General features: G+C 71.3%; 78 protein-coding genes. 46 read left to right on the top strand and 32 right to left on the bottom strand.

The genetic code is table 11. The features are described 5' to 3' along the window. Nucleotides 1–519: 519 nt before the first annotated feature. From AB0M36_RS25875 to AB0M36_RS25860, 4 genes are all read right to left on the bottom strand, one after another. Complete coding sequence (locus AB0M36_RS25875) at nt 520–3,276, bottom strand: AbfB domain-containing protein (RefSeq protein WP_364161865.1); 2,757 nt, start codon at nt 3,274–3,276, stop codon at nt 520–522. Nucleotides 3,277–3,329: 53 nt separating this feature from the next. Further along, nucleotides 3,330–4,409, bottom strand: coding sequence for an ABC transporter substrate-binding protein (locus tag AB0M36_RS25870; protein ID WP_364161862.1), 1,080 nt, complete (start codon nt 4,407–4,409; stop codon nt 3,330–3,332). Nucleotides 4,410–4,556: 147 nt separating this feature from the next. Continuing rightward, nucleotides 4,557–8,009 carry a BTAD domain-containing putative transcriptional regulator gene (locus AB0M36_RS25865; RefSeq protein ID WP_364161859.1) on the bottom strand — a complete coding sequence of 1,151 codons (3,453 nt, stop codon included), beginning with the start codon at nt 8,007–8,009 and terminating at the stop codon, nt 4,557–4,559. Nucleotides 8,010–8,040: 31 nt separating this feature from the next. Further along, nucleotides 8,041–10,368 carry a BTAD domain-containing putative transcriptional regulator gene (locus AB0M36_RS25860; RefSeq protein ID WP_364161856.1) on the bottom strand — a complete coding sequence of 776 codons (2,328 nt, stop codon included), beginning with the start codon at nt 10,366–10,368 and terminating at the stop codon, nt 8,041–8,043. 424 nt (nt 10,369–10,792) lie between these two features. Between AB0M36_RS25860 and AB0M36_RS25855 the strand changes: the two genes are divergently transcribed. The 4 genes from AB0M36_RS25855 to AB0M36_RS25840 all read left to right on the top strand — a co-directional run bounded on the left by AB0M36_RS25855 (nt 10,793) and on the right by AB0M36_RS25840 (nt 13,720). Then, on the top strand, nt 10,793–11,131 hold the full coding sequence (locus AB0M36_RS25855) for a hypothetical protein (protein ID WP_364161853.1): 339 nt from the start codon (nt 10,793–10,795) through the stop codon (nt 11,129–11,131). A gap of 116 nt (nt 11,132–11,247) precedes the next feature. Continuing rightward, nucleotides 11,248–11,871: a response regulator transcription factor gene (locus tag AB0M36_RS25850; protein WP_364161850.1), complete on the top strand. Its 624-nt coding sequence runs from the start codon at nt 11,248–11,250 to the stop codon at nt 11,869–11,871. Nucleotides 11,872–11,937: 66 nt separating this feature from the next. Continuing rightward, nucleotides 11,938–12,555, top strand: a complete 618-nt coding sequence (locus AB0M36_RS25845; RefSeq protein WP_364161847.1) for a TetR/AcrR family transcriptional regulator — start codon at nt 11,938–11,940, stop codon at nt 12,553–12,555. Between the two features lie 94 nt (nt 12,556–12,649). Continuing rightward, nucleotides 12,650–13,720, top strand: a complete 1,071-nt coding sequence (locus AB0M36_RS25840; protein WP_364161844.1) for a D-alanine--D-alanine ligase family protein — start codon at nt 12,650–12,652, stop codon at nt 13,718–13,720. On the opposite strand, the gene AB0M36_RS25835 is transcribed toward AB0M36_RS25840, so the two are convergent. Then, nucleotides 13,713–15,008: a hypothetical protein gene (locus tag AB0M36_RS25835; protein WP_364161841.1), complete on the bottom strand. Its 1,296-nt coding sequence runs from the start codon at nt 15,006–15,008 to the stop codon at nt 13,713–13,715. The genes AB0M36_RS25840 and AB0M36_RS25835 overlap by 8 nt on opposite strands. A gap of 246 nt (nt 15,009–15,254) precedes the next feature. Between AB0M36_RS25835 and alr the strand changes: the two genes are divergently transcribed. Together alr and AB0M36_RS25825 are read left to right on the top strand one after the other, a co-directional pair. Continuing rightward, nucleotides 15,255–16,430, top strand: a complete 1,176-nt coding sequence (alr, locus tag AB0M36_RS25830) for an alanine racemase (protein WP_364161838.1) — start codon at nt 15,255–15,257, stop codon at nt 16,428–16,430. Further along, nucleotides 16,427–18,388: a CapA family protein gene (locus tag AB0M36_RS25825; protein WP_364161835.1), complete on the top strand. Its 1,962-nt coding sequence runs from the start codon at nt 16,427–16,429 to the stop codon at nt 18,386–18,388. The genes alr and AB0M36_RS25825 overlap by 4 nt, the downstream gene beginning before the upstream one ends. Before the next feature lie 9 nt (nt 18,389–18,397). Here the strand turns inward: AB0M36_RS25825 and AB0M36_RS25820 are convergent, their stop codons facing one another. The 9 genes from AB0M36_RS25820 to pseB all read right to left on the bottom strand — a co-directional run bounded on the left by AB0M36_RS25820 (nt 18,398) and on the right by pseB (nt 27,707). After that, nucleotides 18,398–19,441 (bottom strand): S66 peptidase family protein, encoded by a 1,044-nt coding sequence (locus tag AB0M36_RS25820; protein ID WP_364161832.1) that lies wholly within the window; start codon nt 19,439–19,441, stop codon nt 18,398–18,400. A gap of 30 nt (nt 19,442–19,471) precedes the next feature. Continuing rightward, nucleotides 19,472–20,908, bottom strand: coding sequence for a DHA2 family efflux MFS transporter permease subunit (locus AB0M36_RS25815; protein ID WP_364161829.1), 1,437 nt, complete (start codon nt 20,906–20,908; stop codon nt 19,472–19,474). Between the two features lie 75 nt (nt 20,909–20,983). Then, complete coding sequence (locus AB0M36_RS25810) at nt 20,984–21,472, bottom strand: response regulator (RefSeq protein ID WP_364161826.1); 489 nt, start codon at nt 21,470–21,472, stop codon at nt 20,984–20,986. 104 nt (nt 21,473–21,576) lie between these two features. Further along, nucleotides 21,577–22,632, bottom strand: coding sequence for a spore coat protein (locus AB0M36_RS25805; RefSeq protein ID WP_364161823.1), 1,056 nt, complete (start codon nt 22,630–22,632; stop codon nt 21,577–21,579). After that, nucleotides 22,629–23,357, bottom strand: a complete 729-nt coding sequence (locus AB0M36_RS25800; protein ID WP_364161820.1) for an NTP transferase domain-containing protein — start codon at nt 23,355–23,357, stop codon at nt 22,629–22,631. The genes AB0M36_RS25805 and AB0M36_RS25800 overlap by 4 nt, the downstream gene beginning before the upstream one ends. Before the next feature lie 10 nt (nt 23,358–23,367). Then, entirely contained in the window at nt 23,368–24,801 is a 1,434-nt protein-coding gene (locus AB0M36_RS25795; RefSeq protein ID WP_364161817.1) for a hypothetical protein, read from the bottom strand. Then, complete coding sequence (locus AB0M36_RS25790; protein ID WP_364161814.1) at nt 24,801–25,604, bottom strand: hypothetical protein; 804 nt, start codon at nt 25,602–25,604, stop codon at nt 24,801–24,803. The genes AB0M36_RS25795 and AB0M36_RS25790 overlap by 1 nt, the downstream gene beginning before the upstream one ends. Nucleotides 25,605–25,608: 4 nt before the next feature. After that, on the bottom strand, nt 25,609–26,733 hold the full coding sequence (locus AB0M36_RS25785; RefSeq protein ID WP_364161811.1) for an aminotransferase class I/II-fold pyridoxal phosphate-dependent enzyme: 1,125 nt from the start codon (nt 26,731–26,733) through the stop codon (nt 25,609–25,611). Next, the gene (gene pseB / locus AB0M36_RS25780) at nt 26,733–27,707 is read right to left on the bottom strand and encodes a UDP-N-acetylglucosamine 4,6-dehydratase (inverting) (RefSeq protein ID WP_364162376.1); all 975 of its coding nucleotides are present in this window, start codon (nt 27,705–27,707) and stop codon (nt 26,733–26,735) included. Before pseB ends, AB0M36_RS25785 begins: the two co-directional genes overlap by 1 nt. A gap of 208 nt (nt 27,708–27,915) precedes the next feature. On the opposite strand from pseB, the gene AB0M36_RS25775 reads away from it, so the two are divergent. The 5 genes from AB0M36_RS25775 to AB0M36_RS25755 are packed head-to-tail and all read left to right on the top strand — an operon-like array spanning nt 27,916 to nt 32,443. Continuing rightward, nucleotides 27,916–28,158 carry an acyl carrier protein gene (locus AB0M36_RS25775; RefSeq protein ID WP_364162373.1) on the top strand — a complete coding sequence of 81 codons (243 nt, stop codon included), beginning with the start codon at nt 27,916–27,918 and terminating at the stop codon, nt 28,156–28,158. After that, complete coding sequence (locus AB0M36_RS25770; protein ID WP_364161808.1) at nt 28,151–28,888, top strand: SDR family oxidoreductase; 738 nt, start codon at nt 28,151–28,153, stop codon at nt 28,886–28,888. The genes AB0M36_RS25775 and AB0M36_RS25770 overlap by 8 nt, the downstream gene beginning before the upstream one ends. After that, a complete protein-coding gene (locus AB0M36_RS25765; protein WP_364161806.1) occupies nt 28,885–30,216 on the top strand; it encodes an AMP-binding protein in 1,332 nt (443 codons plus the stop codon). The genes AB0M36_RS25770 and AB0M36_RS25765 overlap by 4 nt, the downstream gene beginning before the upstream one ends. Next, nucleotides 30,213–31,250: an acyl-protein synthetase gene (locus tag AB0M36_RS25760; RefSeq protein ID WP_364161803.1), complete on the top strand. Its 1,038-nt coding sequence runs from the start codon at nt 30,213–30,215 to the stop codon at nt 31,248–31,250. Before AB0M36_RS25765 ends, AB0M36_RS25760 begins: the two co-directional genes overlap by 4 nt. Then, nucleotides 31,247–32,443 carry an acyl-CoA reductase gene (locus AB0M36_RS25755; RefSeq protein ID WP_364161800.1) on the top strand — a complete coding sequence of 399 codons (1,197 nt, stop codon included), beginning with the start codon at nt 31,247–31,249 and terminating at the stop codon, nt 32,441–32,443. The genes AB0M36_RS25760 and AB0M36_RS25755 overlap by 4 nt, the downstream gene beginning before the upstream one ends. Here the strand turns inward: AB0M36_RS25755 and AB0M36_RS25750 are convergent. Further along, a complete protein-coding gene (locus AB0M36_RS25750) occupies nt 32,415–33,557 on the bottom strand; it encodes a serine hydrolase domain-containing protein (RefSeq protein WP_364161797.1) in 1,143 nt (380 codons plus the stop codon). The genes AB0M36_RS25755 and AB0M36_RS25750 overlap by 29 nt on opposite strands. Nucleotides 33,558–33,690: 133 nt before the next feature. On the opposite strand from AB0M36_RS25750, the gene AB0M36_RS25745 reads away from it, so the two are divergent. After that, nucleotides 33,691–34,989: a sensor domain-containing protein gene (locus AB0M36_RS25745; RefSeq protein WP_364161795.1), complete on the top strand. Its 1,299-nt coding sequence runs from the start codon at nt 33,691–33,693 to the stop codon at nt 34,987–34,989. 17 nt (nt 34,990–35,006) lie between these two features. Further along, nucleotides 35,007–35,651: a response regulator transcription factor gene (locus AB0M36_RS25740; protein WP_364161792.1), complete on the top strand. Its 645-nt coding sequence runs from the start codon at nt 35,007–35,009 to the stop codon at nt 35,649–35,651. A 50-nt stretch (nt 35,652–35,701) separates the two neighbouring features. Here AB0M36_RS25740 and AB0M36_RS25735 read toward each other — a convergent pair whose 3' ends face one another. Beyond that, nucleotides 35,702–35,875, bottom strand: coding sequence for a CsbD family protein (locus AB0M36_RS25735; protein WP_097329123.1), 174 nt, complete (start codon nt 35,873–35,875; stop codon nt 35,702–35,704). Between the two features lie 67 nt (nt 35,876–35,942). Continuing rightward, the gene (locus AB0M36_RS25730) at nt 35,943–38,231 is read right to left on the bottom strand and encodes an EAL domain-containing protein (protein ID WP_364161789.1); all 2,289 of its coding nucleotides are present in this window, start codon (nt 38,229–38,231) and stop codon (nt 35,943–35,945) included. Nucleotides 38,232–38,379: 148 nt separating this feature from the next. On the opposite strand from AB0M36_RS25730, the gene AB0M36_RS25725 reads away from it, so the two are divergent. From AB0M36_RS25725 to crcB, 11 genes are all read left to right on the top strand, one after another. Then, nucleotides 38,380–39,423: a glycosyltransferase gene (locus AB0M36_RS25725; RefSeq protein WP_364161786.1), complete on the top strand. Its 1,044-nt coding sequence runs from the start codon at nt 38,380–38,382 to the stop codon at nt 39,421–39,423. Nucleotides 39,424–39,428: 5 nt separating this feature from the next. After that, nucleotides 39,429–39,896 (top strand): GNAT family N-acetyltransferase, encoded by a 468-nt coding sequence (locus AB0M36_RS25720; RefSeq protein WP_364161783.1) that lies wholly within the window; start codon nt 39,429–39,431, stop codon nt 39,894–39,896. Beyond that, the gene (gene pseI / locus AB0M36_RS25715) at nt 39,893–40,933 is read left to right on the top strand and encodes a pseudaminic acid synthase (RefSeq protein WP_364161780.1); all 1,041 of its coding nucleotides are present in this window, start codon (nt 39,893–39,895) and stop codon (nt 40,931–40,933) included. Before AB0M36_RS25720 ends, pseI begins: the two co-directional genes overlap by 4 nt. Nucleotides 40,934–40,948: 15 nt before the next feature. Further along, entirely contained in the window at nt 40,949–42,529 is a 1,581-nt protein-coding gene (locus tag AB0M36_RS25710; protein WP_364161777.1) for a hypothetical protein, read from the top strand. Continuing rightward, the gene (locus tag AB0M36_RS25705) at nt 42,526–42,696 is read left to right on the top strand and encodes a hypothetical protein (RefSeq protein ID WP_364161775.1); all 171 of its coding nucleotides are present in this window, start codon (nt 42,526–42,528) and stop codon (nt 42,694–42,696) included. Before AB0M36_RS25710 ends, AB0M36_RS25705 begins: the two co-directional genes overlap by 4 nt. Continuing rightward, nucleotides 42,693–43,787: a hypothetical protein gene (locus AB0M36_RS25700; RefSeq protein WP_364161772.1), complete on the top strand. Its 1,095-nt coding sequence runs from the start codon at nt 42,693–42,695 to the stop codon at nt 43,785–43,787. The genes AB0M36_RS25705 and AB0M36_RS25700 overlap by 4 nt, the downstream gene beginning before the upstream one ends. Continuing rightward, nucleotides 43,784–44,830, top strand: a complete 1,047-nt coding sequence (locus tag AB0M36_RS25695) for a hypothetical protein (protein ID WP_364161769.1) — start codon at nt 43,784–43,786, stop codon at nt 44,828–44,830. Before AB0M36_RS25700 ends, AB0M36_RS25695 begins: the two co-directional genes overlap by 4 nt. A 394-nt stretch (nt 44,831–45,224) precedes the next feature. Next, nucleotides 45,225–46,214, top strand: coding sequence for an ATP-binding cassette domain-containing protein (locus AB0M36_RS25690; protein ID WP_364161766.1), 990 nt, complete (start codon nt 45,225–45,227; stop codon nt 46,212–46,214). Beyond that, nucleotides 46,211–47,014, top strand: coding sequence for an ABC transporter permease (locus AB0M36_RS25685; protein ID WP_364161763.1), 804 nt, complete (start codon nt 46,211–46,213; stop codon nt 47,012–47,014). Before AB0M36_RS25690 ends, AB0M36_RS25685 begins: the two co-directional genes overlap by 4 nt. A gap of 468 nt (nt 47,015–47,482) precedes the next feature. Next, the gene (locus AB0M36_RS25680; protein WP_364162370.1) at nt 47,483–47,848 is read left to right on the top strand and encodes a CrcB family protein; all 366 of its coding nucleotides are present in this window, start codon (nt 47,483–47,485) and stop codon (nt 47,846–47,848) included. Continuing rightward, nucleotides 47,845–48,204, top strand: coding sequence for a fluoride efflux transporter CrcB (gene crcB / locus AB0M36_RS25675; RefSeq protein WP_364161761.1), 360 nt, complete (start codon nt 47,845–47,847; stop codon nt 48,202–48,204). The genes AB0M36_RS25680 and crcB overlap by 4 nt, the downstream gene beginning before the upstream one ends. Before the next feature lie 61 nt (nt 48,205–48,265). On the opposite strand, the gene AB0M36_RS25670 is transcribed toward crcB, so the two are convergent. Continuing rightward, nucleotides 48,266–50,527, bottom strand: coding sequence for a bifunctional diguanylate cyclase/phosphodiesterase (locus AB0M36_RS25670; protein ID WP_364161758.1), 2,262 nt, complete (start codon nt 50,525–50,527; stop codon nt 48,266–48,268). 244 nt (nt 50,528–50,771) lie between these two features. Between AB0M36_RS25670 and AB0M36_RS25665 the strand changes: the two genes are divergently transcribed. From AB0M36_RS25665 to AB0M36_RS25645, 5 genes are all read left to right on the top strand, one after another. Then, the gene (locus AB0M36_RS25665; protein ID WP_364161756.1) at nt 50,772–51,590 is read left to right on the top strand and encodes a DeoR/GlpR family DNA-binding transcription regulator; all 819 of its coding nucleotides are present in this window, start codon (nt 50,772–50,774) and stop codon (nt 51,588–51,590) included. 50 nt (nt 51,591–51,640) lie between these two features. Next, nucleotides 51,641–52,972 carry a sugar ABC transporter substrate-binding protein gene (locus AB0M36_RS25660; protein WP_364161754.1) on the top strand — a complete coding sequence of 444 codons (1,332 nt, stop codon included), beginning with the start codon at nt 51,641–51,643 and terminating at the stop codon, nt 52,970–52,972. A 6-nt stretch (nt 52,973–52,978) separates the two neighbouring features. After that, nucleotides 52,979–53,920: a sugar ABC transporter permease gene (locus AB0M36_RS25655; protein ID WP_364161751.1), complete on the top strand. Its 942-nt coding sequence runs from the start codon at nt 52,979–52,981 to the stop codon at nt 53,918–53,920. Then, entirely contained in the window at nt 53,917–54,732 is an 816-nt protein-coding gene (locus AB0M36_RS25650; protein WP_364161748.1) for a carbohydrate ABC transporter permease, read from the top strand. Before AB0M36_RS25655 ends, AB0M36_RS25650 begins: the two co-directional genes overlap by 4 nt. An 81-nt stretch (nt 54,733–54,813) precedes the next feature. After that, nucleotides 54,814–56,256, top strand: a complete 1,443-nt coding sequence (locus tag AB0M36_RS25645) for an APC family permease (protein WP_364161745.1) — start codon at nt 54,814–54,816, stop codon at nt 56,254–56,256. On the opposite strand, the gene AB0M36_RS25640 is transcribed toward AB0M36_RS25645, so the two are convergent. After that, nucleotides 56,237–56,749 (bottom strand): hypothetical protein, encoded by a 513-nt coding sequence (locus tag AB0M36_RS25640; RefSeq protein ID WP_364161742.1) that lies wholly within the window; start codon nt 56,747–56,749, stop codon nt 56,237–56,239. The genes AB0M36_RS25645 and AB0M36_RS25640 overlap by 20 nt on opposite strands. A 21-nt stretch (nt 56,750–56,770) precedes the next feature. Beyond that, nucleotides 56,771–56,947 carry a hypothetical protein gene (locus AB0M36_RS25635; protein ID WP_364161739.1) on the bottom strand — a complete coding sequence of 59 codons (177 nt, stop codon included), beginning with the start codon at nt 56,945–56,947 and terminating at the stop codon, nt 56,771–56,773. Between the two features lie 254 nt (nt 56,948–57,201). Here AB0M36_RS25635 and AB0M36_RS25630 point away from each other — a divergent pair, with 254 nt between their 5' ends. The 3 genes from AB0M36_RS25630 to AB0M36_RS25620 all read left to right on the top strand — a co-directional run bounded on the left by AB0M36_RS25630 (nt 57,202) and on the right by AB0M36_RS25620 (nt 60,495). After that, entirely contained in the window at nt 57,202–58,797 is a 1,596-nt protein-coding gene (locus AB0M36_RS25630; protein WP_364161736.1) for an alpha/beta hydrolase, read from the top strand. Nucleotides 58,798–59,066: 269 nt separating this feature from the next. Further along, nucleotides 59,067–59,654 (top strand): TMEM165/GDT1 family protein, encoded by a 588-nt coding sequence (locus AB0M36_RS25625; RefSeq protein WP_364161733.1) that lies wholly within the window; start codon nt 59,067–59,069, stop codon nt 59,652–59,654. 91 nt (nt 59,655–59,745) lie between these two features. Continuing rightward, nucleotides 59,746–60,495, top strand: a complete 750-nt coding sequence (locus AB0M36_RS25620; protein WP_364161730.1) for a tetratricopeptide repeat protein — start codon at nt 59,746–59,748, stop codon at nt 60,493–60,495. Here the strand turns inward: AB0M36_RS25620 and AB0M36_RS25615 are convergent. Beyond that, entirely contained in the window at nt 60,458–61,477 is a 1,020-nt protein-coding gene (locus AB0M36_RS25615; RefSeq protein ID WP_364161727.1) for a YbhN family protein, read from the bottom strand. The two genes, AB0M36_RS25620 and AB0M36_RS25615, sit on opposite strands and share 38 nt — an antisense overlap. A gap of 321 nt (nt 61,478–61,798) precedes the next feature. On the opposite strand from AB0M36_RS25615, the gene AB0M36_RS25610 reads away from it, so the two are divergent. Genes AB0M36_RS25610 through AB0M36_RS25585 form a run of 6 tightly spaced genes read left to right on the top strand, consistent with a single transcriptional unit; the run spans nt 61,799 to nt 66,204 of the window. After that, the gene (locus AB0M36_RS25610) at nt 61,799–62,785 is read left to right on the top strand and encodes a PTS mannitol transporter subunit IICB (RefSeq protein WP_364162367.1); all 987 of its coding nucleotides are present in this window, start codon (nt 61,799–61,801) and stop codon (nt 62,783–62,785) included. A gap of 1 nt (nt 62,786) precedes the next feature. Beyond that, entirely contained in the window at nt 62,787–63,107 is a 321-nt protein-coding gene (locus AB0M36_RS25605) for a PTS lactose transporter subunit IIB (RefSeq protein WP_364161725.1), read from the top strand. Nucleotides 63,108–63,121: 14 nt separating this feature from the next. Further along, nucleotides 63,122–63,871 (top strand): hypothetical protein, encoded by a 750-nt coding sequence (locus tag AB0M36_RS25600; protein ID WP_364161722.1) that lies wholly within the window; start codon nt 63,122–63,124, stop codon nt 63,869–63,871. After that, the gene (locus tag AB0M36_RS25595) at nt 63,868–64,317 is read left to right on the top strand and encodes a PTS sugar transporter subunit IIA (RefSeq protein WP_364161719.1); all 450 of its coding nucleotides are present in this window, start codon (nt 63,868–63,870) and stop codon (nt 64,315–64,317) included. The genes AB0M36_RS25600 and AB0M36_RS25595 overlap by 4 nt, the downstream gene beginning before the upstream one ends. Next, entirely contained in the window at nt 64,314–64,586 is a 273-nt protein-coding gene (locus AB0M36_RS25590) for an HPr family phosphocarrier protein (RefSeq protein WP_364161716.1), read from the top strand. Before AB0M36_RS25595 ends, AB0M36_RS25590 begins: the two co-directional genes overlap by 4 nt. Then, nucleotides 64,579–66,204 (top strand): putative PEP-binding protein, encoded by a 1,626-nt coding sequence (locus AB0M36_RS25585; RefSeq protein ID WP_364161713.1) that lies wholly within the window; start codon nt 64,579–64,581, stop codon nt 66,202–66,204. The genes AB0M36_RS25590 and AB0M36_RS25585 overlap by 8 nt, the downstream gene beginning before the upstream one ends. A 532-nt stretch (nt 66,205–66,736) precedes the next feature. Here AB0M36_RS25585 and AB0M36_RS25580 read toward each other — a convergent pair. Next, nucleotides 66,737–67,129: a helix-turn-helix domain-containing protein gene (locus AB0M36_RS25580; RefSeq protein WP_364161710.1), complete on the bottom strand. Its 393-nt coding sequence runs from the start codon at nt 67,127–67,129 to the stop codon at nt 66,737–66,739. Nucleotides 67,130–67,306: 177 nt separating this feature from the next. Between AB0M36_RS25580 and AB0M36_RS25575 the strand changes: the two genes are divergently transcribed. Continuing rightward, nucleotides 67,307–68,761: an MFS transporter gene (locus tag AB0M36_RS25575; protein WP_364161707.1), complete on the top strand. Its 1,455-nt coding sequence runs from the start codon at nt 67,307–67,309 to the stop codon at nt 68,759–68,761. 71 nt (nt 68,762–68,832) lie between these two features. Here AB0M36_RS25575 and cutA read toward each other — a convergent pair whose 3' ends face one another. Continuing rightward, a complete protein-coding gene (cutA, locus tag AB0M36_RS25570; RefSeq protein WP_364161705.1) occupies nt 68,833–69,162 on the bottom strand; it encodes a divalent-cation tolerance protein CutA in 330 nt (109 codons plus the stop codon). Nucleotides 69,163–69,279: 117 nt separating this feature from the next. Between cutA and AB0M36_RS25565 the strand changes: the two genes are divergently transcribed. Beyond that, on the top strand, nt 69,280–70,554 hold the full coding sequence (locus tag AB0M36_RS25565; RefSeq protein ID WP_364161702.1) for a hemolysin family protein: 1,275 nt from the start codon (nt 69,280–69,282) through the stop codon (nt 70,552–70,554). A gap of 3 nt (nt 70,555–70,557) precedes the next feature. Here AB0M36_RS25565 and AB0M36_RS25560 read toward each other — a convergent pair whose 3' ends face one another. Next, nucleotides 70,558–72,360: a glycoside hydrolase family 15 protein gene (locus AB0M36_RS25560; RefSeq protein WP_364161700.1), complete on the bottom strand. Its 1,803-nt coding sequence runs from the start codon at nt 72,358–72,360 to the stop codon at nt 70,558–70,560. Nucleotides 72,361–72,499: 139 nt separating this feature from the next. Here AB0M36_RS25560 and AB0M36_RS25555 point away from each other — a divergent pair, with 139 nt between their 5' ends. Next, nucleotides 72,500–73,282: a LamG-like jellyroll fold domain-containing protein gene (locus AB0M36_RS25555; RefSeq protein WP_364161697.1), complete on the top strand. Its 783-nt coding sequence runs from the start codon at nt 72,500–72,502 to the stop codon at nt 73,280–73,282. On the opposite strand, the gene AB0M36_RS25550 is transcribed toward AB0M36_RS25555, so the two are convergent. Together AB0M36_RS25550 and AB0M36_RS25545 are read right to left on the bottom strand one after the other, a co-directional pair. Then, nucleotides 73,279–74,487 (bottom strand): glycosyl hydrolase family 18 protein, encoded by a 1,209-nt coding sequence (locus AB0M36_RS25550; RefSeq protein WP_364161694.1) that lies wholly within the window; start codon nt 74,485–74,487, stop codon nt 73,279–73,281. The two genes, AB0M36_RS25555 and AB0M36_RS25550, sit on opposite strands and share 4 nt — an antisense overlap. A 34-nt stretch (nt 74,488–74,521) precedes the next feature. Continuing rightward, nucleotides 74,522–74,965, bottom strand: a complete 444-nt coding sequence (locus AB0M36_RS25545) for a DUF6174 domain-containing protein (RefSeq protein ID WP_364161691.1) — start codon at nt 74,963–74,965, stop codon at nt 74,522–74,524. 122 nt (nt 74,966–75,087) lie between these two features. On the opposite strand from AB0M36_RS25545, the gene AB0M36_RS25540 reads away from it, so the two are divergent. The 3 genes from AB0M36_RS25540 to AB0M36_RS25530 are packed head-to-tail and all read left to right on the top strand — an operon-like array spanning nt 75,088 to nt 81,529. Beyond that, the gene (locus AB0M36_RS25540) at nt 75,088–77,157 is read left to right on the top strand and encodes an alkaline phosphatase family protein (protein WP_364161688.1); all 2,070 of its coding nucleotides are present in this window, start codon (nt 75,088–75,090) and stop codon (nt 77,155–77,157) included. A gap of 7 nt (nt 77,158–77,164) precedes the next feature. Next, on the top strand, nt 77,165–78,307 hold the full coding sequence (locus AB0M36_RS25535) for a hypothetical protein (protein ID WP_364161685.1): 1,143 nt from the start codon (nt 77,165–77,167) through the stop codon (nt 78,305–78,307). A gap of 48 nt (nt 78,308–78,355) precedes the next feature. Then, nucleotides 78,356–81,529, top strand: a complete 3,174-nt coding sequence (locus AB0M36_RS25530; RefSeq protein WP_364161683.1) for a BTAD domain-containing putative transcriptional regulator — start codon at nt 78,356–78,358, stop codon at nt 81,527–81,529. On the opposite strand, the gene AB0M36_RS25525 is transcribed toward AB0M36_RS25530, so the two are convergent. The 3 genes from AB0M36_RS25525 to AB0M36_RS25515 all read right to left on the bottom strand — a co-directional run bounded on the left by AB0M36_RS25525 (nt 81,489) and on the right by AB0M36_RS25515 (nt 84,170). Beyond that, on the bottom strand, nt 81,489–82,307 hold the full coding sequence (locus AB0M36_RS25525; protein WP_364161680.1) for an ABC transporter permease: 819 nt from the start codon (nt 82,305–82,307) through the stop codon (nt 81,489–81,491). The genes AB0M36_RS25530 and AB0M36_RS25525 overlap by 41 nt on opposite strands. Continuing rightward, entirely contained in the window at nt 82,304–83,263 is a 960-nt protein-coding gene (locus AB0M36_RS25520; RefSeq protein WP_364161677.1) for an ATP-binding cassette domain-containing protein, read from the bottom strand. The genes AB0M36_RS25525 and AB0M36_RS25520 overlap by 4 nt, the downstream gene beginning before the upstream one ends. 67 nt (nt 83,264–83,330) lie before the next feature. Then, complete coding sequence (locus tag AB0M36_RS25515; protein ID WP_364161674.1) at nt 83,331–84,170, bottom strand: SDR family NAD(P)-dependent oxidoreductase; 840 nt, start codon at nt 84,168–84,170, stop codon at nt 83,331–83,333. Between the two features lie 107 nt (nt 84,171–84,277). Here AB0M36_RS25515 and AB0M36_RS25510 point away from each other — a divergent pair, with 107 nt between their 5' ends. Next, the gene (locus tag AB0M36_RS25510) at nt 84,278–85,426 is read left to right on the top strand and encodes an acyltransferase (protein WP_364161671.1); all 1,149 of its coding nucleotides are present in this window, start codon (nt 84,278–84,280) and stop codon (nt 85,424–85,426) included. Here AB0M36_RS25510 and AB0M36_RS25505 read toward each other — a convergent pair. Together AB0M36_RS25505 and AB0M36_RS25500 are read right to left on the bottom strand one after the other, a co-directional pair. Further along, complete coding sequence (locus tag AB0M36_RS25505; RefSeq protein ID WP_364161668.1) at nt 85,419–85,799, bottom strand: hypothetical protein; 381 nt, start codon at nt 85,797–85,799, stop codon at nt 85,419–85,421. The two genes, AB0M36_RS25510 and AB0M36_RS25505, sit on opposite strands and share 8 nt — an antisense overlap. A gap of 51 nt (nt 85,800–85,850) precedes the next feature. Continuing rightward, the gene (locus AB0M36_RS25500; protein WP_364161665.1) at nt 85,851–86,510 is read right to left on the bottom strand and encodes a DedA family protein; all 660 of its coding nucleotides are present in this window, start codon (nt 86,508–86,510) and stop codon (nt 85,851–85,853) included. A 223-nt stretch (nt 86,511–86,733) separates the two neighbouring features. Here AB0M36_RS25500 and AB0M36_RS25495 point away from each other — a divergent pair, with 223 nt between their 5' ends. After that, nucleotides 86,734–88,512, top strand: coding sequence for a sulfatase-like hydrolase/transferase (locus AB0M36_RS25495; protein ID WP_364161663.1), 1,779 nt, complete (start codon nt 86,734–86,736; stop codon nt 88,510–88,512). Between the two features lie 212 nt (nt 88,513–88,724). Here the strand turns inward: AB0M36_RS25495 and AB0M36_RS25490 are convergent. Next, on the bottom strand, nt 88,725–89,054 hold a 330-nt coding region (locus AB0M36_RS25490; RefSeq protein WP_364161660.1), incomplete at its 5' end, for a sigma-70 family RNA polymerase sigma factor.

Here is an 89,054-nt window from a genome sequence, read left to right as displayed (position 1 = left end):
GTGCGCCCAGGCCCGGCTCGCGGCCACTGGCCGACGCGGTCGGCTCGCAGTGTCTGCCCGACTGCAAGCCCGGCTCGTGGCAGCAGTCCACAGTGGCTCGACTCGCGGCCGCTGCCCACGCGGTCGGCTCGCGGTTGCCCGGTCCACGCGGTCGGTTTGCGGTGCCCCAAATCCGCGCGGTCGGTTTGCAAAGCCCGGCTCGCGCGGTCGGTTGTGGTGGTCCGATCCGCGCGGCCTGTTTGTGGTGCCCGGCTCGCGCGGCCGGTTTGTGGTGGCCCGATCCGCGCGGCCTGTTTGTGGTGCCCGGCCCGCGCGGCCGGCTTGCAGTGGCCCGATCCGCGTGGCCGGCTTGCAGTGGCCCGATCCGCGCGGCCGGCTCGCAGTGGCCCGGGTCCACGCAACCCGAGACACGGAGGCCCGGACAAAAGGCGGACGGCTCAGATCGACCTGCGCAACGTGACCGCTTCACAACGCCCCCGTGGCGGCTTGGGCCGCAGGCTACGCCCACCCCGGCCGTCGTCAGCCGAGCGGTTCGGCGTTGTTCCAGGTGGCGTCGGCGGCATAGCTGGCTGGGTTGTCCCAGGTGTTGCCTCCGCCGTTGGTGGCGATGTAGACCGCTTCGGCGTAGTGCCGCCAGTAGTAGCCGGGATAGTTGATGGACTCCAACGACACATTGCCCGGGCCGCCGTTCAGGGGCGGTTGGGCGCAGAATGTCGCGTCCTGGTGGAAGATCGGGGTGTTGTCGTTCGGGGATTTCTGGAGGCGGTAGCCCGAGTGCCTCAGGTACTGCCCCGGGTAGTTGACCGATTCGAACGAGTAGCAGCTCGTGTCGGCGAAGCCGGTGCGTACGGTGAATGTGGCGTCCGCCCGGTCCGTGGCCGGGCTGCCGGTGGTGATGATGTCTGTCCGCGCCAGGCCGTCGCGGTGTCGTAGGTGGCGGTTGTCGTAGCCGGGAGTGGTGACGCGGAACGAGCGCTTCTGGTTGACGGCCAGGTCTGCCCCGCTGCGCCACAGCGGTGCGGAGACGGCCCAGGTGGCGTCGTCGCGGAACGGGCCGCCGGTGTCCGGGTCGATCCACACCTCCGCGTTGCGATGCCGCAGGTAGTAGCCCGCCAGGTTGGACGCTTCGAGGGAGGTGCCGCCGCCGGAGAGGCCTGGTCGCGCGCAGAATGTCGCGTCGGCGGGGAAGGTGCCGCCGGTGTTCGCCTCGGTGTAGACGCGGTGTCCTCGGTGGCGCAGGTATCGGCCGGGGAAGTTGCGTGATTCGAACGAGTAGCAAGCGTCGTTCGAGAGGCCGGGACGGATGGTGAAGGTTGCGTCCTGCCGGTCGGTGGGGCTGCTGCTCGTGGCAATGACGTCTGTGCGGGCGAGGCCGTCGCGGTGGCGGAGGTAGCGGTCGGTGTAGCCGGGGGTGGTGACCCTTAGCGAGGCGAGTCGGTTGGTCGGCAGGGTGGTGCCGTTCGCCGCGCCGAGGACGCGGAGGTTGACCTCGCGGACGCGGGTGAAGTCCATTTTTCGGATTCTTCGGTCGTACGTGAAGAAGCCGTTGAGTTCCTCTTCCACGTCCGTCGGTTCCGTGTAGACGGAGCCGGAGAGGCCGTTGCCGTTGATCAGGTCGATCAGTTTGCTGGTGATCTGGATGTAGCGGTTGGTCAGCGCGGTGGAGTCCGGCAGCCATTCGTAGGCGAACTTGCCGTCGGAGGGCCATTCGTGTCCGGGTGCGCGCAGGCCGAGCCCGCCGTATTCGCCGTTGACCGCGATGCGGGTGGCGGTCGGCGCGCGGGTGAGGCCGGGGCCGACGTACAGGTGGTCGTCGATCACGTCGCCGTTGCCGGGGTCCGGGTCGGAGTCGCAGCAGTTGGAGCCGGAGTTGTGGTTGACGAGGCGGGTCGGGTCCCAGCGTTTCACCTGGTCGGCGATGCGGCCGGCGTCGTATTCGCCCCAGCCCTCGTTGAACGGCACCCACTGCACGATCGAGGTGATGCCCTTGTGCTCGTCGATCATCTCCTTGAGTTCGCGCTCGAAGCGCTGACGTCCGAGCGCCGAGGGTTCCCTGCCGCTGGCCAGCGCCGGCATGTCCTGCCAGACCATCAGGCCGAGGCGGTCGGCCCAGTAGAACCAGCGGTCGCTCTCGACCTTGATGTGCTTGCGGACCATGGTGAAGCCGAGGGCCTTCTGCTGCTCGAGGTCGAAGCGCAGTGCGGCGTCGGTCGGCGCGGTGGAGATGCCGTCGGGCCGGTAGCCCTGGTCGAGGGTGCCGAGCTGGTAGACGAACCTGCCGTTCAGGGTGGGGCGCAGCACGCCGCCGAGCATCGACTTGCCGAGGGTACGCATGCCGAAGTAGCCGCCGACGGCGTCGCCGCCGCCGCCGAGCGTGACCTTCAGGTCGTACAGGAAAGGATTGTCCGGGGTCCAGAGACGGGCGTTGGGGACCGGGATGCGGAACGAGGAGCCGACGGTGCCGGTGGCCGTGCCGACGACGGTGCCGCCGGTGAGGACCTGCGCGGTGACCGTCCGGCCGCTCGCGTTCGCGGCTTGGACGACCAGGTCGAGGCCGCCCGCCGGGACGTTCGGGGTGGTGTCGAGGCGGGTGATCCGGGCGGCGTTCGTCGGTTCCAGCCAGACGGTCTGCCAGATGCCGGAGTACGGCGTGTACCAGATGCCGCCGCGGTGGAGGCGCTGCTTGCCGACCGGGATGTCCTGGCTGTCGGTCGGATCCCAGACGCCGACGATGACCTCGTTGGCGCCGGTCCGCAGCGCGCCGGTGATGTCGTAGGAGAACTTGTCGTAGCCGCCCTCGTGCGTGCCGAGCAGTGTGCCGTTCACCCATACCTTCGACTGCCAGTCCACCGCGCCGAAGTTGAGCTGCACGTTCCTGCCCGCCCAGCCGGCCGGGACGGTGAAGGTGCGGCGGTAGTACGAGTAGTCCTGGCGCCGCATGATTCCACTGAGGGCGCTTTCGATCGGGTACGGCACCAGCACCTCCTCGCCGAGCGGAGTGTTCACCGGCGGGTTGTCGAGGTTCGTCGCGCCGGCGAACTGCCAGGTGCCGTTGAGGCTTTGCCAGTCGGGGCGGGTGAGCTGCGGCCGGGGGTATTCCGGCAGGGGGTTGGTGGTGGACACCTGATCGGTCCACGGGGTGCTGAGCGGGGGAGGCTTGGGCGCGAACGCCGACGCGGGGGCCGGGGTGACGAGAAGGGTGCCGGACGAGGCGGTCAGGACGGCGGCGATCATGGCGAGTGGGCGGCGCCAGGACCCTGGTCTGTGTTCGGTCACGGCGGTTCTCCTTCCGACGGAAAGCGGTAAAGGAGGGAAAGCGGTAAGGAGGGTCAGTAGGCGCTGTTCAGGTCGGTCTTGGCGTTGCTCTCGTCGTACTCGCGGTCGCTGATGATGATGTCTTCGGGGATCGGCTCGCCGTTGAAGAATCTGGTCGCCGTGTCGAACGCCAGCGGGCCGAACCGCGGGTTCGACTCGATCACCGAGTGGATCCAGCCGTCGGCGATGCCCTGGACCGCGCCCCGGGTGCCGTCGATGGAGACGATCTTGACGTCGCCCTTCTGTTTGCCCGCGCCCTTGAGCGCCACCTCGGCGCCGAGCGCCATCTCGTCGTTTTCCGCGTAGATGCCGTTGATGTCCGAGTTGGACTGCAGCAGTTGCTCGGCGACCTTCTGGCCTTCCTCGCGGGAGAACTGGCCGGTCTGCTCGAATACGATCTTGATGTTCGGTGCGATCTTCGCGATCTGGTCCTTGAAGCCCTTGGTGCGCAGCGTCGTGACGTTGTTGCCCGGGGCGCCGAGCAGGATGGCCACCGAGCCCTTGTCGCCCAGTGCGGCGGCCATCTTGTCGGCGGCGCGCTTGCCCTGCTCCTCGAAGTCCGACCCGATGAAGGTCAGGTAGTCCGCGCACGAGGCGGCGTTGATCTTGCGGTCGATGGTGATGATCGGCACCTTCCGGGCCGAGGCCTTGGCGAAGACCGAGTCCCACCCGTCGGAGTTCAGCGGGGCGACGATGAGCAGCTGCACGCCGGAGTCGAGCAGCTGCTCGACATCGCTGATCTGCTTGTTGAACTGCGAATTCGCGTTGGTGGTCCGCAGGTTGCCGGCCGGGATGCCGCGCCTGGCCGCCTCGTCCTTGATGGACTTGGTCTCCGCGATGCGGAACGGGTTGGCCTCCTTCTCCGACTGGGAGAAGCCGATCTTGGCGGTCTTGAGGTCGAGCTTCTGCCCGCCGAACTGCTCCAGCGTGCACGTCTTGGCGCCGGGGGCGGCGGACTGGACGACCTGGGCTCCGGCGGACGGGTCGGCGGTGGTCGTGCCGCTGTCCTCCGCCTTGGCGCAGGCGCTGACCAGCAGCAGGGCTGCTCCGAGTGTGATGACCGCCGGCCTCCAGCGGCCGTATCTGGCGCTCATGGCATGTGCTCCTTTGTGGTTGCTCGGCGTCCGCCGGGGCGGAAGGCATCGACGCTCACCCATACAGAAACACATTCACGCACTATCGAACTTTTCCTGTCAAGGTCCCGCCCAGAACCGCCCAGAAATGAACGCGGGCGACGGTCCTTAGCGGACGATGCCGGCGACGCCGGTAGGTGCCGCGCCGCGCCGCACGTCGATGCCGTACTCGTCCAGCCGGTCCCGGGTGCGGTGCAGATCCCAACGGGCACCGAGCACGGTGTAGAGCTCGGTCGCCTCGGCGCCGGCCCGCGCCGACTCGTGCGGACGACGGGCGGCCGCGAGCAGCACCGCACTGTCCTCGAGGGCGGCGGCAAGCTCGGGCACCCGTCCGACCGCCCGGTAGTGGCTGGCAGCCTGCTGCGCCGGCGCCGGGTCTCCGGTCATCAGCGCGCGGCAGCGGGCCGAGGCCGCGAACGCGCGGGCCGGGCGGACCTCCTTGCCGGCTTCCACGGCGCAGATCGCCGCGGCGCGCTCGGCGACGTCGCGCTGGCCGACCCGCAGCGCCAGCCGCAGGATGTCTGGCAGCCACTGGTGGCGCAGCATCATCGGGGCGTACTCGGGGGTGAGCAGCGGTGCCATCTCCTCCAGCGCCTCGCCGGGACGGCCCTGCTGTTCCGCGACGAGTGCGCGGGCGACCAGCAGGAAGTCGCAACTCTCCCGCTCGGCGTCGGTGATCGGCAGGGCGTTCACCGCGTCCAGGTGGGCCGCCGCCAGACCCTGGTCCTGCCGGTGCCCCGCGATCAGCGCCGCGACGCCGTGAAGGAGCATCGTCACCGCCCCGGCCTCGCGCATGCCCAGGAAGGTCACGCCGGGCGCGTCCTCGGTCACCGCGCTGACCTCGGCGGTCGCGTCGTCCCACCGACCCAGCCAGTAGTACTGCACCGCGGACGCCACCTGGAGGCTGGCCGGGAGCCGGTGCCGGATCGCGAACAGCGCCGCCTCGCGCAGGGTCCGTTCGGCCTCGTCGAGTCGGTCGAGGTTCTGCAGGGTGAACATCCGGTTGTCCAGCAGGTCGAAATACATGCCGGCGAACGACGCGTGGTCGCGCATGATGTCCAGCGCGCGGTCGACATACTCCAGGGCCCGCTCGTGGTCGCGCCGGATGGAGTTGGTGAGCCAGGTCGTCTGCAAAGCGAACGCGGCCTCGTACGGCCGTGCGGCCGCAACGGCCTCCTCGTGCACCTGCCGGGCCCACCCGTCGGCCCGGTCCAGGTCGTCCAGCGGACCCCGACGGAAGTTCGCCAGCAACACCCGGTGCCGGGTCCGCCAGATCTCCGGCGCCTCCGGATCGTCGACCGCGTCGGTCAGCAGGGCGATGGCCTCCGCGCTGTGCCCCTGGCGATACCGCATGGCGGCCAGCAGGTGCAGCATCTCGGCCCGGTCGGCCGGGTCGGTGGCGATGGCCCGCGCCTCGCGGGCCTCGTCGGTGGGATACCGATCGTGTCGAAAGTCGAGCTTCACCAGGGCGATCAACAGGCTCTCGCGCTGCGCCGGGCTCGGCAGCTCCGTGTCGAGCACCCGGCGGATCAGCGTGCAGGCGATCCGGGGCACCCGCTTGACCACCTCGGCGTGGTGCTCGGCGAGCCAGGACACCACCCATTCGTCGACCACGGGAGTCTCCGCGGCGAGCTGCTCCGCGACGCGGGTCACCGGGCTGCCGCCCCGGGCCAGCACCTCGGCGGTCCTGCGGTGCAGCAGGGTGCGGACCGTACGCGGGATGCTGTCGTAGAGCGCCGCGCGCAGGAACGGATGCCGGAACGCCAGGTCGCAGCCGGAGTTGACCACGACGTTCGCGGCGAGCGCCTCCTCCAGCGAGGGCATCAGCTCGAACGGGGTGCGGCCGGTGACCGCCACGACGTCCTCGACGGCGAACTCCGCGCCCAGCAGAGCGGCCAGCCGCAGCACCTCCTGGGTGTCCTCGCCGAGGAAGTCCAAAGTGGTCCGTACGACCGCGAGCAGCGACTCCGGCGCCTCCACCGGCACCGACGCGTCGATGTCCGCGCGGCCGTCGGTCACCGCCACGACGCCCCGGCGGACCAGAGCCGCGGCCATCTCGCGGGCGCACAGCGGGTTTCCGCCGGAATGGCCGACCACCGCGCGCAGGTGCGGGCCGACCGGGGCGCCGACCACCGCGGCGACCAGTTCCTCCGTCGCATCCGGCGGCAGGGCGTCAAGCACCAGCACGTGGCCGTCGCGCAGCCGTACGCCATGGCGCAGCCGCGTGAGGTCGCGCCCGTTCGGCTCGGGCCGGGTCGCCGCCACCAGGAGCAGCGGCAGATGTCGAGTGGCGGTGACCAGGCGGTCCCAGAGCAGGACGCTGGCTTCGTCGGCCCACTGTAGATCGTCGACGACCAGCACGAGGGGCGTGGCCGCGCACGCCGCTCGCAGGTGCGCCAGGATGCCTTCCGCCGCGATTCCCGGACTCCCGTCGTCGCTGCCCATCCAGCGCGCGTCGGGGGAGGGCGATGCCAGGCCCAGCGCGCGGGCGACGACCTGGAGCGGAACGTGCTGGTCCAGCTCGTCGGCGACGCCCCAGAAGAGCTGACAGCCCTCCGCGTTCGCATCGGACAGGGCGTGGGTGAGGAGCTCGGTCTTGCCGATGCCCGGCTCGCCCTCGATCCAGACCGCCGCCCCATGGCCGTCCGCGACCCGCCGGGTCAGCTCGCGCAGCAACGCCACTTCCTCGGTACGCCCGAACAGCGGCTGCTCCGCGATGCCTTCGCGGATGGCCCGCGCGACCTGCGTGGGCACCACCGCCACCGTCCGCGCGGGTGATTCGTCGCCCTCGACCGAGCCGTCCAGGACCCGGCGTTGCAGCGCCCGTAGCCGTGGGCCGGGCTCGACGCCGAGCTCCGTGACGAGGGTCCGGCGGGCCGCCTGGAACGCCTCCAGCGCCTCCGCGGGCCGACCGGCGCGATACAGCGCGAGCATGAGCAACTCGTGCAGGGGCTCGTGCAGGGGGTAGTCCCGGACCAGGCCGGCCAGGTCGCCGATCAGCCCGTCGTCGTCGAGCTCCATGGCGATGCGGGCCTGGCGCTCCGCCGCGGCCAACCGTCGTTCGGTGAGCCGGGTGCGCTCCAGCTCGATGCGGTCGCCGGTGAGGCCGGCGTACGCCTCGCCGTGCCACAGCCGGCGGGCCTCGTCGAGCCGTCCGGCCGCGGCCGCCACGTCACCCGCCTCGTGCAGCTCTTCGGCCTCGGCGCAGATCTCCTCGTAGCGGTCGCTGTCCAGCCGGCCCGCGGCGATCCGCAGCGAATAGCCGTTCGGGCCCGAGGTGAGCACGTCGACCGCCGCACTGCGGTCCTGTCCCGGTGCGAGCACTCGGCGTAACCCGGAGATATAGGTGTAGACATTGCCGGGAGCCGTCGCGGGGGGCGTCGTTCCCCAGACCGCCTCGATGATGTCGTCGCGGCTCACCATGCGGTTGGCGTCGGCCACCAACACGGCGAAGAGGGCGCGCTGGCGGGCCGGGCCGAGGTGGAGTTCGCGGTCGCCGTACCAGGCCCGGACCGGGCCGAGCACCGACACCCGGAGCGTCTCGTGCGGGGAGTCCGACATCTCTCCTCCGATCCAAAGCCGACCCGTCTGTTCAGCGGGCGACGGGAACGTAGTCCCCGAACAACTCTGACCTGCTCAGTTCCGGCGCGGTTGGCTCGCCGGGAAGATGAGGTCGGAGCCGGGCGATCAGCAGCCGGAACCGGCCGAGCCAATGCTCCGGATATCGGCGGGCGCTGAGCGCGGCGTGGGCCACCTCGGCGGCCGCGGCGTGATCGCGGTGCCGGTCGTGGCAGCACGCGATGATCCACTGCATCTCGGCTTCCAGGTCCATATTGGTCGTTCGGGCGACCACCCAGCCCGCGTCCACGACCGCGTTCTCGCCCTGTCCGTAGAGCAGCCGGGCCAGCCAGGCGGTCAGGTGCAGCCGGGTGGTCTCGTCGAGGGTGAACTCCGAGCGCACCCGGCGCAGCATGGTGAGCGCCGCCTGGGGCGCGCGCACGGCGAGCTGCCCGACGTGCTGGATCAGCCAGCGGCTTACGCCCGCGTCGAGCGGCACCGGGCCGGCGAGCAACTGCGCGACCACCTTCTCGGGTGGGCCGCCGAACTCGGCGATCTTCTCGGCGAAGGACCGGTGCAGCATGATGCGCAACGCCGCCGGGGTGCCTTCGTGCAGCACCCGCGCCACGACGCGGTGGCGGAAGGCGAGGGTGCCGGGCTCGTTGGTCAGCACGCCCGCGGCCCGTGCCGGTGCGACGGCGCGAGCGAGGTCGTCGGCGGTCCGTCCGGTGACCGAGGCCGCCTCGGTGAGGGTGCAGGCGCCGCCGAGGAACGCGCAAGCCCGCAGGATGTGGCGGGTGCTCTCGCCGAACGTCGCGAGGTGGGCGTTCACCGCGGCCACGAGCTCGGGCGAGGGGCCGTCGCGGTAGTCGCCGCGATCGCGCGCGCTCGTCGCGAGGTGGCGCAGGTAGTAGGGGTTGCCACCGGCGTCGGCGAGCAGCCGGCGCAGCGACTGAGGTCCCCGCAGCCCGGGTGCGATCGCGCGCACCAGCGCGGCCGCCTGCTCCGGCGCCAATGGGGCGAGCGTGACGACGTTGTCAGCCGGCATTCCGAGCAATTCCGGGGAGCCGGGTCGGGCGGACGCCACCAGCAGGAGCGGCAGTTCGTCGGTCAGCTCGTGCAGTGCACTCCAGACTCGCAGCGTGGTCGGGTCCGCGCGCTGGAGGTCGTCGGCGACGAGGATCAGCGGTGACGCGGTGGCCGCCTGGCGGACCAGGTCGACGGCGCGTTCCACCGTCCGCGGGTGCGGTCCGTCGATGGCGTCAGCGGCCACCATGAAGAGTCGGCGCACCAGCTCTCGCGGGGAGTCACCGGACATCGCCGACTCCATGCACTCCAGCAGGACGCCGAGCGGCATGCGGCGGGCGAGCTCGTCGCCGGCACCCCAGCCGACGCGGCAGCCGCGCGGCAGCCCGGCCCGCAGCGCCACGGTCAGCAGCGCCGACTTGCCCAGCCCGGGTGCGCCCTCGACCCGGATGCCGCGACCGTGGCCGGCGGCGACGTTGGCCACCGCGCACCGCAGCAGGTCGAGCTCGGCGTCGCGGCCCACCAGCGTCACCGGGTCGCCGGCCGGGGTCGGGACGCTCATCGGCCGCGGAGCCGCAGGTTGCTCCCGGGTGGCGGTGAGGATCCGCCGGCGCATGGCGCGCAGGGGTGCGCTCGGCTCGGTGCCGGTCTCCTCGCGCAGCACCCGGCTCAGGTCGTCGTGCACGCGCAGCGCCTCGGCCTGGCGGCCGGTGGCCTGCAACGCGGTCATCAGCATGCCGTGCAGCGTCTCCTGCAACGGGTACGCGTCGACCAACGCGCGCAGCGCGGCAACTGCCTGGTCGTTGCGCCCCAACTCCATGAGGAGAGCGGCGTGGCGTTCGGCGGTGGCCAGCCGCAGCTCGGTCAGGCGCAGGCGTTGGGCCTCGGCGTACGGTCCGGGCAGGCCGGACAGGGCCTCGCCGTGCCACAGCCGCAGTGCGGCCTCCAACGCGGTCAGCTCGGCCTGCCGGTCGGCGGTGGCCCGGTGCCGGCGGCTCTCCTCGCGCAGGGCTTCGAAACGGAACACGTCGACGTCTTCTTTGCGGACGTGCAAGCAGTACGCGCCGCCGCCGGAGGTGAGCAGCTGTCCCGCCGACCACCGGTCACGGCCCGGTTCGAGCACTCGGCGCAGCGTGGACACGTACGTGTAGACATTGCCGATGGCACTCGCCGGCGAATCGTCTCCCCACAGTGCGGTGACGAGTTGTTGCCGGGAGACGGCGTGACCGGCGTGGAGGGCCAGAACGGCGAGGACCGCCGCGCGTCGCGCCGAACCGAGCGGGAGTTCGGCCTCGTCCCGCCATGCCCGGACGGGGCCTAGCAGGCGAAGGTCCATGCCTTCATGCGCTGCCGCCATCGCTACCCAATCTCGTGGTCGTGGGATTGCTCCCGACAGCTCGGCGGGTCGAACGTACGACCTTCGTCCTCCGCCCTCCGACGTTCCCCCGTCAGATGGAACCGCTGCCGTGCCGCTTTACGGGTCGTTTCTAGCCGATGCCCGCAAACCGATCAGGTGGCACGCGCCGGCAATCATATCGCCGGCATCGATAGTTTGCGCATCCGTCGTGAGCTTTATTCATGATTCTCTGTTGACCCACCTATCGATATTCACCGTTTGATTATCGCCCCGCGCGAGGGCGAATCCGACGTCCGGGGCAAAGATGACGGTCGCGGGGGGCACTTCGGGCAACGAGGGGTTTCGGTGCGGCGGCCGGTTCTGGTGGACTCGCGGGCAGCGGCTCTCACCGGGAGGGGAATGCATGAGTGGAGACACCTCTCCGCTTCCCTTCGCCGGGGAGCTTTTCCTCACCCTGGCCACGGAGGGGCGCCTGGTCGTGGACGCCGCCTGCGCCGACAAGGTGATCGCCGACCTCGAGCGCACGCTGGCCCAGATCCGCTCCAGGTTGCGGGTGATCCGCATCTGGCAACAGCTGCCCGCGCGACGGGTCGGCGAGCTGCCGGACGAACTGATGCAGGACGTGGTGGACGCCGTCTTCGTCGACCAACTCGCGCCGGGGCAGTTGGAGCGGGCGGCGACGGAACTGCCGAAGTACATCCAGGCGCTGCGCCGCGCCAGCATGCGGACAGAACCGCAGTGACCTGCGCCGATGCATGAATCTTCACGGCGGACGGCGGGCCATGAAGGTGTCGTGAAGATTTCCTGAAGGCCACCTCCTTCAGACTTGCTCCGCGGATCGAGCTAGCGGAGGTAGCAGTGGAGCAGGTCAGCGTCGCCCTGCAGGCGATGGACGCGGTCAGCCAAGCCGGGCTGGCCAGCTTTCTTTCCTCGCGCCCGGGGTTGGTGCTGTTGCCCGCCGCCGAGCGTGCCTCGGCCAAGGTGCTCGTCGTGTCGACAGACCGGCTGACCACAGAGGTCGTCGCCGCCCTGCGCCGCTCGGCCGCCGAGATCGGCGCCCCGGTCGTGCTCATCACCAACGAGATCAACGAGACGGAACTGCTGACCGTGGTCGAGTGCCGGGTGGTCGCGGTGCTGCCCCGCTCGGCGGTCACCGCCGACCGGCTGGTGCACTGCGTGATGGCCGCGGCGGCCGGTGGCGGCGTCATGCCGCCGAACCTCGTGGGCGAGCTGCTCAAGCACATCGAGCGGCTGCAGCGTGACGTGCTCACCCCGCACGGGCTGAACGCCTCCGGCCTCACACCCCGGGAGATCGACGTGCTGCGGCTGATGGCGGACGGCTTCGACACCAGTGAGATAGCCGGCGAGCTCTGCTACTCCGAGCGCACCGTCAAGAACGTGATCTACGGCCTCACGCACCGGCTCAAGCTGCGCAACCGGTCACACGCTGTGGCCTACGCGCTGCGTACCGGCATGATCTGACGCGTTGTCCGGCGGTCCTCGACTGCTAGAGGGTGTTGCCCGGGGCAAGGGTTGTAGCGTCGTGGCATGGCTTCGAGTGGGATCCGCGATCGCTTCCGGGCGCAGATGCGCCAGGAGGTCAAGGAGGCGGCGCTGCGGCAGCTCGCCGAGGGCGGGCCGCAGGCGCTCTCGCTCAACGCGATCGCCAAGGAACTGGGCGTCTCCGGCCCGGCTCTCTACCGATACTTCGACAGCCGAGACGCGCTGCTCACGGAGCTGATCCTGGATGCGTACGCGGACCTGACCGCCGCCATCGCGGCCGTCCCCCGCCGACAGGACGACCTGGCGGCGGCGTACCGGTCCTGGGCGATCGCCCAGCCGCACCGCTACCGGCTGCTGTTCGCCGCGCCGCTGCCCGGCTACGACGCGCACGATCCGCGCCTGGTCTCGGCCGCCCAGCAGGCGATGAAGGTCCTGCTCGCGGCGGTCGGCCCGGGTCCCGAGCCGGAGCCGGCGCTGGCCCGGCAGCTCGCCGCCCACGACGGGCAGGCGGACCCGGCCGTGGTGCTGCGCGCGATCACCGCGTGGAGTCGGCTGCACGGCCTCGTGAGCCTGGAGATCGAGGGCAACTTCCGGTCGATGGGCCTCGACCCGGACCTGATCTTCGCCGCCGAGCTGCGGGCGCTCGCCGCGATTGATCAGTAACTGACCTTCCGGATGAGCAGCCGGATGCCGCACGATCCACGCCCAGGGCATGCCCTGCCCGGTCGGCGAGAAACCCAGCGTGGAGTGATGCGACGTGCCCCCAACGGTCCGAGTAGCGGTTCTCTTCGGCGGGCGCAGCACCGAACACGACGTCTCCTGCCAGTCGGCGGCCAGCGTGGTGCAGAGCCTCGACCGCGGCCGGTACGAGGTGGTGCCGGTCCGCATCACCGTCGAGGGTGAGTGGATCGTCGGCACCGACCGGGCCACCGCGAGCGTCGACGAGGCGGCGTTGCGGGCGATGACCCCGGAGCCGGACGGCTGGCGGCCCACCCTGATCGAGAGCCTGTTCCGCGCCCTGGAGGCCCTGCGCGACGTCGACGTCGTCATGCCGATCCTGCACGGCCCGTACGGCGAGGACGGCACGGTGCAGAGCGTGCTGGAACTGGCCGGCATCCCGTACGTGGGCAGCGGCGTCCTGGCCAGCGCGGCCTCCATGGACAAGGAGTTCACCAAGAAGATCCTCGCCGCGGAGGGCATCGCCGTGGCCGACGGTGTCGTGCTGCGCGCGGAGAACGAAGCCGTGACCGCGGCCGAGCGTGGTCGGCTGGGCCTGCCCGCCTTCGTCAAGCCGGCCCGTGGGGGGTCGAGCATCGGCGTTTCGCGGGTGGACGACTGGGCCGACCTGCCCGCCGCCGTCGAGGCGGCCCGGCTCTGCGACGGCAAGGTGCTCGTCGAGGCCGGCGTGCCGGGACGCGAGATCGACGTGGGCGTGCTCGAGCTGCCGGACGGCCGGCTGGTCGCGAGCCCGCCGCTGGAGATCCGGGTCACCGACGAGGGCTTCTTCGACTACGACGCCAAGTACCGCGCGGGACGCACCGAGTTCGTCGTCCCCGCCGACCTCGATCCGGACACCACCGAGTGGCTCGGCGCCGAGGCCGTGCGGGTCTTCCGCACGCTCGGCTGCGCCGGCCTGCTGCGGGTCGACTTCTTCGTCGACCCGAACCGGGGACTGACCGTCAACGAGGTCAACACCATGCCGGGACTCACCGCGATGTCGCAGTTCCCGCGCATGTGGCGGGCGGCCGGCACGTCGTACCCGGAGCTGCTCGATCTGTTGATCGCCACCGCGCTGGCGGAGAACCGCAGGCCCGCGTCGGTCAGCTGAGTCCGGTCGACTCGCGGCGCCACAGCAGGCTGCACAACACTTCGAGGCCCCGGTTGAGGTGCCGCCGGTATGTGCTGAAGGGCAGTCCGAGCCGCTCCGCGGCCGCCTCCTGAGTGGGGGCGCCGCCGAGGTAGGTGGCGATCAGCGCCCGGTGCTGCTTACCCTGCCGCGGATCCTCGCCGAGGGTTTCCAGAGTGGACTGGAGAACGTCGCGCAGCGCTGCCACCGGCTCGGGGGCTGCCGGCGAGGCGGCCACCATCCGGCTGTGTACCAGCGGGTTGTCCGCGAGCAGGTCCGGCCGACGCCAGGAGCGCAACGCGTCGCGGACCGCCGTGTCGAAGTCGGTGCGGGGCAGGGACTCGATCGTGGCGGTTTCCCCGAGGGGGGCCAGGACGGCCTCGTGCCGCACGGGGTCGCGCCACTGCAACTCGGTCCGGACCGCGTTGCGGACGAACGGGAGCACCCGGACTCCGCTGGCGCCGCTTTCGGCGTAGGGCAGCTCGCAGAGCCACCGGAACAGGTCGACGGCGTCCGCCTCGGCGACCGTGGCGCGCAGCAGCATCTCGGTGGTCGTCTCCGCGTACGCGCAGATCTCGAGGGCGTGCCGGTGTGCCGCCGAGGGCAGCTCGCCGACGACCTGCCGCACCACGGCCTGCGCCAGCCAGAGGCGGATCTCGTCGTCGTCCTTGTCGGCGCCGGCCGCCTCCACCGCGAGGCGCAGGGCGAGCGGATTGCCGCCGGCCAGCCCGGCGAGGAACGGCTGGCGCCGGCGGGGGACCGCGTACCGGTCGAGCAGCATCTCGGCCTCGGCCGGGGACAGCTCGCCCACCTCGTGGACGCGCAGGACCTCGTTCCAGCCCGGGTCGGCGGTCCACTCGACGCCCGGCGGGGTGCGGGCGGCGAGCACCACGACGGTGCCCATCGGCAGGCCGGGCAGGAACTCCTCGCGCAGCCACCACTCCACCGACTGCCAGTGCTCGAATTCGTCGACGAGCACCACCGGGCCCGACGCACCGGCCGGGATCGGGGGGACCGCGGCCAGCAACGCCGAGATCATGCCGCCGGGCTCGAACCGGTCGACCCGCACGACCTGGCGGTTGGCCCGCTCCGCCTCCACCGCGTAACGCCGCAGCAGCGTCGTCTTGCCCGTGCCGCCGGCGCCGTGCAGCCACAACACGGTGAAAACGGCATCACCGGCCAGAGCAGAGCGGAATGCGCCCATCTCGGCCGTCCGGCCGACAAAGGCGCGATTGCGGGCGGACCGAAGGTATTCCTCCAGCCGCGTCACCGCTTGCTCCTCACGAACCATGCCTGGCAGCGAACCTTCCCGGATCAGGGCCACTCGGCATGAGGCCCGCGTCGTCGTGCCATTCTTCCCGTCCACATGTCTTGTTTTCGTCAATCGAGCCCACAGACCCGTCATCATGGTGCCGTATAGCAAATGAGTGGCGATCCGGAAACTGTCGGTGACGGCGGCCGATTGACCAGTAAATGGTCTTCAGAATGAACAGGGTCGTCCGCCAGCATGCGCCGAGTGTCGATTTCCTCGCAGGCCGCGACGGCGACGACGATGGCGGAAGCCGTCGTCGACCTGACCGCGATCGCCCACAACACCGCCATGCTCGCCGAGACGGCCGGCACGGCCGGGTTGATGGCGGTGGTCAAGGCCGACGGCTTCGGTCACGGCGCCGAAGAGGTCGCGCGTACGGCGCTGCGCCACGGCGCCACCTGGCTCGGCGTGGCCTCGGCGGCCGAAGCGCTGGCGCTGCGCGCCCGGGGGCTGACCGCCCCGATCCTGCTCTGGCTGTATTCGCCGGCCGAGACGTTCGAGGAGGTCCTCGAGGCCGGGGTCGACGTCTCCGTCGGCGCCGTGGAGGCGCTGGAGGCGCTCGCGGGTGCTGCCGAGCGCACCGGAACGGTCGCGAACGTCCACCTCAAGCTCGACACCGGGATGTCCCGCGGTGGAGCGCCCGCCGAGGAGTGGGCACAGCTCCTCGCCTGGTCACGGAAGTTCGCCCACGCCGGGCTGCTGCACGTCCGCGGCCTCTGGTCACACCTGGCCAACGCCGAGAACCCGGACGACCCCGGCCTGCACACCCAGCTCCGCGAGTTCGAACTCGGGCGGCAGGCGGCCATCGCCGCGGGGCTCGATCCGCCGATCGTGCACCTCGCCAACTCCGCCGCGGCGCTGCAGCTGCCACAGGCCCGCTACGACCTGTCACGTGCGGGGATCGCCCTCTACGGCATCGAGCCGGTGCCGGGTCGCCGTTTCGGCCTGCGGCCGGCGATGACCGTACGCGCCCAGATCCTGCTCACCAAGCGGGTGCCGGCGGGCACCGGCGTCTCGTACGGCCCCGACTTCGTCACCGAGCGGGAGACCACGCTCGCACTCGTCCCGCTGGGTTTCGCCGACGGCATCCCGCGCCAGGCGGCCGGGCGGGCGTCGATGGCGGTCCGCGGCGTGCGCTGCCCGATCGCCGGGCGGGTCAGCATGGACCAGGTCGTCCTGGACGTCGGCGACCTGCCGGTCCGTGCCGGCGAGTACGCCGTCATGTTCGGCCCCGGCGACGACGGCGAGCCGACCGCCGACGACTGGGCCGGCTGGGCCGACACCAATCCGCACGAGATTCTCACCGGCGTCGGCGCGCGGGTGTCCCGCCGGTATGAGCAGCACGCCACGGCGCCGCCGCCCGCCGAGAGCCGCCGGTGACGACAACCGGCCCGGACGATCCGGCGATGCGTCCGGGCGGTGCCTTGGCCACGGCGGCTGGCATCGGGGTGTGTGGCGCCGTCGTGCAGTACGTCGTCGCGCACCACTACCTGCAGATCGAATGGGTCATCGACCCGCCGATCCCGGTGGTGTGGTGGGCGGTCGGCGGGATCGCGGGAATGCTGGGGGCCTCGCTCTTCCTCGTGCTGCTCGGGCGCCGCTCGGCCCGGCTCGTCGCAATGCCGTGGCGCCGACTGCTGCTCACCTGGGTGGCACCCTGCCTGGCGGTGCACCTGGTCTGGCTGGCCGTCACGCTCGTGCTACTGCGCCGCTACAACCCCGGACTCACCGGCGTGCCGGCCAGGGATCTCCGCGAGCTCGTCACCATCGTGCTTCTGCCGCCGCCGGAGCTGTCATTGCTCTACGTGCTGGCGCTCTTCCCGGTGCTGGCGAAGGCGGCCCGGCGCGTTCCGGCCGCGGCGCTCGTCACGCTCCTCGCGGCGGCGACCCCGCTGACCACGACGGCGACGTACGCGGTGTTCCTCGCCGTCGGGCTGCGCTTCACTCAAATCGACCGGCTGGTCGCCGGGGCGTCCCGGCGGAACCTCGTGCTGCGCGGCGCGGTCGCGGTGGCCGGTGCCTCGGTGCTCGGAGTGGACCGGATTCCCCAGGGGACGGCCGTCGTCGTGGCCGGGTTGGCGGCGCTGCCCTTCGGCCTGACCGTGGCGGCAATGGCCCGGGGGCGACTCCTGGCGGCGATGGGTGCCGCGGCCGTACCCGCGTATTTGCTTCTTGTTCCTGTCCTTTGTGTAGTGGACGCGGTGTTGCTGTCGCGGCTTTCGGCGCGGGGGTCCGCCGTGCAGCTCGCGGTGGCGGTGGCCTGGCCCGTGGTGCTGACCGCGGGAATCGTGGCCGGTGGACTGGTCCTCGGCGCCCTCGGCCGCCGGCGGCTCACCTCGTTGGTGTCTGTCGTGCTGCTGCTCGCCGCGACCGGATGCGCGCCCGGCGAACCGCCCACCGGTCCGGAGGTGACCCTGGTCTTCGCCGGTGACGTGCACTTCGAGGGCCGGGTGGACAAGCTTCTCGACAATCCCGCGACGGCGTTCGGTCCGGTGGCCAAAGACCTCGCCGACGGTGATCTGACATTCGTCAACCTGGAGACGCCAATCACCGGGCGCGGTACGCCCGAACCGAAGCGCTACCTGTTCCGGGCGCGAGACGGCGCGGTCCCGGCGCTGAAGGCCGCGGGCGTCGACGCCGTATCGCTCGCCAACAACCACAGCCTCGACTACGGGCGGCAAGGTCTGGCCGACACTCTCGCGGCCGCCCGCCGCGGTGGACTCGGCACCGTCGGCGCCGGGCGCGACGCTGAGGCGTACCAGCCCTGGCGCCGCACGGTGCGGGGAGTCAGGATCGCGGTGCTGGCCTTCAACCAGGTGGACGACCTCGCCGAGCAGTGGGCGGCCCGGCCGGACCGGGCCGGGCTCGCGATGGCCTTCGACGAGAACCGGGCGCTGACGGCGGTGCGGGACGCACGTGCCGCCAACGACCTGGTCGTCGTGCTCCCCCATTGGGGAACCGAGGGCGACCGCTGCCCGGACCGCCGGCAGGTCGACTTCGCCGCCGCCCTCGTCGGCGCCGGGGCGGACATCATCGTGGGCGCGCACGCCCACGTGCTGCAGGGCGCGGGACGGACCGGAAACGCCTACGTCGCGTACGGTCTCGGCAATTTCCTGTGGTACAGCTCGGGACTGTTCGCGCCGCACAGTGCCCGCTCGGGGGTGTTGAAGCTGACCGTACGCAAGCGGACGGTGGTGCGTTCGGAATTCCTCCCGACGGTCGTCTCGGACACCGGACAACCCACCGCGGTCACCGGATGGCGCGCGGGGATCGCCCGTGACAACTTCACCGCTCTTCGCTCATGTGCCAAGCTCGGTCCGGTAGATGGTGGACAGTGAGCGCGGCGCTCAGTAGTGCGCGGTGATCGTGCGCGCCGGGCCGTCGACGGTGATCCGGCCTCCGTACGGGAGCACCCACTGCGGGTCGGTGTGCCCGAAGTCCACGCCGAAGGTGATCATCGCCTCGGGGTGATATGCCGCGAATGCCTTCAGCACGGCCTCCCGCTGCTGCTCCCGGTAGGCGGCCCGCTGCTCCAGCGACCGGACGTCACCGAGCGACGTGGCCTTCGCGGTGCCCATCAGGACGGCCGGGAACTGCTCGAGGAGCCCACGCTCGCCGAAGTCGCGCAAGGTCTGGAACACCTCGGTCGCGGACGGCAGGTCTTCGGAGGTCTCCAGCAGCAGCACGCACCCGGCGTAGTCCTCGACCGGCCGGACCCACCGGTTCGTCGCCAGCGTCCAGTGCAGGATCTCCAGGTTGCCGCCCCAGGTCGGCGCGCTCACCACCCGGTCCGCGCGGTGCCACACCCGGCCGGGGCTCGGGTACGACGGCGCGGAGCCGGTGAGGGCGATCGGATCGGCCCAGTCCAGTTCTTCCTCGCTGAACGTGTCGACCGGCGTGATCACCAGGTCGCCGCCGTCGAAGAGGGCCGCCCGCAGTGACGCCGAGATTTCGGGCCCCACGCCGGCGGCACGGCTGAAATACACCATGGTGGACATTCCGTGGTAGCCGGCCACGCCGTGATGCCAGAGCCAGTTGAGCAGGTTGGTGTTGTCCGAATATCCGAAGAACGGCTTGGGGTCGGCCAGGAACGGCGCCGGGTCGAGGTGCCGCAGCACCGTGATCTGGTCGTCACCGCCGATGGTCGCGAAGACGGCCCGGATGCTCGGATCGGCATAGGCGGCCATGAGGTCGACGGCCCGCTCCCGCGGCGACGAGTGCCGCCGGGTGGTGGGGAACTCGACCGGCTCCAGCCCCAACTCCTCCCGCAGGCGCTGCACGCCGCGCTCGTGCACCGCCGGGAACTCGGCGGGTGCGGCGAAGGAGGGCGAGAGGACCGCTACCCGGTCGCCGGGGGCGAGCTTCGGTGGGGAGATCAGGTCGGGACGCATGCCGGTATTGAAGCAAACGGGAACGGCGTCCTATTGCTGCCCGGCCGTAGACCCAGCCTGAGACGCGTCTCGGGGCAGCCGGCCGGGCACGAGGATCATGGCGAGCACGCTGCCGGCGACCATCAGGGCGGCGCAGATCAGCATCGCCGCCCGGTACGTCGGCGCCAGCGCGGCCGGGTCGGTCAGGTCGCCCGTGCCGATGCCCGCCGCCAGCGGCAGCACCGCGACCGCGAGCAGGCCCGCCGCCCGCGCCACCGCGTTGTTGACTCCGCTGGCGATGCCCGCGTGGGCGTCGTCCAGGGCGCCCAGGGCCGTCGCGGTCAGCGGTGCCACCAGCAGCGACAGGCCCAGGCCGAAGACGATCACCGGCGGCAGCACCTCCGTCGGGTACGACGCGCCCGGGCCGATCCTGGACAGCCACACCAGGGCCGCCGCGCAGATCAGCGGGCCGACGGTCATCGGGATCCGGGGACCGATCCGTCGCCCGAGCGCGCCGGCCCGGGCCGAGAGCAGCAGCATGAGCACCGTGACCGGCAGCAGCGCCAGGCCCGCGGCGAGCGGGCTGAAGCCGGCGACGACCTGCAGGTTCAGCACGACCAGGAAGAACACGCCGCCGAGGGCCGCGTACACGAGGAACGTCACCAGGTTGGCGCCGGTGAAGGCCTTCGCGCGGAAGAGGGTGAGCGGCAGCATCGGATGGGGGGACCGGTGCTCGGCGATGACGAACCAGGCCATGCCGAGCGCGCCGACGCCGAGTGATACCAGCACCGTCGGGCTGCCCGGGCCCTGGCTCGGCCAGGCGGTGAAGCCGTACGTGAGGCCGCCCAGCCCCGCCATTCCGGTCAGCACGCCTGTCACGTCGAGCTCGCGCGCCGCCGACGGGTTCCGAGACTCGGGGACGTGCCGGGCGGTCACCAGGAGCACCAGCGCCGCGATCGGGACGTTGATCAGAAAGATGAGCCGCCAGTGTGCGACCTCGACCAGCCAGCCGCCGAGGAACGGCCCCAGCGCGCCGCCGATGCCGCCGAGGCCGGACCAGGCGCCGATGGCCCTCGAACGGTCCTCGGGCACGAACGACGCCTCGAGGATGGCCAGCGCGCCGGGGGTCAGCAGGGCGCCGCCGATGCCCTGGAGCACGCGGGCGCCGATGAGCAGCTCGATCGTGGGGGCGAGGCCGCACAGCAGCGACGCCGCCGCGAACCAGGCCACGCCGACCGCGAAGACGCGCTTGCGGCCGTACCGGTCGCCGAGGGAGCCGCCGAGCAGGATGAGGGCGGCGAGGCTGAGGGCGTACCCGTTGACGGTCCATTGCAGACCCGCCGCGTCGGCGTCGAAGTCCCGGCCGATCGCGGGGAGCGCGATGTTGACCACGGTGCCGTCGATGAAGGCGAGGCTCGAGCCGAGCACGGTCGCCACCAGCACCCAGCGCCCGCCGGCGCTGTCGTAGCGCACCGGACCTTGAGCCATGGCTGCGACAGTACGCGCTCGGTCCGGCCGTCCGGGGTCAAAGCGGAGGTCAGGGCACGCGGATCGGCGCGGCGGTCAGGCCGTCCGGCGCAGCGGTCGCTCCGTGAACGCGGGCGCGGCCACGGGTCTCGGAAGGGCGGCGCGGGCGGCGAGCAGGGCGGCGGTGGCAGCCGACGCGGTCGCGGTGACGGACCGGGTGCGGCGCCGCAGCACCGCGTCGAGGCGGGTCTCGAGTTCCGACCGGGGGTAGGGCTTCGTCAGGTAGTCGTCGGCCCCGGCGGCGATCCCGGCCTGGATCCGGTCGCCGTAGACGTCGGCGCTGAGCAGCATGATCGGCAGGTGGGCGGTGGCGGGGTCCCGCCGCAGCCGGCGGCACAGCTCGATGCCGCACATGCCGGGCATCCGTACGTCGAGCAGCACGGCGTCGATACCGCCCGCCTCGAGGGCGCGCTCCGCGGCCGGGGCGTCGTCGACCGCCACCACGTCGTGTCCCAGTCGGTGCAGACTGAGCGTGAGAAGTTCACGATGGTCGGCTTCGTCATCGGCGATGAGTACGGTGGGCACAGGCGGCACCTCCATCCGGGTTTCGGGTACTCCCGACTGTTCGGCGCACCCTGCCGGCTGCTTAGCCGTTCTATGCGTGGCCGAGGCCTCACCGGACAAAACGGTCAAACTTCTTCCCGGGATGCCGTGGCGGTCAGCAGGGCGCCGACGACCCGCGAGCAGCCCTGGCCGTCGACGGCGGCCCACGCGCGGGCGGCCAGCGCGGCCCGGGTGGAGTCGTTCACGAGCAGGTCGCGCAGCAGGTCGACGGCGGCGGCCGCGTCGCCTTCGGAGTCGCGCAGGGCGCTCAGGCGGCCCAGTCCCACGGCGAGACCGCGGTCGGTCGTGCGGCCGTACCCGATGATCTGGTTGTCGACCACCCACAGCAGCGCGGCCGGCAGGCCGAGGCAGAGCAGCTCCCAGGTCGAGGTGCCGCTCGCGCTGATCGCCAGGTCCGCGTCGGCGAGCAGCTTCGGCAGGTCGTCGGTGGGTTCGATGACCTCCAGCCGCTGGCCGGCGGCGGGGGACAGGGCGAGCAACTCGGCGCGAAGCTCGTCGTCCGCCGCCACGATCGTGGCCGTGAAGTCGACGCCGGTTTGGAGCAGGAGCCGGCATGCCACCGGCGCCGCCCGGTAGGCGTCCGTGCCGCCGAAGAACGCCACCACCCGAGGCGTGCCGTGGGCCCGGGTCGGCGGGGCAGGAGGGCGAAGACTCCGCACCGCGCGACGGAGCAGGGCATGCTTCAGTCCCGCCAGCCGGATCGCGCCCGGTGCCAGCTCCGGCGCGGCTAGTTCGGCGTCGAGGTTCTGATCGACGTAGAGGTCCGCCTGCTGGCCGCGCGGGTCGCCGTCGATGATCGCGAGCACCGTGCGCCCCGACGCGCGCAGGGTGCTGGAGTGCTCGGGCGCGAGGTCGTAGGAGTCCACCACGACGGCGTCCAGCCCGAGCCGGTCGGCCGCCGCGACCAGGCCGGCCGGATCGTCGGGTGCGGGATGCCGGGGCAGCCCGCGGCTGGCGAGCTGCCGCGCCGCCCACTCCAGTCCGCCCAGGTCGCTGAGAAAGCGCACGGCCACCCCGCGGGCGGTCAGCTCCTCGGCCAGGGCCACGCAGCGGACGAGATGGCCGACGCCGGTACGCGGCCCCGCATCGCAGCGGATGCCGACGGTGAGCCTGGCGCTCACGCCTGAGTCAACTCCTTCTGACGGACGTGCGAGTTGAGGCCGACGAGCTCCGGGCGGTCGGCGAGCCAACCGGCGAGCACGCGCACCGGCACCGGGCGGTCACCGAAGTGCGCGACGACCGCCTCGATCAGCCGCCAGTCATCCACGGTGTCCAGGGTCAGGCGCAGCTGCGACAGATCCGGTTGCAGCGTCAGGCCTAGCACAGCGAAATCGTGCGGATGTGAGTACACATAGGACGTTACGTGCGTGCGGTGGTGCGCGGTGGCGAGGGTGTCGATCCGTCGCAGCACGTCGGTGCGCACGATCTCCACGTCCAGACCGCGCGGCAGCGTACGGGCGATCGACGTGCTCAGGTAGTCGAGGTTCGGTGTCGCGGCGAAGACACCGGCCGCCAACCTGATCAGCTCGGGGTCGAGCAGCGGGCAGTCGGCGGTGAAGCGCAGCACCGCGTCGGCGCCACGCCCGTCGAGCACGCCGAGGAACCGGGTGAGGACGTCGTCGACCGGCCCGCGGTGGACGGCGACGCCGATCGCCGCACACTCCGCCACCACCGCGTCGTCGCGCTCCTCGATGGTGGTCGCCACGACCAGCTCGTCGACGACGCCGCTGTCGCGGGCGGCGCGGACGACGCGGTCCAGCACGGTGCGACCGCCGAGGCGCCGCAGCACCTTGCCGGGTAGGCGGTGGGAGCCCATCCGGGCCTGGATGACGCCGACGATTCTCATGCGGGGGTCCCTATCGGTTCTTGAGGAGCCTGAAGGCCTTGCGGGCGGCGCGTGCGCCGAGCCGGGTGGCGCGCGTGCCGAGCCGGGCGATGCGATAGCCCACCCGACCGCTGAACATGTCGATCCGCAGCCGAGCCCGGCGCAGCTCGCCGTCGCGCTGGATCAGTTCGGATTCGACGTGCCGGATCCGGGCCGCCGAGTCGGCGAGCCGCTCCTCCAGGCGCCGCACCCGATCCTCGTGTTCCCGCAGCGAGTCAGGCGCGGGCAGCGGATCGGTGGGTGGCACGGCGCCCGGTGACAGTCCGGCGGCCGCCAGCAGGATGGCGGTGAGCGACGCGGTGTCGCCCGCTGCCGGCCACGGCTGCTCGTAACCGCCGGCGAGCAGCGTCGCCGCGAACCGTTGGATCGCCAGCGTGGGCTCGACCCCGAGGCGGTTGGCGTCGAAGACCGCGAACGTGTCGCCGTCGACGAGCACGTTGTCCGCGGTCGCTGCGGGCTGGTGCGCCATCCATCCGGTGAGCAGGCGCCGAATAGTGGGCAGGTCGTGCCGCAGGCACGCACCGATCAGCAGTTCCTCCAGCAACCGCCCCGGCGGCAGCTCGGCCAGCGGTCCGGCGCCGGAGACGGTCGAGGGCATGGCCACCGGGCTCGCCGGACCGTGAAAGGCCAGCGCCAGCAGCGCGGGAGCCAGCTCGGCACCGAGGCCGCCCCGGATCGCCGCCGCCGCCAGCCGGCGGGGATCGCTGAGCACCGGCCGCCCGGCGTAGGCGACTCCCATCGCGACGGACGCGGCAGCGCAGAGCGCTCCCGCCGGACCGTCGCGCAGCGTCGCCTCGTCCGCCACGAAGGTGGGTGCGGACGGCAGCGGCCAGGCGGCGGCCAGCCACGGCACGGCCCATCCTTCCGCGGCGAGGTGTGCCCGCAGCCGTGCGGGGCTGCCCGGCTTGGTGTCGTATTCGCCCACCGGGCGCCAGTCGGAGTCGGTGCGCGCCGAGGTGATTGTGGTCCGGTCGACCAGCCGGTGCACTCCGAGCTCGTTCTCGACGGTGAGCAGCAGGGCTCCGCCGGGTCGCAGGACGCGGCGCAGCGCCCGGACGCTGTCGGTCCAGTCGTACTGCGGACCCTCGACCGTGCACAGCCGGGTCACCCCGTCGAGGGCTACGACGACGTCGAAGGTGCCGGTGAGTTTCGCCAGCGATCCGCACAGGATGGTGATGGGACGGTCGCCGAGGCGGTGCGCGTCGCGATCGCCGCGGACCAGAAGTGTCACGTTCGCGCCCACCGGCAGCGCCCCGATCAGGCCGGGCTCGTGGGGGCCGGCCACCAACACCCGGCCGCCCGGCGGCACGAGCGGGCGCAGCGCCTCGATCAGGCAGCCGTACGCGGCCCCGCCGGCGGGTGCCGGGTCGGACCAGCCGGCCATCTCACCGCCGATGTGCCGCATCACCGGAGCCAACCGAGGGTCGCGCGCAGCTCGGCGGGGGAGGCGAGCACGTCGGCGCCCAGCTCGGCGCGGGCCGACTCGCGGGCCGCCGCCGGGTCCGGGAACGCGCCATGCAGCTCGGGCCACTGGCGGCGGATGCGCTCGGCGGTCGTGCGAACCTCGCCGGCGAGGTGCATGGGATCGCCGTAGACGGCGGGTTCACACCCGGCCGCCGCGCCGTAGAGCACCGCGCTGCTGAGCCGGTTGGACGCCACCCGTCGATGCCGGCGCAGCTCGGCGAGCTGGCGGTGCAGAAACCGCGTGTCCGTGTCGTGCCAACGCTGGCCGCGGTAGCCGTGGCAGATCACCCGGCCCGCCCGCTCGTAGCGGCGGCGGACGCGGCCGTCGCGGTATTCGTGCCAGTAGAGGCAGAAGGTGACCGGGCCGTCCTCGGTCCGGAGAATCTCGTCGATCAACCGCTGGTGGTCGCCGGCGACGTGCTGGCCCTCCCAGCCGTGGAACGGATACCAGATCGTGCCCTCGCGCGACGTCCCGTGCCGCGGCTCCGCGGCGAGCAGGTAGAGAAACGGCGCACCGACGGCGGTCGCGTGTCGGCGGCCCATCGACCAGGCACGCCGCCGGGTCTGTTCCGACCAGACGAAAATGGGTCGACCGGAGACGTACGGCGTGCCCGCGCCGAGCCCGTCCACCACGTTCCAGCCGTGTTGCAGATAGCCGTTGATCCGCGGCGGATCGTCCGGGTCCAGTCCGCAGTAGGCGGCCAGCACGTGTGCGTGGCCGTAGAAGTGGTTCGCGTGGTGCACGGTCTCAGCTCTCCAGAATGGTGCGCAGCGTCTCGACGACGCGTTCCTGGTCGGCGTCGGTGAGATCGGAGAAGAGCGGAAGGGACAACTGCTCGGCGTAGAAGGCCTCCGCGTTCGGACACATGCCGCGCCGGTAGCCGAGGTCCGCGTAGACCGGATGCCAGTACGCCGGGATGTAGTTGACCTGCACCCCGATGCCGGCCGCGCGCATCCGGTCGAACACCTCGCGCCGGCGACCGCCGAGGATGCGTACGGGATAGAGATGGCGCATCGGATCGACCTGGTCACGGGTCGTCGGCAGCCGTAGCCCCGGCGCGTCCGCGAGCAACTCGTCGTAGCGCGCGCTCAGCCGGGCCCGGCGCGCCTTGAAGACCGGCAGCCGGCGCAGCTGGGAGCTGCCCAGCGCGCAGAGCACGTCGGGCAGCCGGTAGTTGAGGCCGAACTCGTGCACCTCCTGGTGCCAGGCGCCCTCATCCGGGTGGCGCATCCGCGACCGGTCCCGCACCAGACCCACGGTGCGGAACTCCCGGGCCCGCCGCAGCAGGTCGGGGTCGGTGGAGGCGACCGCGCCGCCCTCGCCGGTGGTGAGGTTCTTGGTGGGGAAGAACGAGAAGGTGGTCAGGTCGGCGAGCGTCCCGACCGGCCGTCCCCGGTACGCCGACCCGATGGCGTGCGCCGCGTCCGCGATCAGCACCGCGCCGGCGCCGTCCGCGACCTTGCGGAGCGTGTCGTACTCGGCGGGGTGGCCGGCGTAGTCGACCGCCGTGACGGCCCGTGTTCGGCCGGTGATGGCCGCCTCGACGGCGTACGGGTCAAGGTTGGCGGTGTCCTCCTCGACGTCGGCGAAGACCACGGTCGCGCCGAGCATCGAGGCGGTGCCGGCGGTGGCGTAGAAGGTCATTGGCGTGGTGACGACCTCGTCGCCGGGCCCGATGCCGGCGGCCGCGTACGCCGTGTGCAGCGCCGCCGTGCCGCTGCTGACCGTGACGCAGGGGCTACCCGTGACCGCGGCCAGCTCCCGCTCGAACGCGTCGACTCGGGGACCGGTGGTCAGCCAGTCGCTTCGCAGCGCCGCGCTGACCGCCTCGATGTCGGCGTCGGTGACGTTCTGCCGCCCGTACGGCAGCATCACTTGTCTCCGACGAGGTCGCGCATCTCGTCGACCTCCAGCCACAGGTCGTTGTTGTCGGAGCGGTAGTTGAAGCCGTCGGCGACCGGCTCGCCGCCCTGCGGGATGCGGTAGCCCCAGCTCGCCACGACCGGCTGCACCACATAGCGGTCCGGGAAGCGCAGCGTCCGGCGGCTGTCGTCGGCGGCGATCATCTCCTCGTGCAGCTTCTCGCCGGGCCGGATGCCGGTCTCGTGCGTGGGCGCGTCCGGCGCGACCGCCTCGACCAGGTCGAGGATGCGCATGCTCGGGATGCGGGGCACGAACAGCTCGCCGCCCTGCATGACGTCGAAGGAGTCCACGACGAACCGGACCGCCTGCTCGAGGGTGATCCAGAACCGGGTCATCCGCTTGTCGGTGATCGGCAGGCTCTTGCCCTCGGCGTTCAGCCTGCGGAAGAACGGCACGACCGAGCCGCGGCTGCCCATCACGTTGCCGTAGCGCACGACCGCGAAGCGGGTGGGGTGGGTGGCGGCGTAGTGGTTGCCCGCGATGAACAGCTTGTCGGCGACGAGCTTCGTGGCGCCGTACAGGTTGACCGGGCTGGAGGCCTTGTCGGTGGAGAGCGCGACGACCCGCTGCACGCCCGCGTTGATGGCCGCGTCGATGACGTTCTGTGAGCCGTTGATGTTCGTCGCCACGAACTCCGACGGGTTGTATTCGGCCGTGTCGACCTGCTTGAGGGCCGCCGCGTGGATGACGTGGTCGACGCCGTGCATCGCCCGGTCGAGCCGGTCTTTGTCGCGGATGTCGCCGAGGAAGAAGCGCAGCCGCGGATCGTCGCCGAACAGCTGGCGGACCTCGTACTGCTTCAGTTCGTCGCGGCTGAACACCACGATGCGTTGGGGGTCCAGATGCTTCAGCGCATGGCCGAGGAAGGCCCTGCCGAACGAGCCGGTCGCGCCGGTGACCAGGATCGACGATCCACTCAACACACTCATTCTGATAGCTCCCGGGGGTCGGCGCGGGCAATGATCCTCGCAGCATTCGCCAGCGGAGCATAACTATGCTCACGCGCAATTCCAGGGGCTGGCAAAGATGGCGATGGCAATTCACGCCTTGTTCAGCTTCGATTGGTCGCACCGTAGCCACCGCTGGGGCAAGGTGAGTTCCTCCGTTCGTCCGCCCCGGGAGTAAACCGTGATTGAGCTGCAAAGACTGCGTGAAGCGTTCCGGACCTCGCTGGACCTTCCGCCGGACGCACCCGTGGACGACCTGCATTATCAGGACAACGAGAAGTGGGACTCACTGGCGCACATGTCCCTCGTCGCGGCCATCGAAGATGAATTCTCGGTAATGATCGACACCGATGACGTCATCAATATGTCCAGTTTCCAGGAAGCTATGCGAATTCTCGGTAAATACGGGGTGGACTTCGATGCCTGAGCGGGTCGCGCTCGTGACCGGTGCCTCCCGGGGCATCGGCCGCGCGACCGCGCGGAAGCTCGCCGAGCGGGGCCACGCTCTCGTCCTGCACGGCCTGCGTGCCGACGCGATCGGGGAGACGGCCGACGAGCTCGCCGGCAAGTACGGCGTCGAGGTCGTGCCGACGCATGGCGACGTGGCGGACCCGGAGACCAGCCGGGCGATGACGCGGGCCGCCTTCGAGCGGTTCAAGCGCCTCGACGCGCTCGTGGTCAACGCCGGTATCCACGCCGGAGGCATGCTCGGGATGACGGATGCCGCCACGGTGCAGCGGCTCTTCGCCGTGAACGCGGCCGGGGCGGCGTACACGTTGCAGGAAAGCGTGCGGTTGCTGCGCCGCGGTGACCGGCCGGCGGTGGTGCTGATCTCCTCGATCACCGGCACCGAGGGTGCGGCGGGTCAGGCCGTCTACGCCGCGTCCAAGGCGGCGGTCAGCGGCCTCGCCCGTTCGGCCGCCAAGGAGCTCGGGCCGCGCGGCATCCGGGTCAACGCCGTGGCACCCGGCTTCATCGCCACCGACCTGCTCGACACGCTCGATGACGACGGCCGTGCCCAGCGGATCGCGGACACCGCCCTCGGCCGACTCGGCGAGGCGGACGAGGTGGCCGACGTCGTGGCCTTTCTGCTCGGTCACGAGGCCCGGTTCGTGACCGGCCAGGTGCTCGGGGTCGACGGAGGACTCGTCCTGTGAACCTGTTCCATCCCCGGGCCCGCGTGCTCGACGCCGCCACCGGCGAGATCCTGCACCCCGGTCAGGTCGAGGCGGCGGCGACCGAGTATGGGCGGCTCCCGCCGGGTGTCGTCTTCGCCCTGACCCCCACGGAGGTTGGAGCGGTCGCGCGCTATCTCGGCGCGCTCGCCGCCCGCCGGCCCGTCGCCCTGCTCGATCCGGGCCTCGACCGGAACTCGTTGTTCACCCTGATCGCGCGGTTCGGTCCCGTGCTGGTCACCGGGGTCAGCACGGCGCCGCCGGAGGGCTACCGCGCTGAGGCGGACACGTGGATCCGCGAGTCCGCGGCCGTCGAACCGCACCCGGAGCTGGCCCTGCTGCTCACCACCAGCGGGTCGACCGGCGACCCGAAGCTGGTCCGGCTGTCCCGGGCGGCGGTGCTTGCCAACGCGGTCGCGATCGGCGAGAGCCTCGGCATCACCGCCGAGGACGTGGCGCCGACCACGCTGCCGCTCTTCTACACGTACGGCCTTTCCGTCCTCAACAGCCATCTGCTGCGCGGCGCGACCGTGGTGCTGGAGCGCGGCGGCATGCTCCAACGCGAGTTCTGGCAGGCGGTGGCAACGCACGGCATCACGTCGCTCGCCGCGGTGCCGTACCAGTACGAAATGCTGCGCCGGCTGCGGTTCGACCCGGCCGGTCACCCGAGCCTGCGGACGCTCACCCAGGCCGGCGGGCGGCTGCGGCCCGAACTGGTCGAGGACTTCGCCCACCGGATGGCGGCCGTCGGCGGCCGACTCTTCGTCATGTACGGCCAGACCGAGGCGACCGCGCGGATGACGGTGCTCCCGAGCGACCGGATCGCCGACAAGCTCGGCAGCGCGGGCCTGGCGATCCCCGGTGGGTCGCTGTCGATCGCGGACGGCGAGGTCGTCTACCACGGACCCAACGTCATGATGGGGTACGCCGACAGCGCCGCCGACCTGGCCCGGGGCGACGACCTCGGCGGCGTCCTGCGCACCGGCGACCTGGGACACCTGGACGACGAGGGCTTCTTGTTCCTCACCGGCCGGCTCAGGCGCATCGGCAAGGTCTTCGGCGTGCGCGTCAACCTGGACGACGTCGAGCGCACCCTCGCCGCTCACGGCACGATCGCCGCGGTAGCGGGCGATGACAGGCTGCACGTGTTCGTCGAGGGCGCCGACGCGGCCGCGGCCCGCACGGTGCGCGAAGAACTGGCCGGCTTCCTCGACACCCACTTCTCCGGCCTCGACGTTCGCGGCATCGACGCGCTGCCGCTGCTGCCGACGGGAAAGATCGACTACCGGTCGCTGGAGGCCCTGGTATGAGCGTCTTCACGCTGGGGCTCCAGGAGCGGGAGACGCTGCTGCTCAAGGAGCTGTCCGAGCTGACCGAGCACCACCGGGACCGCTGCGTCGAATACGACCGCATCCTCGTTGCCCAGGGTTTCACGCGCGCGGGAACCGTGGCCGAGCTGCCGTGGTTGCCCGTACGCCTCTTCAAGAACCTGGAGTTGAAGAGCATCCCGGACGCCGAGGTCTTCAAGGTGCTCACGTCGAGCGGTACGACCGGCGAGGTCAGCCGGATCCACCTGGACAAGGCCGCGGCGTCGGCACAGACCCGGCAGCTCGGCGCCACCCTGCGGACCGTGCTCGGGCCGAAGCGACTGCCGATGATCCTCGCCGACTCCAAGGGCATCGTGCGGGACCGCCGCTCCTTCAGCGCCCGCGGCGCCGGCGTGCTCGGCATGGCGACCTTCGGCCGGGACCACGCCTGGGCGCTCGACGACGACGGTTTGCCGGACGTCGCCGCACTGCGGACGTTCCTGGAGAAGCACGGCGGCGAGCCATTCCTGATCTTCGGCTTCACCTACCTCGTCTGGCTGCACCTCTACGAGGTCGCGCGCGAGCACGCCCTCGATCTGAGCAACGGCATCCTCATCCACTCCGGCGGCTGGAAGAAGCTGGTCGAGCGGGCGGTGCCGCCGGAGGAGTTCCGTCGACGCCTGCGCGACGACACCGGCCTGGCGAGGATGCACAACTTCTACGGCATGGTCGAGCAGATCGGCACGGTATTCCTCGAAGGGCCGTCCGGCGGCTCCCTCTACTGCCCCGACTTCGCCGACGTCATCATTCGCGACCCGCGGACGTGGCGGGAGCAGCCGGTGGGGGAGCCGGGGCTGATCGAGGTGGTGAGCACGCTGCCCACCTCGTACCCCGGGCATGTGCTGCTCACCGAGGACCTGGGCGTGCTCGACGGCGTCGACGACGGCGACTGGCCGGGCAAGCGATTCTCCGTGCTCGGCCGGCTTCCCCGCGCCGAGGCACGCGGTTGCAGTGACACCTACCGGGAGGCCCCATGAGGTTCCGCTTCGGTGCGCCGGGAGAGCTGACCGCGCCCGCGGACGTACGGCTGACCGTCGGCGATCCCCGGGTCGTGGACTTCCTGAGCCGTTTCGCGCGCCGCTTGCTCGCGCCCGCGGTCGCACGGCGTCACCCGGAGCTCGGCTCGCTCGGCTACTTCCTGCGCCCGGCCGAGCTGAGCCGGGTCGCGGCCCGGATGCGGCGCGGCGACGACACGTACGTCTTCCCGCGCGGCAACGTCTTCCATCTCCCTCCGGCCAATGTGGACACCATCTTCGTCTACTCGTGGGCACTGTCCGCGTTGGCCGGCAACCACAACGTCGTCCGCATCTCGTCCCGCTCGGCCGGTGCCGCCGAGACCGTACTCGAGGCCCTCAACGCCACCCTCGCCGACGCCGACCCGGTGATCGGGCGCACCCAGCGCATGGTCACCTACGGGCGCGACGACCGGCTGACCGCGGAGCTGAGCGCCTGGTGCGACCTTCGGGTCAGCTGGGGCGGCGACGCCGCCGTCACGGCGATCCGCCGACATCCGCTGCGACCCTCGGGGCGCGACCTCACGTTTCCCGACCGTACGTCCTGGGCGGCGCTGTCCGTGCCCGGATGGTTCGGCGCCGATCCGGCCGCCCGCCGCGCCGCCGTGACCGGGTTCTCCAACGACGCGTACTGGTTCGATCAGGCCGCCTGCTCCTCGCCCCGGACGGTGTTTCTCGTCGGCGGTGATCCGGCCGAGGCGGAGGTGGTCCGGGAGGAGTTTCTGACGCTGCTCGGCGAGATCGTCGTCGACCGGGGCTGGGCGGTCGACGCGGCCATGGCGGTGGAGAAGCGGGTCCACGCGTATGGCCTCGCCGCGAGCGGTGCGGTGTCCGCGGTCGGCTTTCCGAGCAACTCGGTGACCTCGCTGTCGCTGACCGGGGTGGCCAGGGCGCCACGGCGCTGGATCGGCGCGGGCGCGTTCCCCTTCGCCCACGTCGCCGACCTGGGCGAGTTGGTGCCCGCCATGACCCGGCAGGACCAGACCGTCAGCCACTTCGGCTTCGCACCGGCCGACCTACGGGCGTTCGCCGCCGCACTGGCCGGGCGCGGCGTCGACCGGATCGTGCCGTTCGGCGCGGCGCTCACCTTCAGCGCGATCTGGGACGGCTACGACCTGCCGCACGAGTTCACCCGGCTGACCAGCCTCGCGATGTAGGAGTCGCCGCCAGTCGCCCGGCGACCGCGGCGTGGATCATCTCCGCGCAGCCCTCCATGGGATCCGGCTCGCTGACGCCGAGATAGTTCTTCGTCGCCGCCACCGCCAGGCGCAGTTCCGGATAGAAGCCGGCCAGGCCGCCGCCGTTGCCACCCCAGCCGATGCGTCCGGAGTCCGGCTGGGCCACGTAACCCAGCGTCTTGGGCAGCTCGTCGCCGGTCGCCCAGTCGGGTCCGTCCGTGCCCACCGTGCTGATCAGCTTGAGCCGTTCCGGGGAGATCAGGCGCACGCCGTCGACCTCGTCCATGAGGGCGGCGTACAGGCGGGCCATGCCGCGGGCGCTCACGCTGGCCGCGCCCGGGATCCCCGCGCACAGGATGTCGCGGCGGTTCGCGAGCGCCGGACCGGGGCGCACCTCGGGCGGCGAGACTTTGTCGAAGTTCTCGAGGCTCGCGCTGAGCTTGTCCAGCGCGGCCGTCCAGTTGCGGTCCGTCAGCCGGGCCACCCGGTTGAGCTGCTCCGGAGGCACGCCGACGAACAGCTCCCGGTCCGCGCCGAGCGGCCGGGCGAGCTCCTCGGCGATCACAAAGCCGATCGGGCGGTGGATGGCGCGGTGCACGACCTCGCCAAGCAGCCAGCCGTACGTCCACTCGTGGATTCCGTGCCGGGTGCCGGGCGGCCACACCGGCGTCGACGCGGCGATCGTGCGGCACATCCGATTCCAGTCCAGGAAGTCCTCGGCCGTGGTGTACGACGGCAGCGCCGGCACCCCGGCCGCGTGCAGCAGGACGTGCCGCAGCGTCGTGTCCTGCTTGCCGTGGCGGGCGTACTCGTGCCACACGTCCGCGATGCGCAGGTCGTAGTCGAGCAGGCCGCGCTCGACGAGGACGTGGACGGCGGTGCTGGTCAGACCTTTCCCGATCGCGGGACTGGGGAAAGTCGTCTCGGGGGTGACGAGGGCGCCGGTCGACTCGTTGGCGACGCCGGCGGCGACGCTCACGATCAGCCGCCCGTCGAGGTAGGCGGCGACCTGCATGCCGATCTCCCGGCCGGAACCAACGAGCATCTCTGCCCGGCGCTGTACGTCCCGCTGCAGGTCAGTCCAGTCCTTCACGGCCTCAGCATCGCGCACCTGGCGACCGCCGCGAGGCAGATCGGCGCAGGTCACAACGGTGGGGTTAACCCTACCGTCGATCGGGCGGCCACCGGGATCGGTCGGCGGGACCGAGGTGCCTACCGTCTAGTGCATGACCACCGCCCTCGTACCAACGGACGCCCCGGCCCGGCGGGTGCTCCGGCAGATCGGCCTCGACACGCAGTTCATCCTGCTCGGCTTTCCCCTGGGCATTGTCGCCCTCGTGGCCTGTGTGACCGGGTTCGCCGTGGGCCTCAGCACGGCCGTCATCTGGGTCGGCGTGCCGATCCTGGTCGGCACGCTGATGCTGGCCCGCGGGCTCGCCACCCTCGAGCGGGCCAGGATCGCCCCGGTGATCGGCCGCCGGACGCCGCATCCGTACTACAAGCGGGTGCCCGCGGGCACCGGCCTCGTCAAGCGGCTGCTGACGCCGCTCAGCGACGGCCAGGCCTGGCTCGACCTGCTCCACGGCATCCTGCGCTTCATCCCGAGCACCATCGCGTTCTCCTTCGGGCTGATCTGGTGGGCCGGCACCCTCGGCGGCCTCACCTTCCCGCTCTGGCAGTGGTCGATCCCCCGGGGACCGGACAACAGCGACCTGCCCGAGTTGCTCGGGCTGGGCGATGCCACGTCCACCCGGATCGTTTTCCACCTGGCCCTCGGCTTCTTTTTCTTCGGCACGCTCTACCCCGTGCTGCGCGGCTCGGCGCTGCTCGAGGGGCTGTTCGCCCGCGCCCTGCTCAGCGGCGTCAACGAGCTGCGCGAGCAGGTCGCCGAGGCCGAGGCGGCCCGCGACACCGCCCAGGCGCAAAAGGCCGCCGCGGTGTCGGCCGAGGCCACCGCGCTGCGCCGGCTCGAACGCGACATCCACGACGGGCCGCAGCAGCGCCTGGTCCGGCTGGCGATGGACCTCGGTCGGGCCGAGCAGCAGTTCGCCACCGACCCCGACGCCGCGCGCGCCACGGTCGCCGAGGCCCTGACCCAGACCCGGGAGACCCTGGACGAGCTCCGGGCGCTGTCCCGCGGCATCGCCCCGCCGATCCTGGTCGACCGGGGGCTGCTGGCGGCGCTGACCGCGCTCGCGGGACGCTGCACCATCCCGGTCGACCTGGACGCCCCGCCGATGGAGCGGCTCGAACCGGCGGTGGAGACGACCGCCTACTTCGTGGTGGCCGAGGCGCTCACCAACGTCGCCAAGCACAGCCACGCGGCTGAGGTGCAGGTGAGCGTGCAGCGGGCGCCGACCGGGCTGACCATCACCGTCGCCGATGACGGGGTGGGCGGCGCGAGCCTGGCCAAGGGGCACGGCCTCGCGGGTCTGGCGGACCGCGTCCAGGCGGCCGGCGGCGTCATGGACGTGCGCAGTCCCCAGGGTGCGGGCACCACGCTCACGGTCGCCCTGCCGATCTAGGGGCTAGTCTCGTCGGCATGCGGGTGGTGATTGCCGATGATGCCGTGCTCCTACGCGAGGGCCTGGTCAGGCTGGTGGAGGAGAACGACTGCACCGTCGTCGCGGCCGTCGGCGACGGTCCGTCGTTGGTCGATGCCATCGTCGAGCACAAGCCGGACGTGTCCATCGTGGACGTCCGGATGCCGCCCTCCCACACCGACGAGGGTCTGCGGGCGGCCGTCGAGGCCCGCAAGCAGGTGCCCGGCAGTCCGATTCTGGTGCTGTCGCAATACGTCGAGGTGGAGTACGCCGACGACCTGCTCGCCGATCGGCTCGGCGCGGTGGGCTACCTGCTGAAGGACCGGGTCTCCGAGGTCGCGGACTTCCTGGACGGCCTGCGCCGGGTGGCCTCCGGCGCGACGGTGCTCGACCCGGAGGTCGTCGGTCAGCTCCTGGTCCGGCGCCGGCGGGACGACCCGCTGCGCAACCTGACCCCGCGCGAGCGGGAGGTGCTCGGGCTGATGGCGGAGGGCCGGTCCAACACCGCGATCGCGCGCAAGATCGTGGTCACCGAGGGCGCGGTCGAGAAGCACGTCCGCAACATCTTCACCAAGCTCGACCTGCCACCGGACGAGGAACAGCACCGCCGCGTCCTCGCCGTCCTGGCCTACCTGCAGGGCTGACGAAGGGGCACCCGCCGCGGCGGACGCCCCTTCCTCCGTACCCCAAGAAGTCAGCTCTTGAAGGCGTCCTTGATGTTCTCGCCGGCCTGCTTGAGCTTCGAGCTGCTCTGGTCGGCCTTGCCCTCGGCCTCGAGACGCTCGTCGTCGGTCGCCTTGCCGACGCCCTCCTTGACCTTGCCGCCGAGCTCCTCGGCCTTGTTGTCGATCTTGTCGTCGGTGCCCATCGAAACCTCCCGGGGAGTGGTGCCTACGCGCACCTCATACCCCGGCGAGCGTCGCGCAATCCTTCGGTCAGGCCGTGGGAACGGTCTCGCTGGGCGCCGCGGACGGCATCAGGGACTGCTTGGCGGCGAGCAGCTCGCTGAGGCGCGCCGGCGGCATCGGACGGGCGAAGTGGTAGCCCTGAGCCGCGATGTAACCCAGCGACAACAGCTGTTCCGCCTGGTCCGCCGTCTCCACGCCCTCGGCCACCGCGTGCAGGCCGAGCGCCTGCGCCAGGTGGATCACCGCCGCCGACACCGGCGGGCGGTCGTCGACCTGCGACTGGGTGAAGGAGCGGTCCAGCTTGATCTCGTCGATCGGGCAGTCATGCAGCAGCGTCAGCGTCGAGTGGCCGGTGCCGAAGTCGTCCAGCGAGACCCGGACGCCCATGGCCCGCAGCCGCAGCAGGTTGAGGACGGACGGGCCGGGTTCCAGCGCCATCGTCTCGGTGATCTCCAGGACCACCCGTTCCGGCGCCAGGTCGAACTCGGCGAGCAGGCCGCCCACGTGCTCGGCGAAGCCAGGTTCCCGCAGGTCACGGGCCGACACGTTGACGTTGAGCACCCGCGGTGCCCCGTCGCCGTGGATGGCGTTCCACTCGGCCAGCTGGGCGAAGGAGGTCCGCATGACCCAGTGCCCCAGCAAGACGATGAGGCCGGTGCGTTCGGCGACCGGGATGAACGCGTCCGGCGCCAGCGTGCCCCGGACCGGGTGGGCCCAGCGCACCAGCGCCTCGGCGCCCATGATGTGGCCGTCGTCGAGCGAGACGATCGGCTGGTAGAGCAGGAAGAGCTGGTCGTTGTCGATCGCGTAGCGCAGCTCCGCACCGAGGTCGGTGCCGGTCACCGCCATGCTCGGCTCGTAGTGCAGGCAGGCCGTGCCGGGTAGGTTCTTCGCCGCGTACATCGCGATGTCGGCGTGGCGCAGCAGCAACGACGGCTGATCGCCGGTCCGACCGTCCGCGATGCCGATGCTGGCCCGGATGGGCAGCTCGTGGCCGTCGGCGTAGACGGGCTGTTGCAGCGCCCGCATCATCCGGTCGGCGGCCAGATCCGCGGCGGCCGGGTCCGCGTCGTCGAGCACCACGACGAACTCGTCGCCACCGAGGCGCGCCACCGTGTCCTCGGCCCGGACGCAGCCCTCCAGCCGCTTCGCCACCCCGACCAGCAGCAGGTCGCCGACCTCGTGCCCGAGGGTGTCGTTGACCTCCTTGAAGTCGTCGAGGTCGATCAGCGCCACGGCCACCGGCCGGTCACCGGGAGCGGTCAGGGCCTTCTGCAGGCGGCTGTGGAACAGGATGCGGTTCGGCAGCTCGGTGAGGGCGTCGTGGGTCGCGCTGTGGTCCAGGCGGGCGAGCAGGCGGTTGTTGTCCCGGAACGCGGTGAGCTGGCGGAGCACCACGAGGGCGGTGAGCAGGACCGCGGAACCGACCACCACGGCCTCGTCGTCGCTGTTGGTCCAGGTCACGTAGATCAGCAGCCCGTCGACGGCGGCGACCGCCGCGTACGGGAGCAGGCTGACCGACCGCCGCCGGGGTGCCACGGCGCCGCGCCGCTTGCCGGTCTGCGCCGCCCGCTGCCGGGCGGCCGCCAACATGGCGATGTAGTAGACGATCGGCGTGCTCCACATGTCGGGGAACAGGTGGGGGTCCACCGCCTCGAACGGGCCGCGGAACATCGGCGCGACCGCACCCACGAACATCGCGACGGCGAGCAGCCGCAGCGCGCCGTTGTCGATGTGGCCGTGGCTCGACAGGACGAACTTGGCCACCGCGAACACGGCGAGCAGGGCGATGCTCGTGACGAACAACGACAGGTAGATGGCCTTGTCGTCGCCCTCGTCCAGCGCCCACCGGGTGGAGAAGTGCCAGAAGAACACGGCGGCGGCGAGCATCAGGGTGCCGGCGTCGAGCACGACCCGGAACAGCTCGCCGTGCGAGTGGCGGTCGAGCGGCAGCCGGAACAGCGCAAACATGATGATCATGACGCCGATGGCGCAGGTGACCAGCATGACCGGGCCGGTCTGAAGCCCGCGGGGCTCCTCCTCGGCGAGCACGTCGACGGCCTGCGAGGCCACGCCGACGCCGATGAACACCGCCGCGACGGTCAGATGCCGCCAGAAGCGCCGCGTGGGCTCCGGCAGGGACTCGGTCCGCGCCGTACGCCGCAACCCGATCACCAGGATGACCGCGCCGGCCACGGTCGGCAGCCAGAGCAGCGCCCGCGGGCCGACCGGATGCACCAGGTTGACCAGGAACCAGAGGACTGCAGCCAGCGCACCGACGCCGGAGGCACGCAGCAGCCGGTCCGTTGTGCCCACGCCCTACCCCCTCCAGCTACCGATCCGGTACTGCCTCCATCGGTCGCCAGGCGCCGCGCGTGAGAATTTGCGCACCGACTCACCACGGACGTGTTCCGGACAGCCGCAGTTTCGGTATTCGTCATCCGGGGGGTCGAGCGTGATCGGCATGAATACCGTGCTGCTGTCGGTGATCGTGCCGGTGTACCGGGTCGAGGGCTACCTGTACCAGTGCCTCGAGTCGATCCGCGCCGGGCTGACCGCCGAGGAGTCGGCGTTTGTCGAGGTCATCGCGGTCGACGACGCGTCGCCGGACGGCTGCGGGGCGATGCTGGACGCGTACGCGGCCCGCCACGGCGACCTCCGCGTGGTGCACCTGAGCCACAACGTGGGCCTGGGGCGGGCGCGCAACGCCGGCCTGGCCGAGGCGCGCGGCGCGTACGTGTGGTTCGTCGACAGCGACGACTGGCTCCCGGCCGGCTCGGTGCGCGCGGTGCTCGACCGCCTGCGCGCGGAGCGGCCCGACGTCCTGCTGGTCGACCACCTGCGGGTGCACGAGAACGGCCGGTTGGAGAACGACGCGAGCAGCGAGGCGCTGCGGGATCCCCGGCTACCCAGCCTCATCAAGGTGCAGCACACGGCCTGGAACCGGATCGTGCGCCGGGCCATGCTCGAGGACCTCGGCCTGCTCTTCCTGCCCGGCTGGTACGAGGATGTGCCGTTCAGCAACCCGGTGTTGATCGCCGCGGAGCGCGTCGCCGTCCTCGATCGGGTCTGCTACCACTACCGGATCGGGCGCCTCGGGGCTATCACCGCCACCCGCAGCGACCGCCACTTCGAGGCCTTCGACCAGTACGACCGGTTGCTGTCCTGGATCGAGGCGCGCGATCCCGAGCCGTGGCTCCGTCACCAACTGTTCACCCTGATGGTCAACCACCTGCTGGTGGTCGCGGGCAACGACGGCCGCCTGCACCCGGGCCGGCGCCGGGCCTTCTTCAAGCGCCTGGTCGGGCACTACCGCCGCTACCTGCCGGAGGGGTATCCGGGGCACCCGGGCATCAAGCACCGCCTGGTCCGCCTCGGCAGCTACCCGCTCTACGCCGGGCTGCGGCAGGCCTACCGGGTCGCCAAGCGCGGCCCCGACCCGTCACCTCCGGTTCGCCCGGCCCTCGCCTCGTCGTCACAGTCGGCTCAAACGGCGACCATACGGTGACGCGAGTGCTGCGTGCTGCCCGTGATGCCGATCGCGACACCGTACTCGCCTGGCGTAACCATCCGGACGTGCGTGCGGTCAGCCTGACGACCCACGAGATCACGCCGGAGGAGCACGCGGCGTGGTGGGAAGCCGCCACGAGCGATCCCCGGCGGCACATCCTGATCTTCGACGACAGCGGAGTCGTCATCTTCGACCTGCGCGGGGACCCGCCGAGCTGGAGCTTCTATCTCGACGTCGCCGGACTCGGCGCGGGCCTGCTGCCCACCTGGATGCGGCTCGAGCAGGCCGCGGTGCGGTACGCGTTCGGCGAGCTCGGACTGCGGCGGCTCGGCGGCGAGACGCTGGCCACCAACACGCAGGTGCTCGCCCTGCACCGGCGCTTCGGCTTCCGGGAGACGCGGCGCTACGAACGGCTGATCGACGGCGGGCCACGGACCGTGGTGTGGACCGAGAGGGGAATCGAGCGGTGATCGTCGACGACGTGGAGATCGGCGCCGGGCGGCGGCCGTACATCGTGGCCGAGATGTCCGGCAACCACAACGGCTCCCTCGACCGGGCCCTCGCCCTGGTGGACGCGGCCGCCGACGCCGGCGCGCACGCCATCAAGATCCAGACGTACACGGCCGACACCATGACGGTGGACGTCGAGCACCCGCGCTTCCGGATCTCCCAGGGCCACGAGCTGTGGGGCGACGAGTACCTCTACCAGCTCTACGAGCGCGCGCACACCCCGTGGCCGTGGCACGAGGCGATCTTCGAGCGGGCCCGCGAGCGCGGGCTGACCGCGTTCTCCAGCCCGTTCGACCGCACCGCGGTGGACCTGCTCGAGAAGCTCGGCGCCCCGATGTACAAGATCGCGTCCTCCGAGATCACCGACCTGCCGCTGATCCGGCTCTGCGCGAGCACCGGCAAGCCGCTGATCATCTCCACCGGCATGGCGAGCGTCGGCGAGATCGCCGCCGCCGTCGACGCCGCTCGGGGCGCCGGCTGCGCCGACCTGGTCGTGCTCTCCTGCACCGCCTCGTACCCGGCCCCGCCGGAACACACCAACCTGCGACGCATCCCGGTGCTGGCCGAGACCTTCCGGGTGCCGATCGGCCTGAGCGACCACACGCTCGGCATCGGCGTGCCGGTCGCGAGCGTGGCGTTCGGCGCCTGCCTGATCGAGAAGCACGTCACCCTCGACCGCGGCGACGGCGGCGTGGACTCGGCGTTCTCGCTCGAACCGCGAGAGCTGGCCGCCCTCGCCGTCGAATCGGAACGCGCCTGGCAGGCGCTGGGCACCACGTCCATCGGCCCCACCGCGGCGGAGCAGGAAGGCCTGCGGTTCCGTCGTTCGCTCTACGTGGTGGCCGACGTCCGGGCGGGCGACACCCTCACCGAGGACAACGTCCGCTCCATCCGGCCCACCGGGGGCCTGGCCCCCGACGCCATCCGCACGGTGCTCGGACGCACCTTCCAGCGGGACGCGGGCAAGGGCACGCCGCTGTCCTGGGACCTGATCTGAGAGGCACGATCAACGGTGTGGCTGAACGCGAACGGCAAGGAACTCCAATGGTTCCTGGAGTCGGCGACGGTGTACTGGGAGAAGAACCTCCCCCGCCCCGCTGACGACGCGGTGGTCGTGGTGGAGGCGTTCCACCAGGACATCCGCGTGAACCTGCGCAACCTGGCGTTCGCCAACGCCATCCGGCGGCTGCGCCCGGCGCGGCTGATCGTGCTGACCGGCGTCGAGGACCAGTGGCGCAAGACGCTGTGGAGCGGCTTCGACGTGAACGTGGTCCGCCAGGTGTCCGAGGCCTTCGCCGCGACCGAGGTGATCGACGTCTGGGACCGGATCCGACGGTCCGACACCCCGGCCCGGGACGAGGCCACGATCGTCGCCTACACCGACGCGACCTACTGCCGGCTGGCCAAGGTGCCGCGGCTGCCCGACGGTCACCGGACGCGACCCGACTACCGGCTGCGGCACGCGTACGCGACCCGGCTCTTCGACTTCTACGAGGAGCTGATGCGGCGCGACGTCGTCGCACTGGTCACCAGCCACGTCGACTACGACCAGTGGGGGCTCGCCGTCGAGTCGGCCCGCCGCGCCCGCATCCCGGTCATCCACACCCAGCAGACCGGCTGCCTCAAGGCGTACGGGCTCTTCCCGCAGGCCGACACCGGCACCGGCACGTTCCGCGAGGAACTGACCCGGCAGATCGGCGCCGTCTTCGAGACCCAGCTCTGGCCCCGCCGCGAGGAACTGCGGGCCGGCGCCGAACTGGTCGCCTGGCGCGCCAAGGTCAACCTCGGCCGGCCGAGCTGGTGGCGCGGCGGTGTGACCGCCTCCGTCGACCTCAGCAACCCCGCCGAGCGGGGCCGGCTGCGCACCCACGTCGTGGACCGGCTGGGCTTCGACCCGGCCCGGCCGCTCGTGACCGTCTTCAACCACGCCGTCTCCGACGCCCTGGGCACCAACCGTGAACTGTTTCCTAGCCTCGCCGACTGGTTCGCGGACACGGCCGTGCACGCCGCGGAGAACACCGACGCCCAATGGCTCTTCCTCGACCACCCCAGCCAGGCGCTCTACGACTCCACCGGCTTCTTCGACTCGGTCGCCGCGAAACACCGGCGCGCGAAGCACCTGGCGTTCCGGCCCAGCGCCACGCTGAGCAAGAACGCGCTGTGGAGCCTCACCGACCTCGGGGTCACCGTCCGTGGCAGCGTCAGCAACGAGCTGCCCGCGTACGGCATCCCGGTGATCCAGGCCGGCTGGTCCGAATGGAGCTCGTGCGGGATGTCCACGGTCGTCGAGGACCAGGACGCCTACTGGAAGACCCTCGAACAGAGCATCACGGCCATCCGCGACAGCGCCGACCTGGTCAGCGAGGAACAGGTCCGGCGCGCCCGGCTCTGGCTCTGGCTGTATCGCAGCGGCACCGACGTGGTCACCCCCCTCGTGCCGCAATGGGAGGTCTGGCCCGCCGACATCCTCTTCAAGACCATGCGGGCCGCGTTCCGCCACATCGAGGCCGACGCCGACCCGCTCTTCTCCTCGGTCGAACGGATGTGGACCCGCCAGGAGCCGATACTGACCCGAACGGACTTCCGCGCATGATCGACACCTGGCTCGCCACAGACACGGGCTTCCCGGGCACGTTCGGCTCCTGGCTCGCCACAGACATGGACTTCCCGGGCACGTTCGGCTCCTGGCTCGCTATCGCCCCGGGCTTCCGGGGCACGTTCGGATCCTGGCTCGCTATCGCCCCGGGCTTCCGGGCATGATCGGGTCCTGGTTCGCCACCGACCACGACGAGCCGCCGCACGTCATCGAGAATCTGCCGATCGAGGTCGACAGCGGACGCGACCCCGGCCTGTGCATCGTCGACCAGGTAGTGCGCGGCGCCGCGATCGTCGGCCGGGTGACCGGCGACCACGGCGCGGTCGGGCTCAAGGTCCGCGCTCCCGGCATCGCCACCCGGGTCTCCGTCGTCATCCACCTCGACGAGACCGCCGCCCGGTGGTGGTCCGACCGGGTGCGCCCGCCCCGATTCGCCCCCGAACTGCCCCGCCTGGTGCTCGTCCGGGCGCAGGGCGAACTGCGCGGCGCCGCCCTGCTCGCGCGGCGGCAAGGCCTGCGACGGGCCGCCGGTGCGAAGGTCACGGTCGAGTTCGACCTGGGCGCGGCCGACCTGGACGGCGACGGCCTGCTCATGATCGAGCTTGCCGAACCCCCGCGACCCGAGTGGGTGCACGACCGGATCGCCGCGCGCTGCGCTCTCGGCCTCCGCATAGACCAGATTTCGGTACGGCCACAGCCCGCCACGACCGCAAGCCCGGTGCCGGCCGGACCCACGGGTTGCGACCTGGCCCTGCTGCCGGCCGGCGGCCCCGAACGGTTCCGGCTGGAGACGGCGCTGGTCACCCCGGCACCACCCCTGCCCCGGTCGCCGTCGACGAGACTGACCCGTCGCAAGCCCGCGCGGGCCGCCCTCAAGCTTTTCCGGGCTGCCCGACGTGCCGCCATATGGTTCCTCGCGCTGCGTCCCGCCGCTCTTCGCGCGGGCCCTTTCCGTCCCGCCGCTCTTCGTCCGCGCTCTCTCCCTTCTTGTCTTCTGCCATCGCGATCCGACCCTAGCGCCACCCACCGACAACTTCCCGCCGCTCTTCGCGCGGGCCCTCTTGCTTCCGCCGCCGTCGTCGGTGTGTGGGCGATCGACCTGCTTACCGGCGTACCCGTCGAATTGGAGCTGGAGGACCGCTCAGCCGGGGCGCTGCAATTGCGTCGCACCGGTTTGTCGGAGGGTCCGGTGTTGATCGGCCTGGACCCGGGCGGTCGGGACCTGTCCTGTCGGATCACGGTGCCGGACCGATGATCCACCGACCGGCGCTCGGCGCCGATCCCGGCCACAACCACCGACTGCTCCAGGAGACGCTCGACGCCATGCCGGCCGGCAAACTCGAGCTGCCGCCCGGCACCTACCCGATCGACGACGGCCTGCGCGTTCCCGGCGGTTGGACCATCCGCGGCGGCGAGGTCGCCGGCGCGAACGGCGGACGTCCCGCTACCTGGCTGGAGTCGACAGGCAGCACCGGACATCCGGTCCTGCACGTCCGCGGCTCCGACGTGTCGGTGAGCGACCTCGGTCTGCGGCCGCCGCCGGCCGACCCGGGCGAACACGGCGGCGACCGGGGGACGGCCATCACGATCGGCGACTACCTCTACCCGGCGACGCCGGAGTGGATCTCCCGGGTCGACATCCGGCGCGTGCACGTCGAGCGGTCCACCGAGAAGCACGCGAACTGCGTGGCGCTGATGGGCGCGGTCCGCGACATCACCCTGCACGACCTCACGATCCGCGGCGGCTACACCGGCGTGGCCGTGCACTGGGGCGCGGTCGGCGCGGACGTCTCGACGATCGCCGGGCCCACCTACCACCCGCATCGCCTCACCATCACCGACCTGCGGGTCAGCGACGCGGTCGAGGGCTTCTACCTCAGCTCGGTGCACGACGTCCGCGTGGCGGGAGCCTGCCTGCGCGACGTCGAGATGGGTTTCCGGCTGCTGCCGGGCGACAACACGGACCGCTTCGTCGCCTCCGATGTGGTCGGCTCGGCCATCGACATCTCGGACGTCTGCGTCCGCTGGCACGGACCTCGCTACGCGCTTCGCATCGCGGGCTGGGGGCGCAGCGAGATCGACGGGGAGGTGAGTGAGCTGCGCTATCGCGACACGGTGATCCGCGGATGCCGGCTGCGCGGGTCCGGTTCCGGGTCGTGGGCGCCGATCGCGGTCGAACGGGCGGAGGGGGTTCAGCTGCGGGACGTTCTGGTCGAGTCCGAGGTGGCCGGAGAATCCGCACGAGAGAGCGCGTCGCGCTGTTGCGTGCGTGCTGTTCCGATGTCCGCGCTGCCGTGATGTTCGCGCTGCCGTGATGTCCGCTGCCGCGATGTCCGCGCTGTCCTGATAGCTTGCGCCGTGCGTGCTTGCGCTGAGCTCGTTCGCCTACAGTGGACGGCCACGCGACCTTTCGTGCGGCCGCCGATTGTGGGCAGCTGTGCGTGGCGTGCCCGGACGAGGCCGGGGGGAGCGCCGCCACGCTTCCCCCGGCCTCCCTTCATGCTTCCCCCGGCCTCCCTTTACGCTTTCCCGGCCTCCCTTCACGGGAGCGTCAGCCGCCACGCTTCCCCTGGCCTTCCTTCCCTCGGTCTTCCCTCGGCCTTCCTTCTCCAGGCCTCTCTTCCCCTGGCCTCGCTTCACGGGAGCGTTAACGGGCCGAAAATGTCGCAGGGCGGGCGTAGCGTCGCTCACCATGACGACGATGGCGGTGGTGGCAGACAGCCTCGTGAAGACATACGGGGAGGTCAAAGCCCTCGACGGTCTCCGGCTGGAGATCCCGGAGGGCACGGTGCTGGGCCTGCTCGGGCCCAACGGCGCGGGCAAGACGACGTGCGTGCGGGTGCTGACGACCCTGCTCCGCCCCGACTCCGGCCGGGCGTGGGTCATGGGCATCGACGTGCTGCGAGAGCCGAAACTGGTCCGGGAACGCATCGGCGTGTCCGGTCAGTACGCGGCGGTGGATGAATATCTGACCGGCTTCGAAAATCTGGACATGGTGGGACGTCTCTACCATCTGGGCCGCAAGCCGTCCGCGGCGCGGGCCCGGGAACTGCTCGAACAGTTCAGGCTGGAGGACGCCGCGAACCGCCCGGTGAAGACCTACTCGGGTGGCATGCGGCGGCGCCTCGACCTGGCGGGGGCGCTGGTGGCCCGGCCGCGGGTGCTGTTCCTGGACGAGCCCACCACCGGGCTCGATCCGCGCGGCCGCACGGAGATGTGGAGCACCCTGGAGGAGCTGGTGGCCGGCGGCACGACCGTGCTGCTGACCACGCAATATCTCGAGGAGGCCGACCGCCTGGCGGACACCATCATGGTGGTCGACCGGGGTCGGGTGATCGCCGAGGGCACCGCCGACCACCTGAAATCGCAGGTCGGTGGCGAGGTCATCGAGATGGTGATCGCGGATCCGGGCCGGGTGCGGGAGGCCTCGACCATTCTCGGCGAGGTGTGCCGGGGCTCGGTCGGCGTCGACGACCACACCCGCAAGCTGTCGGCGCCGGTGGACGGCGGCAAGCCGGCCGCGGCGGTGCTGACGGACGCGCTGCGCCGTTTCGACGAGGCCGGCGTGGCGGTCATGGACGTCGGTGTGCGCCGTCCCACGCTCGACGACGTCTTCCTCAAGCTGACCGGTCACGCGACGGCCGAGCCGACGGACGCCGCCACCAAGGAGGTCGTGCGATGAACGCTGTGCTCTCGGCATTCGCGGACGGGGCCGTCATCACCCGCCGCAACCTGCTGAAAATCAAGAGGGTTCCGGACGTCCTGGTCTTCTCGACACTGTCCCCGATCATGTTCGTCCTCCTGTTCGCCTACGTGTTCGGCAGCGCGATCCAGGTGCCCGGCGTCAACTACCGCGAGTTCCTGATGGCGGGCATCTTCGTGCAGACCGTCGTCTTCGGCGCCACCTGGACCGGCGCGAGCCTCGCCGAGGACCTGCAGAAAGGCATCATCGACCGGTTCCGCACGCTGCCCATGTCGGGCGCGGCCGTCCTGCTGGGCCGCACGGCGGCGGACGTCGGCATCAACCTCGTCACGTTCGTGGTCATGGCGCTGTCCGGCCTGCTGGTCGGCTGGCGGATCCGCTCCTCGGTGCCCGAGGCGATCCTCGCGGTGCTCCTGCTCCTGACATTCGCGTACGCGATCTCCTGGATCATGGCGGTCGTCGGCCTCTCGGTCCGCACCCCGGAGGTGGTCAACAACGCCAGCTTCATCGTGATCTTCCCGATGACCTTCATCGCCAACACCTTCGTGCCGACCGGCAACCTCCCCCCGGTGGTCAAATTCATCGCCGAGTGGAATCCGGTCTCGTCGGTGACCCAGGCCGCCCGCGACCTGTTCGGCAACACCAACCCGATGGTCCCGGTCCCGGACACCTGGGCCTTGCGCAACCCGGTCGCCTACAGCCTGATCTGGATCGCAGTCGCCCTCATCGTCTTCGTACCCCTGGCAATCCACCAGTACGGCCGAGCCGCCTCCCGGTAACCCGCATCGCGGCGTCCCGTCCGCACCCTGAGCTAGCGTGATCACGTGCACCCGGACGCTGTCCCCGCCGACGCTGTCCCCGCCGACGCTGTCCCCGCCGTCGCCGACTCCGTCGACGCAGCCGTCCCGACCGACGCCGTCCCTGCCGTCGCGGTCCCGACCGACGCCGTCCTGACCGACGCCGTCCTGACCGATGCCGTCTCTGCCGACGCCGTCCTGACCGATGCCGTCCCCAACGGCGTCGGCGCGGGCACTGGTGGCGCGGGCACTGGTGGCGCGGGCACTGGTGGCGCGGGCACTGGTCGCGACGGCGGCGGTGGTGGTGCGGGCGGTGGTGGTGGTGGTGCGGGCGGCGGTGGTGGTGGTGGTGCGGGCGGCGGTGGTGGTGGTGGTGCGGGCGGCGGTGGTGGTGGTGGTGCGGGCGGCGGTGGTGGTGCGGGCGGCGGTGGTGGTGCGGGCGGCGGGTGGTTGGTGCTTGCGGTGGTTTCCGCGGGCGGAGTGCTTGGTGCCCTGGCGCGCTACGGGATCTTGGCGGCCTGGGCGCATGAGCCGGGCGGGTTCGCGTGGTCGACGTGGACGGTCAACGTCACCGGCTGTTTCCTGATCGGGGTGCTGACGGTTCTGATCTCTCGTTTTCGCCCTGACCAGCGGTTGATCCGCCCGTTCTGGGGCGTTGGCGTCCTGGGCGGATACACGACGTTCTCCACCGCGACGGTCGACGTCCTCGAATCCGCTCCGGGCACCGCCCTGGCCTACCTCGTCGCGACGCTCACCGGGGCACTGGTCGCGGTCTGGCTCGGCACCGCCCTCACCGAAGCGGCGGTGCGCCGATGACCGTGTTGCTGGTGGCATTGGGGGCGGCGGTAGGCGCGCCGCTGCGCTACCTGACCGACCGGCGGTTGCGGGCGTGGCGTGATTCCCGGTTCCCGTGGGGCACGCTGGTCGTCAACGTCGCCGGCTCGTTGCTGCTCGGCTTCCTGGTTGGCCTGCCGGTCAGCCCGGCGCTGGCCGCGTTGCTGGGCACGGGCTTCTGCGGCGCGCTCACCACGTATTCGACGTTCGGCATCGAGACGCTCGGGCTGGCCCGCGCGGGAGACCGCTTCCTGGCGGCCGCCTACGCGCTCGGCAGCGTCCTCGCCGGCCTGGGCGCGGCCTCGGTCGGCTTTCTCCTCGCCCACGTCGTCGGCTGACGCAGAGCCCGCGTTGTCGGCTGACACAGAGCCTCGCCCGCGTCGTCGGCTGACGCAGAGCTCAGCGATGGGGGAAGAGCAGCTCTCCCATCGCCAGCTCGGTGAGCGGCTCCGCGAAGTAATAGCCCTGCCCCAGCTCGCAATTACCGTCCGCAAGCTCGCTCAGCTGCCCCGCGTCCTCGATGCCCTCCGCGATGGTGGAGAGGCTGAGGGCCTGGCCGAGCTGGATGATGCCCAGCGTCAGCGCGGCCGCCGCCGGCACGTCGCCGACGTCGTCCACGAAGCTCTTGTCGATCTTGATGATGTCGACCGGGAACCGGCGCAGGTACGCCAGCGACGAGTACCCCGTGCCGAAGTCGTCGATGGCCAGCCGTACGCCCAGGGCCTTGATCCGTTCCAGCTGGCGCAGGGTCGACGACCGGTGATCCACCAGCAGGGACTCGGTCAGCTCGAGGACCAGGCATGCCGCCGGCAGGCCGCTGTGCTCCAGGGCCGATGCCACCGTGTCCGGCAGGTCGGTCTGGTCGAGCTGGACCGCCGACAGGTTGACGCTGACGCTCAGCGGCCGCTGGCCGTCGCGCCGGGTGTTCCAGATGGCCGCCTGGCGGCATGCCTCGCGTAGGACCCATTCGCCGATCTGCACGATCATCCCGGTTTCCTCGGCGAGCGGGATGAAGTCCAGCGGCGGGATCAGGCCGCGTTCCGGGTGCTGCCAGCGGACCAGCGCCTCGAGGCCGGTGATCTCGCCCGTACGCAGGTGCACGATCGGTTGGTAGCGCAGCGTGAACTCGTGCCGGACGACCGCGCGGCGCAGGTCCGCCTCGAGTTGGAGGCCGGCCTGGAACGATGCCTGCATCGCCGGTTCGAAGATTTCGAGCCGGTCCTTGCCGGCCTTCTTCGCCTGGTACATGGCCAGGTCGGCCTGGACCATCAGTTCCTGGGCTCCGGTGATCTCGCCGGCGGCGCTGTAGGCGATGCCGACGCTGCAACTCACGAAGGTTTCCTTGCCGGCGAGGTCGAACGGTTCGCGCAGCGCTTCCAGGATGCGGTCGGCGACGGGTACGGCCTCGTCCACCCCGGTGACGATCGGGAGCAGCACCGCGAACTCGTCTCCGCCGAGCCGTGCCGCCGAGTCGAGCGGGCGCAGACATGCCTTGATCCGGTCGGCGACTCCGGTCAGCAGCAGGTCGCCGGCGGCGTGCCCGAGGGAGTCGTTGACCACCTTGAAGCGGTCCAGGTCCACGAAGAGGACCGCGAGGCCGGTGTCCGCCTCCCGGGCCGCGACGAAGGCGCCGTCGAGCCGGGTCATGAACAGGGCGCGGCTGGCGAGGCCGGTGAGCGAGTCGTGGAACGCCTGGTTCATCGCCTCGAGGGTCTGCGCGTCGGTCAGCGCCAGGCTCACGTGCTCGGCGAACGCTCGCAGGATCTCCTGCGACTGCTTGTCCCACTGTCGCGGGCCCTTGAAGGTGCCCACCGTGAGGCATCCGACGACCGCGCCGTTCTCGTGAACGGGGATCGCCATGACCGCCCTGAGGTTGGAGCGGACGACGTCCGGGATGGCGACCGGGCAGTTCTCGTAGTCCTCGACAAGGACTAGTTCGTTGGTCATGACGGCAACGCCGGCGACGCCCGCCTCGGGCAGCGGGACGCGCTTCATCTTGGGCAGGATGTCGGGCGGGAAGCCGACGCTGGAGACCATGCTGCCGACCGTGGGGTCGTCCTTTTCGAGTACGTTCAGCGAGGCGATCTCGAGGCCGAGCAGTTCGGTCGCGCTGGTGGTGATGGAGTCGAGGATCTTCTGCAGCGGGGCGCGGCCGGCGATCTGCCGCTGGATCCGGCTCAGGTGCTCGAAGAGGCGCTGACGTTCGTGGAGCGAACTGGCGAGCCGTTCGTTCTCCTCGGCCTGCCGCCGTTCCGTTTCGGTGAGTTGCAGGGCCTGGAGGCCGAGTTCGAGCACCCGCGCCATTCCGCGCAGCAGGCAGACGTCTTCGACGGAGAACGGACCTTCGCGGCGGCCGACGACCAGCAGGCCGTTCGCGGGGCCGCTGATGTGGGCGTACGCGATGACATAGGTGGTGCCGGCGAGGTCGAGGGTGTCGAGCTGGTCCGCGGCGGCCTTCTGGAGGGCGGCGATCGGCACCTGTTCGGCGCGCAGGCCGACCGAGGCGACCACGCCGGAGTCGAGGATGAGGACGGCGGCGTCCGTGTCCAGGGCACGCGCGGCGCACTCCACGGCCGCGTACTGCGCCGCGGGTCCGTCCGGCCGGTCAGCGACTGCGGACAGGAACGCCGTCAGTTGCTGTTGCGTAGCAAGCATGCCCATGACGTGGTCTGTCGGTCCGCGTCAGCGGGAGTTGAGCGTTTCGGGTGACCGTTTTCGTGTGCGGCCGCCGGGACGCTCCGGCGAGCGGGCCCGAGCTCACACCCGCGGGCATGATGCGGGCAACCTTTCCGGGCATTCGGGCACAACATTCATCCGGATTCGTCATGCGGTGACATGATATCCAGCGTGTCTAGGCCGGTGGCAAACGGTCAGAGAACCACCAAATCCGCCTGCGTTGTGATGGGTGCCACACGTTTTCCGCGGTGCTACAAATGTTCCACACGTCGCCCGGAGGTGCGAATTGAATGCCGAAGAGCGGCAGCATCAGATCGTTGCCCTGGCGCGGCGCCACGGTGCCGTGGATGTCGCGAAACTCGCCGCCGAGCTGAACGTTTCCGCGGAAACGATCCGCCGGGATCTGCGGCTGTTGGAAAAGCGCGGACTGCTGCGGCGTACGCACGGCGGCGCCTATCCGGTGGAGACCGCGAAGTTCGAGACCGACCTCGCGATGCGCACCATGCGCGGGGTGCCGGAGAAGCGGCGGATCGCCGCCGCGGTCGTCGGGCTCATCGGCGACGCGGAGACGATCTTCATGGATGAGGGCTTCACCCCGCAGCTGATCGCGGAGGCGTTGCCCACCGACCGTCCCCTCACCGTCGTGACCGCCTCGCTCAACACCGCGGCCTGGCTGTCCATGAATACGCCGGTCACCGTGTTGCTGCTGGGCGGCCGGGTCCGCGGCCGCACGCTGGCCACTGTCGACCACTGGGCCAGCGCCATGCTGGCCGGCTTCGTCATCGACCTCGCCATCGTCGGCGCGAACGGCATCTCCCGGGAGGCGGGCCTGACCACGCCGGATCCCGCCGTGGCGGACGTGAAGTCGCATGCGGTGCGCGCGGCCCGCCGCCGGATATTCGCCGGCGTGCACACGAAATTCGGCGTCCGCACGTTCTGCCGCTTCGCCGAGATATCGGATTTCGAGTCACTGGTCACGGATATCGGACTGCCGGCATCCGAGGCGCAGCGCTATTCCCGGCTTGGGCCACAGGTTATCCGCGTCTGATCGTTAATAACGGAGGATCTGCTGTGCAAAGACCATCACGAAGGCTTTCATTGCTGATCGCGGGTGTGGCCGCAGGCGCACTCGTCGCGTCCGGTTGCTCCGGCGCGGGTTCGACCGGCGGCGACTCCTCGGACAAGACCATCACCGCCCTCATGGTCGGCAACCCGCAGATGGAGGACATCCAGAAGCTGACCGCCGAGAACTTCACCAAGCAGACCGGCATCACGGTGAAGTTCACGATCCTGCCGGAGAACGAGCTGCGCGACAAAGTTACGCAGGACATCGCCAACCAGGGCGGGCAGTACGACGTCGCCACGGTCGGGGCGTACGAGGTGCCGATCTGGGCCAAGAACGGCTGGTTGCACGAGTTGTCGGGGCGGGCCGACGCCGACGCCGCCTACGACACCGCGGACCTCATCAAGCCGATCGTGCAGTCGCTGACCGGTGACGACGGCAAGATGTACGCGGCTCCGTTCTACGGCGAGTCGTCGTTCCTCATGTACAACAGGGAGATGTTCGAGGCCAAGGGCCTCACGATGCCGGAGAAGCCGACCTGGGCGCAGGTGGCCGCGTTCGCGCAGAAGCTCGACGACAAGAAGAACGGCGTCGCCGGCATCTGCCTGCGGGGCCTGCCCGGTTGGGGTGAGCTGTTCGCCCCGCTGACCACGGTCGTCAACACGTACGGCGGCACCTGGTTCGAAAAGGACTGGACTCCGAAGGTCAGCTCGCCGGAGTTCAAGGCCGCCACCGATTTCTACGTCAACCTCGTCAAGCGGTACGGCGAGGCGGGTGCCCCGCAGACCGGCTTCACCGAGTGCCTGAACACGTTCGGCCAGGGCAAGGCCGCCATGTGGTACGACGCGACCTCCGCCGCCGGCACGCTCGAGGACCCGAAGGCCTCCAAGGTCGCGGGCAAGGTTGGTTACGCATACGCCCCGGTCACCAAGACCGAGTACTCGGGCTGGCTGTGGACGTGGGCGTGGGCCATGCCGAAGACCACCAAGAAGGACGACGCCGCCTGGAAGTTCATCTCGTGGGCCACCAGCAAGGAGTACGAGCAGCTCGTGGGCAAGAGCCTCGGCTGGTCGCGGGTTCCCTCCGGCAAGCGCACCTCGACATACTCGATCCCGGAGTACAAGGAGTCCGCGAAGGCCTTCGTCGATGTGACGCGCGGCTCGATTGAGAACGCGAACCCGCGGAACCCGGGTCTGCAGCCGCGACCCGCGCTGGGCGTGCAGTTCGTCGGCATCCCCGAGTTCGCCGACCTCGGCACCAAGGTGTCGCAGGAGGTCAGCGCGGCCATCGCGGGCGGCACGACGGTCGACAAGGCCCTCGCCGACGGCCAGGAACTCGCCGAAGCCGTCGCGAAGAACTACAAGTAGCGCCCGATGACCGACGTCATCGCCCGGGCGGACGCAAGGGCCGGCGCGGCCTCATCGCAGGCTCCCGCGCCGGTCCGGGGCGGGGGGAGGGAGCGGTGGGTCCGCCGGGCCCCGCTCCTGCCCGCCCTCATCTTCGCGATCATCGTGACCCAGGTGCCGTTCCTGGTCACCATCTACCTGTCCACGCTGGGCTGGAACGCGCTGCGCCCCGGCCGGCGGGAGTTCGTCGGCGTCGACAACTACGTCTCCGTGCTGAGCGACTCGCGGCTGCGCGCCGCGCTCGCCAACACCGTGCTGCTCACCGCCGGGGCGGTCGTCTTCTCGATGATCCTCGGGCTCGCGCTGGCGCTGCTGCTGGACCGCCGGTTCGCCGGCCGGGCCGTGGTCCGGACCCTGCTCATCACGCCGTTTCTGGTCATGCCGATCGCCGCGGCGCTGCTGTTCAAGCACGCGCTCTACAACCCGGCGTACGGCCTGATCAACGGCCTCTTCGGCGGCTCGACGGACTGGATCTCGTCGTACCCGAAGGCGGCGGTCGTCACCACGCTGGTCTGGCAGTGGACGCCCTTCATGATGCTCATCCTGCTGGCCGGCCTGCAGTCGCAGAGCGAGGAGGTTCTGGAGGCCGCGCGCGTCGACGGGGCCAACGCATTCCAGATCTTCACCCGGATGACGCTGCCGCACCTGCGCCAGTACCTGGAGCTCGGCGCGCTGCTCGGGTCGATCTACCTGGTCAACACGTTCGACGCGGTCTTCAGCATCACCCAGGGCGGCCCGGGCACCGCGACCACGAACCTGCCCTACGAGATCTACCTGACCACGTTCCGCAAGTTCGAGTACGGCGAGGCGTCGGCCGCCGGCGTCATCGTGGTGATCCTGACGATCATCGTGGCGACGTTCGCGCTACGGGTGATCTCCAGCCTGTTCCGGATGGAGGAAGGTCGATGAGGCCCCGGCTGAGCAACACCGTGTGGGGCACGGTGGCGTGGGTCGCCGGGATCGTCTTCGTCTTCCCGGTCATCTGGATGGTGCTGACCAGCTTCAAGCGGGAGCAGGACGCCGCCAGCAACCCGCCGACCTGGTTCTTCAGCCCCACCTTCGACCAGTACGCGCAGGTCTTCGACCGCAACATCACGCCGTTCCTGCTGAATTCGCTGATGGCCAGCGTCTTCTCCACGCTGCTGGTGGTGGCGCTGGCCACGCCGGCCGCGTACGCACTCTCCCTGCGTCCGGTAGCGAAGTGGACGGACGCGCTGTTCTTCTTCATCTCGACCAAGATGATGCCCGCGGTCGCCGCGCTGCTGCCGCTGTATCTGCTGATCAAGAACCTCGGCATGCTCGACAACGTGTGGACGATGGTCGTCCTCTACACGTCGATGAACCTGCCGCTGGCGGTCTGGATGATGCGCTCGTTCCTGCTCGAGGTGCCGCGCGAGGTGCTGGAAGCGGGCGAGGTGGACGGCGCCAACCTGCTCACCTCGATCCGGAAGATCATCCTGCCGATCGTCTCGCCCGGCCTGGCCGCGACGGCCCTGATCTGTTTCATCTTCGCCTGGAACGAGTTCTTCCTCGCGGTCAACCTGACCGCGACGACCGCCGGGACCGCCCCGATCTTCCTGGTCGGCTTCATCTCCTCGGAGGGCCTGTTCCTCGCCCGGCTCTGCGCGGCGGCGACGCTCGTCTCGCTGCCGGTGCTCATCGCCGGCTGGCTGGCACAGAACAAGCTGGTCCGCGGCCTGTCGATGGGCGCCGTCAAGTGAGCCGTGCCAACTTTCTCACTCCTAGTTAGTAATAGATGACAAAGTGTTGATAGGCGGGGCGGCGCGGCGTCAGATGAAGCGGTGCCCCCGCCTCCTGAGGCGGCGAGACGCCTCGGTGGTGCGTCCGTCGCGTGCTTCGCACTCGCCGCGGCGACGCCGCTTTCCGTCGTCACCGCCGTCGTGCCGGGCGCGTACGCCGACAGTGGCCTGCCGGCCCTGCCGCTGCTCTTCATCGCCCTCGGCGCCCTACTGCTGATCTTCATGGTGGGCTGCGCCGGCCTGATCCGCCGCCTGCCGGGGCCGGGAGCGCTGTATACCTTCGTCGTCCGCGGGCTCGGCCGTCCGGCGGGCGTCGGAGCGGCGTGGCTGGCGCTGCTGTCGTACAACGCCCTGCAGATCGGGCTCTACGGCGTGGTCGGGGCGGCGGCCGCACCGCTGGTCGACGCGCCCTGGTGGATGGTGGCCGCGGCGTGCTGGGCCGTGGTCGCTGTCTGCGGGATGCTGCGCCCCGAGGTCACCGCCGGGCTGCTGGCCGTGCCGGTGGTCGCCGGGATCGTCCTGATCGGCGGGTACGCCGTGGCGAACCTGCTCGACCCCGACGGCGGCCGGGTGGCCTGGGGCGCGCTGCACCCCGTACAGCTGGGGGAGGTCTCCCGTCCGGTGCTCGGGCTGCTGCTGGTTGTCGGTGCTTTCGCCTTCGTGGGCTTCGAAACAGCGGCCGCGTATGCGGACGATGTCCGCCATCCCCGGCGTGCGACGGCCCGCGCCGCCGTCTGGTCCGTCGTGCTCCTGACCCTGCTGTACGCCGCGTCGAGCTGGGCGATGGCCGTGGCGACCGGCCCGGACCGGATCGCCGCCGCGGCGCTCGCCCGCGGGCCCGAACTCGCCTTCGATCTCGCGGCCACCCGCCTGCCGTCCTGGACGGTGACGCTTGGCCGGGCACTGGTGGTCGTCGGCCTGCTCGCCGCCATGCTCGCCCTGCACCACACCGTCGTGCGCTATCTCGTCGCGCTCGGCCGGGAGCGGGTGCTCTCCGCGGGCCTCGCCTCGCGGCGTCCGGCGTCGCTCACCCAGAGCCTGACCGCCGGGCTCGTGATCGGCGGCTGTGTCCTGTTCGACCGGCCGGTCGTGGGGCTCGGAAACCGGCTAGCCGTCGGCGGCGGCCTGGGCATCCTGCTCCTGCTGTCGGTCGCGTCGCTGGCCGCGCTGCTGTTCCTCAACCGCCATCCGGACGCGGAAGGGGTCTGGCGCCGGTTCGTGGCCCCGGGAGTGTCGACGGTGGCGCTCGGCGCGCTGGTGTACCTGGCGTACCTCAACTTCCCGGAACTGGTCGCCGCCGCCGGCGGCACCGCTCTGCTGGGGGCGCTCTACGGCCTGGTCCTGCGCTTCGCGCGGCCGACCGTCTACGCCGGCATCGGCCTGGGCGGCGCGGCGGTGGTGGTGGCGCCGTCGACCCTGTCGGTGCCGCGGCCGCGGTCGCCGGGCGCGCACCGGCCCGAGCGGGTCAATCGCGTCGCCGGCTAGGCGGCTGGTCGTCGCCGAAGAATTCCTGAATCTGGGTCAGCGTCACGTCCGGCTGCAACGGCCTGCGCGTCACCTCGAGCTCGCCGAGATGCTCGGGCAACTCGGGCAGCGCCGGCACGGGTGGAAGGTCACCGAGCCCGATCGCCTCGCGGATCACCTCGAACATGCCGGTGACCTCGCGGACGGCCAGGGGAAAGAGCTCGGCGGGTCGCCGGTCCGGCGTGGCCGGGGCCGCGCAGGTGAAGTTGGCCCGGACCTTGCCGCGCACCTTGCGGATGTCGGCGCTCGGCCGCAGCTGGTTCTCGGCCACGATCCCCAATTCGCATTCGGGTACGCCGGAAGCCCGCCACCAGCGCAGCCATTCCGGATCGGCGTCCAGCGTCACCACCACGTGCTGAAGCGCCACCATGTACGCCTGGGGAGCGCGGCCGTCGACAGTCGTCGTCCCCATGTGCGGGTGCAGCCAGCACGGCTGCCGGCCCCAAAACTCCATCACCGCATCGTGACACCCCGATTACCCCGAGTCGGCGCATATTCTCCTGGCGCGTACGGGTGCACTTAGGGCGGCGTCCACCAGCGCCGCCCCCAGGGCACGGGCGGTGATCGCCGCCCCCAGGGCACGGGCGGTGATCGCCGCGGCCGGGGTGCGGTCCATGCGGGCGCCGACCGTGGTGCCGTCGTAGAGGATCACGAGCTGGTCGGCGAGGGCGCCGGATCGTGGACGCCCGCCTCGCGGGCCAGGCCGGTGAAGAGCCGGCGGGTCCAGGCCTCGTGGTGACCCTGCTCTGCGGAACCGGCGCGGTGACGGCTTTCGTCCTGCGTGGCCGCCGCCGGTAGTCCTGACGGCCACGTCCGGCTCTTTCGTGGTAACCCCCCGGCGTGGACGGCTGCCATCCCTTCCTCGGCGCCGGAGCATATGGGGCGAATCGACACGAAGGGCTAGGCATGAGAAAAGTTCTGGCGGCCGCCGCCACTGTCGCGCTCGTGGGGTGCGGCGCTGCCGCCGCCACCGCCGCGACGGCCGAGCCGACCCGGGGTGGCGAGAGCTATTCCCGCCTCACCTGGGGCAAGTGCGACAGCACCACGTTGCGGGCGCGCAAGGCCGAGTGCGGCATGCTCAGCGTGCCGCTCGACCACGCGAAACCCAACGGCAAGCAGATCAAGCTGGCGGTGTCCCGCATCGCGCACACCGTGCCCGCCGACAAGTACCAGGGCGTCATGCTGGTCAACCCCGGCGGGCCAGGCGGTTCCGGCCTGATCCTCTCGGTGCTCGGCGACTTCGTGCCGGACGGCGCGGGCGGCGCGTACGACTGGATCGGCTTCGACCCGCGCGGGGTGGGCTCCAGCGAGCCGACCCTGGCCTGCGACGGCGAATACACGGGGTATGACCGCCCGCCGTACGTGCCCACCACGGGCGCCATCGAGTCGACCTGGCGGGCCCGGGCCAAGGGCTACGCCGCGGACTGCGCCAGGGCCGGGGATGACCTCCTCGACCACCTGCGGACCGTCGACACGGTGCGGGACATGGATCTCCTGCGCTCGGCGCTCGGCGCGGAACAGATCAACTACTACGGCTTCTCGTACGGCACCTACCTCGGCCAGATCTACGCGACCCTCCACCCCCAGCGGGTACGCCGGATGGTGCTCGACGGCAACGTGAACCCGGGACGGATCTGGTACGACGCCAACCTCGACCAGGACGTCGCCTTCGATCGCAACATCAAGATCTACTTCGGCTGGCTGGCCGAGCACGACGACGTGTTCCACCTCGGCCGCACCGCTAAGGCGGTCGAGAAGCGTTTCTACCGCGAGCAGGCGAAGCTCACCGAGCGTCCCGCCGGCGGGGTGATCGGGCCGGACGAGCTGACGGACGTCTTCCTCCAGGCCGGTTACTACGTCTTCGGCTGGGAGGCGGTCGGCTCGGCGTTCTCGGCCTGGGTCAACCACCGTGATCCGCAGGAGCTGCGGGCGCTCTTCGACGGGAGCTACCCGCAGGGCGAGGGCACCGACAACGGCTACGCGATCTATCTGGCCGTGCAGTGCACGGACATCCAGTGGCCCACCTCCTGGTCGAAGTGGCGCGCGGACAACTGGCGGGTGCACCGCAAGGCGCCGTTCGAGACCTGGGGCAATGCCTGGTACAACGCGCCCTGTCTCAACTGGGGCGGCAAGCCCGGCACGCCGGTCGCGGTCGACGGCAAGGACGCGCCACCGATCCTGCTGATCGGCGAGACCCTGGACGCCGCGACGCCGTTCACCGGCAGCCTCGAGGTGCGCAAGCGGTTCCCCCGCTCGGCGCTGGTCGAGGGGGTCGGCGGCACGACCCACTCGGGTTCGCTCTTCGGCAACGCCTGCGTCGACGACACCATCGCCGAGTACTTGAAATCCGGAAAGCTGCCCAGGCGGGTCAAGGCGAACATGTCCGACAAGCGCTGCAAGCCGCTCCCGCCGCCGGATCCGTCCGCGGCGGCGGACAAGCACCCGGAGGCCGGCACGTCGCCGAGCCGGCTCGACCTCCAGAAGCTGATCGTCACCCACTGATCGCGCGGCAGCCCCTTCGCGTCCCGATCGTCGCCTGACCAGGTAGGCTTCGAGGCGCGAAGGGGAGTAGCTCCCAATGTCGTGGTCGACATACTGATCCGCCGAGCCGCATGGCCCGGCGGGTCCGGCCACGCGGCCTCGGTCCGCCGGGGCGAGCGAGACCTTCGACTTGGCCATGCCGCGCCTGCCGCGCGGGACGACAACCTTGGCCGGGTCGAGGTCGCCCCGCGCCCGAGCCCCGGTCCTCCATATGCACCGGGAGTCCCCTCATGAACGGTTTCCTCGTCGCGACGGCGGTCAGCTTCGCCGTCATCTTCGTCGCCGAGCTGGGCGACAAGTCGCAGCTCATGGCGATGACCTTCGCCACCCGGTTTCGCACCCTGCCGGTGCTGGTCGGGATCACCATCGCGACCGCGGTGGTGCACCTGGTCTCGGTAGGCATCGGGTACGGCCTCGGCGAGGCCCTGCCCACCGGCTGGATCTCGCTCGTGGCCGGACTCGCCTTCCTGGCGTTCGGGGCGTGGACGCTGCGCGGTGACCGGCTCACCGAGGACGAGAAGTCGAAGGCCGAGCGATCGACCGGTTCGGCCATCCTGGCCGTCGGCGGTGCTTTCTTCCTCGCCGAACTGGGCGACAAGACCATGCTGGCCACCATCACGCTGGCCACCCAGCACGGGTGGGTCGGCACGTGGCTCGGCTCCACGCTCGGCATGGTCGCCGCCGACGCGCTCGCGATCGGAGTCGGCCGGCTGCTCGGCCGCCACCTGCCGGAGAAGACGATCAAGTACGGCGCCGCGGCCCTCTTCGCCGTCTTCGGCATCTGGCTCCTGGTGGAGGCCGCCATCGAGCTGCGCTGAGGATGGTTTTCCGCGAAGCGCTCAAAAAGCGCACCGAACCTGCCGATGATGACCGTGTGACCTTTACCTTCGCGCGGGCCGGAGCGCGCCGATGACCGACGTCGACGCCGCCAAGCGGCCGCAGACGAACGAGGCCTCGGCGCAGGGCGAACCGCAGAGGATCGGGTCCGAGGGGCTGACCACGCCGACCGAGATCGGGATCGCGCGAGCGGCCGCGCTCTTCGAGCGGGTCGACCCCGCCGCCGCGGCCCAGCATCTGGAGCCGATCCTGGCCGCCGACCCGGGGTCCGGCCCGGGCTGGATCCTGATGGCGCGCATCCGCCTCGTGCTCGACGAGGTCGACAAGGCGCTCGACGCGGCCAACCGGGCCGTCGAGCTGGCGCCGGAGGACGCGCGGCCGCTGGCCATGGCCAGCCGCGCGCTCACCCTGCTCGGACGCCACGAGGAAGCGGTCACGATGGCGTACCGGGCGGTCATCGTGGAACCGAAGAACCCGCTGTGGCACGACCGGGTGGCCTGGTCCCTGCTCGCCGCCGACCGGCAGTACGCGGACGCCGAGCAGGCCGCCCGGACCGCCATCGGGCTGGACCCGAAGGAAGGGCACTACCACTTCACCCACGGGGTGACGCTGGACGCGCTGGGCCACACCGACCAGGCGCGGCAGGCGTTCCTGACCTCGCTGAAGCTGGAGCCGGAGAACCCGGTCGCGCAGCACCGCCTGGCGCTGCTCAACGGCGAGGCCGTCCGGCCGCCGGAGAAGAAGAAGCGGGGCTGGAAGCTGTTCGGCCGCAAGTCGGACGCGGTCAGCGGGCCGGTACGCCCCGAGGAGCTCTTGCCCTAGAGCGCATCACCAGCCAGACCAGCCAGCCCGTGCCGATGATGAAGCCGAAGCTGATCAGCCGGTAGAGCACCACGGCCGCGACCGCGGAGCCGGTCGTGAGACCCCCGGCCACCAGGCCCAGGATGAGGGCGCCGTCGACCACGCCCAGACCGCCGGGGACGATCGGCACGCTCGCCGCCGCCATCCCCGCGCAGTAGGCGATCACCAGCGGCGCGGGGCCGATGTCGTCCGCACCCACGGCGATGCAGCACATCCACAGGCACAGCGCGTCGAGCAGCCAGTTGGCCACCGCCAACACCGCGGCGTACGCGAAATCGAGCGGCCGGACCCGCACCGACCGGAGCTGGTCGACGAAGCCGACCAGCCGGGCGTGTCCCGCCTCCGCCGGCCGCCGCCGGATCCGGTTGACCTGGCTGAGCAGCAGGCGCGCGGGCTTGATCAGCCACTCCGGGTGTTGCGCCAGCATCCGCACGGTCAACGCCACCAACAGCGCCCCACCCATGTACGTGGACAGCGTCTGCCAGCTTCCCGTGCTGCGGGTCAGGATGCCGAACACGGCCCCGATCACGATCAGCGCGCCGGTCGACAGCACCCCGCTCAGCGCGATGCACCAGGAGGCGACCGCCGAGGAGGCGCCGAAGCGCCGCATGTGCTGGAAGTTGAAGGTGGTCGAGAAGACCGGCCCGCCCGGCAGGGTCGCGCTCAGCGAGTGTGCCGCGTACGCCAGGGCCACGTGCTTGCGGACCTGCACCTTGGTGCCGGCGCCGCGTAGCAGGGCGCGCTGCATGCGGGCGTACGTGCCCATCGAGGCCACCTCGGCGACGAGCGCGCCGGCGACCCAGTTCCAGTGCGGCGTCCGGAGCTGATCGATCGCCTCCAGGAGCGGACGCCAGCCGATGATCAACTCGGTGAGCAGGATGAGCACGACCACCGCGACCACCACGGGTCCGCGGCGCCACCAGGGCGGGGTCGTGTCGGTCATCAGGGTGATCGTCGCACTGTCGGTGGCTCGAGGCGACAAGATCCGCGCCGTTCAGCGTGACGGGTCCCGCGACGGTGCTCACACCGGTAGGGGATGGGCGCCGTGCACCTTCGCGCAGCGGCGTGCCGACATACGGGCCGGATCCGCCGATGGCGATTGACAGTAGGTGATCTCGTCGGTACAACAAATCGACCTTCCCCCGCTCCGGCCCCTCAGGCGGCCCCAGATAGGAGCTGTCCCGTGGCAGAGCTCTACGTTCCCGCCGCTCAGGACACCGGCGTCAAGGCGCGCGTGCAGCGCTTCGGCGGATATCTCGCGGGAATGGTGATGCCCAACATCGCGGCCTTCATCGCCTGGGGTCTGATCACCGCCCTCTTCTTCTCCAACGGCTGGCTGCCGAACGCCAAGTTCGCCGCCCTCATCGTCCCCATGGCGCACGTGCTGCTGCCGGTCCTCATCGGATACACCGGCGGTCGGATGGTGCATGCCCAGCGGGGGGCGGTCGTCGGGGCGGTGGCCACGATCGGACTGGTGGTGGGCTCGGACTCGCCGATGTTCTTCGGCGCGATGATCGTCGGACCGCTGACCGCGTACGCTCTCAAGCTCGTCGACGGCCTCACCACCGGCCGGATCCGTCCCGGTTTCGAGATGCTCGTCGAGAACTTCACCGCGGGCATCGTCGGTGGCCTCGCCGCGCTGGCGGGCGTGCTGGCGATCGGCCCGGTCATGCGGATCTTCACCGACGCGGCCGGCGCCGGCGTCCGGTTTCTCGTGGAACATCATCTCCTGCCCGCCGCGGCCATCCTCATCGAGCCGGCGAAGGTCCTGTTCCTCAACAACGCCATCAACCACGGCGTGCTGGGCCCGCTGGGAATTGCCGAATCGTCGGACAGCGGCAAGTCGATCCTCTTCATGCTCGAAACCAACCCGGGGCCGGGCCTCGGGATCCTGCTGGCGTACCTGTGCTTCGGTCCGCGGGCGCTGCGGCCCAGCGTGCCCGCGGCGATGGCGATCCAGTTCCTGGGCGGCATCCACGAGATCTATTTCCCGTACGTGCTGATGAAGCCGACCATGGTGCTCGCGGCCGTCTGCGGCGGCGCCGCCGGGATCGCGACGTTCCTGGTGACCGGGGTAGGCCTGGTCGCCACGCCCTCGCCGGGCAGCATCTTCGCGTATCTTGCGGAGACCCCGCGCGGCGACCACTCCGGCGTGCTGGCCGGCGTGGTGGTGGCGGCCATCGTGTCCTTCGTGGTCGGCTCCCTGCTGCTGGGCTTCGGCCGGCTGGCGCGCGACGAGGAAGGCATCTGACGTGGGCAGCATCGAGGGCCGCAGCGTCCGCAAGCTCGTGGTCGCGTGCGACGCCGGCATGGGCAGCAGCGTCATGCTCGCCGCCCAGCTCCGGCGGGAGCTGCGGGCACTGCCGGTGACGGTGGAGCATCACGCGGTCGCCGCCATTCCGGCCGACGCGGACCTGGTGCTCTGTCAGTCGGGGCTCGCCGAACGCGCCCGGGCCGGTGCCCCCGGCTCGGTGGTGGTCGGCTTCCGCCTGTTCCTGGGCGATCCTGCGGTGGCACGGGTGGTGGCCGCCGTCAAAGAGGGTGGCATGGTCATCGGCACCACGGGAGGCTGACCGTGCTCGGCGCCATGCCGACGGAACACGTCGTCACGATGCTCAACGCCACGCCGCCGCAGCGCGCGGTCGGGGTCCTGCTCGGCATGCCCTCCGACCGCGTCGACGCGCTGCTCGGCGCCATGGACGGCCGGCTGATCGCCAAGCTGCTCATCGCCGCCGAGCCGGAGCGACGCGCCACGCTCCTCGGACACCTCGACGATGCCCGGCTCTCCGCCGAGCTTGCCCTGCTTCCCCTGGTCGAGGCCGCCGCGGTGCTGGCCGCGCTGCCCGCGCAACGGGCCCGGCCGCAGCTCGAGCGGGTCTCCTCGGAAAACCTCGCGCTCCTGCTCGACGCCATGCCGGGCCTCCAGCGGCGGCGGCTCGTCGACGTGCTGGAACCGTCGCGCCTGGCCGACCTGCGACGCGTCGGATACTCCAAGCGGGTCATCGAGTCCCTGCGCCGCACCGCCGCCGGGCTGCAATTCCTCGACGACCAGGACTGCGACCTGCTCGCCGGGGTGCTGCACCGGCTCTTCGGCGTCGCACTTCGCTATGTGGACGCGGGACCCCTGCACCCGGCGGCGATCGCCGCCGCCCAGCGGGCCTTCGCCGCCCAACAGGTCCACGGCCTGCTCATCGTCACCAACGCGATGGCGGGCGCGGAGGCGATGCACCTGGCGGCCCATCCACGGGACGCGGAGATACCCACGCTGGTGATCACCTGGGATCCCGACGACAATGACGGCGTGCTGGGGCGTGCGTTGGTGAGGCTGGCCGGATGAGAACGAATCTCCGGCCTGTGCTGCAGGCCCGCGGCGTCCGCGTGCGTGAACAGGCCGCCGACCGGGTGGCCGCGATCCACCGGTGTGCCGATGTGCTGGAGGAGATCGGCGCCGTCCACCCCGCGTACCGCGAGGCGATGCTCGACCGCGAGTGGGCCATGTCCACGTACCTCGGCGAGGGTGTCGCGATCCCGCACGGCCTCGACATGTCCCGGGCGCTGGTCCGCCACGACTCGATCGTCGTGCTGCTCTTCCCCGAGGGCGTCGACTGGGACGGCGAAACCGTCACCGTGTGCGTCGCCATCGCCGCCCGTGGTGACGGTCATGTCGCGTTGCTCGCCGCGCTCGCCCAGATCCTGCTCGACCCCGACCGGGCCCGGGCGCTGCGCGAGGCCACCGACGTGGAGACGGTCATCGCCCTCTTCCAGGACGAGGAGCAGGAATGATCCGAACGGTTCTGCTCGGCGGGCGCGGCGGCCTGCACATGCGGGCGGCAGCCCGGATCGCCGCCGCCGCGGCGCTGCTTCCGGCGCAGGTCACCGTGCGAACGTCGGAGCGTCCGGCGGTGCCGGCCGACAGCATTCTGGCCCTGCTCAGCCTGGGCGCCCTGTGCGGGACCGAAATGATCCTGGAGGCGTACGGTTCGGCGGCGGCCGACGCGCTGGACCGGCTGGCCGGGCTCCTCGCCGCCGACCTGGACGTCGCCGGTGCCTGAGCTGCTTCGCGGCCTCGGCGCCAGCGCCGGCACGGCGACCGGTCCGGCATACCGGCTGGCCGACCCGCCGCGCCTGCCCACCCCGGGCGCCGTCATCGACCCGGACGCCGAGTTGGACCGGGCATACGCGGCCATCGGCGCGGTATGCCTTGACATCGGCCGTCGTGCCAGGGCCGCCGCCGACGAAACCGCCGCGGAGATCCTGCAGGTCCAGGCCGCGCTGGCCGCCGACCGCACCCTGCGCGACGGCGTCGCCCGGGCGGTCCGAGCCGGCCACGAGGCCCCACACGCGGTCGCCGCCGTCCTCGCCGAACACCGCTCCGGACTGCTCGCCGCCGGCGGCCTGCTAGCCGCGCGGGCGGCCGACCTCGACGACCTGCGAGACCGCGTCGTGGCGCACTGCCTCGGCCTGCCGATGCCGGAGCTCCCCGAGCCCGGCTGCCCCTTCGTGCTGGTCGCGGTGGACCTCGCACCCGCCGACGCCGCCCTGCTCGACCCGTCCCGCGTGCTGGCCGTGGTCACCTCAGCGGGCAGCTTCGTCAGCCACACCGCGATCCTCGCCCGGGCCCGCGGCCTGCCGACGGTGGTCGCCTGCGCGGGCGCGCTCGACATCGCCGACGGCACGGTCGTCACCGTGGACGGCACCGCCGGCCGGGTCACCGTCGGCTACACCCCGCCGACCCGGCGCGACGAACCCGACCCACCCCGGGAACCGGAGGCGGACCTACGCGGCCGCACGGCCGACGGCCACCCCGTAGCACTGCTCGCCAACATCGGCGGCGCCGCGGAACTCGTCGGCGCCCAGGTCGAGGGCGTCGGACTGTTCCGCACCGAACTGCTGTTCCAGCACCACATCGACCCGCCCACCGAAGCCGAACAGGCCGCCGCGTACGCCGAGGTCTTCGCGGCCATGCCCGGGCGGCAGGTGATCGTGCGTACCCTCGACGCCGGCTCGGACAAGCCCCTGCCCTTCCTCGGCGGGCACGTCGAACCCAACCCGGCACTCGGCCTGCGCGGCCTGCGGGTGTCCCGCCGCCACGGCGGCATCCTCCGCACCCAGATAGCGGCGATCGCCGCCGCCGCCCGCGGCTCCAGCGCCCGGGTCGCGGTGATGGCACCCATGGTCACCACCGTCGCGGAAGCCGCGCAGTTCGCGGCGTTGTGCCGCGACGCCGGACTCCCCACGGTCGGCGTGATGATCGAGGTACCGGCCGCCGCCGTCCGCTCGGCCGAAATCCTGCAAACGGTCGACTTCCTCAGCGTCGGCACCAACGACCTCAGCCAGTACGCCTTCGCCGCCGACCGACGCAGCGGCGAACTAGCCGACCTCCTCGACCCCTGGCAACCCGCACTGCTGTCCCTGATCGCCCTGTGCGCCGCCGCCGGCGCGGCGGTCGGCCGCCCGGTCGGCGTCTGCGGCGAGGCGGCCGCCGACCCCGCATTCGCCGTCATACTCGTCGGACTCGGCGTCACCAGCCTCTCGATGTCACCCGCAGCCGTGCCCGCGGTGCGTGCCGCGCTGGCGGAGTACACGGTGGACGAGTGCCGGGCCGCGGCGCAGCGGGCGCTCGCCGCCACCGATCCCGCCGCCGCCCGCGCCGCAGCGACCAAGACCTAGATCCGCCGTCCTTCCGGTCTCACTGCAACGCCGCATGCGCGACTATCCGGCGCTCGGCCCCAGCAGAACCCAAACGCCTTTCGAATTTTGCGCTGCACGCCCGGGCCACCTCCAGGGCGTGACGCACTCGCCTCTCCATCGGCATCGCGGCTGTATCAAGGCGCGACCCGAGATCGATGGCGACTTGGTTGTCGCCGAGCTCGCCGGCGACAGCGACGCGGTGAATGGCGACGTTGGTCGGCCCAAATGCGGTCCACAGGTGGTTGGCGTCGCGGCCGAGCCTCAGCGCGGCGCCGTCGGCGATCGTGAGAAACCCGTGGGCGGTGTCCGCGTCACCGGCGCGGGCTGCGGCAACCGAGCCGGCGAGCAGCAGTGTCTCGTAGACGGAAAGCAGCTATGGTGTCGCGTCGGCCATGTAGTGGTCTGCTGGCGGATCCACGTGAGCGCGAGTTAGCGTCCGCGACGCCGCGTTCGCGGTGCTGCTCGTCGGACCCGACGTGACCAGCCTCTCGATGTCACCCGAGGTCGAGCCCTACGCCTGGCTACGGTCGAACGCTTCCCGGGCGGCGCCTATGGCGTCTCGGTGGCGCTCGGCCCAGGCCGTCAGGCCGACCAGGTATTCGTGTAGCTCGCGGGCCATCGGTGTGAGTTCGTACTCCACTCGCGGCGGGACGGTCGGGTATACCGTCCGGGTCAGGAGGCCGTCGCGCTCCAGGTTGCGGAGGGTCAGGGTGAGCATGCGGCGGCTGACGCCATGGATGGCTCGCTCCAGTTCGGTGAAGCGGACCGGCCCTCGGTTGGCGGCGACGATCACCGCGATGCTCCATTTGCTGCTGACGCGGTCGAGTACCTGTTGGACCGGGCATGCCTCGGCGGCGACCTCGTCGGCGGAGAGGTCGGTGGTCGACATCGTGCTGCTGGGCATCGCTGGTGCTCCTCCCCGTCGCGCCGACCCTACCCGACCTTGACCATCCCGTTCGGAGGTCGCGGGCCGTCGCATGGGCACACGGATGTGCCTCTGGGACAAAACAGTGCCCTCTTCCGCCGCATTCAAAGATCGCCGAGCATCGACGCGGTAAGGACATGCCTACGGGGGGATTCGATGACACACACCGTGCCGCGTACCGATCGCGGACGCTGGCTGGCGCTCGGCGCGCTCTGTGCCGGTCAGCTCATGATTGTTGTTGATCAGACCATCGTGAACGTCGCGCTGCCGACGATTCAGCGGGGCCTTGGGCTCACGCCGGCGGGGCTGGCGTGGGTGGTCAACGTATACCTGATCGCTTTCGGGGGACTGCTGCTGTTGGCCGGCCGGCTCGGCGACCTTCTCGGCCGGCGGCGGGTTTTCGTCGCGGGGCTCGGGGTTTTCACCGTCGCGTCGCTGCTGTGCGGTCTCGCCGGCAGCGGGGAGGCGCTGGTGGCCGCCCGTTTCCTGCAGGGGGCGGGCGGGGCGATGGCGGCGTCGGTGGCGCTCGGGATGATCGTCTCGCTGTTTCCGGAGCCGGCCGAGCTGGCCCGGGCGATGGGCTTCTTCGGATTCGTCGCGGCGGCGGGCGCCGCGCTCGGTCAGGCCGCGGGCGGCTACCTCACCTCGGCGTGGGGCTGGAGCTGGATCTTCTATGTGAATGTGCCGGTCGGCGTGTTGACGGCGCTGGTCGCCTGGTGGACGCTCGGCGCGGATGCGGCGGCCGGCCGGGTCAAGGGCGCCGACGCTGCCGGTGCCGCGCTGGTGACGGCGGGGCTCATGCTCGGCGTCTACACGATTGTCGGGGTCGCCGAGTACGGCTGGCTGTCCGGGCACACGCTCGGCTTCGGCGCGGCCGCGGCGGTTCTGCTGGTCGGCTTCGCGGCGCGTGAGCTCACCGCGGCGAACCCTCTGCTGCCGCCGCGGTTGCTGCGCAACCGCCGGCTGCTCGGCGCCAACGCGGTCCAGTTTCTGCTGGTCGCGGCGATGTTCTCGTTCCTGTTCCTCGCCACCCTGTATGCCCAGGGTGTGCTCGGATACTCCCCGTCCCGAACCGGGCTGGCGTTCCTGCCGGTGGCGCTGGTGATCGGCGTGGTCTCGCTGGCCCTGTCGGCGCCGCTGATCTCGAGGCTCGGCGGGTTGCGGGTGCTGGTCGGCGGCCTGCTCCTGATCGCGGCCGGGCTGGCCCTGCTGGCCCGCGCCCCGATCGACGGGGTCTACCAGGTGGACCTGTTGCCGGCGTTTCTGCTGCTGGCTATCGGCTTCGGGGCGGCGATGCCGGCGCTGATGGGACTGGCCGTGTCGGCTCTGCCGCCGGCGGAGTCGGGGCTCGCCTCGGGCGTGTTCAACACCACCCAGCAGGTCGGTGGCGCGTTGGGGCTGGCGGTGCTGGCCACGGTGGCCGGCGGCCACACGAGCCGGCTGGCCGAGCGGGGCGCCGCCCCGGCCGAGGCGCTCACCGGCGGATACCACGTGGCCTTCGCGTTGGCGGCGGCGCTGGTCATCGCCGGCGCAGCGCTGGCGCTGGCGACGCTGGGCGGCGGTCGGGCGCGGGCGCCGGAGCCCTCCTTTGCCGAGGCGGCGGCGGGCTGACGGGATGGCGGGCCGGGCAACGGGGGAGCCGGCCCGCCGGCCGATCAGCGGGCGAGGTCGGCCGCCTGATTTCAGCGCTGGCGCGTTTCCGCGTCCAGCCAGGCGAGGTATGCCGGGTTTCCGGCCGTCACCGGGCTGCACAGGATTTCGGGAACGTCGTAGCTGTGGTGCTCGCGGATGTATTGCTCCAACGCGGCATACCGGGCGGCGGATGTCTTGAAGGTGATTCGCCACTCTTGCGCTGTGTCCACTTTGCCTTCCCACCAGTACGTGCTGGTGATCGGGCCGCTGACCTGGGCGCAGGCCGCGACGCGGGCCTCGACGACCTGGCGCGCCAGGTCGTCCGCCGCCTTGCGGGAGTCGATGGTGGTCACGACCTGACAGTGCTCGGCGTCTGTCACGTCATCCTCCGCTCGTGGGGTGCCGCGAGCGTAGCGCGGGTGACGCACAGCAACCCATCGCCGGGTGAACCCCGGCGTCGGCCGTTGAGAAGCGGGGGATCTGGGTAAGGGACGCGGATGGGTGGTTTTGGCTGGCAGATCGCGCTTGTCGTGGTTCTCGTACTGCTCAACGCGGTCTTCGCCGGGAGCGAGATGGCGCTCGTCTCTCTGCGTGAGAGTCAGCTTCAACGGCTGGAGCGCGGGTCCCGGAGAGGTGCCACGCTGGCCCGGCTCGCCCGCGACCCCAACCGGTTCCTCGCGACCATCCAGATCGGCATCACCCTGGCCGGTTTCCTGGCGTCGGCGGCCGCCGCCGTTTCGCTGGCTCAGCCGCTGGTCGGCCCGCTCGGCTTTCTCGACGGGGCCGCCGAACCGGCGGCGATCATGGTGGTGACGATCGTGCTGACGTTCTTCACGCTGGTTTTCGGCGAGTTGGCTCCGAAGCGCGTCGCGATGCAGCGCGCCGAGGGGTGGGCACTCGCCGTGGCTCGGCCGTTGAATCTGCTCGCCACCCTGACCCGGCCCGCTGTCTGGCTGCTCGGCAAGGTCAGCGATGCCGTCGTGCGGATCAGCGGCGGGGATCCGGACACCGCGCGTGAGGAGGTGACCAGCGAGGAGATCCGCGACATCGTCGCGACTCAGGAGAGCTTCTCCGCGGAGCAGCGGATGATCATCAGCGGTGCCTTCGAGATCGCCGACCGGACGTTGCGCGAGATTGTCGTGCCGCGGCGTGATGTTTTTACGCTGTCGGCCGTGCTTCGCGCCGATGAGGCGTTGCGGCGGTTGGCGGAGGCGGGCCGCTCGCGGGCGCCGGTGACCGGGCCGCTGGGCCTCGACGACGTGCTGGGCGTTGTGCATCTGCGCGACCTGGTCGACGCGGACGGCCCGGTGATCGGGTACGTCTTTCCGCCGCTCTTCCTGCCCGAGACGCTGAAGGTGTCCGACGCGATGCCGCAGATGCGCTCCCAACGCCAGCAGTTCGCGCTGGTGGTCGATGAGCACGGGGCGGCGGGCGGCATCGTCACGATGGAGGATCTGGTCGAGGAGATCGTCGGCGAGATCTACGACGAGACCGATCGGGACGTGCGGTCGGTCGTCCACGAGGATGACGGCGCGATGCTGCTGCCGGGCACCTTCCCGATTCACGACCTGGCCACCATCGGCGTGGAGGTGGACCGGGCCGAGGGGGACTACACCACGGTGGCCGGGCTCCTGCTGTCGCGGCTGGGACACATTCCCGAGAAGCCGGGCGAGGTGGTCGAGATCGACGGGCACACCGCCGAGGTCACCGAGGTCACGGGACGGGCGATCACCGCCGTACGGTTGCGGTCGCTGTCCGGGATCAGGGAGTAGCCCTCACTTCAGGCCCTCGCGGACGCGCGCCTCGGTGGGGGCCGTCGCCGTCGAGAGGGTCCGGGCGGTGTCGATCAGGGGCACGTGGCTGAACGCCTGCGGGAAGTTGCCCACCAGCCGCCGCTCGCCCTGGTCGTACTCCTCGGAGAGCAGCCCGACGTCGTTGCGCAGGGCGAGGAGGCGTTCGAACACCTCGCGTGCTTCCTCGTTGCGGCCCATCAGCGCGTAGTTGTCGGCGAGCCAGAACGTGCAGGCCAGGAAGGCACCCTCGCCGGGCGGCAGGCCGTCGACATCGGTGCCCGGGTGTTGGGTGTAGCGCTGCACGAAGCCGTCCACGAGCAGGTGCCGCTCGATCGCCTCCACGGTGCCCACGACCCGCTCGTCGGTCGCGGGCAGGAAGCCGACCAACGGCACCATCAGCAGTGCGGCGTCCAGCTCGTCGGAGCCGTAGAACTGGGTGAAGGTACGACGGTCGGTGTCGTACCCCTTCCGCAGGATGTCGGCGCGGATCGTCTCCCGGAGCTCGCTCCACCGTTCCACCGGGCCCGGCAGGCCGAATTCCTCGACGGCCTTGACAGCACGGTCGGCGGCGACCCAGGCCATCAGCTTGGAGTGGGTGAACTGCTTCGGGCCGCCGCGCACCTCCCAGATTCCCTCGTCGGGATCCGTCCAGTGCTCTTCCACGAAGTCCATGAGCTTGACCTGAAGTCCCCATGCGGGGTCCTCGGCCTTGAGGCCGGCACGCCGGCCCTGGTGCAGCGCGTCCATCACCTCGCCGTAGACGTCGAGTTGGAACTGCTCGGCGGCCGCGTTGCCGATCCGCACCGGGTTGCCGTCATATCCGGCGAGCCACTCGGCGACGTACTCGTCGAGGCGTCGCTCGCCCGCCACGCCGTACATGATCTGCAGTTCGGCGGGGTTGCCCGCGATGGCCCGTAGCAGCCACTTGCGCCAGGCCAGCGCCTCGCTCTGAAATCCGGAGTAGAGCAGGGACTGCAGGGTGATCGTGGCGTCGCGCAGCCAGCAGAACCGGTAGTCCCAGTTGCGGACGCCGCCGAGTTTCTCCGGCAGCGACGTGGTGGCCGCGGCGACGATGCCGCCGGTCGGTGCGTAGGTCAGGGCCTTGAGGGTGAGCAGCGACCGGACGACGGCGTCGCGCCACTCGCCCTCGTAGGTGCAGGCCGAGACCCAGCCCTGCCAGTACCCCTCGGTGACGCCGAGTTCGTGGGCCGGGTCGATCGGATCGGGCGGCGGCAGGTGCGAGGCGCGCCAGGTCAGCACAAAGGACGTACGGTCGTCCGGGCCGACGGTGAAGTCCGCGCGGGTGGCCATGTTCTCGCCGTGCGTCTCGACCGGTGTCCGAAGCCAGACGGCGTCCGGCCCGGCCACCGCGACCAGCGCATCCTGTTCCCGGTAGACCCAGGGCACGATGTGGCCGTAGTCGAACCGCAACCGCAGTCGCATCGTCATCGGTACGCGACCGCGCACGCCCTCCACGATCCGCACGACGTCGGGCGCCTCGTCCCGGGGAGGCATGAAGTCGATCAGCCGCACGACGCCGTCGGCGGTCTCGAACTCGGTCTCCAGCACCATGGTGTCGGGCCGGTAGCGGCGCCGCGTGGCGATCACCTCGGCGGCGGGTGCGATGGTCCAGTGCCCGTTCTCTTCGTCGCCGAGCAGGGCGGCGAAGATCGCCCCGGAGTCGAATCGGGGCACGCACAACCAGTCGATGGAGCCGTTGCGGCCCACCAGAGCGGCGGTCTGGGTGTCGGCAATGATCGCGTAGTCCTCGATGGGCAGCGCCATGAGCTGCCTACATACCCCGAAGTAACCTCGAAGTCACCTTGTGAAATTTTCGCGGTTCAGCCTATCGGCGGCCATGATGAGCCGTCCGACGTAGGTCGTTCTGCGCCTCGCAAATCGGAGCACAAGTAATAATTCGGGCATGGTTTCTTGTTGTGCCGCCCTCATCATGACCCTCGCCGGCCTCCTCGCCGCCACCCCCGGTGCTCACGCAACCGGGCAGCCGGGCATCCGCGACGCGGCGTTCCAGGCCGCCCAGGCCATGACCGCGGCGGCCCGTGCCGCGGGTGGCACGGTCGTCGCCAGCTACACCTTCGACGAAGGCCGGACGACCCAGATCGCCGACGAGTCCGGCAACGGGCACACGCTGCGGTTGATCGCCGGGAACGGGGGTACGGTCCGGGCCGTCCCGCACCGCAGCGGTCAGGCGCTGCGATTCCCGGCGAAGTGCCAGACCACGTCGAACTGCCCGCAGGCGGCGCTGCAGACCGCGAGCTCGGCGGCCCTCAATCCGGGAACCCGCCCGATCTCCTTCGGCGCGTCGGTGCTGCTCGCCCGCAGCCAGACCAGCCGGGGCCAGAACATCGTCCAGAAGGGGTACTCCTCGACGAGCAGCCAGTGGAAACTGCAGATCGACGGCACCGCCGGGCTGCCGAGCTGCGTGCTCCACGGCGCCGGGACAGCCACCAAGATCGCGCGCAGCTCGGTCTCCGTCGCCGACGGCAGCTGGCACACCGTGGAGTGCCGCCGGACCGCGACGGCGCTGACCGTGCTGGTCGACGGCGCGGTCCGCGGCAACCGGGCGATCTCGGCGAAGCTGTCGTTGTCCAACACCCGGCCGCTGAGCATCGGCGGCAAGGGCGCGTACGCCGACAACGACCAGTTCCACGGCATCATCGACGACGTCTGGGTCCGGGTCGGTTAGCCGCTCAGGCCGTCGGCCATCGCACGGACGAGCTGGGCGTCCGGCGTGTCGCCGGAGAGTTCCCACGCGAAGGCGCCGCCAAGACCGTTGCTGCGGGCGTACGCCATCTTGGTTCTGATGGTCTCGGGGGTGTCGTAGCTCCACCACTGGTCGCGGCAGAACGCGTAGGCCGTGCCACCCGCCGTACCCGTGGGTGGGCAAGATTTGCGCAGCACCTCGTAGTCCTCGACGCCTTTGTCGTAGGAACCGGCGGCAGCGCCGCTCGCTCGGCCTCCGGGCGCTGCCGTGGACACTCCGCGCCAGCCGCGGCCGTAGAAGCCCACCCCGAGCAACACCTTGTCCCGGGGTACGCCCAGGGCGAGCAACTCGCGGACGGCGGCGTCGGCGGTCGCGGTCTCCCGCGGAATCCCCGGGTACGCCGTCAGCGGCGAATGGGGCGCGGTGGGACCCGGGGTGTCGCCGGTGCCGAAATAGTCGTAGGTCATCGCGCTGAGCCAGGTCGCCGCCCGCGCCGCGCCCGCGTAGTCGGTGGCGGTCAGCTTGCCGATGTCGCCGGGCACCGCGGCGGTGATGACGGCGTCCTGTCCCAGCTCGGAGCGCAGCGCGCCCAGCAGGGCACCGAGCGCGAGCGGGCCGCTGCGGTCGCACTCCAGCCCACACGCGTTCGGATACTCCCAGTCGATGTCGATGCCGTCGAAGAGCCCGGCCCAGCGTGGATCCTTCAGCAGCGTGGCGCAGGACCGGGCGAAGCGCCCCGGGTCGCGGGCCGCCTCGGTGTAGCCCCGGGAGCCGGTCCAGCCGCCGAACGACCACAGGATCCGCAGGTTCGGGTGGCGCGCCTTGAGCTTGCGGAGCTGTCCGAACGTGCCTCGCAGCACCTGTGTGGGGACGTCGGCGACACCATCCACACTGTCCTCGGCGGCGTACGGTTTCTGAGCGGCGGCCCAGGCGTCGCCGGTCGCGCACGTGCCGTCGGTGACCTGGCCGAAGGCGTACACGAGGTGGGTGAGCCGGCCCGCCGCGCCGCTGGTGTCCACGTCGCGGACCTGGAAGTCGCGGCCGTACACGCCCCAGTCGGCGAAATACGCGACCACGCGCGACGCGGGCGCCGCGCTCGACGGCGGCGCGGCCGAGGTGCGCGCCGGCGTGGCGGTGCAGCCGGCGAGCAGGGCGATCATGGCGACAAGAACGGGCACGACCCGCACGCGGGCCTCCCCATCCCTCGCAGGTGCGGCGAACCTATCGTGAAGCAGTCGCCGACGGCTCCGCCGCTAATCCGATCGTGTAATCCTCGATCGTGTAGCAGGACTCGTCGTCCGTGGCGGCGGTCGATTTGTCGATCATGATCTGGACCGGGTGGGCGTCGATGAGATCGCGCTCGACTCGCACCACCTCCGCGCCCTCCCGCCGCGCGGCCTCGGCCTCCGCCTCGAGCTGCCGCAGCGTCGGGACGAGGTTGGCCAGGCGCAGCATCAGCGCGCGCCGCGCCGCGTCGTCCAGACCCTTGGCGCGGGTGACCTTGTCATTCTCGACCGTGACGCGGAACTTGCCGATCAAGGCGCGTTTCCCGCACTGGGACACGAGCGTGAACGCGTACTTGCCGGGCACGGTCCAGGTCGTGGGCGGTTCGCTCATGACACCCGGCTCGGAATTGGCGCACCCGCCCAACAGCACGGCGAGCACGACACAGGGGACGAGACGACGCACAATGCCCTCCACAGAAGTCGACGCTAGCGTTCCGACGCGTACGGCGACAGCGTGGTTCCGCCGGGCGGGTGAGCGACCGTCTGTGCGATCGTTTGCTCGTGGCCGTACAACGAGGGAGAACGGGGCTGCGCGCGCTCCTCACCTGGCGGCGCGTCCTCGATCGGCTGCGGGCGGTTCTGCGCAACGGCGCCACCACCTTCACGGTGCTCACCGTCACCCTGTGGCTGATGCCCGGGGTCCGAGCCACGGACGTCCTCGACACGATGGGCCTCGTGGTGCTCGTCGCGGTGGTCGGCGCGGTGCTGCGCCCGCTCCTGCTGGCCGGCGTCACCGCCCTGGGCGGCTGGGGCGCGATGCTGCTCGGCGTGCTCGCCCAGGTCATCGTGATGGCGGTGGCCCTGGAGCTCGACCCGTCGAAGCGGCTCAGCGGCTGGCCCACCGTCGGCGTCGCCGCGCTGCTCGCCGTCATCTGCGCCGCGATCTTCGACTGGATGATGGACAGCGGCACCGAGGACACCTTCCTCACCGAGGCGAAACGGCTCATGCGTGGCATCCGGCGGCGCCAGGCCCGGCAGGACGGCGGCCGGCTGCTCGACCTGCGCCGTCCCCGGCCCGGCACCGAGCCCGGCCTGCTCGTCGTCCAGCTCGACGGGGTCAGCGAACCGGTGCTGCGCTGGGCCGTCCGCGCCGGCAACCTGCCGAGCATCGGCCGCTGGCTGCGCTCGGGCACCCACACGATGCGGGGCTGGCACACCGGCCTGCCGTCGACCACTCCGGCGGCGCAGGCGGGCATCCTGCACGGCGCCTCGCAGCACATTCCCGCCTTCCGCTGGTTCGAGAAGGACACCGGTCGGGTGATGGTCTCCAACCGTCCCCGGGACGCGGCCGTGATCGAGCAGCGCCTCTCCGACGGTCGCGGCCTGCTGCACGAGGGCGGGGTCAGCATCGGCAACGCCTTCTCCGGCGACGCCGCCATCAACCTGCTCACGGTGAGCCACGCGGCGCTCCCGGGGCGCTCCGCCCGGGGCTGGGCGGCGTTCATGGCCAGCCCGTTCGGCTTCACCCGCGCCCTCGTGCTCGGCGTCGGCGAGGTCTTCGCCGAGCTGCACCAGGCCCGCTTGCAGCGCCGGCGCAATCTCGAGCCGCGCGTCAGCCGCTCCGGCGCCTTCCTGGCGCTGCGGCCGGCCTCGATCCTGCTGCGCGACGTCAACGTCTCGCTGATCGCCGAGCAGATGGCCCGGGGCGCCCCGGTCGTCTACTGCGACCTGGTCGATTACGACGAGGTGGCCCACCACGCCGGCCCGGCCCGGTCCGAGTCGATGCGGCAGCTGGAGAGCCTGGACCAGATGCTCGGCGTGCTGGAACAGCTCGGACAGGAGGCGGCGCGGGCATACCGGATCGTCGTGCTCTCCGACCACGGGCAGAGCCAGGGCGCGACCTTCCGGCAGCGGTACGGCGAGACCCTCGAGGCGGTGGTCTCCCGGTTCTCCGCCCCCGACCCGGCCGACGCGCCGAGCGTTCCGGCCGAGGAGGAGGCGACCAAGGAGCCGGAATTTCCGCACCCGCCGGTCGCGCCGGTGCTGGTCGTCTCCTCGGGCAACCTCGCCCTGATCTATCTGACCCGGCACGCCGGACGCCTCGACCGGGCTCGCATCGACGCGATCTATCCCCAGCTCGTCAGGGGCCTGGCCGGACATCCGGGCGTGGGGCTGGTGGTGGTGCGCGAGGACGACGGGCCGGTCGCGTACGGCCCGGCCGGCTCGCACCGGCTGGTGGACGGCACGGTCGAGGGGCAGGACCCGCTGCTGCCGTACGGCCCGCACACCCGTGCCGACCTGCTGCGCCACCAGCGGACGGCACACGTCGGCGACCTCGTCGTGATCAGCGCCGTCGACCCGGTGAACAGCGAGGTGTCGGCGTTCGAGGAACTGGTGGGCTCGCACGGTGGTCTCGGCGGGTGGCAGACCGAGGCCATGCTGGTCCACCCCGCCGAATGGCAGGTCCAGGGCGACCTCGCCGGACCCGACGCGGTGCACCGGCAGCTGGCGGAATGGCTGGAGATGCTGAAATTGCGCAGCGCCGAGCCAAGCCTGGAAGACGCACTCGTCTCGCTCCCTGAGGATCGGGACGGCGCGGCGGCGCGACTTTCCCACAGCCGGGATGGTTGATTGAAATGTGCGTTTCATCCATTTCGCGCGTCGAGTCCTGCTGACGATCACCGCGACCGCCGTCGTCGTCGCCTCCGGCATCGCGCCCGCGCTCGCGGTCAGTGCCAGCCCCGACAAGGCGCCGCTGTTCAACGGCTCCGTGTACGCCATCGCCTACCGCGGCGGCACCGTCTATGTCGGCGGGTCGTTCACCGGCGTCGCGTGGGGTGGCCGCAACTACGCGCGAGCCCGACTCGCGGCGTTCGACGCGAGCTCCGGCGCCCTGCTGAACTGGACCCCCTCGGCCAACGGCACCGTGCGGGCACTGGCCGTCGTCGGTTCCTCGGTGTACGCGGGCGGCAGCTTCACCAGCGTCTCCGGCCGGTCGCGCGACAACCTCGCCCGCATCGACGCCGTGTCCGGCGGGGTGGGCGCCTTCTCACACCGGGTGACCGGCACCCCGTACGCCCTCGCCGCCGGCAACGGCCGCCTCTACGCTGGCGGCAGCTTCACCGCCGTCGACGGCAGCACCCGCCGTAACGCCGCCGCGTTCTCCCTGTCCAGCGGCTCCCTCGACGGCGGCTGGCGGCCCCGCCCCGACGACGCCGTGCACGCCCTCGCGGTCACGTCCAGCCGGGTCTATCTCGGCGGATCGTTCCACCAGGTCAGCGGCGTCAGCCGTACGCTGCGCATCGCGGCCGTCACGCCCGCCGGCGGCGCGGTCGACCTCGGCTTCCGGCCCTCTTCCAACGCCCAGGTCAACTCCATCACCACCGACTCGTCCGGGGTGTACGCGGCGACCGGCGGCCAGGGCGGACGGGTGCTCGCGTACAGCACCGGCGGCGCGGTGCGGTGGCAGCGCGTATTCGACGGCGACGCCACGGCGGTCGCCTCGCTGGGCGGCACGATCTATGTCGGCGGCCACTTCGACCGGGCCTGCACGACCCTCAACAACGGCGCGCAGGGTGCCTGCACCGACGGCTCCGTCTCCCGGGTCAAGCTCGCGGCGATCAACAGCCGCGGCGCGCTGACCGGCTGGGCTCCGCAGGCCAACGGCGTCATCGGCGTACGGACCCTCGTGGTCGACCGCAACCGCGGCGCGATCGGCGCGGGTGGCGACTTCACCACCATCGGCGGCCAGAACCGCAAGCGGTACGCCTCCTTCGGGTAGGGCGGGCCTGCCGGGGGAGGCCGCGCCCGGGGCCCGCACAATGGGCGGATGCGGATCACCACGCTGGGCCCGCTGGCCGTCGACGGGCAGCCGGTAAGGGGCGAACGCCTCGCCGCGGTGATCCGTGAGCTTGCCGGGGCGCGCGGCCGTCCGGTCTCGACCGCCGCGCTGGCCGACGCGGTCTGGCAGGGCGACCCGCCGGAGGACGCCTCGGGTGCGGTGCAGGCGTTGATCTCCCGCGCACGCCGGCTGGGGCTGCCGGTCATGGCCGTTCAAGGCGGCTACCGGGTGCCCGCGGAACAGGTGGAGACGGACGCTGTGGCCGCGCGGGCCCTCGCCGACCGGGCCCGGGCCGCGCTGCGCGACGGTGACCCCGAGCTTGCCCGCCGCGAGGCGGACGCCGCCCGCGGCCTGTTTCCCGCGGTGCCCGACCTGGGCGACGCCGAGGTCGCCCGCCTGTTCGGCGCCGTCGCCGCGGCGGGTGCCGAGGCGGCGCTCGCCGGCTGCGGGTCCGGCGCCTACGAGGCCGATCTGCGGTTGCTGGTCGCGCGCACCCCGCCCGACGAGCCGGCCGCGGCGCTGCTGGTGCGGGTGCTGGCCGCGCAGGGCCGCGACGCCGAGGCGTTGGAGGTCGTGGAGCGGCTGCGTGCCGAGCTCGCCGACCGCTACGGCACCGACCCGTCCCCGGTCATCGCCGATGTGCAGCTGGCGCTGCTGCGCGGCGAGCTGAAGCCGCACCGCGCGCCCCGCCGCCCCGCGCGGATCACCATGCCGGCCTCCTGGCGCCGCCCGGGAACCGCCCTCGTCGGCCGGGATCGTGACGTTTCGGCCGTCCTCGGGCGGCTCACCGAGGTGCCGTTGGTGACCGTCGTGGCGACCGGGGGTGCCGGAAAGACGCGGCTCGCCGCCGAGGTGGCCCGCCGGGCACCGGGTGCCGTACGCGTCATCGAGCTCGCCGGCCTGCGCACCCCGGAGGAGGTGCTGCCGGCGGTCCTCGCCGCGCTGGGCGGCGCCGACACCGCCGCACCCGCGTCGGCCCTGTCCGTGGAACGCCGGGTGCTCACCCCCGAGGAGCGGCTGCGGGCGGCCGCTTCCGAGTTGGACGGCCTGGTGGTGCTCGACAACTGCGAGCACCTCCTCGACGCCGCGGCCGACGTTGTCGCCGACCTGCTCGCCGCCGCCTCGCCGGAGCTTGCGGTGCTGGCGACCAGTCGGGCGCCCCTCGGGCTCGCGGGCGAGCTGGTGCACCGGCTTCCGGCGCTGCCCGACGCGGAGGCGCTCGACCTGCTCGAAACCCGCGCTCGCGCCGGCGGCGCCGGGCTGGCCTGGGACGCGCGGGGGGCGCTCGATCTCTGCCACCGGCTGGACAACCTGCCGCTCGCCCTCGAACTCGCCGCGGCCCGGCTGCGCCACATGCCGATCGACGACGTGCTGGCCGGCCTCTCCGACCGCTTCGCGCTGCTGGACGACGCGCTGCGTGGCCTGCCCGAGCGGCATGCCAGCCTGTGGGCGATGGTCGACTGGAGCCGGGAACTGCTCGCGCCGGCCGAGCGCGAACTGTTGCAGCGGCTGGCCGTGATCCCGGCGTCGTTCGCGGCCGAGGCGGCGGCGGCCGTCGCTGGCACGCCGGACGTCCGCCGCGGTCTCGCCACCCTGGTCGAGCAGTCGGTGCTGATCCTCGACGACGGTGACGGCGGCCCGCCGCGCTACCGGATGTTGGAGACGGTCCGCGAATACGGCGAGGCCCGCCTCGGTGACCGCACCGCCGCGATGACCGGTCTGGTCGCCTGGGCCCGGCGCCGGGCGACGGTGCTCGCCGCCGACCACATCGGACCTCGCCAGCTCGAATCCCTCGCCGAGTCGGCCCGCGAGCAGGAGAACTTCCTCGCGGCGCTGCGCTGGAGCATCGCGCACGGCGACGAGCCGGCCGCGGTGGATGTGGCCGGTGTCCTGTTCCAGCTCTGGACCGTCCGCGGCATGCACGTGGAAGTGTCCGCGTGGAGCCGGATGCTGCTGCGCGCCGACGATCCCGTGGCGAGGCGGACCTCGGCCGTCCTTCGGGGCCGGGCGAGCGGCCAGCCGCTGCCGGACGCGGACCGGCTCGCCCGGCTGTGCCTGCTCGCCCGGGTCAACGGCTCGATCACCGGCCCGATCCGGTTGACCGCGCTCGCCGGTCGGGCGCTGCGTGTCCTTGCCCGGGAGCGGCCCGCCGAGGTCTCGCCGCGACACGCGGCGTTGGCGGAGGCGCTGCCGGGGTTCGACCGTTTCGAACCGGAGGAGACCCTGCGCGGTGCCGAACTGCTCATCGCCGATCCGGATCCCTACGTGCGGGCGCTGGGTCTCTTCGGCCGGGCGGTGCTGCGCGAGAACGGCGGCATGCCCGGGGAGTCGGTGGTGGACGCCGAGGCGGCGTACCACCTCTTCGAGGCGGTGGGCGATCACTGGGGTATGGCCATGACCGCCCAGGCCATGGGTCATTCCTTCGGCGCCGGGCGGGACACCGCGGTGGAGTGGCTGGCCCGCAGCGTGCGGCACATGGACCTGGTCGGTGCCGTCCAGGACGCCCGATCGATCAGGGTCCTGCTCGACGCCCGCATGGCGCTCGAGGGCGACGCCGAGGCCGAGGAGCGGCTGCGGAAGACGGCGGCCTCGGAGCAGGCCGACCCGGGCGACGTGGCGCAGGCGAACCTCGGGCTGGCCCACGTCGCGTGGGAGCGAGACGACTTTGTCGAGGTGCGCGCGTGCGCCGACGCGGTGATCCGGGCATGCGACCGAATCACCACGTCCGTGCCCCAGCAGAGGGTGGTCTACCGGGTGGCCGCGGCGGTGCTGCACCTGATGATCCCGGCCGGGCCGTCCCCGGACGCCCAGGCCGTCCACCTGTTGACCATGGTTCGCGACGAGGCGTCGGCCACCTCCGACGCTCCGGTCGTGGGGGTGTGGGCTCTGGGCGGTGCGGTCCTGGCCGCCCACCGCGGCGACGAGGGCCAGGCCCGCGAGCTGTGGGCCCGCGCGATGCGGGCCGGGGCCTCGATGAGCATGGTGCTTCCCCCGGGCACCGACGGACGGCTGACGGCGGCCCTCGGCACCGAGGACCACCGCCAGACCCTGCTCGCCGCGCATCGCGACGAGCCCGTCGCGACAACCCTTGCCCAGATCCAGGACCTGATGGACCGGCTGCTTACACCTTCTTCCGGTACGCCCGGAGCGCCAGCGGCATGAAGCACACGACGAACCCGGCACACCACGCGAGCGTCCACCACACATGACCGTCGAGCGGCGTGCCGAGGAACAGCCCCCGGACCGCCCCGACGAGGTGGGTCAGCGGGTTCACCTCCACGAACGCCTGCATCCACCCCGGCAGCGTCGTGGCGTCGACGAAGACGTTCGAGGCGAAGCTCAGCGGCATGATGAGCGCGAACATGAGGCCCTGCACGGCGCCCGGCGTCCGCACCTTCATCGCCACGAAGACGGGCAGCCAGCTCAGACAGAGCGCGAACAGCACGGCCAGCAGGCACCCGGCGATCGCGCTGAGCGGATCGGTGGTGATCCGGAAGCCCATGAGGTAGCCGATCGCCACGGTCACCAGCGTGACGATCAGATAGCGGACGATGTCGCCGAGCACCGCGCCGACCAGCGGCGCCGAGCGGGGCACGGGCAGCGACCGGAACCGGTCGAAGATGCCCTTCGCAAGGTCGGTGTTGAGGTTGACGCCGATCGCGATGCAGCCGGTGGCGATCGTCTGCGCCAGGATGCCGGGCAGCAGGAACTGCAGGTAGTCGTGGGTCGAGCCGGCGACCGCGCCGCCGAAGATGTAGACGAAGATGACCAGGAACAGCACCGGCTGCAGGGTCACGTCGATGAGAGCCTCGGGCGTGCGCCATGTCTTGATCAGGCTGCGCTTCGCGAGTGCGAGTGAGTGACGCACCAGCCGGAACGGTCGCGGCCGCGGCGTCACCGAGGTGATCGGTGTACGGGGTCTCTCCAGCAGAGTGGTCATGCCGCGACCTCCTCGCGGTGGGCCGTGCCGGTGAGGGTGAAGAAGACCTCGTCCAGGCTCGGCAGGTGCAGGGACAGTTCGGTGACGGGGACGCCGGCGCCCGCGAGGCGTGCGACCGCCTCCGTCATCGCGGCATCGTCGACGACCGGCACGGCCAGCACGCCCTTGCGGATCTCGTCGGCCACCGCACCCGACGAGACCTCGGAGAGGATCGCCGCGGTCCGCGGCAGGTCGGTCGGGTGCGCCGGGCGTACCTCCAGGGTCTGACCGCCGACCACCCGCTTGAGCCCGTCCGGGGTGTCGTGGGCGATGACCCGGCCATGGTCGATCACGGTGATCTCGTCGGCGAGCGCATCGGCCTCCTCCAGGTACTGGGTGGTGAGCAGCACCGTCGCACCGCCGGCGACCAGGGTGCGCACCACGTCCCACATGTCCTCGCGCTTGGCCGGGTCGAGCCCGGTCGTGGGCTCGTCCAGGAAGATGACGTCGGGGGAGCCGACCAGGCTCGCGGCCAGGTCGAGGCGCCGGCGCATGCCTCCGGAGTACGTCTTGGCCATCCGGTCCGCCGCCCCGGTCAGGTCGAACCATTCGAGCAGCTCGCCGGCGCGGCGCCGCGCGGCGGCCCGTCCCAGGTCGAGCAGGGTGCCGAAGAGTTCGAGGTTCTGCCGGCCGGTGAGGTCCTCGTCGACGGACGCGTACTGGCCGGTGAGGCCGATCGCCTGGCGGACCCGCTCGGCGTCGCGGACGACGTCGAAGCCGCCGATCCGCGCGCTGCCCGCGTCCGGAACCAGCAGGGTGGAGAGAATCCGGACGGCGGTGGTCTTCCCCGCGCCGTTGGGGCCGAGCACCCCGAGCACCGTGCCGCGGGGCACGGCGAGGTCGACACCCTGCAACGCCTTGGTCGCACCGAAGTGTTTGACGAGGCCCTCGGCCTCGATCACAAGATCTGCGGTCATGGCGGAAAGCCTGCCGCCGCCCGCCGACACGGCACCGACATGGCGCCGACACGGCTCCGACGGGCGTCTACATGCCCTGCTTGCGGACCTGCCGTTCGATGAGGTTCCAGTAGCGGGCCGGGGCGATCCGCACCAGCAGGTCCGCCAGCTTGGCGATGCCGGTGATCACCAGTCGGGGCTTGCGGGCCCGCACCGCCGCGAGGATCTGTCGAGCCGCCTCCTCCGGCGGCAGGGTCAGCGCCTTCTCGGTGAACGCGCGGATCTTTTCCGCCTGCTCGCTGTCGAGGTCCGGCCCGCTGATCCGCGCGTTGGCGGCGATGTTGGTGCGTACGCCGCCCGGGTGTACGACCGTCACGCCCACCCGGCCGGTCAGCTCGTGGCGCAGCGCCTCGGAGAAGCCTCGGACGCCGAACTTGCTGGTCGCGTACGCCACCTGGGACGGCGGCGCCATCAGGCCGAAGAGGCTGGAGATGGTGACCACGTGGGAGCCGGGCCGGCTCAGCAGCTGCGGCAGGAACGCCTTGGTCATGCGGACGACCGCGTTCAGGTTGATCTCCATGAGCCAGTCGAAGTCCTTGATGGCGACCTGCTCGAAGGTGCCGCTCAGGGCCACCCCGGCGTTGTTGATGAGCAGGTCGGTGCCGCCGTGGCGGGCGTTCACCTCGGCCGCCAGGTCTTCGCGGTCGCCGCCGTCGCCGAGATCGACGACGTAGGTGCTGACGTCCTTGGCGCCGGTCGTGCGGGCCAGCTCGGCTATCCGCGCCAGCCCGTCGGCGTCCTTGTCCACCAGCGCGAGCACGGCGCGCCGCCTGGCCAGGTCGAGCGTGAGCGCGGCGCCGATGCCGCTCGCCGCCCCGGTGATCACACACGTACGCCCGGCGAACGCGAACCGCTCCATCGTGGTCATCCCACGATTATCACCGCCGTACGGCCGCCGGCACAGCTATCGATTGACAGCGACGAGACAGATCGCTGATCACGATAGGCCCGAGGAAGCCATCGGGGGAGGGGCCATTGCGAGTTCATGAGTACGACCGGTGGGGCGACGCGCCGACCCAGGTGCTCCCGCGAGTCGCGACCGAACCCGGGCGGGCCGGCTGGGCGGACGTCGCGAAGGGCGCCTGCATCCTGCTCGTGGTGATGTGGCACGTCATCATGAAGCACTACCTGCGGATCGACTGGCACCTGCCCGCGCCCATCCCGGGCCTGTGGGGATTCCTCGGCGACCAGCTTCTGCCGATGCGGATGCCCGTCTTCTTCACGATCTCCGGACTCTTCGCCGCCTCGGCGGTGCTGCGCCCCTGGAAGGTCGTCGCGCGCGGCCGGATCGCCAAGTTCTATTACCTGTACGCCCTCTGGTTCACCGTGCACACCGCCGTGCTCGCGCTGGTGCCCCGCTTCGACACCCTCGCCGCGCACAGCGCCCTGGACGTCGTCGAGCAGCTCACCATCACGCCGACCAACCTCTGGTATCTGGTGGCGCTCGCGCTCTATTTCATCGTCGCCAAGCTCACCCGCGAACTGCCGACTGCCGCGGTGCTCGCACCGGCGCTGCTGCTCTCGGCGGTCGCCTCGGCCGGGCTGCTCGCCGCGCCGGGCAACCGCGGCCAGCTCTACCAGAATCTGTTCTTCTTCCTCGCCGGCCTGCGGCTCCGGCCGTGGCTGGAGCGTTGGGCGCGGGAAGCCAACCCGCGCCTCCTGCTCGGCGCGGGCGCCGGCTACGTCGTCGTCATGCTCGCGGTGGGCCGGCTCGGCGCCAAGCAGTGGTTCGGCGTCTGGCCGGTGGTCAGCGCCCTCGCCGTGCTCGTCGGGATCGCCGCCGCCGCACAACTCGAGCGTCAGCGCCCGGTGAGTGATCTGCTCGCCAAGCTGGGCCGCAACACCCTGGGAATCTACGTGATGCACATGCCGCTGCTAGCCCTCATGCACGCGGCCCTGCTCGCGCCATTCTCCGAGGCGGGCACCGCGACCCAGCTCGTTCTCGCTGTCGTGCTGCCGCTGTTGCTCACCGCGCTGCTGACCACCGTCTGCCTGAGCCTGCGCACCTGTTTCGAGGCCGTCGGTGGCGGGTGGCTCTTCGACCTGCCCGCCCGGCGGCGTCACCCGCCGCGAACCACGAGCGCGGAGGAACAGCCGACCCAGGAACTGCCGCGGCTCAGGTAGGGCGGGTCGGCGAGGCGGACTGTGCGCGGTCCCGTTCCTTTTCGCGGCGGACGAGATCCGCCAACACTTCCTTGTCGTACTTGGCCTCGGCCGCCCGCGCCTTGGTCCGAGCCTTGTCCGCCCGGGCGACCGCCTTCTTGCGGTCCTTGACCAGCTCGGCACGGCGCTGCCCGGCCGCCTTCAGCGAGCGCTTCGCCTTCGCCGCCTCATCGGTGGCGCGCCGCAGTGACTCGCGTTGCCGCGAGGTCAGGTCGGCGATCGTCTTGAGCTGGTTGTCGATGTCGGCGACAACCGCCCGGGCCCGGTCGGCGGCGGCGCCGGCGGCGGTCGCGCGGTCCCGGCGGCGGTCCAGTGGCTTGGCTGTTGCTGTCACAGCTATCACTCCCATCCGGTCTCACCTCAGCGGTACCCGGACGGGTGAAGGTCACGCCTTCGTCTCCTCCTCGACCGCCTCGGCGGCGAGGCTCGCCCGGCGACGGCGGACGCGGACGTACACGTAGGTGCCGACCGCCGCGACGATCGCGGCGATCGCCCACCACTTGTAGCGGTCGGCCTGCTCGACGAGCGCCACCAGTTGGTTGCCCAGCAGGTAAGCCACCGTCGTCCACCAGCCCACCCAGAGGGCCGCGCCGATCGCGTTGTAGAGCAGGAACTGCTTCCAGGGCATGCCCGTGATGCCGGCGATCACGCCGTTGAGCTGGCGTAGGCCGTCGATGAAGCGGGCCACGACGACGATGCGGTTGCCTCGGCGGGCGAAGAAGCGTTCCGCCTTCTCCAGGCGGTGCGGGGTGATGAAGATGTACTTGCCGAAGCGGTGCACGGCCTTGCGCCCGCCGCGGACGCCGATCCAGTAGCCGATGTTGTCGCCGAGCACCGCCGCCACGAAGCAGACGGCCGCGACCGCGAAGATGTCGAGCTTGCCCCAGTTCGAGTAGATCGCTGCGGCGATCATCAGCGTCTGTCCCGGCGCGGGCACGCCGAAGCTCTCCACCCCGATGATGCCGGCCAGGGCGAGGTAGCCCCAGCGGTCGAGGATCGGAGCCACCCCTTGCAGGAGTTCGGGCAGGTCTGCGGTCGGCGGCATGGGCTCGGAAGGCTCCCGTCGTCGGTGGCGGGGTGGCGTCCCCGGCCTCACACCGTATCCAGCCGGCACACCCGCAAACCCGGCCGTGCCCCGCTGCCCGGCGAAAACGGCCGAAAACCCCTGTGGATAACGTGTGGATTTCGGGCTCCGGAGCGCGCCGTTGAACTACCGCCGCCCGAGATCCGTTCCTCCTCTCGGGACGTCGGAGGAGGAGGACTTCGTTTTGTCTGTTTCACTGCGCGATGCGCTGGTCTCCCGCTTCCGTCGGCGCGCTGCCGCGCCGACGACGCAGGACCAAGGCGCAGAGACGCCGCGCAACGAGACGGAGGAGACGTCGCCGCCGCCTGGCCGCCTGCGCCGCGTGTGCGGATGGGCGCTGACCACCGGCGCACTCGTCCTGATCTTCGCGGCTCTGATCCTGCCGAACGTGATCAGCCGGTTCGAGCGACCGGGAACGTACTTCCGGCTGCCGATCGAGGGTTTCCTCGCCATCGGCCTGGTGCTCCTGGTGCCCGGCCGGTGGAAGCGGATCGTCGCCGTGGTGTTCGGGGTCGGCCTGGGCGTGCTGACCCTCGAGAAGGCCCTCGACATGGGCTTCAACAAGGTGCTGGCCCGCCCGTTCGACCCGGTGCTCGACTGGGAGCTGCTCGACGACGCGTACTCGTTCGTCCAGGACACCTCCGGGCAGGCCGGGGCAATCGGTGCCGTGGCCGGGATCGTCGTCTTCGTCCTGGTCGTCCTCACCCTCATGACCCTCGCCGCCCTACGGATCGCCAAGGTGGCCGGGCAGCACCGCACGACGGCCGCGCGGACCACGCTCGCCGGCATCTCCGTGTGGGTCGTCTGCCTCGTTCTGGGCGTGCAGATCTTCGAGACGATCCCGGTGGCGGCGCGCAGCAGCGTCATGTACGCCTGGGACCGCGCCCGCGCGGTGCAGGCGGGCCTGCAGGACGAGGAGAACTTCGCCCGCGAGGTGAAGATCGACGCCTTCGCGGCGACGCCGCCGGACCAACTGCTCACCGGCCTGCGGGGCAAGGACGTCTTCGTCACCTTCGTGGAGAGCTACGGTCGGTCGGCGCTCGAAGATCCGGCGCTGGCGCCCGGAACGGTGAAGGTGCTGGACGAGGGCGCGGCCGACCTGGCCAAGGCGGGCTACGTCGCCAAGAGCGGCTGGCTCACCTCCCCGACGGCGGGCGGCGGCAGCTGGCTGGCCCACTCGACCCTGCTGTCCGGCCTCTGGATCAACAACCAGCAGCGGTACCGCAACCTGACAGCCAGCGACCGGCTGACGCTGACCAGCCTCTCCAAGCGGGCCGGCTTCGACACGATCAGCGTGATGCCGGGCGCGAAACGGGCCTTCCCCGAGGGCGGCTTCTACGGCTACAACCGGGTCTACGACTCCCGCAACACCGGGTACGCGGGCCCGAAATTCGCCTGGTCGCCGCAGCCGGACCAGTACACGCTCTCCTGGTTCCAGAAGAATGTGCACCGTCCGGCCCACGCGCCGATGTTCGTCGAGATGCCGTTGGTGTCCAGCCACACCCCCTGGGCGCCGATCCCGAGCTTCATCGACTGGGACGACGTCGGCGACGGCGCTGTCTACGCCCAGATCAAGAAGGACGCGAAGCGCTCCGGAACGGTCTGGAAGGACCCGGCCAAGGTCAAGCGGGAGTACAGCCGGTCGATCCAGTACACACTGACGACGGTCATCTCCTACCTGGAGAAGTTCGGCGACGACAACACCGTCATGGTCGTCCTCGGCGACCACCAGCCAGCGCCGATCGTCGTCGGCGACGGCGCGAGCCGCGACGTGCCGATCACCATCGTGGCCAAGGACAAGGCCGTGCTGGACCGGGTGACCGGCTGGAACTGGACTGACGGGATCAAGCCCGCGCCGACGGCCCCGGTCTGGCGGATGGACCAGTTCCGGGACAAGTTCCTGACCGCGTACGGCACGGCGCCCGGCGTCACCGGCAGCGCCCTTCGCGCCCCCGGGCACTGAGCGCGCCGGGGCACTGAGCGCGCCGGGGCACTGAGGGCGCGGCTCAGCGCTTCATCGACTCTTCCCGGGCTTCTCGGTGGCGGTCATGGACTTCTTCGCAAGTCGCCGCCGAGCGAGCCTCCAGTGTGACGGCGCGTCCTCCGGGGGTGGCAAAGCAAGAACGCCGGCCCGAACCGGGCCGGCGTTCTCGAGATGTGCGACAGGTGTGCGACTCAGATGGTGTCCGCCGCCAGGTGGGTGCGGAGCTTGGTCAGGGCCTTGGTGAGCAGGCGGCTGACGTGCATCTGGGAGATGCCGATCTGGTCGGCGATCTGGGACTGGGTGAGGTTGCCGTAGAAGCGCAGGGTGAGGATTTTCTGTTCGCGGGGGTCGAGGGTGGCCAGGGCGGGGCCGAGGGCGACGCGGGTTTCGGCGACCTCGAATTCGTGGTCTTCGCCGCCGAGGGTGTCGCCGAGTTCGGTGTTGCCGTCGGCGCTGATCGGGGTGGAGAGGCTGGTGGCGTTGTAGGCGCGGGCGCCTTCGAGGCCTTCGAGGACGTCTTC

Origin of the sequence: Actinoplanes sp. NPDC051346 (genome assembly GCF_040682215.1) — a bacterium.
In the GTDB taxonomy this organism is placed as follows: Bacteria; Actinomycetota; Actinomycetes; order Mycobacteriales; family Micromonosporaceae; genus Actinoplanes.
This window is presented reverse-complemented; position numbering and strand designations above follow the sequence as displayed.

Coding starts and splice junctions, on each gene's coding strand:
- AB0M36_RS25650 (WP_364161748.1), top strand. CDS start 53,917: ATGAGGCCCCGGCTGAGCAACACCGTGTGGGGCACGGTGGCGTGGGTC.
- AB0M36_RS25695 (WP_364161769.1), top strand. CDS start 43,784: ATGATCCACCGACCGGCGCTCGGCGCCGATCCCGGCCACAACCACCGA.
- AB0M36_RS25520 (WP_364161677.1), bottom strand. CDS start 83,263: ATGACCGCAGATCTTGTGATCGAGGCCGAGGGCCTCGTCAAACACTTC.
- AB0M36_RS25740 (WP_364161792.1), top strand. CDS start 35,007: ATGCGGGTGGTGATTGCCGATGATGCCGTGCTCCTACGCGAGGGCCTG.
- AB0M36_RS25855 (WP_364161853.1), top strand. CDS start 10,793: ATGAGTGGAGACACCTCTCCGCTTCCCTTCGCCGGGGAGCTTTTCCTC.
- crcB (WP_364161761.1), top strand. CDS start 47,845: ATGACCGTGTTGCTGGTGGCATTGGGGGCGGCGGTAGGCGCGCCGCTG.
- AB0M36_RS25870 (WP_364161862.1), bottom strand. CDS start 4,409: ATGAGCGCCAGATACGGCCGCTGGAGGCCGGCGGTCATCACACTCGGA.
- AB0M36_RS25735 (WP_097329123.1), bottom strand. CDS start 35,875: ATGGGCACCGACGACAAGATCGACAACAAGGCCGAGGAGCTCGGCGGC.
- AB0M36_RS25640 (WP_364161742.1), bottom strand. CDS start 56,749: ATGGAGTTTTGGGGCCGGCAGCCGTGCTGGCTGCACCCGCACATGGGG.
- AB0M36_RS25530 (WP_364161683.1), top strand. CDS start 78,356: ATGCGGATCACCACGCTGGGCCCGCTGGCCGTCGACGGGCAGCCGGTA.
- AB0M36_RS25700 (WP_364161772.1), top strand. CDS start 42,693: ATGATCGGGTCCTGGTTCGCCACCGACCACGACGAGCCGCCGCACGTC.
- AB0M36_RS25705 (WP_364161775.1), top strand. CDS start 42,526: ATGATCGACACCTGGCTCGCCACAGACACGGGCTTCCCGGGCACGTTC.
- AB0M36_RS25555 (WP_364161697.1), top strand. CDS start 72,500: ATGGTTTCTTGTTGTGCCGCCCTCATCATGACCCTCGCCGGCCTCCTC.
- AB0M36_RS25815 (WP_364161829.1), bottom strand. CDS start 20,908: ATGGCTCAAGGTCCGGTGCGCTACGACAGCGCCGGCGGGCGCTGGGTG.
- AB0M36_RS25610 (WP_364162367.1), top strand. CDS start 61,799: ATGGTGATGCCCAACATCGCGGCCTTCATCGCCTGGGGTCTGATCACC.
- AB0M36_RS25625 (WP_364161733.1), top strand. CDS start 59,067: ATGAACGGTTTCCTCGTCGCGACGGCGGTCAGCTTCGCCGTCATCTTC.
- AB0M36_RS25515 (WP_364161674.1), bottom strand. CDS start 84,170: ATGACCACGATGGAGCGGTTCGCGTTCGCCGGGCGTACGTGTGTGATC.
- AB0M36_RS25670 (WP_364161758.1), bottom strand. CDS start 50,527: ATGGGCATGCTTGCTACGCAACAGCAACTGACGGCGTTCCTGTCCGCA.
- AB0M36_RS25795 (WP_364161817.1), bottom strand. CDS start 24,801: ATGCGGCACATCGGCGGTGAGATGGCCGGCTGGTCCGACCCGGCACCC.
- AB0M36_RS25575 (WP_364161707.1), top strand. CDS start 67,307: ATGACACACACCGTGCCGCGTACCGATCGCGGACGCTGGCTGGCGCTC.
- AB0M36_RS25525 (WP_364161680.1), bottom strand. CDS start 82,307: ATGACCACTCTGCTGGAGAGACCCCGTACACCGATCACCTCGGTGACG.
- AB0M36_RS25500 (WP_364161665.1), bottom strand. CDS start 86,510: ATGCCGCCGACCGCAGACCTGCCCGAACTCCTGCAAGGGGTGGCTCCG.
- AB0M36_RS25565 (WP_364161702.1), top strand. CDS start 69,280: ATGGGTGGTTTTGGCTGGCAGATCGCGCTTGTCGTGGTTCTCGTACTG.
- AB0M36_RS25600 (WP_364161722.1), top strand. CDS start 63,122: ATGCCGACGGAACACGTCGTCACGATGCTCAACGCCACGCCGCCGCAG.
- AB0M36_RS25865 (WP_364161859.1), bottom strand. CDS start 8,009: ATGTCGGACTCCCCGCACGAGACGCTCCGGGTGTCGGTGCTCGGCCCG.
- AB0M36_RS25655 (WP_364161751.1), top strand. CDS start 52,979: ATGACCGACGTCATCGCCCGGGCGGACGCAAGGGCCGGCGCGGCCTCA.
- AB0M36_RS25580 (WP_364161710.1), bottom strand. CDS start 67,129: ATGCCCAGCAGCACGATGTCGACCACCGACCTCTCCGCCGACGAGGTC.
- AB0M36_RS25685 (WP_364161763.1), top strand. CDS start 46,211: ATGAACGCTGTGCTCTCGGCATTCGCGGACGGGGCCGTCATCACCCGC.
- AB0M36_RS25820 (WP_364161832.1), bottom strand. CDS start 19,441: ATGCGTCCCGACCTGATCTCCCCACCGAAGCTCGCCCCCGGCGACCGG.
- AB0M36_RS25630 (WP_364161736.1), top strand. CDS start 57,202: ATGAGAAAAGTTCTGGCGGCCGCCGCCACTGTCGCGCTCGTGGGGTGC.
- AB0M36_RS25755 (WP_364161800.1), top strand. CDS start 31,247: ATGAGGTTCCGCTTCGGTGCGCCGGGAGAGCTGACCGCGCCCGCGGAC.
- AB0M36_RS25590 (WP_364161716.1), top strand. CDS start 64,314: ATGATCCGAACGGTTCTGCTCGGCGGGCGCGGCGGCCTGCACATGCGG.
- AB0M36_RS25800 (WP_364161820.1), bottom strand. CDS start 23,357: ATGAGAATCGTCGGCGTCATCCAGGCCCGGATGGGCTCCCACCGCCTA.
- AB0M36_RS25725 (WP_364161786.1), top strand. CDS start 38,380: ATGAATACCGTGCTGCTGTCGGTGATCGTGCCGGTGTACCGGGTCGAG.
- AB0M36_RS25615 (WP_364161727.1), bottom strand. CDS start 61,477: ATGACCGACACGACCCCGCCCTGGTGGCGCCGCGGACCCGTGGTGGTC.
- AB0M36_RS25620 (WP_364161730.1), top strand. CDS start 59,746: ATGACCGACGTCGACGCCGCCAAGCGGCCGCAGACGAACGAGGCCTCG.
- AB0M36_RS25595 (WP_364161719.1), top strand. CDS start 63,868: ATGAGAACGAATCTCCGGCCTGTGCTGCAGGCCCGCGGCGTCCGCGTG.
- AB0M36_RS25690 (WP_364161766.1), top strand. CDS start 45,225: ATGACGACGATGGCGGTGGTGGCAGACAGCCTCGTGAAGACATACGGG.
- AB0M36_RS25745 (WP_364161795.1), top strand. CDS start 33,691: ATGACCACCGCCCTCGTACCAACGGACGCCCCGGCCCGGCGGGTGCTC.
- AB0M36_RS25560 (WP_364161700.1), bottom strand. CDS start 72,360: ATGGCGCTGCCCATCGAGGACTACGCGATCATTGCCGACACCCAGACC.
- AB0M36_RS25785 (WP_364161811.1), bottom strand. CDS start 26,733: ATGCTGCCGTACGGGCGGCAGAACGTCACCGACGCCGACATCGAGGCG.
- AB0M36_RS25845 (WP_364161847.1), top strand. CDS start 11,938: ATGGCTTCGAGTGGGATCCGCGATCGCTTCCGGGCGCAGATGCGCCAG.
- AB0M36_RS25860 (WP_364161856.1), bottom strand. CDS start 10,368: ATGGACCTTCGCCTGCTAGGCCCCGTCCGGGCATGGCGGGACGAGGCC.
- AB0M36_RS25770 (WP_364161808.1), top strand. CDS start 28,151: ATGCCTGAGCGGGTCGCGCTCGTGACCGGTGCCTCCCGGGGCATCGGC.
- AB0M36_RS25760 (WP_364161803.1), top strand. CDS start 30,213: ATGAGCGTCTTCACGCTGGGGCTCCAGGAGCGGGAGACGCTGCTGCTC.